Source organism: Pasteurella oralis (assembly GCF_042681465.1).
GTDB classification, from domain to species: Bacteria; Pseudomonadota; Gammaproteobacteria; order Enterobacterales; family Pasteurellaceae; genus Pasteurella; species Pasteurella oralis.
This window is the reverse complement of sequence record NZ_JBHUFP010000004.1, coordinates 263,230-378,572: the sequence shown is the minus strand read 5'-3', so window position 1 is coordinate 378,572 and position 115,343 is coordinate 263,230. Positions and strand designations below refer to the sequence as shown.

Sequence of the window (115,343 nt, the reverse complement as noted above, 5' to 3'; positions counted from 1 at the left end):
TTGGTGTAAAAGTGCGGTCAATTTTTTGCAAATTTTGCACATTAGATAGATAAAAATAGAGTTTTAAACAAAATTTAGATCGAGAGTAATGGCTATAAAATAAACCATTTTTAACTTTTTTGAGGTAGATCACGAAACTGAGTTTTTATTGTAAAAAAAGATTATTAATCTTTGAAAATAATGGCAAAATGAAGAAACCCTAAATTAACCAATTTTGGTTTATTTTTATTTTTTACTTTCTTGATTGGAGGAATATCGTGCAAACTGTTAATGTCGATATTGCAATTGTCGGTGCTGGTGGTGGCGGTTTACGCGCAGCTATTGCAGCAGCAGAAGCAAACCCTAACTTAAAAATCGCTTTAGTTTCAAAAGTATATCCTATGCGTAGCCACACGGTTGCTGCTGAAGGTGGCGCCGCAGCGGTTATCAAAGAAGAAGATTCTTATGATAAACATTTCCACGATACTGTGGCAGGTGGCGATTGGCTATGTGAACAAGACGTTGTAGAATATTTTGTACAACACTCACCTGTTGAAATGACTCAGCTTGAACGCTGGGGTTGTCCTTGGAGCCGTAAAACAGATGGTGATGTTAACGTACGCCGTTTTGGTGGTATGAAAATCGAGCGTACTTGGTTTGCTGCTGACAAAACAGGTTTCCACCTACTCCATACCTTATTCCAAACTTCCATCCAATATCCACAAATCGTTCGTTTTGATGAACACTTCGTATTAGATATCCTTGTTGATGACGGTCACGCGCGCGGTATGGTAGCGATGAATATGATGGAAGGTAGTTTAGTCCAAATCAATGCCAATGCCGTTGTCATAGCTACAGGTGGTGGTTGCCGAGCATTCCGTTTTAATACTAACGGCGGTATCGTAACAGGTGATGGTCTTTCAATGGCGTATCGTCATGGCGTACCGTTACGTGATATGGAATTTGTACAATATCACCCTACAGGCTTACCAAATACAGGTATTTTAATGACTGAAGGTTGCCGTGGCGAAGGCGGTATCTTAGTTAATAAAGATGGTTATCGCTATTTACAAGATTACGGTCTAGGACCAGAAACCCCAATTGGCAAACCTGAAAATAAATACATGGAATTGGGTCCGCGTGATAAAGTTTCACAAGCATTCTGGCAAGAATTACAAAGAGGCAACACCTTAAAAACCGCAAAAGGTGTTGATATTGTTCACTTAGATTTACGCCATTTAGGTGAAAAATACTTACATGAGCGTCTACCGTTCATCTGTGAATTAGCAAAAGCGTATGAAGGAGTTGACCCAGCTAAAGCACCAATTCCAGTGCGTCCTGTTGTTCACTATACAATGGGTGGTATTGAAGTGGACTTTAACAGCGAAACTCGCATCAAAGGCTTATTTGCAGTTGGTGAATGTGCTTCTTCTGGTTTACATGGTGCAAACCGTTTAGGTTCAAATTCACTTGCAGAACTAGTGGTATTAGGTCGTGTTGCAGGTGAATATGCGGCTCAACGTGCAGTTGAAGCACCAGCAGTAAACCAAATCGCAGTAGATGCACAAGCAAAAGATATTGTTCAACGCTTAGATGAACTCTATAACCAAGAAGGTACTGAATCTTGGTCAGAAATCCGAGATGAAATGGGCGATGTAATGGAAGAAGGCTGTGGTATCTATCGTACACAAGAAAGTATGCAAAAAGCGGTAGATAAGATTGCTGAATTAAAAGAACGTTATAAACGTATCCGTATTGCAGACCGCTCCAGTGTATTCAACACCAATGTATTATATACCGTTGAATTAGGCTATATCTTAGATGTTGCCCAATCAATTGCAAACTCAGCGATTGAACGTAAAGAATCTCGTGGTGCACATCAACGTTTAGATTACACAGAACGTGATGATGTAAATTACTTGAAACATACCCTTGCATTCTATAATGGTGATGATGCGCCGCGTATCGAATACAGCGACGTGAAAATTACTAAATCACAACCTGCAAAACGTGTTTATGGTGCAGAAGCTGAAGCTCAAGAAGCAGCAAAAGCACAAGCCACTGAAGCAAATAAGGAGAACGCAAATGGTTAATCAAGCTATCATGAATATTGAAGTATTGCGTTACAATCCAGAACAGGACAAAGAACCATACTTACGTACTTATCAAGTACCTTATGATAACCAAACCTCATTACTTGATGCATTGGGTTATATCAAAGATAAACTTGAACCAGAATTATCTTATCGCTGGTCTTGTCGTATGGCGATCTGTGGCTCTTGCGGTATGATGGTAAATAACAAGCCAAAACTGGCTTGTAAAACCTTCTTGCGCGATTACAGTGGTCATATGCGCATTGAACCATTAGCTAACTTCCCTATCGAGCGTGACTTAGTTGTTGATTTAAGCCACTTTATCGAAAGTTTAGAAGCAATAAAGCCTTACATTATTGGTAATCAAGCGCCTGCATTAGATGGAAAACCACATCCATCTGCAGAATTAGCCAAAAGCCGTACTAAGCAAACACCAGCACAGTTGGAAAAATATCGTACATTCTCAATGTGTATTAACTGTGGCTTATGTTATGCAGCTTGCCCACAATTTGGGTTAAACCCAGAATTCGTTGGTCCTGCAGCATTAACTCTTGCACATCGTTACAATCTTGATAATCGTGATCATGGTAAAGAAGAACGTATGAAAATTATCAATGGTAAAAACGGTGTTTGGAGCTGTACCTTCGTTGGATATTGTTCAGAAGTCTGTCCAAAACATGTTGATCCAGCTTCAGCGGTAAACCAAGGTAAAGTCGAAAGTGCAAAAGACTTTGTAATTGCAATGCTTAAACCGCAAAAGTAAGGAGTGTAAAATGACAGCAACAACCAGTAAACGCCAAAAATATGTGCGTGAGATGAAGCCAACTTGGTGGAAAAAGTTAGACTTTTACAAACTTTATATTGCACGTGAAGCAACAGCAATTCCAACACTTTGGTTCTGTTTAGTATTACTTTATGGCGTAATCAGCTTAGGAAATTTAGAAAGTTTTGCTAATTTTATTTCTTTCTTAAAAAATCCAATCGTGATTATTCTCAACATCATTACACTTGGTGCAATGCTATTAAATACGGTCACTTACTACGTAATGACACCTAAAGTATTAAATATCATTGTAAAAAGTGAACGTATTAATCCAAAAATTATTACAACGGCATTATGGGCTGTCACTGGATTTATCAGCCTCGTCATTTTAGTGTTCATGTATGTATAGCGAGGAGAGAAAGATGAAAGATACACCAAAACGTTCTAATGAACCTGTTGTATGGTTATTATTCGGTGCAGGAACAACTGTCAGTGCAATGTTCTACCCTGTACTCGTACTAGTCTTCGGTTTCTTATTGCCATTTGGTTTGATTGATCCGAAAAATACTATTGAACTTGTTGCTTTTTTACATACAAGTCTTGGAAAACTGTTGCTACTTGTATTATTAATTTTCCCAATGTGGGGGGCTATGCACCGTATTCATCATGGTATGCATGATTTCAAAATCCACATTCCAGCAAGTGGCGTCATTTTTTACGGATTATCAACACTTTATACAGTATTAGTTTGCTTTGCTGTATTTAGTTTATAATTCTCATAACCTAATAATAAGGTGGATTCTTATCCACCTTATTTTTTCTTTAATTGTCTTACTGATAAAATCAAGAAAAATCTAACCGCACTTTAATTCTTATTGCATGTTTAGCCTATCAAGATCACTTGATTGTTTATAAAGCAAGCGATAAAAATAAGCGGTTCAATATTCATTGCGCCTACACAAAATTAATAACTACATAGACATTTAAAGCTCTCGTTCAAATTTATCTTCTTACTGAACATAAAATATTTTGTAACAACACCAAATAATATATCGAATAAATAGCATAAAAAAGGCAGCTCATCTAGCTACCCTTCCATCGCTATCCTATCCGCTAAATGCGGTCTGTTTTTAGCCAATTTTAAGTACGCTTTCGACTTAACAACCACCACGTAATTAATAAAAATAAAATGCTTGGCATTAATGCACCAGCTAAAGGAGTTACATTATAGACCAAACTTAACGGACCAAAAATTTCATTGACGACATAAAATAAGAAACCAAAACAAATACCTGTGACAATTCTCGCACCTGCAGTGACACTGCGTAATGGTCCAAAAATAAAGGACAATGCGAGCATCATCATCACTCCTACAGAAAGTGGTTGAAACAATTTACGCCAATAAGTCAGCTCAAATTTCTTAGATTCTTGCCCAGTTTCTTTTAAAAATGCGATGTAGTTGGATAATCCAGAAATAGACAACGAAGTTGGTCGTAAAGAAGCAATACCCAATTTATCTGGTGTTAAGCTAGTTTGCCATTCTGCATTCAATTGATTCACTGTCTTAATTTCGTCATCTAAAATTTCCGATTCGTTAAGCTGTGCTAAGCTCCATTTACCATCTCGATAAGAAGCGGAATTGGCATGTTTTACACGTTTTAATTGGCGATTATCGGCAAAACTATAAATATAAATATCACTTAGCTCAATATCATCCGTAATCCGTTTAATATAAATAAAATCATTGCCATCTTTTGCCCAAATCCCATTTTTCACAGACAATAATGAGCCACCAGAAATCGCTTTTGAGCGCATATCACGTGCAAATTGTTCAGTTTGAGGAATACCCCATTCACCAATCAACATAGTCAAAAGAACCAATGGCAACGCGGTTTTCATCACAGCAAAACCAATTTGTAAACGAGAAAACCCTGATGCCTGCATCACGACAAGCTCACTTCGACTGGCTAAATTGCCTAAAGCAATCAGTGCACCTAACAAAGCTGCCATTGGGAAAAAAGTTTCAATATCTTTTGGAATAGTCAGCACTGTATAAAGAATGGCTTGCCAAATATCATAAGTACCTTTTCCTACACTACGAAACTGCTCAACGAACTTAATAATGCCAGACAAACCAACTAACATCACTAATGTAGCAAAAATTGCACCTAAAATGCTTTTACCAAGATAACGGTCTAAGGTATTCATCATTTTTTGACTATCCTTTTATTGCAACGCTTCTATTGAACCAATGACGTGCTTTGTACATTGATGCGCTACCCCAGCTATTCAATACAATACCCAAAATAAAGAACATCACATTCACTAATGGCATTAAGAAACTAGCATCTAATTTCCCTGCACTCCAAGCCGATTTTAAGGAACTCTGTAATAAGAAATAAATTAAATATAATAATAGTGCAGGAATAATTTTAGCAAAGCGTCCCTGTCGCGGATTAACACGGCTTAATGGTACTGCCACCAATGCCATTAAAGGCACAGCTAAAATCAAGCTTAAACGCCAATTTAATTCTGCTTTCGCGGCAGGAGTGTTAGTATGAATTAAAGCAGAAAAACCTAACTCCTCTGCGTCACGCTCATCACTATTCGTATTTTGGTAACTTAAATAAGCTTGGTATTCATCAAAATGTGTAATTCGAAAATCAGGAAAAGCACTGCTACCTTCAACACGTTGGCTATTTTCTAATTTTAAAATTTGATCACCATTAGGCAAAGCGGTTAACTCACCCTGTTCAGCCACAAGCACTGAAGGTTTTAAGTTACCTTTTTCGCGTGTTTGAAATACATAAACATCATGAATAGTATTGTTTTCAATCTTATCAATAAACAACACGAACTCATTATTATTGGTATTAATAAATTGTCCAGCGGCTAGCGCTCCCATCGTTGGATTCGCTTTAGCATCTTCTAGGATCTCACCTTGCTTTTGAATTGCCCAAGGCGTTAACCAAAATACATTGTATGCTGCTAAAGCCGCAGTAAATAAGGAAAGAATTAATACTACACGGACTAAAATACGTTGCCCAACACTACAGGCACGCATCACAGTAATTTCGCTCTCTGCGTATAAACGGCCAAAAGTTAATAAAATTGCAATGAATAAGCATAATGGCAACATCAGTTGTGCCATAGTTGGCATACCTAATCCAAGCAAAGACATGACTAAATCTGCTGGCACTTTACCACTTGCAGCAGAGCCTAATACACGAACGAGTTGTTGACAAAAGAAAATCAGAAGTAAGATAAATAAGATCGCAATTTGGCTCTTAAACACTTCTTTAGTTAAATATCGGGTTAAAATCACATTATTGCCTATATTTTTCTTGCAATTTATATAGAATGGTTTAATTGGCTACTTTGTTGGCGTATGATAACTTATTTTTCAACCGAAAACAGTAAAAATCTTTGTGAGGATAAAATGAAATATTGTGCAAAATCGACCGCACTTTTAGATATAAAAAGTAATATTATTGTTAGTATTTTTGAAGAAGGTGAACTTTCCTCTGCGGCAAGAAAAATTGATGAAATTTCGCAAGGCTACCTAACTGGTTTACTTGAATCTGGCGAGCTCACTGGCAAAATTGGGCAAATAGTCGTGTTACGTCATCTACCCAATTATAACGCTCAACGTATTTTTGTAGTGGGCGCAGGTAAAAAAGGTGAAATAAACGAAAAACAATTTAAACAAATTATCGAAAGTACTATCCAAGCAGTAAAAGCCACTAAAGCCCAACAAATCATCAGCTACTTATCTGACATTGAAATTAAACATCGTGACCTGTACTGGAACATTCGTTTTAGCGTAGAAACCATTGAAGCCAGCTTCTATCAATTTGAACAATTCAAAAGTAAGAAAAATGAACAACATATTACATTAACAGAGTTTATTTTTAGCGCTGAAGGCGAAGTTGCTCAACAAGCCATTGAAGATGCAAAGGCAGTCGCTTTGGGCGTGAAATTCGCTAAAGATGTGGCGAACTGTCCACCAAATATTTGTCATCCTGTTTATTTAGCAGAACAAGCAAAAAACTTAGCTGCAAGTTCCGCATTAATGAAAACCACAGTACTTGGCGAAAAAGACATGGCGGAATTAAACATGAATGCTTATTTGGCAGTATCACAAGGCTCTGTGAATGAAGCTCAACTTTCAATTATTGAATATCGCAATCATCCAAATCCTAATGCCAAACCTATCGTACTCGTAGGGAAAGGTTTGACTTTTGATGCGGGTGGTATTTCACTTAAACCAGCTGAAGCAATGGATGAAATGAAATACGATATGGGCGGTGCTGCTGCAGTTTATGGTGTGATGCATGCACTCGCTGAACTGCAACTGCCATTAAACGTCATTGGTGTATTAGCGGGTTGTGAAAACTTGCCTGATGGTCATGCTTACCGCCCTGGCGATATTTTAACAACAATGAAAGGTCTCACTGTTGAAGTATTAAATACAGATGCAGAAGGGCGTTTAGTGTTGTGTGATACCTTAACTTACGTGGAGCGTTTCGAGCCAGAATTAGTGATTGATGTAGCAACACTCACAGGCGCTTGCGTAGTCGCATTAGGCGCACACAATAGTGGTTTAATCTCAACTGATGATGAACTCGCAGAAGAATTAACACAAGCAGCAACAGAAACGACAGATAAAGCATGGCGTTTACCATTAGGTGAAGAATACCAAGAACAATTGAAATCGAACTTTGCTGATCTGGCGAATATTGGCGGGCGCTGGGGCGGTGCAATTACAGCGGGCGCATTTTTATCAAACTTTACAGATAAATATCGTTGGGCACATTTAGATATTGCGGGTACTGCATGGTTACAAGGTGCCAATAAGGGTGCAACTGGTCGCCCTGTCCCATTATTAGTGCAATTTTTAATTAATCAAGCTAAAAACAAATAACCATATAAAGCTGCTCTGATTGAAAGCAGCTTTCCTCAGCATAAAAAGTGCGGTGAAAATTTTCAAAATTTTGACCGCACTTTTTCTTATTCTTTGATAAAAAGCTTATAGTTTGTCTAACATCCCCAACACCATTTGAGAAGATTGTTTTGCGGCAAGGGACAAAAACTCCTCAAAAGACATACTAGCTTCGCCATCTCCTGCATCAGAAATGGCTCTCACGACCACAAAAGGTATATTAAAAGCATGGCATACTTGAGCAATGGCAGTCGCCTCCATTTCGACTGCCATCACATGTGGAAAATCAGCTTTAATTTTGGCTAATGCTGCGCCACCATGAATAAAACTATCACCAGAGCATATCAAACCTCGTTTTACATTATGCCCTTGTGCTAATGCCACTTTCTCTGCTAAATCAGATAATTTTTTATCAGAAATAAAGGCAGGAGGGCAAGCGGGTAACTGCCCTTTGGCATAACCAAATGCCGTCACATCTGCATCGTGATAAATAGTTTCACTTGAAATTACAATATCCCCGACTTTCAAGCCAGTTGACACACCACCAGCAGACCCCGTATTAATGACGATATCTGGTTGACTCAATTGTAATAATGCTGTTGTTCCCATTGCTGCCGCGACTTTACCAATACCTGATTGCAATAAAGCGACAGATTTACCCTGAATATCCCCTTCATAAATAGTGCAGCTCGCAACTTGAGTAACCACTTTGCTTTCCATCAAATTGGCTAAAATTTCAACTTCTTGTGCCATTGCACCCACAATACCAATTTTCATTATTTTTCCTTTATTAATTTATTCACTAAAAAATCTAACACTGCAAAGCTATAATCGTCATTATATAATGTACTTGCAGTTAACACATATCGTCCATCGATCACGACATAAGGATAAGTAAATACCCCATATTCTTCAGTACGTTTTTCTGCAAGTTCAACTTCGCGTGCAACTTTAGCGGAATAAAATGCTTTCGTAAAATCGTCCGTATTTATCCCTTGTGTCTCTAGCCATGCTCGTAACTCATTAAAACGAGCAAGCTGTGAAAAACGTTGTTTTTCTGCCGTTTCAAATAATAACAACGCGGATAAATCATCTGCTTTAATTGCTTGTAAAGCATAAAAAACTAAAGCGGAATATTGTGCTTTATCGGTCGCAACAGGTTGTTCTATTAGCTTCACTTTATCGAAATTAATTTGAGAATATAACTCTAGGATATCTAATGCTGAAGAGCATACACGGCAATCATAATCAAAAAAGAATTGGATCAACAAGGGATCATTCGGATTCGAAATATAAATAGGCGCTTGGTATGAAAAATAATCTCGCCCTTCTAAAAAATGTTGCGGTTTATCTTCGTTTAAATGCAGCGAAGGCGTTCCATTAGCAACTAATGTAAAACAAGAAAAACAGAATAAAACAAATAAAAAACCAATTCGCCACATGTAAAATGATCAACTCGCCACAGGTGCAATATAGTCGACTAACAATTGCACACTACGATTGCCTCTAAATTCGTTAATATCTAATTTATATGCTAATTTTGCTGACTTGATAGACAAATCAGGATAATAACGAGTATCGACATTAAAGGCAATGGCATCAAGTAATGGTCCGCCTTGTTTTGGCTCTACCATCATTTTCAAATGTTTATCCCCGACTAAACGCTGCTGTAAGATTTTAAACTCGCCATCGAACACAGGTTCGGGAAAAGCTTGCCCCCAAGGTCCTGCTTGTTTTAGCATTTCCGCTATATCAAGGCTAAATTGTTGTGAACTCAGCTCTCCATCAGTCCAAATAATGCCTTGTAATTCATCCTCTCCTAGCCACTCATTCATCAATTGATTAAATTCAGTTTGAAACTCGACCAAACATTCTTCACGAATTGTTAAACCAGCAGCCATTGCATGCCCCCCAAATTTTAAAATCATGTCAGGGCATTTACTATAAATACGCTCCAATGCATCACGTAAATGTATGCCTTCTACTGAACGCGCTGAGCCTTTTAAAATGCCTTCTTGTTCACGAGCAAACGCCACTACTGGACGATGAAATTGATCTTTAATTCTCGAAGCTAAAATCCCTAATACCCCCTGATGCCAATCAGCTTGATATAGTACAATCCCCATAGGAAGTGTCTGTTCAAGTGCGGTCAGTTTTCGGCAAATTTCAAGTGCTTCAAGCTTCATTCCCTGCTCAATTTCTCTGCGTGTTTGATTTAGCCCATCCAGCTCTAATGCTAGTGCACGTGCTGTTGTCATGTCTTCTGCTAACAATAATTCAACACCAACAGACATATTATCTAGTCGTCCAGCAGCATTTAAACGCGGCGCGATTGAAAAGCCAAGATCAGCAGCAGAAAACTGGCTAATATCACGATTTGCAACCTCAGCTAAAGCACGAATACCACAACAGCAATGCGAAGCACGAATACGATTTAAACCTTGATAAGCTAAAATGCGGTTGTTTTGATCTAATGGCACAACATCAGCAATTGTCCCAAGTGCTACAAGATCTAATAAATCACTAAAATTAGGTTGCGTTTTTTGATCAAAAAGCCCCATTTCACGTAACTTAGCACGTAATGCCAACATTAAATAAAAAGCAACCCCAACACCGGCTAAAGATTTTGATGGAAAGCTACAATTGCTTAAATTAGGATTTACAATAGCATCGGCATTAGGCAAGACCTCTGGTGGCAAATGATGATCAGTAATTAATACTTTAACGCCATATTGTTGTAAAAAAGCCACGCCATCTACAGAAGAAACTCCATTATCAACCGTTATTAATAATTGTACCTGTTGTGCCAAAGCTTGTTCTGCCACCGCAATACTTAAACCATAACCTTGCTCAAAACGATTTGGTACTAAAAATGTGACATTAGTAAAGCCTAATTGACGTAAGGCAAGAACTGTCAGTGCGGTACTTGTTGCGCCATCTGCATCAAAGTCACCCACTATGACAATTTTTTGTTGTTGAAAATACGCTTCAACTAACAACGCAACAGCTTGCTCTATACCTTGTAATAATTTGGGATTTAATAAGGCAGCTAAAGTGCGGTCTAATTGTTGCGAGTTTTGAATATGACGGGCACGATATAAACGATCTAATAAGGGATCTGCACAAATTGATTCGCCATGTGGCACAATGCGACGTTGAATTAATTTATTCACCAAACCAACCTACAACAAAAATGAATAGATTAAGGAATTAAGGACGCTAAAAGGCGTCCTTATTTAATTGAAATGCGTTACCTATTGACGATTTAATTCCGCAAGTAGCGCTTTCGGTTCTAAGTATCCACCAATTAATTCACCTGTTGGAGTGATAATAGCTGGCGTACCATTTACACCAAATTGAAGACCTAACTGATAATGTTTTTTCACGATATCTGGTGTTTTTAACTCTTTTGGAAAATGACCTTTTTCCGCTTCATTCAATGCAAATTGTGGATCTTTAGCAGTAAAAATCGTTTCCATCTGGCGCGCTACTTTTGAGTTTATACCTGCACGAGGAAAAGCGAGATAACGTACCGTAATTCCCAAATCATTATAGCCCTTAATCTTCTCATGTAGCACCTTACAATAATGACAGCTAATATCCATAAAGACTGTGACAACATGTTTTTCATTTTTAGCTGGATAAACGATCATTTCCTTATCAAATTTATTTAATTGCTCTAACAAAATTCCCGCTGAAACATCCGTAACGCCCTTATCACTGAGTTCATATAATTTGCCATCTACAACATATTTTGCATCTTCTGTAATATAAAAAATACCTTGCTCAGTAATCGCTGTTTTTAATCCATTAACTGGTGAATCTTTCAATTCAACATTTTTAATGCCCATATGATTAAGGCGCTCAGAAATCGCCTTTGTCGAAGCAAAAAGTGGTGCTGATAAAGTTAATCCGACAAGCACAGCCAAAAATTTTTTCATTTTTTTATTCCTATAAATTAATCACACTGATAATCGATATCTCAAAAGACAAACATAAAGATTATAAAGAGATTCCGTATTTGTGCAAGCAAAGAAGCATAAAATTGCCTACCATATAACCCCAAAATAGCATATAATTAGCGTTTAATTTTTCACTATAAAAAACTTGCAGTATGTTTGAAATTAACCCAATAAAAAATAAAATCTCAGACCTTACCGAACGCACACAAGTGCTGAGGGGGTATCTTTGACTTTGATGCCAAAGTTGAACGTTTAGAAGAAGTGAATGCCGAGCTTGAACAACCTGATGTCTGGAATGAGCCAGAAAAAGCACAAGCATTAGGTAAAGAACGAGTAGCGCTTGAAGCTATTGTTGATACGATCAAAACACTGGATCAAGGCTTAGAAGATGTAGAAGGTCTACTTGAACTTGCTATTGAGGCAGAAGATGAAGAAACCTTCAATGAAGCAAATACAGAACTTGAAGAGCTAGAACAAAAATTAGCCCAATTAGAATTTCGTCGTATGTTTAGCGGCCAACACGACTCAGCAGATTGCTATGTAGATTTACAAGCAGGCTCTGGTGGTACGGAAGCACAAGACTGGACTGAAATGCTACTACGCATGTATTTGCGTTGGGCAGAAAGCAAAGGTTTTAAAACAGAATTAATGGAAGTATCTGATGGCGATGTAGCAGGTATTAAATCAGCGACTATCAAGATTTCTGGTGAATATGCTTTTGGGTGGTTACGTACCGAAACAGGCATTCATCGTTTAGTACGCAAAAGTCCATTTGATTCAAACAACCGCCGTCATACTTCATTTAGTGCGGCCTTTGTTTATCCTGAAATTGATGATGATATTGATATAGAGATCAATCCTGCTGACTTGCGCATTGATGTATATCGTGCTTCTGGTGCAGGTGGTCAGCATGTGAATAAAACTGAAAGTGCGGTACGAATTACCCATATCCCAAGTGGCATCGTTGTACAATGTCAAAATGATCGCTCTCAACATAAAAACAAAGATCAATGTATGAAACAGTTGAAAGCGAAACTATATGAGATGGAATTACAGAAAAAAAATGCCGATAAGCAAGCCATGGAAGATAACAAATCGGACATTGGCTGGGGCAGCCAAATTCGTTCTTATGTACTCGATGATTCACGTATCAAAGATTTGCGTACCGGCGTCGAAAATCGTAATACACAAGCAGTATTAGATGGCGATTTAGATCGTTTTATTGAAGCCAGTTTAAAAGCAGGATTATGATTTAAAAAGTAGGGTCAAAATTTGCTAAAAATCGACCGCACTTGATCAAAAATTAATTTAAATTGAAAGGAAAAATATGTCAGAACAAATCCAAGAACTTGACCTTAATGGCGAAATGTTAGTTCGTCGTGAAAAATTAGCCGCATTGCGTGCCAAAGGCAACCCATTTCCAAATACTTTCCGTCGCGATGCGCTTGCGCAAGAGTTACATATCAAATATGACGACATAGAAGGCGAAGCGTTAAAAGCACAAGAAGTAGAAGTCAAAGTAGCTGGTCGTATCATGACACGTCGTGCAATGGGTAAAGCAACTTTCATTACACTACAAGATATGTCGGGTCGCATCCAACTCTATATTGCGCGTGACAATTTACCTGAAGGTGTTTATGCAGAAGATGTAGGCAGTTGGGATTTAGGCGATATTATTGGTGTTAAAGGAACGCTATTTAAAACCAAAACTAACGAATTAACTGTACGTTGTACTGAAGTCGAATTATTAACTAAAGCACTTCGTCCATTACCAGATAAATTCCATGGTTTAAGCGATCAGGAAACCCGTTATCGTCAACGTTATTTAGATCTGATCTCAAATGAAGACTCACGCCGCACGTTTATTATTCGTTCAAAAGTCATCGCGGGGATTCGTGACTATTTTATCTCGAAAGGCTTTATGGAAGTAGAAACACCGATGTTACAAATCATTCCGGGTGGTGCTTCTGCGCGTCCATTTGTCACACACCACAATGCATTAGACGTAGATATGTATTTACGTATTGCACCTGAACTTTACTTAAAACGTTTAGTGGTTGGTGGGTTTGAGCGCGTATTTGAATTAAACCGCAACTTCCGCAATGAAGGCGTATCTATTCGTCATAATCCTGAATTTACTATGCTTGAATACTACCAAGCTTATGCAGATTATCACGATTTAATGGATAATACAGAAGAATTGTTGCGCAAATTAGCGCTTGATATTTTGGGAACAACTCTAGTTCCTTATGGTGACGACGAATTTGACTTCGGTAAACCGTTTGAACGCATTACTATGCATGACGCGATCTTAAAATATGGTGCAGACAAAGGCATTGTAAAAGAAGATTTATATGATTTTGATCGTGCTGTTGCTATCGCGCAGAAGTTAGGTATTGAAGTACAAAAATCATGGGGATTAGGTAGCCTTGTCAATGTTATTTTTGAAGAAGTCGCAGAACATCATTTAATTCAACCTACTTTCTTAATGGCACATCCTGCTGAAATTTCACCACTAGCACGCCGTAATGATGCAAATCCAGAGGTGACAGATCGTTTTGAGCTATTTATTGGTGGACGCGAAATTGGTAATGGCTTCTCAGAATTAAATGACGCCGAAGATCAAAACGAACGTTTCGATGCTCAGGTTGCAGCAAAAGAAGCAGGCGATGATGAAGCAATGTTCAAAGATGAAGATTTTGTCACCGCACTTGAACACGGTTTACCGCCAACAGCAGGAGAAGGTCTAGGGATCGACCGTTTAGCGATGTTATTTGCTAACGCTGCCTCAATTAGAGATGTTATTCTCTTCCCTGCAATGAAACAAAAATAAACAAACATTTATTCCCCAGCGCAATGTTGGGGATAAGTTTATAGGAGCTCAATATGAAAAATTATTTATTCAAATTCAAAATTGCCATCTTTTGTATTTTATCGATAATAAGTGCATCAAATTGGGCTAAATCAGTGACTATTTATTTAGATCCTGCATCCCTTCCTGCCTTAAACCAATTGATGGATTTTACGCAAAAAAGTGATGATAAAGAAACTGCACGCATTTTTGGCCATACTCGTTTTAAAATGCCAGAAGAGATTCAAAAGCAATACCAACATATCGATATGGTAGGTATTAAAGATGAAAAACCAACTGAGGAACTCTTCTCAATTTTAGATCAATATCCTGAATCGTTAGAATTAGATTTACATATGAGTATTGCACATGCAACAAAACTCATTCAACCTATTTTGGCGTACCGCTTTAAACATCCATCACGAGTTTCTATCCGTAGTCTTAATTTATATGATGACGGCTCATTAGAATATGTAGGTTTAGAAAATCTGCAAGATGTTGATATTCCAAAAGCTATTGCTCAAGCAGAGCAACAATTAGCTTCTTTTTTAATGACTGGAAAAGCCAAATTCGATAACCCAATCGTTGCTCGTTATGTATGGCAATCACAGTTTCCTGTAAAATATCATTTTTTAAGTCCTGAATATTTTGAAAAAGCAGCATTTATTAAACCACTTAAAGAATATTTACAAGACAACTACCAAAAAATGGCGTTATTTGCTTATCAAGATTTATCTTCAGAAAAACAAGCCCTATATTTAAAGTTAGTTGGTTTTAATGATCAAATTAAACAATTATTAGAAACGACTGAGAAAAAATTTATATTCACCGGTACCACGACTTGGGAAGCGAAGACAGATGTCAGAGAGTACTATGCTCAACAGCAGCTTAATCTCTTAAAACACTTTACGCAACCTAATGGAGAATTATTCATTGGAGATGACTATAAAGTCTATTTCAAAGGTCATCCTAAAGGGGATGAAATTAATGAATATATTCTAAATAATGCCAAAGATATTACTAATATCCCTGCCAATATCTCTTTTGAAATCTTAATGATGACAGGTTTATTACCTGACAAAGTTGGCGGAATTGCAAGTTCGCTTTATTTTTCATTACCGAAAGAAAAAATTAGCCACATTATATTTACTACTAATAAACAAGTAAAAAGTAAAGAAGATGCACTTAATAATCCATATGTAAAAGTGATGCAACGTTTAGGTATCATTGATGAATCTCAAGTTATTTTTTGGGATACATTAAAACAGTTGTAATTGGTAATAAATAGGGGGCCTATTATGGTAAGTATCGCAATTATCCCAGCACGCGCAGGTTCAAAAGGAATTCCTGATAAAAACCTTCAGCTTGTTGGCGGACACTCTCTTATCGGTCGTGCTATTTTAGCAGCGAAAAATGCTAACGTATTTGATCAAATCATAGTAACTTCAGATGGGGATAACATTTTAGCTGAAGCCAAAAAATATGGTGCAATAACAATTAAAAGACCAGTTGAATTAGCCCAAGATAACTCACGAACAATTGATGCAGTTTTACATGCATTACAAACATTAGGTCTTAAACAAGGTACTTGTACCTTATTGCAACCGACAAGCCCATTACGTGATCACCTTGATATAAAAAACGCAATGGATATGTATATTAATGGCGGTGTCAAATCCGTCGTTTCAGCTTGCGAATGTGAACATCACCCTTATAAGGCTTTCTCTTTAGATGAAAATCATGAAGTCTTGCCTGTTCGTGAAATCCAAGATTTTGAAGCTGCACGTCAAACATTGCCTAAAATGTATCGCGCTAATGGTGCTATTTACATTAATGATATCGATAGCTTACTCAAAGAAAAATACTTCTTTATTCCACCATTAAAATTTTATTTAATGCCAACTTATCGTTCTGTAGATATTGATGTTAAACAGGATCTCGAATTAGCGGAAATTTTATCAAACAAATAACCGAAATTCGTTATATGGCGATAGGGAATTCTCCTATCCAATGACATTCAAAAGTGGTTCGTAACCATCCCACTTGGGCAAATAAATAGTTTATTTGCCCGAAACAAAACTAGGAAAAATAATGCAGTTAACTAATCCAAATAACGATCGTAAAGCGATTGTCATCTTTTCTGGTGGACAAGATTCTACCACTTGTCTAATTCAAGCGATTCAAGACTACGGTGTCAAAAATGTGGAAACTATCACTTTCCAGTACGGGCAACGTCATGCTATTGAGCTAGCAAAAGCACAATGGATAGCACAAGATCTTGGCGTAAAACAAACATTGATTGATACCTCTGTCATTCAAGCAATTACGACAAATGCCTTAATGGATAATGAAGCTAAAATTGTGCAACAAGGAAATATTCCCAATACTTTCGTTGATGGGCGCAATGCCTTATTTCTGCTCTACAGCGCAATTTATGCTAAAGGGCAAGGAATTCAAGATATTATTACTGGTGTATGCGAAACAGATTTTAGTGGTTATCCTGATTGCCGTGATATCTTTATTAAATCCATGAATGTCACATTAAATCTCGCAATGGATTACCAATTTAATCTCAAAACACCTTTAATGTATCTCACCAAAGCACAAACATGGCAGTTGGCAGATGAACTCGGCGCCTTAGACTATATTCGCCAGCATACCCATACTTGTTACATGGGTGTTGAACAAGGTTGCGCTGAATGCCCAAGTTGTATATTACGTGAAAAGGGGTTACAAGAATATCTTTCAATGAAAAGTGCGGTGGTCTAATTTATGTTTAAAATTACGAAAGAATTTAGCTTTGATATGGCACATATGCTCGATGGACATGATGGTAAGTGTAAAAATTTACATGGGCATACGTATAAGCTACAAGTAGAACTTTGTGGCGATCTGCATCAAACAGGCCCTAAAAGAGGTATGGTCATTGATTTTTCAGATTTAAAAAAAATTGTTAAACAACGTATTTTAGATCCTATGGATCATGCTTTTATTTATGATAGCCATAGTGAAAAAGAAACGAAAGTTGCCACATTATTACAGTCGTTAGATTCTAAAACCTTTGCCTTGCCAACGCGTACTACTGCAGAAGAAATGGCTCGTTTTATTTTCAATTGTTTGAAATATGAGGAAAATTTACCTATTTCTGCTATTCGTCTTTGGGAAACTCCTACTTCATTTTGTGAATATGAGGAATAAGTGCGGTGCTAATTCAAGATGTTTTACAATTGAAATATCACATTGTCGAAATTTTTGAGAGTTTGCAGGGTGAGGGGTTGAATACTGGCATGTCAAGTATTTTTGTACGTTTTGGCAAATGTAATCTGGCTTGCCCATGGTGTGATACCAATTACAACCAACATAGCCTTTGGACACTTTCACAAATTCTAGATAAAGTGCGGTCATTTTCTAGCAAAAATATCATTATCACTGGCGGCGAGCCCACCATTGTACCTAAAATTGATCAACTACTTGATCACTTAAAAGCAGAAGGTTATTTTCTCGCGATTGAAACCAATGGGTTAAAAACAGTTCCAGCACAAATCGACTATATTGCTACTAGCCCAAAGCGATTATATCAGCATAAATATCAGCAACAGTGCATTCCCTTTGCTCATGAAGTCCGCATTGTTGCAGATGAAGATGTATTAGATTTTTGCGAGCAAATCGAACAACGAATCAAAGCAAATCATTACTATTTATCACCTTGTGAAGTCAATGGTGAAATGAATTTACTTAAAACAATTACACAATTAGGTGTTTTAAATCAACGAGTTAATAAACCAAAATGGCAGTTAAGTATACAAACTCACAAATTAATAGGAATTGAATAAAAGGTGATTTATCACCTTTTTTCATTTTTATTCATATTTCACTTGATCATTATATAATAAAATATATAATGAATCTGTTTTCTTATTCAAGTAGTAAAACAATTCGGCTAATGTGAACACTCCCCCATAATCTTGAAAAAGATTTTCACATTAGCCATTTTTTTCTTCTTATTCCACCTCAAATCCTTTACCATTGCCTCATTCTTTTATCACTATAGGATTACTAACCAGCATGAATCACATTGAACTTGAGCAAATTCTAAACCAGAAATTAAATAGCCAAAGTATTTCAGACTACGCACCCAATGGTCTACAGGTTGAAGGAAAAACTGAAGTTAATAAAATCATCACTGGAGTTACTGCTAGCCAAGCTCTGATTGATTACGCAATATCTCAACAAGCTGATGCCATCTTAGTTCACCACGGCTATTTTTGGAAAAGTGAAAGTCTTTGTATTCGCGGCATGAAAGGTAAACGCATTAAAAGTTTATTAGTCAATGATATTAATTTATATGCTTACCACTTACCGTTAGACGTACATGCTGAATTAGGAAATAATGCCCGTTTAGCAGCTTTATTAGAAATCGAAAACCTACAACCTTTAGAACAAGGTACTATCAGTATTCCCGTTTATGGTACACTAAAAACCCCCTTAACTAGTGAGACTTTTGCACAACGTATTGAGCAAGTATTAAAACGAAAACCGCTAGTATGCAGTGATCACGCACCACACTTAATCCGTACTGTTGCAATCTGTACTGGTGGTGGTCAAGGTTATATCGATTTAGCCGCTAATCAAGACATTGATGCTTTTATTACAGGCGAAGTATCAGAACAAACTATCCATTCAGCCCGTGAACAAGGCATTCATTTCTTCGCTGCTGGTCATCATGCTACTGAGCGTTATGGTATCCAAGCATTAGGCGAATGGCTAACACAAACTTATGGTTTAGCTGTTGAGTTTAAAGACATTGATAATCCAGCTTAAATAAGGTCAGCTTTGTATTTATCCATATTTTCCCTTATACTAGCCACAATTTTTAACATACGAAAAGGTATTGATTATGGGGTTTTTAACAAATAAACGTATTTTAATTGCTGGGGTTGCAAGCAATCGTTCTATCGCTTACGGTATTGCGCAAGCGATGAAACGTGAAGGTGCCGAATTAGCCTTCACCTATCAAAATGACAAATTAAAAAGCCGTGTAGAAGAATTTGCAAAAGAATTAGGTTCAGATATTGTCATCCCTTGTGACGTAGGGACAGATGAAAGCATTGAACAATGTTTTACTGAGCTGGCAAAACATTGGGATAAATTTGATGGTTTTGTCCATTCAATTGCATTCGCACCAGCGGATCAATTAGATGGCGATTATGTTGATGGAGTCAATCGTGAAGGTTTCCGTATTGCTCATGATGTCAGTTCTTATAGTTTTGTTGCCATGGCCAAAGCTGCTCGCCAAATGTTAAATCCAAACTCTGCCTTATTAACCCTTTCATACTTAGGTGCAGAGCGTGCAATTCCAAACTATAACGTAATGGGCTTAGCCAAAGCGTCACTAGAAGCAAATACTCGTTTTATGGCAGCGTCTTTAGGAAAAGAAGGCATTCGAGTCAATGCTATTTCTGCAGGACCAATCCGCACACTGGCTGCATCAGGCATTAAAAACTTCAAAAAAATGCTTGCCAATTTTGAACAGACTGCACCTTTACGCCGCACTGTAACTATTGAAGATGTTGGTAACTCTGCTGCATTCTTGTGTTCAGATCTTGCAGCTGGCGTCACTGGTGAAGTATTGCATGTTGATGCAGGTTTCAGCATTGTCGCTATGGGCGAACTTGAATAGGTTTTTATTATTTATTCTAAGCGGACGATCTTGTCCGCTTTTTTTGACTTTTTAATGGATATTTCTCAATGTTCCAAAACAATCCCCTTCTTTCCCAATTAAAACAACAAATCCGAGAAAGTAAACTGCAAGTTGAAGGCACGGTTAAAGCCTCTGATAAAGCCTTTGGCTTCCTTGAATGTGACAAAAAAAGTTATTTCATTCCTCCTGCAGCAATGAAAAAAGTGATGCATGGCGATAAGATCAAAGCCTTGATTGAAGTTATTGGTGACAAAGAACAAGCTGAACCAGATCAACTCCTCGAACCAATGCTGACTCGCTTCATTGCACGTGTACGCTTTAATAAAGAGAAAAAACTCCAAATCTTAGTTGATCATCCGCAAATTAACCACGCAATTGGCGCAAATAAAGCAAAAGCGATCAAAGAAGAGTTGCAAGAAGGCGATTGGGTCGTAGCAAACCTTAAAACCCATCCTTTACGTGATGATCGCTTTTTCTTTGCACAAATTAATGAATTTATTTGCCATGCCGATGATGAATTCGCACCATGGTGGGTTACTTTGGCACGCCATGAACAATCTCGCTATCCAGTAAATGGATTAACGAGCTATCAAATGCACGATCAGCAAACTCGCGAAGATCTGACCGCACTTCACTTTGTTACCATAGATGCCGAAACCACGCTTGATATGGATGATGCACTATATATTGAACCTATTAAGCAAGGTGAGCAGCAAACAGGCTGGAAATTAGTTGTTGCTATCGCGGACCCAACAGCATACATACCGTCTAATTCAACGATTGAACAAGATGCCAAACAACGTTGTTTTACTAATTACTTACCTGGCTTTAATATTCCAATGTTACCAAGAGAGCTAGCGGATGAAATCTGTTCATTAACCAAAGATCAAATTCGCCCAGCATTAGTTTGTTATATTGAAACAGATTTAGCCGGAAATCTTAGTGCAAAACCGCATTTTGTTTCTGCTTACATTCAATCAAAAGCGAAATTAGTTTATGAACACGTTTCTGACTATTTAGAACAAGCAGTTAATGCTTGGCAGCCTGAAACCGTAGAAATAGCACAACAAATTGACTGGCTACATCAATTCACACAAGCACGTATCCAGTGGCGTAAGCAACATTCTTTACTTTTTAAAGAAAAACCTGATTATCACTTCATTTTGGCTGAAAATGGCAAAGTGGCTGAAATCAAAGCGGAATATCGACGTATCGCGAATCAAATCGTAGAAGAAGCCATGATTATTGCAAATATTTGTGCAGCAGAATATTTAGATGAACATGCAAAATGTGGCATTTTCAATACACATGCAGGCTTCGATAAAAAGAACCTTGACACAGCACATCATTTCCTACTCACTAATTTGGCAAATGACACGAATCATGCACTGTTAACAGAACGCTATTCGGTAGATAATCTCACCACGCTCACAGGCTATTGCCAAATGCGTCGTGATATTGAACAAGTAGACAATGATTATTTGGAATTTCGTTTACGCCGTCTGTTAACTTTTGCAGAATTTAAAACTGAATTCGCGCCACATTTTGGCTTAGGATTGACAGGTTATGCTACTTGGACTTCACCTATCCGTAAATATTCAGATATGGTAAACCACCGCTTAATTAAAGCCATTTTAACTAATCAACCCTATGAAAAACCACAAGATGAAATCTTGCTTCGCTTACAAGAGGCACGTCGTCAAAATCGTTTAGTTGAGCGTGATATTGCAGATTGGTTATATTGTCGTTATCTAGCCGAGAAAGTTGCACAAAAACCCGAATTTGAAGCTAAAGTACAAGATGTAATGCGTAGTGGTTTACGTGTCCAATTGCTTGAAAATGGCGCTTATGCCTTTATTCCAGCACCTACTTTACATGACAATAAAGAGGAAATGAGCGTTAATTCTGATGAGCTTTCACTTTATATTCAAGGTAAGCTTGCTTACAAAATTGGCGATGTGATCCAAGTACAACTTTGCGAAGTAAAAGAAGAAACAAGGAGTATTATTGTCATCCCAGTTCAGCAGAAATAAGAAAATAAAGTGTTAATTAAAAAATTAATCCTATAAAAAACCACTTCCTATCTTGAAGTGGTTTTTTAATAAAGAATAAAAACAGAATATTAGCACATCAAACTATTAACACTCTTCTGTTTCGCTTGAAAAACGCTCAATTCGCGCACCTAAACCGCGTAATTTTTCTTCGATACGTTCATAACCACGATCAATATGATATATACGATCAACAATCGTTTCCCCTGTTGCTATGCAGCCCGCTAGCACAAGACTAATTGATGCACGCAGATCTGTTGCCATGACTTCAGCACCAGAAAGATGATCGACACCATGACAAATCGCCGTATTTCCTTCAATTTCAGCTTTTCCGCCCATACGAATTAATTCTGGAATATGCATGAAACGGTTTTCAAAAATAGTTTCAGTAATGATACTTGTACCTGAAGCTACCATATTTAATAAAGTAAATTGTGCTTGCATATCAGTTGGGAAACCCGGGTATGGTGCAGTACGAATATTTACTGCACGAGGACGATTACCTAACATATCCAAAACGATGCTGTTTTCTGTTACATCAATTTGCGCACCTGCTTCACGTAATTTATCGATCACAGCATCAAGCGTATCAGCTTTAGTATTATGGCATTCAATACGACCACCAGAAATTGCAGCAGCGACCAGGAATGTCCCCGTTTCAATACGATCTGGCACAATACGATGTTTACAACCAGTTAAACGATCAACACCTTCTACAATGATCGTATCTGTACCAGCACCTGAAATTTTAGCGCCCATTTTATTTAAGAAAATCGCAGTATCTGTAATTTCAGGTTCACGCGCGGCATTCTCGATCGTTGTTTTACCTTTAGCTAAGGTTGCTGCCATCATAATAGATAAAGTGGCACCTACACTCACTTTCTCTACAACAATACGCGTTCCAACTAAACGATGATCAACAAATGCTTTAACATAACCATCTTCTAATGCAATTTGTGCCCCTAAACGCTCTAACCCGCTAATATGCAAATCTACCGGACGCGCACCAATAGAGCAACCGCCTGGCAATGAAACTTGTCCTTGGTTAAAACGTGCAACGAGTGGCGCCAAAGCCCAAATAGAAGCACGCATCGTTTTAACCAATTCATATGGTGCAACAAAATGATCGATACTTGACGCATCTAAATGCACCGCGCCATTTTCACCACGTTCTACAACAACCCCTAATTTACGTAAAATTTTTAATGTTGTTTCAATATCCTTTAACTCAGGTACATTCGTTAACGTCACTGGTTCTTCCGCCAGAATAGCAGCGAACAGAATAGGTAATGCCGCATTTTTTGCACCAGAAATATTAACCGAACCTTTTAAACGAGATTGCCCATAAACACGAAATTTTTGCATAAGAATATCCTACTGCTTACTTTAAGAAGGTTGATTAAACAAGCGCTCACGCTTCCACTTGTCAACGGTATAAGTTTTAATTGTCAATGCATGAATCGCGTTACTTGAAATATGTTCCATTAATGGAGCATAAATAAGTTGTTGTTGCTTGACTCTTGATAAACCTGCAAACTCATCACTAACCGCAATCACACCATAATGCGCATTCTCACCTTGAACATAAACCTCATCTAAGTTTAATGCTTCTTTTAAAATTCGTTCTATTTCTTGCGTTTCCATTAATTATTTCCGTCGGATTGAACAAATGTTGCTATCCAAGCGGATAGCCCAAATAAATCTGCCAATGTGAATAATTGGCTTGGTGCATTTTTTAACACAATGTGATATTCCTGCTTTACTACAGTTTGGCAATATTGCAAAAAATCACACAATAATGCAAAACCAGCAGAATCAATTCTACTCACTTGGGATAGGTCCCAAAAGATATATGACGTATTGCGTTTTTCTGCTGATAAAAAAGAAGCACGTTGCTCCCATAAAGGCAGCAACGTGTCACGAGATAACTCCCCAATGAATTGGAGAGTTATATTATCATCATTTTGTTTTATTGCCCAAGTTAAACTTTTTACTGTTTTCATTTGCTTATTTACTTAAAGTCACTGGTACTTTTGCTGCTTTTTCAACTTGTTCAGTGAGTGTATCTAAGCCGCTTTTTACAATTATCGGTGCCCACTCTTTCTCTTTCGTTTCTACCATACTTACGCCTTCGGCGCTCATATCAAATACTTGCCATTTCCCAGATTTACTGTTTTTATACCAATAAAAAGTTAAATTAACTGGCGCTTGATTACCACTTTGAATAACTTTGACACGAATACTTGCCGTTTTATCTGCCGATTCTGTTTTTGGCTTATCAATTTGTAATTTTTGATCCGAATACAAAGTTAGTACTTGTGCATAAGTTTGTTCAATATATTGCTCAAAAGCAGTAAAGAATTTTTCTCTTTGCTCTGGCGTAGTTGCTTTAAAATTTTTACCTAATACTTTTGAACCTGCATATTTAACATGAACATAAGGCATAAGTTCAGAACGTACAATTGTTCTCAAATAATTAGGATCTTGTTTGATTTTAGCTTGATTAGCTGTAATGTTTTTAAATAATTTTTCAGACACTTCTACGGTTAAATCATAAGGTGTCTCTGCTGCAAATACTTGAACTGAAAAAAGTGCGGTCAAAACTACCACAATTTTTGCCATCATGCTTTTCAATGTTGCCAACATAGTATTCTCCTACTTAACTTCCTAAAAAAATTGAACATTCAGCGCTATTGTTCACTTGCCTCTGACGCTGTGCCCGCCTCGTTCTTATTACGATCACCATATAAGAATTGTCCAACTAAATCTTCCAACACTAACGCAGATTTAGTATCTACAACGCGAGTACCTTCTTTCCACATTGCGACTTCACCATCATCAAAACCAACACTTAATGCAATATATTGTTCGCCTAATAAGCCAGATGTTTTAATTGACAAAGCACTTGTTTCTGGAATTTCATTATAGCGTTCATCAATCGCCACCGTCACAATGGGTAAATAACTTTTTTCATCTAATGTAATCTCAGTCACTCGACCAATAACAACACCACCCACTTTCAGTGGTGCACGGACTTTTAGCCCACCAATATTGTCAAAAGTTGCATGAATTTTATAAGATTTGGTTTCACTAAATCCTTGTATATTGGCAACCTTTAAGCCTAAAAAGACTAATGCACCAATACCAAGTAACAAAAACAAACCAACCCAAAATTCATATATCCGCGTTTGTCGCATAATATTTCCTTTAATATCCAAATAATTAAATCAAGTAGTAATTAACTTGCACCAAACATTAATGCTGTTAATACAAAATCTAAGCCCAACACAACTAATGAAGCATGTACAACTGTTCTTGTCGTCGCTTTACTAATCCCTTCTGAGGTTGGAATACAATCATAGCCATTAAATAATGCGATCCAAACAACTGCAATAGCAAAACAAACACTTTTAATAAAGCCATTCAATAAATCATTTTCCCAAGTCACTGAATTCTGCATTACAGACCAAAAACTACCTGCATCAACCCCTTTCCAATCTACACCGACTAAAGAACCGCCCCAAATACCAATTGCGGTAAAAATCACAGCAAGAATTGGCATTGCCATGACTCCCGCCCAAAAACGTGGTGCAATCACACGACGTAAGGGATCTACCGCCATCATCTCTAAACTAGATAATTGTTCTGTTGCTTTCATTAAACCGATTTCAGCAGTTAAAGCAGAACCCGCACGACCAGCAAATAAAAGTGCGGTCACAACAGGTCCTAATTCACGTAATAGCGAAAGTGCAACAAGCTGCCCTAAACTCGTTTCAGCGGAAAAATCCACTAAAACAACATAGCCTTGTAAACCTAACACCATACCAATAAATAGACCTGACAGCATAATAATAAGTAAAGATTGCACACCAAGCACATGTAATTGTTTTACCAATAAAGGAAAATGTTTTCTTACTCGAGGCTGACCCACTAGTGCACCAAATAACATAAATCCAGCACGCCCAACTGCACGGCAAGCACTAATTGCATTGTGTCCAAAATTAGCAATAAATTTGATCATTTAAACAGTTCCTCCACATAATCTTGCGCAGGAAAATGAAAACGGACAGGCCCATCCGCTTCACCATCTAAGAATTGGCGAACTTGTGGATCTTCACTTTGCAGCAACTGTGCTGCGCTCCCTTCTGCAATAACACGCTTATCTGCAATAATATAAGCATAATCCGCAATACTTAACACTTCTTGCACATCGTGAGAAACGACAATAGAAGTCAATTGCAATGCTTCATTTAAACGCTTAATTAAACTCAAGATCACTCCCATGCTAATTGGATCTTGTCCAGCAAAAGGTTCATCAAACATAATTAATTCAGGATCAAGCGCGATCGCTCTTGCTAAAGCTGCGCGTCTTGCCATCCCTCCAGATAACTCCGAAGGCATCAGCTCTGCTGCGCCGCGTAAACCAACAGCTTCAAGCTTCATTAACACAATCTTACGGATTAATTCTTCTGGCAGGCGAGTATGCTCACGAATTGGAAATGCAACATTATCAAATGTTGAAATATCAGTGAATAGTGCGCCTGACTGGAATAGCATTCCCATTTTTTGGCGTACTTGATACAGTTCTGAATTAGACAATTGGCAAATATCTTGTCCTTCGAACCAAATTTCACCTTTTTCAGGATGTAATTGCCCACCAATTAACTTTAATAAAGTGGTTTTACCAATACCGGATGGTCCCATAATTGCAGTAATTTTACCTTTTTCAAACTGCAAATTCAGGTTGTCATAGATGGTTCGCTCGCCTCGTTTAAAAGTGAGATTTTTCACTTCAATTAAGGGATTACTCATAACGTCTCTTTTTAAATTAAGCTATCTCAAAACAAAGTGGGATATTCTATTAATTCCACTTGAATGTCAAATTTTCGTCAATATAAAACATACGCTCTTTTGACTATTGTTGTTTGAAAATGTTCCTTAACATAAAAATTTTCTGAAAACCTACCGCACTTTGATTTGTTTTATTAAAATTATGCTATGATTACAGCTCAATGATTAACCCTAGCAAATTGAAAATAAGTTCTATGAATATTCGTTGGAATATTGTTTTATCAGTTATTGCACTTGCGCTATTAGGCTGGTTTTATTCACTCAATCAAAGTGAACAAGATTTAAATACGCTTATCAAAAAATCAGATAGCCCTGAATATACTGGACAAAAAATGAGAACAACCGTGTTCTCTCCAACTGGAAAAAAACAATATTTAGCAAGCTCTGAATCCGTTGAACATTTCACTACTTCTGGACAAACTCATTTTCAATTGCCAGAGGTTTATTTATTTGAAATTGAAACACAAGAAAATTCAGAAAAAGAGAAAGAAAGCTGGAAATTAAGTGCAAGCAAAGCCATTTTAACAAAAGACAACATGCTTTATTTAGAAGGAAATGTTATTGCAGAAAGTCTTTTTACCAGTTCTCGTTTACAACGTGTTGAAACAGAAAGTGCTGTCGTTAATTTATCAACACAAGATATCACATCCGATAAAACAGTGAAGATTTATGGACAAAACTTCCACTCAACAGGTTTAAAATTAACAGGTAACTTGCAACAGCAAGTAGCGACTTTAAAAGAGCAGGTAAATACGTACTATGAAATTAACAAGCAATAATATTTTCCTTTTAGCCGCATTATTTACAGTAACATTGCCTGCTTTTGCGCTTAAAAGTGATTCACAGCAACCAATTAATATTGTCTCTGATAACCAATCTTTAGATATGGATAATAGTATCGTGACTTTTACAGATAATGTTGTGATTACACAAGGCTCTATTTTAATCAAAGCAAGTAAAGTCATTATTAAACGTCCACCTGAAAATTCAGGCAAAAAAGAAACGATCGAAGCCTTTGGCAATCCAGTAACTTTCTATCAAAAACTAGACGATGGAAAACCTGTTGAAGGTCAAGCGAATAAAGTTCATTACGATCTGACTCATGAGTTTTTAACGTTAACAGGTAACGCCGAATTAAAACAGTTAGATAGTAAAATTAATAGTGACGTAATTACTTATGATGTGAATAAACAGCAATTAAAGGCGAATAGTTCAGGTCATTCACGGGTCCGAACCGTGCTTATTCCAACTCAATTAAATGATAAAAATAAAAAATAAGGTTTTGTATGTCTATTCTTTATGCTGAAAATTTAGCAAAAAGCTACAAAAATCGCCAAGTTGTTTCAGATGTAAGTTTAACCGTGCATTCAAATGAAATTGTGGGTCTGCTTGGTCCAAATGGTGCTGGCAAAACAACCACTTTCTATATGGTAGTCGGTTTGGTAAATCACGACCAAGGTAAAATTCGTATTGATGACCAAGACATTAGTTTACTACCCATGCATAACCGTGCACAACGTGGTATTGGTTACTTACCGCAAGAAGCGTCTATTTTTCGCCGTTTAAGTGTCTATGATAACTTGATGGCAGTGCTTGAAATCCGCAAAGATCTCAGTCTAGATCAACGCCGTGCTAGAGCAGATGAACTGATCGATGAATTTAATATAGGTCATATTCGCAACAATTTAGGTCAATCCTTATCTGGTGGTGAGCGCCGTCGTGTTGAAATCGCACGCGCTTTAGCAGCAAACCCTAAATTTATTTTATTAGATGAACCTTTTGCAGGCGTTGATCCAATTTCAGTGATTGATATCAAAAAGATTATCATGGATTTACGTGATCGTGGTTTAGGTGTATTAATTACCGATCATAACGTGAGAGAAACACTTGATGTATGTGAACGAGCTTACATTGTCAGCGCGGGAAAAATGATTGCAACTGGTACACCTGAAGAGATACTCAATAACGAACAAGTAAAACGTGTTTACTTAGGTGAAGAATTTAAACTTTAACTTTACTATGCTTAAATTTACTGAATTACTTAAACCTGAGAATATTCGTCAGGGACTCATTTGTTCTAGCAAAAAACGTTTATTTGAAATCATCACACAAGTGATTGCAGATCAAATTCAATTAGAAAATGCAGAACAGTTTTGCTTTGAATGCTTATTAAGTCGTGAAAAAATTGGTAACTCTGGTTTAGGGAATGGCGTCGCTATGCCCAAAGCGCGTATTCCAGAAGGCAATGACCCTCTAGCAGTTTTTATTCATTTAGATTCACCGATTGACTACGAGTCCGCTGATCATCGTAACGTGGATTTAGTATTTGCCTTATTGGTGCCAGAGAAAATGTGCGAAAAATATATTTCAGTCTTGCCTCAAATTGCCGAAACGCTTTCCGATAAAACGCTTTGCAAGCAATTACGTACAGCACAAAATGCAGATGAGATTTGGCATATTTTTGAAAATGTAGATCAGCTAAATATGCAACAAAATATGCCAAATGAACATCAAGATAATGATGAAATTGTTGATGACAATAACAAATCTGTTTAATTAGTAACGAGTAGGCTTATGGATATTATTATTGTAAGTGGACGTTCTGGGGCTGGTAAATCCGTCGCTTTACGAGCCTTAGAAGATATTGGTTATTATTGTGTTGATAATTTACCACTGGATTTACTGCCTAAATTAGCCGACATTTTGTCAGTAAATCATAAATCTGTGGCAATCAGTCTAGATATTCGTAACTTACCACATTCTTCACAAACGCTCGAACAGCTCCTCAATAAAGTACAAGCACAACATCAAATTAAGATTATTTTTCTAGAGACTGATCGCGGTACTTTAATTCGCCGCTATAGCGATTCACGTCGCTTACACCCATTATCCATTCAAGATTTATCACTAGAAGCCGCAATCGATGAAGAGCAAAAACATTTAGAGCCATTGATTCAGCATGCTAATTTAATTATTGATACTACACGTCTTTCAACTCATGAGTTAGCAGAACGTTTACGTGATTTCTTATGCGGAACATCAGATAAAGACTTAAAAATTATTTTCCAATCTTTCGGCTTTAAGTATGGTGTACCATTAGATGCAGATTATGTATTTGATGTGCGCTTTTTACCAAATCCACATTGGCATTCAGAATTACGTCCCCTCACTGGTCTAGATGAACCCGTCGCTGAATTTTTAAATAAACATAACGAAGTTAATAATTTTATCTATTTAACACGCAATTATATTGAAACTTGGCTACCGATGTTAGAACAGAATAACCGTAGTTACTTAACTATCGCGATTGGCTGTACAGGTGGAAAACATCGTTCCGTGTATATTACTCAACAGCTTGGACAATATTTCCAAGCCAAGGGCAAAAATGTGCAAATTCAGCACAAATCTTTAGCTAAACATATCAAAAGCTAACAATAAAAAAGGAACAAGTATTGTTCCTTTTTAGTTTGCTTTTAATTCAACGATTTGGCTAATAATTTCGCCGCTGCTTAATTTGGTAGTTAATCGTTCCCCAATACTCACTTGCTCAATCTGAGTCACTGTATGCCCTCTTACATTTTCTGCAATAGAATAGCCCCTCGCTAATACTTTTAATGGGCTTAATCCATCTAATTTGTCACAAATTCTCGCGAGTTGATGTTGTTTATATGTTAATGAACGATTTAATCCAGCATGTAACCTTGCCTCAAGCTGATAAATATATTGCTGCTGTTTTTGCACTTGAAAAGGCAATGGATTTTTCTCAATTCGCTCTGAAAGTGCGGTCAATCTATAACGACTTTTATTCACCATGCCTTGCATAGCGAACTGCAAACGATGAGATAATTGCTGCATTCTCTGCTGCTGAGAACGTAATTGATTGTGTGGATGTTGATGTTGTAAACGCAAGCGAAGGCGTTGTAGTTCCTGGTTTTTCTCGCTAAATAAACGATCGAATGCCATTTCCAAACGCTGCTTTTTATAATATAGCTGTTGCAATAATTCTTGTTGATTACGACTGACAAGTTCTGCCGCAGCAGAAGGCGTTGGTGCACGTAAATCAGCGACGAAATCTGCAATTGTCACATCAGTTTCATGACCTACTGCACTGATAATAGGAATAACAGAATTAAAAATTGCACGAGCAACGCCTTCTTCATTAAAACAGCAGAGATCTTCTAAAGAGCCACCACCTCGTCCCACAATTAACACATCCACTTCTTGACGACGATTAGCAAGCTCAATCATTTGTACAATTTCCGTACTAGCTTCTTTGCCTTGTACTGCAGTAGGATAAATCACTACGTTTAAAGTAGGATCACGTCGCTGCAAAATATGCAAAATATCTTGTAATGCTGCGCCTGTTTTGGAAGTCACAATCCCTACAGCTTTACTAAAGTGCGGTATGTTTTTCTTGAGATTTTGTGCAAACAAACCTTCCGCCGCTAGCTTCATTTTTAAAGCCTCAAACTGTTGTTGCAGTAAACCTTCTCCAGCAGGATGCATACTTTCAATAATAATTTGATAATCACCACGCGGCTCATACAAACTGACACTGGCACGCACTAATACTTGCATGCCATTTTGAGGACGGAAGCCAACACGCAAATTTTTCATTCGAAACATAGCGGCACGCACTTGCGCATTCTCATCTTTTAACGTTAAGTACCAATGCCCTGATACAGGCTGACTAAAATTTGAAATCTCACCAGTCAACCAAACTTGCCCAAGCTGATTTTCAAGCATTAAACGAACGGATTGATTAAGTTGAGAAACAGAATAAATTTGATCGGACATGCCTCTGCCTTTTAATTCAAATAACGGGTGACTAAAAAGATAAAAATAAGACTCATAAATGAGAATAATATATAAGATACCTCATTAAAAATTAAATCTAGCCGCAAAATAACTTACTACAAGATATATTTTTTTACTTACTTTTTTATATCGCTCACTGAATCAATACCCAGCCATCATCGATCCAATTGCATAAGGTATCTAACAGTAGAGCCATTGCATTAGCTGGATCAGTCGACTGTGCACAAAGTGTAGTTAAATTTTGCCAAGTTAATTGTTCACCATCAGCTAAACGCTTCAATAATTCAGCTTCAATTTCATTTAACTCATCAAGCCATTCACCATTAGCATAAAGCAGTAATGGATTTTCTGTATAAAGTAATTTGCAATTATTGTCTTGGCTCAACACAGCCCCTTGCTGCAAAAACAAATGTATCTCATCTAAATCGCAATATTCTTCTGTTTCCAGTAGATCGTAACGTCTTGTACTGACAGCTGTCGCTACAGCTTGCTGGAATAAACGATCAAATTGTGTTGAACTTGCTAGTTTAGCTAATAACTGCTGTTTCATAGTTTGTACCATCGCTGGATCAAGCTTCCCTGTTTTTTGTACACTCGGACTTAATCGCAATGGAATATTAAACTCATTTAAATCAATTTCAGGATATGGCTGATCAAAAGCTTGGTTAACATGATCTAATAAATCTGCTAAGTTGGGACAACGTAGTCCAAATGAGAAAGTCAAACAATCATCTTCGGCAACACCATAATGCGATAGACGAGAAGGGACATATAAGATATCGCCAGGTGCCATCACTTCATCTAAAATCAAATCACCCATATCATCAAAAATACGAATTGGCTGATTTGGTTTAAATTCAGTACTTGGATCGCACCATTTACCAAGTTGCCAACGGCGATGACCATAGCCTTGAACCAAAAAGACATCATATTCATCATAGTGTTTCCCAACTGAACCACCCCTAGGCGCATAAGACGCCATAATATCATCACGCTGCCATTGTGGAATAAAACCAAATGCGCTCCAAAGTTTCCCCAGTTCAGTTGACCACTGTTCTAAATTTTGGACTAACACAGACCATTGGGCAGGCAATTTTTCAAAATCTTTTGCATTTAATGGGCTTCGCTTTAATTGCCAATTATCTTCAGAAAATTGTTTGATAAGACGTGCAGTAACTTCTTCTTGCTGCGCCAATTCAATAATATCAGCAGGCTCAAATAGACCAATAATTTGCGGTAACCCCTGACGAATTAGCAATGGCTTTTTTTGCCAATAATCACGTAAGAAAATCTCTGGCGTAATTTTTTCTGGTAAGCAAAATGTCATCTCGTTATCCTATTTCTGTTTTTCTTTGACTTGCGCAGCTTGCTGTTCAGCACGTTTGCGACGAATTTCTTTTGGGTCGGCTAATAACGGGCGGTAAATTTCAATCCGATCACCCTCTTTTAACTGATCTGTTAATTTTGCAGGACGACTGAAAATCCCAACTTTATTTTCACGTAAATCAATTTCGGTAAACTGCTGCAAAATACCAGATTGTAAAATAGCAGTTTGAATCATCGTGCCCTCTTCCACCATTAATTTTTTTAAGTAATGGCGATTAGGATAGGCATAAACAATTTCAATATTAATTTGTGCCACCATACACCTCTTTTGCACGCTGTTTAAATGCGTTGATCATTCTTGTGGTTAAATGTGTAAAAATTTGTCCAAAAGCCATAGCAATAATGGGATTAGAAAATTCAAACTCCAGTCTTAATGCAATTTTACAACAACGTTCATCTAACTCATCAAAAATCCATTCCCCCTGTAAAAATTTAAATGGTCCTTCAACTAATTGCATTTTGATTGAACGATTTGTTAGCATCGTGTTTTGAGTGGTAAAACGTTGACTAATCCCTGCTTTTGCAATCACTAACTCTGCTGTCACTTGATTTGCTTGGTGGGTTAATGTTCGCCCTGCGACGCAACCAGGTACAAATTCAGGATATTGTTCATAATTATTCACTAATTGATACATTTGTTCAGCACTATAGGCGACCAAAGCACTTTGATTAATTATTGGCATATTATTACTACTTATTTTTCAAAAAAATTTTGTGTATTATAGCGGAAAAGCGCGCTCTAAATAAGCAAAGAATTGGGACAATAACAATGAACTTTAAACAACTATTTATTTTATTATTAGAAAATCGCCAAAAACACCCATCCCCAATTCAATTTGATCAAATTCAATCTATCCTACTTCGTCCTTTAGGCTTTGCAATTGGCGATGCTGCTGTGCATACCGCTCACCTCAAACAACTTAAAACTCTCTTTCCTAAAGCCAAACTAGGGGTTGTTGTACGTGGTGCCAATAAAGCGATTTACCAAGCTTCGGGACTGGTTGATGAATTTGTAGAACGTAATCTGCCAAGCTATATCAAGCATTGCAAAAAGTGGGATCTCTTACTCGATTTTGAAAACAACTTTAATTCCGCATCCCTCTTTATGGATCGCATTTTGATGCCAAAATGGATTGTCATTTTCCGTAAATATAATAAGAAATATTACAATTTTGAGACAATTAAAAGTTACGATATTCATTGCCCACAAAAGGATAATGAGCGTTTAAGTCACTATTTAATGCAATCGGTGTTTGCAGAACATTTTTCACTGCCTGAACCTGAAAGTGTGCTGCATACGACACAACAAAATCAGCAAAAAATTGCTGCTTATTGGCAAGCGAATAAATTTCGTTTACTGCTTTGCCCCCAGGGGAGTAAACGTCAAATTCCCGCAGCCGAATTGGCTGAATTACTGAACCGTAGTTTAACAAGCAACTTAGCTACACAAGTCGAATGTATTATAGGTTACACCCCAACAGCCCCTAATTATTACCAACAACTTCATGCGTTGTGCCCAACATTAGACATTAAACTTTCACCACAAACCCGCCTAGATGAATATTTAGCGCTTGTTGAAAGTGCTGATTTCGTGATTGCTGTCGATGGTGGTTCTTTGCATTTAGCTTGTGCTTTCCAAAAGCCATTACTCAGTTTTTTTGCGAATAGTCAACCTAATTTAGGCACTTGGGAACCCTTAATTCCTGCTCATGTACCTCACCTTAAAATCATTAGTGCTCACCAAGAAAATACTTATTCTGGCAATACACAAAACTTTCCATTAGAAAACGCAATTCCTTGGTTAACGCAACAAATCACAACATTGAGTAAAAAGTAGTTTTCCGCTACAATACGCCACTATTTTTGAGTCGTGGAAGAGAAGAATGTCTGAAATAAAATTAATTGTGGGATTAGCAAATCCGGGCGATAAATATGCGGATACTCGCCACAATGCTGGAGAATGGTTAATTGAGCGTTTAACACGTCGTTTTAATCTTAATTTAGTGCCAGAAAATAAATATTTTGGCAAAACAGCACGCGCATTGATTCATGGACATGAAGTGCGTTTTTTAGTGCCTACTACATTTATGAATCTAAGTGGTAAAGCCGTCAGCACACTAGCCAACTTCTATCGTATTAAACCTGAAGAAATTTTAGTCATTCATGATGAATTAGATCTACCACCTGGCGTTGCTAAAATTAAACAAGGTGGTGGGCATGGTGGTCATAATGGGCTACGCGATACAATCACACAACTAGCGAATAACAAAAATTTCTATCGTTTACGCATTGGTATTGGTCACCCAGGAGATAAAAATTTAGTTTCTGCTTATGTGCTTGGTAAACCTTCCCCAGCAGATTGGCAATTAATGGATAAAGTTCTTGATGAAGCAACGGATTGTATAGAGATCTTAATCAAAGAAGGAATTACAAAAGCAACAAATCGTTTAAATAGTTTTAAAGCTTAACTGTGAGGAGCTAAACATGAAAAAATTATTGCCTACATTATTAATTGCTGTTGTATTAAGTGGTTGTTCTGCCCGTGCAATACTTGTACAGAAAAAAACAGCCTATGACCCAACAACAGATGCAAGAATTCGAATCTATCAATCAAATGGTAATAAAACAACCAAGATACTCAGTGCAACAAGTTGTAAACAAGTTCAAGAAGGTCAAAAACAGATCCGTAGTCGCAATCCGTTTAAAAGTGAAAACACGCATAATGGATTGCCGAGACGTACATTAAAGAGTGTCTCGATTGGCATGCCCCAAACACAATATAGCGTTGATACGCTTAAACGAGATAGCTACTTTGATACTGTCTCATTTATTGAGCAGCGTATTATTGCGAATGAACCTGCAATCGTCAGTGGTACAACTTGGTTTGGCACTACTGGCTATGTTGGCAATGCAAAAACGCACTCAAATACTTACTGTGAAATCAATGCAGAGTTTATGCCTAAAGCTGGTGTTGACTATGAGCTGCATTATCAATTTACGGGAAAAGAGTGCTCTGTTCGAATAAATACGCTTACCCCACTTGAGACACCAACAGGCAAAGTCACTGCGAAAGTGGGTGAAAATGTACCACTTAAACGATGTAAGTAAAGTTCAATAAAAATCAAATTTATTAAGTAAGGAAAAATTATGGGATTTAAATGTGGCATTGTAGGTTTACCTAACGTGGGAAAATCTACACTATTTAATGCATTAACTAAAGCAGGTATTGAAGCAGCAAACTACCCTTTCTGCACGATTGAACCCAATACAGGCGTAGTACCGATGCCAGATCCACGTTTAGATGCACTCGCAGCTATCGTCAATCCAGAACGCATTCTGCCAACGACAATGGAATTTGTCGATATTGCAGGTTTAGTCGCTGGTGCCAGTAAAGGCGAAGGTTTAGGAAATAAGTTCTTAGCCAACATTCGTGAAACCGATGCAATCGGTCATGTTGTACGTTGTTTTGAAAATGACGATATCGTGCACGTCGCGGGTAAAATTGATCCCGCCGAAGATATTGACACCATTAATACCGAACTTGCCTTAGCTGATTTAGATAGCTGTGAACGCGCAATCCAACGTTTACAAAAACGCGCTAAAGGTGGTGATAAAGACGCTAAATTCGAGCTTTCTATTATGGAAAAAATCTTACCAGTACTTGAAAATGCCGGTATGATTCGTTCGATAGGTTTAGATAAAGAGGAATTACAAGCTATCAAAGGTTACAATTTCTTAACCTTAAAACCCACAATGTACATTGCTAACGTTAATGAAGATGGCTTTGAAAATAACCCTTATTTAGATCTTGTACGTGACATTGCAGAGAAAGAAGGTGCTGTTGTTGTGCCTGTTTGTGCAGCAATTGAATCTGAAATTGCTGAATTAGATGATGAAGAAAAAGTTGATTTTCTGCAAGATTTAGGCATTGAAGAACCGGGCTTGAATCGGGTTATTCGTGCTGGTTATAAATTACTTAATTTACAAACCTACTTCACCGCTGGTGTCAAAGAAGTGCGTGCTTGGACAATTCCAATTGGTGCAACTGCACCAAAATCAGCAGGGGTAATTCATACTGATTTTGAAAAAGGCTTTATTCGTGCTGAAGTGATCTCTTATGCAGATTTCATTCAATATAAAGGTGAAGCTGGTGCAAAAGAAGCGGGTAAATGGCGCCTTGAAGGAAAAGATTATGTTGTACAAGATGGCGATGTCATGCATTTCCGCTTTAACGTATAAAACTCACTAAAAAAGCACCGCACTTTACCTCCCAAAGTGCGGTGCTTTTTCATTCACATTCATAATAAAAATAAGAGAAGACAAGATGTCGAATAAAAAAATCGGATTATTATCCCTCACCGCATTAGTGCTAAGTTCAATGATTGGTTCGGGAATTTTCAGTTTGCCGCAGAATATGGCTGAAGTCGCAGGCGCACAAGCATTAATCATCGGCTGGGTTATCACAGGTATCGGCATTATCTTTCTTGGCTTATCTTTTTTCTATATCTCGCGTTTAAAACCCGAGCTTGATGGCGGTATTTATACTTATGCGCGCGAAGGCTTTGGTGATTTAGTTGGTTTCCTCTCCGCATGGGGATATTGGTTGTGTGCGACTATTGGTAGTGTGGGATATTTGGTCGTTGCCTTTGAAGGATTAGGTTTATTCACTGATAATGAAGATCGTGTATTATTTGGGCAAGGCAATACATTTTTTGCATTTTTGGGTGCTTCAATTGTGGTATGGTTGGTGCATTGGCTCATCACAAGAGGCGTGAAAGAGGCTGCTTTTCTTAACCTACTCGCAACTTTTGTCAAAGCATTTCCGCTCGTATTATTCATTGTCTTAGCGGCTTGGTATTTTTCACCACAAACTTTTAATTATGATATTAACGCTGTTGAATTAAAGAATAATATTTCAGATCAAGTTAAAAATACGATGTTAATTACATTATGGGTGTTTGTTGGTGTTGAAGGTGCGGCAGTGCTTTCGGCACATGCTAAAAAACGCAGTGATGTAGGATTAGCAACAGTATTCGGTATTGTCATTGCATTAATTTTATATGTTGCAATTACAGTTTTATCACTCGGTATCTTACCACGCGAAACTATTGCGAATATGTCGAATCCGTCTATGGCGGGGTTATTGGAAAATATGATTGGTCATAGTGGAAAAATCATTATTACTGCTTGCTTAATTGTTTCCGTACTCGCCTCATACATTAGTTGGACAATGTATTCTGCTGAAGTCCCTTATCGTGGTGCAAAAAATGGCGCATTTCCACAAATCTTGAACAAAATAAATGAAAACGAGACACCAATCAATTCTCTTTGGTTCACTAACTTCATTGTACAATTCTGTTTAATTTTAGTCTTAATGACAGGCAAAAGTTATAATGCCCTTTTACTCATCTCAACTTCCATGATCCTCGTACCCTATTTGTTAATTGGCGCCTATTTACTCAAATTGTCCATTCAACAAAATAGCGCTTGGTACATTAAATTAACGGGTTTAATGGCATCGATCTATGGCTTATGGATTATTTACGCCGCAGGCTTAAACTATCTGTTACTGTCGGTGTTACTTTACGTACCTGGAATCGCTATTTATTTATATTCAAGATACCAATATCAAGGTAAATGCTTGCAACTCAAAACAAATGAGAAAATCTTGTTATCTGTGATTGCTGGTGCCTTTGTTTTTGCGCTGTACAATAACATCAGTAATCTCACCTAATTGCAATCAGGCAAAAGTGCGGTCAGTTTTGGTGCATTTTTGCCATTTCTGATATTGATTCTAGATTCAGCTTAGATACCAAGCTACTGTTGCCAAAATTGATCTTCCACATCTTGAAATTGGGCAAAGGTCCATACCTCTTGAATTTTGCCGTCGGTAATTTTAAATAAATCAATACCTGGCATATTCAGTCTATCTTGAGCACTACGTTGTGCAGAAGAAATAACACTTGCCGCAACAAAATCATCATTATATGCTGCCCAATGTGTGACAACTCGAAAAGTACCATTGCTACACTTAACAAACTCGGCTAAACGTGCTTGTAATGCAGATTTACCAACAACTAAGCCAGATAAAGGACCTTCTCCTCCCATATGCCATTTAATGTCATCAGCCATACAAGCAAATGCAGCGGCAAAATCACCAGAAGCTAACGCTTGGGTATAAGTATTAAATACCTTCATCATCTCATTTTTCATGCTCATCCTCCTGAGTAAAATAGAAGACATCTTCAACTTGAACCATGTTATACTCCCTAGTCTTCATTTAACAAGTACGCACATTTACAATACATAGTATCAAATAGATGACTATCATTGATTTTAAAAGGTATTTTTATGTCAATTAATTATGAGCAATGCCCTTACATTACTACGCAAAAAGTATTACAAGGAAAATGGGCAATTGTGGTTTTATATCATCTCAATACTGGCACTAAGCGATTTAATCAACTTGAAAAGCTGATACCACAAGCAACACGAACAGTATTAACTCGACAATTGCGCCAACTTGAAAAAGATAAATTAGTAGAGAGAAAAGTCTTTGCTGAAGTTCCACCACGAGTTGAGTACAGTTTGACTGAACTTGGTATGCAATTTCAGCAAGTATTAACACAAATTGAGGTTTTTGGACTGACCTATATCACCGCATTAAAATCGTTAAAAAAATGATCAGCACGATTTAATAAATAGTAAAAAAACGTTTAACTTATTGCTAATTTAAGTACATCAGCTAATTTTATTGCGTTAAATCCTAATTTATCTGTTGAAATACATAGTCGATATCCTGCTCAGTTTGTTATAGTATTCACCCTTAACCTACACTGAAATTAAGCAGTTCATCTCTTTGTAAGGAATAATTATGATGACTTTATCCGATCTTCTCCAGCGACGCCGAGCCGTACGCTATTTTGATCCAGAGCAACCTCTTGATAGCCAAAAAGTAAAACATTGCTTACAGCTCGCCACATTGGCGCCAACCAGTTCTAACATGCAACTGTATGAGTTTTATCATATTACGGACAACGCATTACTGAGCAAATTAGCCGAAGCTTGTTTAAATCAACAAGCAGCCACAACAGCACAACAAATGGTTGTGTTTGTCGCGCGTCAAGATTTATATCAACAGCGGGCACAGGCAATTTTAGATTTTGAAATTGACAACATAAAACGTAACAGCCCTGTCGAGCGTCATGCTAATCGTATTAAAGGCAAAACGGATTATTACGCCAAATTAATGCCCTTTGCTTACCGCCGTTGTTTTGGTCTACTCGGTTTATTTAGAAAAGTATTAGCTAAAACAATCAGCCTATGGCGCCCTATCTATACCGAAATGTCGGAAGCGGATATGCGTGTAGTAACCCACAAAAGTTGTGGATTAGTCGCACAAACGTTCATGCTTGCAATGACAGAACAAGGCTATGATACTTGTCCAATCGAAGGGCTAGACAGCAATCGTGTTAAGAAAACTTTGGCGCTTCCAGCTGGTGCTGAAATCAATATGATCGTTGCTTGTGGTGTACGTAAAGCAGGCAGGGGCATCTGGGGAGAGCGTTATCGCATTCCTTTTGAGCAGGTCTATTACAAAAAATAGCAAGTATCAAATTAAAAAATGGGCATCTTTCGACGACCTGTCATTTAAGATGCCCATTTTTTACTTACTGTTCAAGATGTATTTATCTACAACAATATAAGCTTCTCATCTACTGAATTATCACACTCAAATGCATATATTCACTCTAACAGTTCAATATAAGTGTGACATCAAAGATTGCTCACTTGATTAACAACATCATAATAAAATTTGCTAAAAACTGACCGCACTTTTACTCTAACAGCCCCATTCAAGACTTAATCAATTCTGCTTGTGTTAACACGACCTGTTGTAATACACAAATTCCAGCCTCAATATCTTCCCATGTAGTAAACTCCAACGGATTATGGCTAATCCCCTCACGAGATGGCACAAAAATCATTCCTGTTGGACATAATTTTGCCATATGCATAGCATCATGCCCTGCACCACTTGGCATAATTTCATAATCATAGCCCAACTGTTCGGCTGTCGTACGAATAAGCTCAATAATGCTATCAGATAATATAACTGGACTATCTTTAGAAATCAGTTGTAATTCTATCGCTAAACCACGTCTTGCTGAAACCTGCTCAAGTTGTTGCTGCAAGGCAATAAAAACCGCTTCTCTGGCAGCAACATCAATACCTCGAATATCCACTAACAATTCACAATCACCGGGAACTACATTCATCACGCCGGGTTTAGCCACTAAATTTCCAACGGTTGCAACGGTTGAGTGTCCTGCTACAATAGCCGCTTGTTCAATAGCTAAAGCAAGCTCTGCACCACCTAATAACGCATCATGGCGATAATGCATTGCTGTCGCACCAGAATGATCTGCTTGCCCTTTAATCTTCACTCGACAGCGAATTGGTGCCGCAATCCCGGTCACGATACCAATCGTTTCATTTTCATTTTCTAAACGAGGTCCTTGCTCAATATGTAGCTCAAAGAAACATTTAAATTCGTTAGCTTGGCGTCGTGCATTGTCGACTAACTCAAAATTTAATCCCACCTCTGCGAGCGCATCCGCTAAACTTTTCCCTTGTTTATCCTTTAACAGGCTCAGTCCCACTTTATCCACAACACCACACATAACTTTACTGCCTAGCGTCGCATAATTAAAGCGGCTGGATTCTTCACAAGTAAAAATAATCAATTCCAAAGGGTAGCGTGTTTTTATGTCTTGTTCACAAGCGTTTAATAAGATTTCCAAACCAGCAACAGAACCTAAAGGCCCATCAAGAGTACCCGCATTAACAACAGTATCAATATGTGAACCAAAAGCAACTGCGGGTAAATGATCTTCAACTCCTGCTTTGCGAATAAACAAATTACCAATTTCATCACGTCGAATTGACAGATCATATCCTTGACATAGTTCAATCAAATAATTGTGTGCAAGTTCATCTTCAGGACTAAATGCTAAACGTGTTAACTCACCTTCAACAGAAGATATTGAAGCGAGTTTTTTAATAATGCCCTGTACTCTAGTGAGATTAATTGACATAAGCGCTCCTTTTGTGCTGGATAATAAAAAATTATTTTGGATAAGTCTGGTTAGATATCGCTGAAAACTGCAAAACTAGCATCCAATATAACATCAGATGCAATTTTCTCTTGTATCTTGTGAGGTAACGCTAAGTTGGTAAACAACCTATTACAATTGATAGCATTAAATAGAAACATAAAATCTATTCCTTGGGGTACATTATGTCATTGACATAATTTAAGGAACAGATTTTTATCAATATTTGTTTATTATTTGGTTAATTCTGTCACTAAACTAATCACATCTTGCACTTGTTGTGCCGACAATGCGCCTTCATTGACAAATTTCACTTTACCATTTTTATCTAGCACTACAATTAGGCTTTCTTTCTCTTTCAAATTCCATGCATTTTTGACCGCACTTTGCTGATCTAAAACTACTTGACTACGCGCATTGCTTTTTTTCCCTTTCTCCGCACTACTTTTAACAAAGCCACCTGTTCCAAACACTGTATCATCAGCATTAATAATTGTCGTCGTTTGGTATTTCTCTGCACTCAATTGTGCCGCCTTAATTGCAGCCATTAAAGGCTCATTTTTTTCCTTTACGCTACTGCGTCCAGCAAAATGATGCACAATACGAACTTTCCCAGCTAAATTTGCTGAATTCCAAGCTTGATAATTGACTTGTTCCCCTTGTAGCATTAATTCACCATCAGTGGCAACATTCACTACGGGTAAATGCATATTCAATTGAATGTTATGGGCAAATAAAGATGGAACAAATAACATGGTAGCAAGCCCTAAACTGAAGGTAGTTTTTTTCATTTTATTTTCCTTATTTTGTAGTAAATGCAGCGATTCTACTGGAAAAGCGAATCTCAACAAATCAGAGTTGTTAACGCGGAATTTTGGTAAAATCTTGCTTCTTTGCTATACTTTCGCGTCATTTTATTGAAGAAGGAAATTAAAGAATGGAACAAATGCCAAATTGCCCAAAATGCCATAGCGAATATGTTTATCATGACTCAATCAATTTTGTTTGTCCCGATTGTAGTCACGAATGGTCTGGCAACGACGTGGTAGAAAATGATGAAAAAGTCGTTAAAGATAGTAACGGTAATATTTTACAAGATGGTGATGCTGTCATTCTAATTAAAGATTTAAAAGTAAAAGGTTCCTCAATTGTCCTGAAGAAAGGTACTAAAGCAAAAAACATTCGTTTAGTGGATGCAGATCACGATGTCGATTGTAAAATTGATGGACAAAGCTTTTCATTAAAATCTGAATTTTTGAAAAAGGCCTAATATGCAAAATGTGCTATTAAAACATCCGTTAATAGCACATTTTTTATTATTTGCGACACTTCGAAGAACCATAGCTACTCCCACCCGGTAAACATTCACAAGCCTCACCATCACCATCGCCATCTAAATGATATGCTGCATACCTTTCCATATAAGCTTGTGCTTGTGCCTGTGTTTTAAAACTCTTGCAGCTCACTCGTTTTGCGACGGCATTATAAGAAATGATTAAAATAAGTAATCCAAACAAAATGCGTTTCATTTTATCTTCCCTTCATTATGTTTTAACTATCAATTGAAGTTATTTTAAATACAAATAATCTAGGTATAAAGCGAAATAGTTTGATCTACTTCACAGATCGAATAAAACCCTTTTGCACTTTTTTTATTTACTCTTACACTAAACTTCAAAGCTTATCGAAACGTTTCGATAAAAAAGAAACAAAACAAAGTTGAGGTATGTAATGAAAAAAACAACTGTACTCAATGCGCAATTATCCCAAGTGATTGCCAAATTAGGTCATACAGATAGCTTAACCATTTGTGATGCAGGCTTACCCATTCCAACACCCGTTGAACGTGTTGATTTAGCCTTAAGTGCAGGTGTGCCAAGCTTCTTGCAAACCTTCAACGCAGTAGCAACAGAAATGTTTGTCGAGCGCGCAGTGATCGCACAAGAAATTAAAGAGAAAAATCCCAAAATTTTAACCGCACTTTTAAACAGCCTTACTCAGCTAGAACAGCAACAAGGAAATCACATTAAAGTGGAATATGTTCATCATGAGGCATTCAAAGCTTATACCTATCACTGCAAAGCGATTGTGCGCAGTGGCGAATGTTCACCTTATGCCAATGTCATTTTATATTCAGGCGTACCATTTTAAGGGGTACTCAACATGCAACATCAACCTTTACTCAAAATTAGCGGTATTGATAAATCTTTCCCCGGTGTAAAAGCACTCAGTAACGCATGTTTATCTGTTTATGCCGGACGGGCAATGGCATTAATGGGTGAAAATGGGGCGGGAAAATCAACCCTAATGAAAGTATTAACTGGTATTTACAGCAAAGATGCAGGGACCATTGAATATTTGGGTCAACAAGTCGCGTTTAAAGGTCCTAAAGATTCTCAAGAAGCAGGAATCAGTATTATCCATCAAGAACTGAATTTAGTCAGTAACTTAACTATCGCTGAAAATATTTTCTTAGGTCGCGAATTTACCACACCTTGGGGCGGGATTGATTGGAAAAAAATGCACCAAGAAGCCGATAAATTGCTCAAACATCTTGGTGTACCACATAGTAGCCACCAGCTTTGTGCTGAACTGTCTATTGGCGAACAACAAATGGTGGAAATTGCCAAAGCGCTCAGTTTTGAATCTAAAGTCATCATTATGGATGAACCAACTGATGCGTTAACCGATACTGAAACTGAAGCCTTATTTAAAGTCATTCGTGAACTAAAAGCTGAAAAACGTGGCATTGTCTATATTTCACACCGCATTAAAGAAATTTTCGAAATTTGCGATGATGTCACCGTACTACGTGATGGTCAGTTCATTGGTGAAGCTGCTGTTGTCGATCTTGATGAAGATCGCTTGATTGAAATGATGGTCGGACGTCGCCTAGATGAACAATATCCTCATTTAGCTCAAACAGCAGGCGAGGTATTACTTGAAGTAGAAGGCTTAACTGGTAGTGGTGTACATGATGTGACCTTTAATTTACATCGAGGCGAAATTCTCGGTATTTCAGGTTTAATGGGCGCTGGTCGAACTGAACTCATGAAAGTCCTCTATGGAGCATTACCACGTAGTAGTGGAAAAGTACGTCTAAATGGGAAAGAAATTCACAATACTTGTCCACAAGATGGTTTAAATAATGGCATTGTCTATATTTCTGAAGACCGTAAAGGCGATGGTTTAATTCTTGGCATGTCGGTCAAAGAAAATATGTCATTGACAGCCCTTGATTATTTTTCTAAAGCCATTCAAATCGATCATAGCGCAGAAAAACTGGCTGTCGGCGATTTTATCACCATGTTCAACATTAAAACGCCAAGCCAAGATCAACAAATCGGCTTACTTTCTGGTGGTAATCAACAAAAAGTCGCGATTGCAAAAGGGTTAATGACACGCCCTAAAGTCTTGATCTTAGATGAGCCAACACGAGGTGTTGATGTGGGCGCCAAAAAAGAAATTTACCAACTGATCAATGAATTCAAAAAAGATGGCTTAAGTATCATTATTGTTTCTTCTGAAATGCCAGAAGTACTTGGTATGAGCGATCGTATTTTAGTGATGCATGAAGGACGTATCAGTGCGGAATTCCAACGTGGCGAAGCCACTCAAGAGAAATTATTAGCAGCTGCCATTGGCAAAAGTGCGGTCTAAATTTTAAGGATTTATTATGACAACTCAAACCAAACCCTTTCAATTAGGTAAATTTTTAATCGAACAACGCTCAGTCATTGCACTATTGGTATTGATCGCGATTGTTTCTATCATCAATCCTGATTTTTTCAGTGTTGATAACATTCTCAACATTCTACGTCAAACTTCTGTCAATGCAATTATTGCAGTTGGCATGACTTTTGTCATTTTAATTGCTGGTATCGATCTTTCAGTAGGATCGGTGTTAGCGCTAACAGGCGCCATTGCGGCTTCTATGGTCGGCGCAGAGCTGCCTATTTTGCTCGTCATTCCAGCGACACTTCTCATCGGTACATTACTCGGTGGTGTCAGCGGTGTGATCGTGGCTAAAGGTAAAGTACAGGCGTTTATTGCGACCTTAGTGACAATGACATTATTACGTGGTGTGACGATGGTCTATACCGATGGACGCCCAATTAGTACGGGCTTTTCAGAAGGTGCTGACGCCTTTGCTTTCTTAGGTACTGGCTATGTATTGGGTATTCCTGTACCAATTTGGATTATGGCATTTGTTTTTGCTGCTTCTTGGTATGTGTTAAAACATACTCGTATTGGTCGCTATATCTATGCCCTAGGTGGTAATGAATCAGCCACCCAACTATCAGGCATAAACGTCAATAAAATCAAAATTTTTGTCTTTGCAGTCAGCGGTTTCTTATCTGCACTAGCAGGCTTAATCGTCACTTCACGTCTCTCATCAGCCCAACCTACTGCAGGGGTTTCTTATGAATTAGATGCTATCGCAGCGGTTGTTGTTGGTGGTACCAGCTTAATGGGCGGTAAAGGACGTGTCATGGGGACATTAATTGGCGCATTAATTATTGGCTTCCTAAACAATGCACTCAACCTATTAGATATCTCATCTTATTATCAGATGATTGCCAAAGCCTTAGTTATTTTGATTGCGGTTTTAGCCGATAATTACTTAGGAACGAAAAAAGTTTAACCCACTCACTTTGTAGGAGAACTCACTATGAAAAAACTTCAAAAATTAACCACATTAGCTTCAGCATTAATGCTAAGCTTCGCGGTTAGCGGTACTGCACTGGCTAAAGAAACGATTGCATTAGCAGTGTCAACCCTAGATAACCCATTTTTCGTGACATTAAAAGATGGTGCGCAGAAAAAAGCGGATGAGCTGGGTTATAAACTCGTCGTGCTTGATTCACAAAACGATCCAGCTAAAGAATTGGCTAATGTTGAAGATCTCACTGTTCGTGGTGTAAAAGTATTACTAATCAACCCAACAGATTCTGAAGCAGTAGTCAATGCAGTGAAAATGGCAAATCGCAATAAGATCCCTGTTATCACGTTAGACCGTGGTGCAGTTGCTGGTGATGTTGTAAGCCATATTGCCTCAGATAACGTTGCAGGTGGTAAAATGGCAGGTGATTTTATCGCACAAAAATTAGGCGCTGGTGCTAAAGTTATTCAATTAGAAGGTATCGCGGGTACATCAGCAGCACGTGAACGTGGTGAAGGCTTCAAACAAGCCATTGAAGCACACAAATTTGATGTATTAGCAAGCCAACCTGCTGATTTTGATCGCACTAAAGGACTCAATGTCATGGAAAACTTACTTGCGAGTAAAGGGGATGTCAAAGCAGTATTTGCACAAAATGACGAAATGGCATTAGGTGCATTACGTGCGATCAAAGCGGCAAATAAAGAAGTTTTAGTCGTCGGATTTGATGGTACCGATGATGGTGTAAAAGCAGTTGAAACAGGTAAAATGGCAGCAACAATTGCGCAACAGCCTGATTTAATTGGTGCACTTGGTGTTGCTACCGCAGATAAACTGTTAAAAGGTGAAAAAGTCGACGCTAAAATCCCTGTAGATTTAAAAGTCATTAGTCAATAATATATCGTATTCATGGCGATTTATCGGGCAGATCATCAGATCTGCCCAAATTTAAATGTAGTAACAGACAAAGATAAGCGAAAAGAAGATGAAAAAATTAACCGTTCTTGGCAGTGTCAATGCCGATCATGTGATTTCCGTGCCTCATTTTGCTAAACCAGGCGAAACCCTCACAGGTAGCCACTATCATATTGCTTATGGAGGTAAAGGTGCGAACCAAGCAGTTGCTGCAGCACGCTTAGGCGCCAATATTGATTTTATTGCTTGTATTGGTGATGATGATATTGGTCAAGCAATGAAGAAAACATTTATACAAGATGGTATGAATACTGATGCTGTTGTTGAAATCAAAAATGAAATGACAGGTATTGCAATGATTCAAGTTGCAGCGAGTGGAGAAAACAGTATTGTCATTTCTGCTGGTGCAAATGCCTATTTAAATGAAGACATCGTTGATACATTTGCCGATAAAATCATGCAAGCAGACGCCTTATTAATGCAACTTGAAACCCCATTAAGTGCGGTCATTTCTGCGGCAAAATTAGCCAAATCATCTCATACTCAAGTTGTCTTAAACCCAGCACCAGCGCAAGCGCTACCAGATGAACTACTTACTCTGTTAGATATGATCACTCCCAATGAAACAGAAACCGAAATTTTAACGGGTGTCAAAGTAGTAGATGAACAAAGTGCACAACAAGCAGCACAAGTTTTCCATCAAAAAGGCATTGAAACCGTTTTGATCACGCTCGGCTCAAAAGGTGTTTATGTTAGCCAAGGAAAAACTAACCAAATCATTACGGGTTTCCGTGTTGAAGCCAAAGATACAACTGCCGCAGGTGATACGTTCAATGGTGCCTTAATGACAGCATTATTAGAAGATAAGCCACTTGCTGAAGCAATCCGCTTTGCCCATGCCGCCGCCGCGATTAGCGTCACCAGACAAGGTGCCCAACCTTCAATCCCAACGAGAGAAGAAACACTGAATTTTCTAAAAAGTAATACATAGTTATCAATTTACCCGTATAAACCGCTCGGACTTGAAGGCATTTTTTGAAAGAAACAACTGTGAAATTGTTGGTTAAAAAGATTTTCTTTACGAGAAGAATAGCAGTTTAATCGGAGTGCATTTCTTTGCTTACTTTCTTTGCTTGAGCAAAGAAAGTAAGATACTTAAAAAACAAGGAAAAATGACGTTATGGCAACAATGAAAGACATCGCTAGGATAGCACAAGTATCAACTTCCACCGTATCTCATGTCATTAATAATTCACGTTTTGTCAGCGATGAAATCCGAGCTAAAGTGCTCAATGTTGTTCAAGAGCTCAACTATACGCCCTCTGCCCTCGCCCGCAGCCTCAAAGTAAAAGAAACCAAAACCATCGGTTTACTGGTGACTGCAACAAATAACCCTTTTTTTACAGAAGTAGTAAGTGGCGTTGAACAATATTGTAATCAACATAATTACAATCTGATCTTATCTAATACTGAAGGTAATACCGATCGCTTGCGTAACAATCTACAGACGCTAATCCAAAAGCAAGTTGATGGCTTATTATTAATGTGTTCTGACTCCCGTATTCAAATTGGGAAAGACCTCAATTTAAATTTGCCTTTTGTCATTATGGACTGGTGGCCAACTGAAGAAGACGCAGATAAAATCTTTGAAAATTCAGAATATGGCGGTTATCTTGCAACAAAAGCGTTAATCGAAAAAGGGCATCAACAAATTGCAATTATCACCGGTAATCTCAAAAAATCACTCGCGCATAACCGACTTAATGGCTATAAAAAAGCCCTTGCCGAAGCTAACATTCCATTAAAATCTGAATTTATTATTGAAAGCCATTTTGACTTCGAAGGGGGGATGATTGGCATGGAAAAAGTCCTCGCCCTAACCCCTCGCCCAACAGCAGTTTTTGCTTGTAGTGATAGTATTGCTTTTGGTGCTTATCAAACCATCTGGCGGCAAGGTTTAATTATCCCTCAAGATATTTCCATTATTGGTTACGATAATATCACTCTTGCCCAATATATGTCTCCGCCACTTAGCACGATCAACCAACCTAAAGCAGAGCTAGGAAAACTTGCGGTAGAAACATTATTACAGCGCATTAAAAATCCATCAGAAACACACCGCACTTTACTCCTCCAACCCGAACTTATCCTACGCGAATCAATTCGAGCCTTATAAACAGAAAATGTGAGTAATCCCACGTTCTATTCTTTATTTTTAAGTAAAAGTTTAATAAAAAACATGAACTTAATTAATTATGAAAAATAGTCTAAATTAATATTAAAAATACAATAAATTGAACAAAACAGTAATTATTTTATTAAAAAATTCGCTATAATATCAAAATAGATATAATTTTATTTCTAAAATATTTTTTACATAAAATAACAAATAAAAAAGCATACTTTAAATTTACAATAATGTATTTTTAACTAGTTATATCCACATTTATATTATTCGTCATAATAAAATAGTTAACAATACGTTAACACAGCATCACAACCAGTCAATGTCAGTCTAAATTTTAAGCAAGTAATTTTATTAATTTGCTAAAAAATTGATGATAAATTCTAATTAAATTAGAATTATATAATTATTTTAAACAATCTCAGAAAATAACCAATTATGAAACAAAAATATCAAAAAATTATCATACCGACGTTATCGCTCTTTTTTGCCTCTTGTGGAGGGGGTAGTGGCGGTGAAAGCACACCACCGCCAATTAATCATCATGATTCATCAACAAATGATCATTCTTCACTTCCTAATGTTGATCAATCAGAAAATACAGATTTAGGTCATATGCCTGATTCCGAGACGACACCTAATTTAGATTTAGATACTGAATCCAATTCAAACGTCGCGCCTACACCTAATTTAGATTTGCCACTACCTCCCATGGATAAAAATAATGAGAATCCTCATCTTCATAATCCACCACCATCCTCTACTCCAGATCTCCCTATAAACCCAGATCCACCTAAATTGTCTGAAAATGATCCACAGACATCGCTACCTACACCAAATAATAAAGATGAACAATCTAATAGTGCGACTCACAATATCCATTCATCTGGCACATTATCCTTAATCAAGGACATGCAATATATTGATGATGAAAACTTAGTTAGAGATATTGCCGTAATAGATACTTCCTATTATCTCAGTGATAGTTTTAAAGATGAAAATGGCAAGTTAAGATTACAAACGAATAACCAAAATCCTGCAATAAATTTAACGCCATATTCTCACGGCACAATGGTAGCTGCCGTAATTAACAGATATAACAAAACAGCAATAATAGATGCTTATAGTGCATATCAGGATACTAATGAAATTTTCTGGGTAAGAAGTTATCACTATGATACAGCGCACAATAAGGGGGTGAGAATTTTTAATAACTCTTATGGTGCAGATGCGCTTGCCCATGAATATCCAATAAAGCCTATCGGCAATATAGTAAAATATGCTAAAGAAGATAGCATCTTTGTATGGGCCGCTGGCAACGAAAATCAAAATCATGGTACCCCGCAGTCTGTCTATCCTATGATAGATGATGATGCAAGAAATGGCTGGATAAGTGTAGCCGAAGCTGACTATAGTCAAGGAGCTAAAAGCACTATTGAGCGAAAGAGATATGGAAGAACAGGTGCTTCTAACTATATCGGTGAAAATGCAAAAAATTGGGGTATTGCAGCACAAGGAACCTATAGATTTTTATTAAAAGTAAAAGAAAGCGACTCATACAAAAATGTCCCTACAACAGGAACATCATTTGCCGCACCGAGAGTCACTGCCGCCGCCGCTAATATATGGACAAAATTCCCTTGGATGGATCATCACTTAGTCGTCGTCAGCATACTATCTACTGCGGATAAACCGGGCACATTCTTAAAAGGTCAAGACGGTGAATGCCAAAATGAGAATATGAGAGAATGCGGTGAACCAACAACAAATCCCGAAGCTAAATTTGGTTGGGGTCTTTTAAATGAAAGACGGGCTTTAAAAGGACCTGCACTGTTTGATAAACGATTGCTGACTAATAAAGATGCAAAATTATTAAATGATGATAAATTCGAGAAAAATATAAATATTTCAGGTAAAAATAGCAGTAAAGATCTATTAGTGGTCAATTTCGATTTTAGACATTACCAAGATAAAGAAAAACTTACTTGGAGTAATGACATTAAAGGTGATGCAGGTATATTAAAACAAGGTAGCGGTACCCTATACCTAAATGGTAAAAATCAATATCAAGGTAAAACCATTGTTGATGGTGGTGTATTAGGTATAGGCCACTCATTAACATCTGAAGTCATCATCAATCAAGGTGGCACGCTTTTAGCTGAATTTGATACTAAAAAATATAACAACCAAAACCAAAAAGTCGTTCTTGGAAAAAATGAAAATACACAACACTACACCGTAAAAAATAATGGCTCGCTCAGTGTGTATGGGGAAGGATTAACTATAAATGGCAACTATATAGGCAATGCCAATTCTAGAATCATAATTGATATAGATAAATCGAAACTAGAAGTGACTGGTACTATGGATCTAGGTGGTTCAAGTAAAATCGTTGCTGATGTAAAAGAAATAGCGTCATTAACTTCAAATCCTAATGGGATACCAAGCCAAAATGAAAAAGAGAGAACAATCATTTCTGCGCAGTCGATCTCAAACCATCAAAATATCACTTATGCAAAAACGAATAGAATAAACAATTACATCGATATTTCTCAATTTTACGTCAAAGAAAATAAAGAGATAAACGTAAAATATAAGAGAAACTCAACCGCTTATGTCCTTGAAACAATAAACTACACGCCTAAAAGCGCAATACAAACAGCGAGCAATATAGATAAAGTACTGGATACGCTTGCAAGTAGTGATAAATATCATCCTTTTAGTCCAGCTGCAGCAAGCCTATTGCAAGTAGATAAAGCTCAGTTACCAGCAATTATCGACTCGCTTTCAGGAGAAATTTATGCGTCTAGCCAACAGGCTATCATCAATCAAAACCTAGTCACCAATCAAGCCTTAAGCCAGCGTGTTATGTCTGTCAATGACAGCACAAAAAATGGATTTTGGTTAGATGGCATTTATGCACATAGCAAGATTCACCAAAAAGGGTATGCAAGCGCTAATGCTAAAACAACTGGCTCACAAATCGGTTTTGACAACAAAATATCAGAGACATTGACATTGGGACTTGCCCTAAATCAAAGCACCACTAATACTGAGTTTAATCACGAGGCGGGTAAAAGCAAAACTAAAAGCACAACGGCTTCCCTCTACGGTGCTTATCATATTAACAACTTTTATTTAGCAACAATTGCTGGCTTTAACTATGCCACCAATAATGTAAATAGGGTTGTTATTGATAAACAAGTAGAGAGCAAATTTAACAGTAAAATTTATAACTTCTATACTGAATTAGGCACTAATGTCTATTTTGCTAAAACCAAAATCAATCCTTTTATTGCAAATGCTTTCCATACTATAAATCGAGGCAGTTTTAAAGAAAATGTCGCCTTTGGCATTGATGCCAAAGCAAAAACTTACCACATGAATTCCGTTATTCTTGGTATGAGAACGAAGATGACATTCGACAAACTGACTCTCAATACCAGTTTTAGTCATGCATATACACCAAAACATAATGATTTTGGATTTGACGCCAAATTCACAGGCTTTACAGACACAATACATATTCATGGTGTGGCGCAAAGTAAACATATCTCTTGGTTTGGATTGGGCGCCTCTTATGCATTACGTGATGGTTTGAGTTTACAAGTAGGTTATAACTTATCTACTCAAGGCAGTAAAAAAGACAATGAACTTATAAACTTAGGTGCCACCTATCAATTCTAACTCTCATCCAATAAAGTGCGGTCAAGTTTTCACAACTTTTAATACTTTTCTAAAATTGACCGCACTTTGATCTGCTCCTCAAAGATTTATCCAAGATAGTTCTTATCTGAAAATTTAATTTCAATAAAAGGAAAAAACTTTTTAAAATTATTTGCTACAGAAAAATTATCCTTTAGGATTAATATTGCTTCTTCTCTATTTATTGGTGATTCATATATATTATTTCCCCTTAAATAAGCAATACCATAAATACTATATATATCATTACTAGAAAGTTGGTTAATAACATCAAAGCCAATAATTTTAGGTATATGAAATAATGGCTCATCAAAATCTAAAAGATCATAGATATAATATGGAATATCATCAATATCCATAGACAAAATAACCAATTCAATCCATTCCTTAAATTCTTGTAAAGATATTGCATCGCAATATAAACATTCTAATGCAAAATTAAGATCAGAATGATCATCTTTATAAATATGCCACATTTTATTTTCCTTAGAGTTATATACCATATCGATACCAATGCCTAAAGTTTGACTGTAGTGGCTATCATGACTACGATATGCCTCATCAACGACATTGATATTAACTGTCCTTTCTAAATAAATATCCTGCTCGGCTCGCAATTGCGCTGCATTTAAAGTCAATGCCTCATTCGCTTTCAGACGAATATCCCCTTCTGTCGCAAATTGGCTGACCTGCACGTTCTCATCAAATGTTTTACTATTATGCTCGCCTTTTAGACGCTAATGCCTCACAGCCACGCCACCTTTGGCACTACCAACTAAGCCTCATTTACTTCGTTGTGACCAATGGGTTTCCGCACGATCATCTGTGACTGTGCCTAATTCAATCGCCTTCGCGTCAGCTTGAATCTGTTTGGCGCTTGTTTTCAATCCAGTACTATTCAACTGATTACCTGCCTGTAACACAATATTTTGCGCTGCAAACTGGCTGCCTTGATGAATAGCTGTATTAATAACATCATAACTTGTTTGTTTCGTTTTGCTTATTAAAGAACCACTCTTAGTCTGATGGTATTCATCATAATCCAATCAATCGTTCCATTACGACATTTAATACCTAAATAAAAAAGGAAATTGCTCTTTATCAAGATTCAATCTCCTTCAATACTTAAACTTTTTGACTTTTAAAGAAATAAATACATCACAAAAAAGATATGTTATACCTCAAGTTCAACGGGTTTGATAATTTCACTTGGATAGCAACCTAATACTTTTAAATAGTTACTGTATTGTTTAAGCTCTTCAAGCGCTTGTTGTGTTTCAGGATTATGAATATTCGCTTCGATTTCTAAATAAAACATCTCCTCCCAAGGTTTACCATAAATAGGACGCGATTCTAATTTAGTCATATTAATTTGATGCCTTTTAAAGACTAACAAAGCATCAACCAATGCCCCTGCTTTTTGTGCAGTACTCATCAAAAGTAACGTTTTAGTATGAATTTGAGGCGATACTTTTAATGCTGTCTTGGCAACAACAATAAAGCGCGTAATATTATTTGATTGATTCGCAATATCGGTTTTTAGTACTTTCAATCCATATAAAAGCCCACCATCTTCATTACCCAATGCAGCAATATTGGGTTTATTTAAACTCGCTACGAGTTGCATTGCATGAGAGCTGCTTTCACAATATTCAATATGAACACGATCTAAGCTTTTAATAAATTGGCTACATTGCTGGATTACTTGGGGATGGCTATATAGCGTATCAATTTGGCTTAAATCCTCTTGCTCATTCACTAATACACAATGACGAATAGGATATGCTAGCTCGCCAACTAAGGATAAATCAGTATGTTGTAACAAATCATAGACTTCATTAATCGCGCCTGAAGTCGTATTTTCTAAAGGTAGTATACCATAATCAGCCTCCCCTTGACTCACTTTGGCAAAAATCTCATCAAAGGTACTACAACTTAATTCGACTAACTGTTCCTGATATCGCGTGGCATAATTACGAGCTGCCAAATGCGAATAAGAACCTCGTTTACCTAAGAACGCAATATGAATATTTTGCTCGCGCTGCTCATTTAATTTTTTCTGTAAATAGACTTGCTGTGTAGCGACAGAATCTTCAATGATCCGTTGAAAAATTTGAGTAATATATTGCGCTTCAAGCTGATAATTTTGTGCTTCTGCGAATTGAATTAATTCCTGTAATAACTGTTGTTCGCGCTCCAAATCACGTAATGGCTTTTGGCTGACTTCTTTACTGCGTGCAACATCAAAAGCCAAACGATGGCGCTCAGATAATAATTTCAACAAATTACGATCAATTTGTGTAATTTGCTGACGAATTTCACTTAAATCAAAAGACATATGACTTTCCTGTATCAAATCAAAACTCGGGAAAAACTAACCGCACTTTCGCTAAGTATTATAATGCGGCATATAAGATTTCCTTGATCGCCTGACGATCTAAGTTCTTATGTTCACCTAAGTTACTACCTTGATGTTTAATTAATTTATCTAAAATAACAGAAAATTGGCTGTCATCAATAGCATAATCACGAAAACGTGTTTTAACCCCCATTTGCTCAAAGAAGTAGCGGGTTTTATCAATAGCAACTTGTACAGCTTCATCTTGATCCTGACCTTGATAGCCCCACACACGTTGTGCGAATTGAATTAATTTTTCACGTTTATGTGCTTTTTGATATGTCATTAAAGCAGGGACAATGACAGCTAATGTTTGAGCATGATCTAAGCCATATTGTGCAGTCAGTTCGTGTCCAATGGCATGGGATGCCCAATCTTGCGGTACGCCAACACCTAGAATATCATTTAGAGCCATTGTAGCTGCCCACATAATATTGGCTCTAACGTCATAGTCGGTTGGATTAACCAGTGCCTTTGGTCCTTCTTCAACTAAAGTTTGGAATACCCCTTCTGCAAAACGATCTTGAATTTTGGCATTCACTGGATATGTCATATACTGTTCAAAAGTGTGTACAAAAGCATCTACCACGCCATTTGCAGTTTGTCGAGCAGGTAAAGAATAAGTCGTGGTGGGATCGAGCACAGCAAATTGTGGGCGAATCAAACGCGAAGCAAAAGATAATTTTTCAGCGGTTTGTTTACGGCTAATTACCGCATAGCTATTCATTTCTGAGCCAGTCGCAGGCAATGTCATGATAACACCAATCGGTAAAGCACGTTCAATTCGTGCATGTTTTGCCAAAATATCCCAAGCTTCCCCATTAAAGTGAACCGCACTAGCAATAAACTTGCTACCATCTAATACAGAACCACCTCCCACAGCCAGAATAAAATCTAAGTTTTCTTGCTTAACCAGTGCAACGGCATTCATCAAAGTTTCATAAGTTGGATTTGGCTCAATACCAGAAAACTCAACCCAATGAAAACCATCTAATGCTTGTTCAACCTGTGCAAATACACCATTTTTCCTCACACTACCACCACCTGTAGTAACTAGAATACGAGCATTTCGCGGAATGTGCTTATTGATAGCCTGAATTTGACCTTTACCAAACATCGCTAATGTAGGTAATTGGAATGTAAAATTAAGCATACTCATTCTCCTTTTGATGAAATAGTACTCACACGATATTTAAAGTGCGGTCAATTTTTCGCAAATTTTAACACGTTAGCACTAGCAATAGTGTTTTAGTTCTAATTAAGCTTCAAATTCCTTATCAGCAATATACTTAATACTGAGCTGATCTTAACAGCTAAATATACGAGAAAATAAAAAAGCTATACTCGGTTAAAAGTATAGCTTTTTCATCAAAATAAGCGAATTAAATCAACACTTGCGTTGGCGCGGCATAACCTTGCGGCACAGTTTGCTTGTCTTCAAAAGTAACAAACTCCCAAGCATCTTGATTCTCTAACACCGCTCTTAACAATTTGTTATTTAAGCCATGACCTGATTTATAAGCTTTAAAATCACCAATAATATTATAACCAGCCATATATAAATCACCGATAGCATCCAACATTTTATGGCGAACTAATTCATCTTTAAAACGTAAGCCATCTTCATTCAAAATACGGTAATCATCTAATACAATCGCATTATCTAAACTACCGCCTAATGCAAGACCTTGCGACTGAAGATATTCAATATCTTTCATAAAACCAAACGTTCTTGCACGGCTAATTTGTTGAACAAAAGCTTGTGCTGAAAAATCCATAACATAGTTACGAACATCTTTACCAATTGCAGGATGTTCAAAATCAATCGTGAAATCTAAGCGAAAACCATTATATGGCGTAAATTCAGCCCATTTATCACCGTCTTCTACACGTACTTTTTGTTTTACACGAATAAATTTCTTCGCTGCATTTTGCTCTTCAATACCAGCATCAAGTAAAAGGTAGATAAACGGACTTGCACTACCATCCATAATTGGAATTTCTGGTGCATCAACTTCAATAATGACGTTATCAATCCCTAAACCAGCAAGTGCTGCATTTAAGTGTTCAACTGTCGAAATACGCACACCTTCTTCATTAACTAAACAAGTACAAAGCATGGTATCACGCACTGCATTAGCATTTGCAGGAAAAGTGACTGGTGGGTTTAAGTCTGTACGACAATAAATCACCCCTGTGTTTGGCATCGCAGGGCGTAGAGTCAATGTGACTTTATTACCACTATGCAACCCCACACCAGTTACTTTAATGCTTTGTTTTAATGTTCTCTGTTTAATCATATTCTTCTCTTAACTTATTGTGTGTACAACAAGATTAATTGCAAATTATTTATCTGTATTACGGATGAAATTTTGTACATTAAACAAATTTTCATCTTTTTGCAAGTTATTCGTTGGACGCGCAGTAATTGGTGTGTCCAAAATACTTGTTTTAGTCAAATCTGTTGGGCGTGGTGGAACATGGTTTGGTTGTGCCCCATAGCCCTGTGTCGCTGCTGGATGACTACTTAAATTAGCAGGTTGTAATGGTCTTGATTCGCCAGCAGTAGTATGTTGAATAGGTTGTTGACGATGCATTTGCGGCATTTCTGGTCCTTCAATATCACCAATACCTGTTGCTACAATAGTTACACGAATTTCATCTACCATTTCTGGTACTAATGTTGTTCCAATTACAACCGTTGCTTCTTCAGAAGCAAACTCAGCTACAGTTTGACCAACTACATTAAACTCGTCTAAACCAAGATCCATACCAGAGGTGATATTGACTAACACACCTTTCGCACCAGAAAGATCGACACGTTCTAATAAATCACTTTTTACTGCAATGCGTGTCGCATCTTCTGCACGACCTTCACCAGCAGGACCTTTACAAGAACCAAAGCCAATCATAGCTTGTCCCATTTCAGACATAACGGTACGAACGTCTGCAAAGTCTACGTTGATTAAACCTGGTGAAGTAATCATATCTGAAATACCTGTTACTGAATTACGTAACACATCATTAGCAGCAGAGAAGGCTTGGAGTAATGTTGCATTTTTAGGTAATGCTTTAGCTAATTGTTCATTAGGAATAATAATTAGAGAATCGACGTGTTTAGAAAGTTCTTTAATCCCCATTTCAGCAAACAACATACGCTTTTTGCCTTCAAATGAGAATGGTTTAGTAACAACAGCAACGGTTAAAATACCAAGCTCTTTTGCAATCTGCGCAACAATTGGAGCAGCACCAGTCCCTGTACCACCACCCATACCAGCAGCAATAAAGACCATATCAGCACCTTCAAGCATTGCACGAATAGCTTCTTGATCGTCTTCTGCAGCTTTACGTCCAACATTTGGATTTGCACCTGCACCTAAGCCTTTCGTTGTTGAACCACCAATCTGTACAGTTTGTTGAACTTGGCTTTTGCGTAACGCTTGAGCATCAGTATTCACAGCATAAAAAATAATTTTGCCATGTTCATCTGAATTCATTATAGCTTCGTCTAATAGCGTACCACCAATATCATTTTTAATCATACTGGCTACCATATGGTTTACAGCGTTACCACCGCCGCCACCGACGCCCACAACTTTGATGAGAGCTCCGTCCATTTCACCAAGATCGTAATCTACTGGTTCAAACATATTCATTCTCCGTCAATGCTAATTCTCTGCTAGCACATTATTAAAACCTAAATATTTCTTATTGTAGATGAAAAACTGGAATTCTCAAAATTCTGAACCCACTTTCTTTGCAAATTTTTTCATTCCCGACCATAAAGAACCAAAAAATCCACTTTCATTACTATAAGCATCATTCATCGGACTTTCATCATTACTGCTATATTCATATTGTAACAAACCCAGTACAGTAGAATATTGCGGTTTTTTCTCAACAAGGTGAGTTACTCCTGTAATATTTAATGGATTACCAATACGTACATGCAACCCAAATACTTCCGTTGCACACTCTTTTAAATCTTTAATTTGTGCCCCACCACCAGTAATCACAATACCAGCAATGAGCTCAAATTTCATTTGTTTACTTTCTAAATCATATTTAAGCTGAATAAGCTCTTCTTTGACTAGTTCTAGAATTTCTCGATAGCGTCCCGCAGTCACCATAGATAAACGTGCTTTCGAACAACGCTCAATTACACTGCCATCAATACTCATTACATCAAATTGCTCATCTGGATTTTGTCTTGGTGGGCTAACTGCACTGCCATATTTTACTTTGATGTTTTCTGCTTCTACTCGTGAAGTAGTTAAATCATATGCTATATCATCAGTCACACGATTACCTGCATAAGGAATGACTTTACTAAAACGCAAAGAGCCATTGGTATAAACCATGACTTCCATCGTACCTGCACCAAAATCAATCAAGCAAACACCTAAATCTTTTTCATCTTCTGTTAATACAGAATGGCTCGTTGCAATCCCTGAAAAAATCACTTTATCAATTTTTAACTTACAACGTTCAACCGCTTGACGTAAATTATTTAACCAATCTTGGTGACAAGCAATTAAGTGCACATTTGAAGTTAAACGACCACCCTGGAATCCTAGTGGATTTTTAATATTTTTTTGCTGATCAACTGCATATTCTTGTGGCAAACGGTGTAAAACCGCCAATCCTTCTGGCATTTTAATGGAGCTTGCCGTATGCAAAGCAGCATCAATATCCTCTTGAGTCACTTCACCATCTGCAATTGGTGCTGCACCGCTATCATTCCAACTTTGAATATGTTGACCAGTAATAGCTAAAGTCACGCTAATAATTTCACAATCTGCGACAGATTCGGCAAGTTCAATAGCACGCTGAACTGAAGTGACAACAGCATTCAAATCCGTAATATTTCCTTTATCAATCCCCTTTGCTGGACAACTTCCTACGCCTAAAATATTCACTACGCCATCAGGTAAAAGTTCTCCAACTAACGCAACCACTTTAGAGGTGCCCACTTCCAATCCAACAATAATTTTTGATTCCACAATTTTTGCCATTTTTTATCACTTCATATTATCTAAACTAATTTGTGTTAGTATCTGAAAATCCAATTGCTGCACCAACACGATATCTCAAATCAACATAAGATAATTTCTTATTCTCTGGGACTTCAATTTGTGGATAAATTGTGACAAAACGGTCAAGTTTTGCCTTCCACTCACCTCTGCCTAATTTTAATACAAGATCATTATCAAGTACAATTTGCCATGCACCACGATCATCAATTGCAACTGCTTTTAAAACCAAACCTTTTTCTTTTAGATTTGCATAAACTTGATTCCAAGCTTCTAATACTTTGGCACTTTGATAGTCAGGTCCAGATAAGTGCGGTAAGTTTTTATCATTTAACTTTTCAAATGGTAACTGAAAGATAGAACCATCGCTGGATAAAAATTCACTCTCATTCCAAATGGCAATTGGTGTATATTCAGCCAACGTAATACTTAACTTATCAGGCCATATTTTGCGTACGACAGCGCCTTTTACCCAAGGCATCGTTTCAATTTGTTCACGAACTGCATCAATATCTTGCCCAAAAAAACCTTTCAGTTCACCCATTTTCAACACAGCATCTCGTATATCATCATAGGTAGTAAAACTTGGCGTACCAGCAAGAATAAACGCGCTAATTGGCTTATTATCTAACCGTTCCATCAATTTTTGCCAATTGGAATAAGCATAAAAAAACACCGCAGCAAAAAATAACAAGCAAACTAATTTCACATTTTTAATCAGAAGTGCTTTTGAATCACTTGGTTTTTTAATACCTTGGGTCGTTTTACGTTTTAAGCCTTTCATTCAGCGCTCAACTCCAAAATTCTGACCACTAATTGTTCGAAAGAATAGCCAACTGTTGCTGCAGATTTAGGAAACAAACTATGGCTTGTCATGCCTGGGTTAGTATTGACTTCCACTAAACGGAACTCGCCTTTGCTATCTAACATAACATCAACACGGCTCCAACCACGACAACCTACAACATCATAAGCACGCTTAACTAATTGTTTTAATTTTAATTCTCGCTCTTCACTCAAACCAGACGGGCAAAAATATTGTGTATTATCTGAAACATATTTTGCCTCATAATCATAAAATTCACCTTCAGGTACAATACGAATTGATGGCAACACTTCATTATCTAATACAGGCACGGTCAATTCATCACCCGCTAGCCACTCTTCAATTAACACTGTTTCATCATATTTAAGTGCGAAATCTACCGCACTTTTCAATTCTCCAACAGTGTTGACCTTCGTTAACCCAACACTGGATCCCTCTAACGAAGGTTTTACCATAAGTGGCAAGCCTAATTTTTCGACAACAGCGCTTGGATTAAGTTCTGATACATTGTTTTTCGTCACAATTTCCATCTCGGCCACAGGCAAACCAAAGGCTTTCCATAACATTTTTGTACGCATTTTATCCATCGTTAACGCTGATGTCATGACACCACAACCAGTATAAGGAATACCAATTTGTTCTAATAGACCTTGCATCGTGCCATCTTCACCACCCCGCCCATGTAAGATATTAAATACGCGATCAAAACCTTGTTCTTTTAATGTCGCAACAGGGAACTCTTTTGGATCGATTGGATGAGCATTAAAGCCCTGATTCAATAGCGCATTTAATACCGCTTGGCCTGAATTTAACGATACTTCTCGTTCCGCCGAGGTTCCGCCTAGTAACACTGCTATTTTTTGTTGTTTTAATGCTTTTTTCATCTTGCTATCCATTTATTCCTTAGTCCAATTTTCAGCTAATTGACGCGCAATTTTACTTACATTACCTGCACCCTGCGCCAAAATTAAGTCACCATCTTGTAAGACTTGATCAAGAATCTCACCTAATTGGCTATGATCAGCAACAAAAATCGGATCGACTTTACCCAAATTGCGAATTGAACGGCATAACGAACGACTATCTGCACCTGCAATTGGTGCCTCACCAGCAGCATACACATCAAGCATAATCAATGTGTCAACTTGCGAAAGCACTTGGACAAAATCATCAAACAAATCTCTGGTTCTTGAATAACGATGAGGTTGGAAAATCATCGCAACACGTTTATTTCCCCAGCCTTGACGTGCCGCTTGAATAGTGACTCCAACTTCTGTTGGATGATGACCATAATCGTCTACCAACATCACTTTGCCATTTGGACGAATGAATTGCCCTAATTGATCAAAACGACGACCAGCCCCTTGGAAATCTGCTAATGCAGCTAAGATCGCTTCATTAGCAATACCTTCTTCTTTTGCTACAGCTAAAGCAGCTGTTGCATTTAATGCATTGTGACGACCCGGTACATTTAACAAAACATCAATACGCTCACCTGTTGGTGTAATCACCGTATAATGTCCTTGGAAGCCCGTTTGTTGATAATCTTCAATGCGATAATCTGCTTTTTCAGCAAAACCATAAGTAATCACTTGACGTCCAACTTTAGGTGTCAGCTCAGTAAGAACATCATCATCAGCACAAAGAACGGCTAAACCGTAGAAAGGTAAGTTATGGAGAAAATTCACATAAGTCTGTTTCATTTCCTCAAAAGAGCCATGATAAGTTTCCATATGATCTGGTTCAATATTCGTTACAACAGACACCATAGGTTGCAAATGTAAAAAAGACGCATCACTTTCATCCGCCTCTGCAATTAAATAGCGACTACAACCTAAATGGGCATTAGTTCCTGCTGATTTAACCAATCCCCCATTAACAAAAGTAGGGTCTAATCCTGCCTGAGCATAAATCATTGAAATCATTGCGGTAGTTGTAGTTTTACCATGTGTCCCAGCAATAGCAATGCCATGACGAAAACGCATAATTTCTGCTAACATCTGTGCACGTTGGATCACAGGAATACGTTTTTCTTGAGCAGCAACAACTTCAAGATTATCTGGCTTAATTGCACTTGATACAACAACTACGCTTGCGCCATCAATGTTTTCTGCGGCATGGGAAAAATAAATTTTGGCTCCTAATGAAATTAAACGATTTGTGACCGCACTTTCCATAATGTCAGAGCCTGTCACAAAATATCCTTCATTCAGTAAGACTTCAGCAATTCCTCCCATACCAGCACCACCAATTCCTACAAAATGAATCTGGCGTACACGGCGCATTTCAGGAATAACATCGCGTACTCGTTGTTGAAATTCTTTTCCACATTTTGATCTCATCATGCTTCTGTCCTACTTTTTAATTTGCTTCTTCAATGATCACGTCAGCGACGCGTTGTGCAGCAAGTGGTGTTGCCATCGCTTTGGCTTTGGTTGCCATTACTCGCAGTTTTTCGCGATCCAATTGATTTAATAAATCAACTAATGCTTGTGCACTCAAATCTTTTTGCTGAATAATTTCTGCTGCACCGACATCAGCCAAATATTTTGCATTTAAATATTGTTGTTGGTCTTTATGTTGGAATGGTACAAAAATAGCCGCTGTGCCGACGGCAGCTAATTCACAAACAGTTAACGCCCCAGAACGGCAAATAACAATATCTGCCCAAGCATAAGCTTCTGCTATGTCATCAATAAATTCTGTCACACTCACAGCAGCATAAGTTGCATATAGTGCTTCTACTTCTTCTACTGCACCTTTTCCTACTTGATGGCGCACTTCAAGCTTATCGCTCAATTGGGCAATCACTTGGGGTAAAGTATGATTTAATACTCTTGCCCCTTGACTACCACCAACCACTAAGATACGTAATTTACCTTCACGATCAGCAAAGCGTTGCTCTGGAGTTGGTTGTAAAAACAGATCTTGGCGGACAGGGTTGCCCACGACTTCAGCGTTTGGAAAGGCAGTTGGAAAAGCCTGCAATACACGCCTTGCAATTTTAGCTAGCCAACTATTTGTTAATCCAGCTACGGCATTTTGTTCATGTAAAATTACAGGCACGCCACAAAGTTTTGCAGCAAGTCCACCCGGTCCTGAAACATAGCCACCCATGCCTAATACTGCATGAGGTTGATATTCTTTAATAATTTGTCGAGCCTGCAATACTGCGCGAAAAATAGCAAAAGGCGCCGCAAGTAACGCTTTAATGCCTTTACCTCGTAAACCAGAAATTTGAATAAATCGAATTGGGATTCCGTGTTTTGGGACCAACTGGGCTTCCATACGATCTTTCGTTCCCAACCAACAGATCTCCCAGCCGCGTTCTTGTAAACATTGTGCAACAGCAATCGCAGGAAACACATGCCCGCCCGTTCCGCCTGCCATAACTAATAATCTTTTATTTTGCCCCGTCACATTCTTTCCTTTTTTATCTTATTTGCGATTTGCCAGTTAATGTTACTTTTAACAAAAGTGCGGTCGATTTTTTACCAATTTTAATCGTCTCGCAAACGAGCTTGACCAATCTGCATTAAACGATTTTCATGATCGATACGTAATAACAACCCCACAGTCATAGACATAATAATTAAACTTGAACCACCATAACTGATCAAAGGGAAAGTAAGCCCTTTGGTTGGTAATAAACCTAATGACATGCCTAAATTGACAAAGCCCTGAAAGAAAATCCAAAAACTAATCCCAAATGCTAAAAAGCCTCTGAAACGTTGTTCTAATAATAACGACTCACGTCCAATTTTCATGGTGCGTAGAATTAATAAACCAAGTAGAATAACAATCACCACAATGCCAAAGAAACCAAATTCTTCACCTACGACTGCCATCACAAAGTCAGTATGCGCTTCTGGCAAATACTCTAATTTTTGAATCGAGTTACCTAATCCTTCACCACCCCATTCACCGCGACCAAACGCCATCAGTGAATTAGATAATTGGAAACCCGTACCATAAGGGTCTTTGAATGGATCTAAAAAGCCAGTGAAACGTTTTAAACGATAAGCAGAAGAAAGGACTAACCAGACAAATAAAAGTCCACCAAATGCGATTAACCCCACAAACTGCCAGAAATTCGCGCCAACAATAAATAACAACCCAAAAGTAATCACAAAAAGTACGACGGTACTCCCTAAGTCGGGCTGTAAAAGTAAAAATGCCCCCATGATCCCCATTAAAGCAAAAGGCTTAAAAGCACTTAATTTACGGCTACGAACCTCATCATATTTACGGGTAAAATAACTGGCTAAAAAACAAGTGAGTGCGAGCTTAGCAAATTCTGCTGGCTGAAAATTAAACAACACCATTGGAATCCAACGCCGAGCACCATTAACAGATAAACCGATCCCAGGAATCAAAACAATAACCAATAAAAATAAAGCTAAGGCAAAAATACGTACATGCCATTTTTCCCATTTTTCAATTGGAATCTGTACACACAAATAACAAGTTACACAAGAAAGAAAAACATAAATCGCATCACGTTTCGCAAAATGGAATGGATCTTTAAACAAGCGTGTGCCGACAGGAATAGAGGCTGAAGAAACTGCCAGCAATCCAATTAAAAGTAATACAATAAATAACCAAAGTAAGGCACGATCGTACAACAAGTTGGTCGGTGTAATACGCGTCCAACGATCATATTGCTGTTTTACTTCTTCTAAAAATTGCATTGATGTATTACCTAACTTAATTGGGCTAAACGGGTAAACGCTTCACCGCGTTTCTCAAAACTTGGAAATTGATCTAAACTAGCACAAGCAGGAGAAAGGAGTACCATATCACCCGCTTTTAAACGAGAGCGTAGCTGCATAATCGCTTGTTCCATATTATCAAAAAGTTGACTTTGCGTTGATAAATTGGCTAATTTTGCCCCATCTTGGCCAAAACAATAACAATAAATATGTGGCTGGTTAATTAAATGTGCTAATTCTGAAAAATCAGCACCTTTGCCATCACCACCTAAGAGCAAGTGCAAATTACCTTCGACATGTAATCCTGTTAATGCTGCAACAGTACTTCCCACATTCGTTGCTTTTGAATCATTGACCCAACGCACACCATGAGCAACATGTGCCAATTGGAAACGATGCGCTAAACCTGCAAAGTGGCGTAATGCAGTACGAATGCCTTCCAGATTAATACCAGCAGCCTGTGCCAAAGCTATAGCGGCTAACGCATTCATATAATTATGACGACCAACTAATTTCATTTCATCACAAGGCAAAATCATTTGCTCTTTTGCCATTAAATACTGCTGACCATTTTCTGTTTTTAACCAATAATCCGCATTTTTTTCGCCAAAACTGACCGCACTTTTCACACTTTCTGTTGACGTTAATGGATCCTCGATATTGACCACTACCGTTTTTGCATTATGATAAATTTTTAATTTAGCTTGGCGATAGTCTTCTAAATCAACATAACGATTCATGTGATCTTCTGTCACATTTAATACTGTGGCAGATATTGCTTGTAAACTATAAGTGGTTTCAAGCTGGAAACTAGACAGTTCAAGCACATAAATATCATGAACCTGATTTAATAAAGAAAGCGCGGGAATACCAATATTCCCCCCCATACCAACTTTCAAGCCAGCGGCTTTTGCCATTTCTGCGACTAATGTTGTGACAGTACTTTTGCCATTCGAGCCTGTAATAGCAATAATCGGTTTGTCTGCTTCACGGCAAAATAACTCAATATCACCAACTACCTCTACCCCAGCAGCAAGTGCGGTCTGAATTTCAGGCGTTTTGATAGCCAAGCCTGGGCTAATCACGATTAAATCACTTTCCAACAACCATTGTTTGTTTAAGCTTCCAGTATGCAGTGGGATATGCTGTGATAATTGTTCTGCCCCTGTTGGTTGTTGACGCGTATCAATAACACGCACATCGGCTTGTTTTGCTAACAAAAAATCAACACAGGATAAACCCGTTTTGCCTAATCCAATAACACAGACTTTTTTATTTTGATAGGAAGTTTGCATTGTTTTTCTCTTATAATTTTATCGTTAACGCAATTTCAAGGTGACTAAACCAATTAACACAAGCATTAAAGAAATAATCCAAAAACGTACAATCACACGTGGTTCTGGCCAGCCTTTTAATTCAAAATGGTGATGAATTGGTGCCATCCGGAAAATACGTTGCTTACGTAACTTATAGGAGCCTACTTGCAAAATCACAGATAAGGTTTCAACCACAAACACCCCGCCCATAATTACTAATAAAAACTCTTGGCGTACTAACACTGCCACTACACCTAATGCGCCGCCAAGCGCAAGGGAACCCACATCGCCCATAAAAACTTGAGCAGGATAAGTATTAAACCATAGGAATCCTAGTCCTGCACCGACAATAGCAGTACAAAAGACAACTAATTCAGCACTAAATTTAATATAAGGAATATGTAAATATTCAGCAAAATTAATGTTACCAGTCGCCCATGCGATCAAAGCAAATGCACCTGCGACAAAAACGGTTGGCATAATGGCTAAGCCATCTAAACCATCAGTTAAATTAACTGCATTACTTGTGCCAACAATCACAAAATAAGCTAATACAACATAAAATAAGCCTAATTGAGGCATAACTTCTTTAAAGAATGGTACGACTAAACGCGTAGCATCAGTATCTTTACCTAACGTATACATACCAAATACAGCAACAAGTGCAATGGCGGATAACCAAAAATATTTCCAACGCGCAATCAGACCATCGGTATTTTTACGTGTAATCTTGCGGTAGTCATCAATAAAACCCACTGCACCATAACCAAATAACACAAACAAGCTAAACCAAATATAAGGATTAGCTAAATTTGCCCATAAAATAGTACTCACCCCAATAGAAAATAAAATCATTACGCCACCCATTGTCGGTGTACCACGCTTACTAAAATGGCTTTCTGGACCATCATCACGCACTTCTTGCCCAAATTTTAGTAGTTGTAAGCGGCGAATCACTTTAGGTCCAATCCATAACGACAATAAAAGTGCGGTCAATAATGCAAGAATTGCACGCACTGTAATATAAGAAATCACATTAAATCCACTGTGATATTGCTGTAAAAACTCACCAAGCCAGACTAACATATAAAATTATCCTTTAAGGTATTAATCACATCTTCCATTTTCATCCGACGCGATCCTTTTGCTAATAATACAATCTTTTGATTTTGTTGTAATTTTTCTTTAATCAAAGTCGTTAAATAAGCACAAAGTGGTGCTTTTTCAGTAAAATGTTGTCCTAAACAAGCTTGAGAAATTGACGCACTTTCTGAGCCAAAAGATAACACTAACTCTAATTGCGCGGCTTTAGCATAATCCGCAACTTGTTGATGACAAAATTGTGTATTTTCACCCAATTCTGCCATATCGCCAACGACTAAAATGCGAAAAGCGGTATATTTTTTTAGCACATTAATCGCAGATTGTAATGAATCCACATTCGCATTATAAGTATCATCTAATAACAATAAATTAGCGCAGGGTTGTACCGGAAATAAACGCCCTTTCACCTCTGAACGCACTTCCAAGCCGTGTTTAACTTGTGCTAAGGTTGCCCCAACATTCATTGCCAACGCGGTGGCGGCTAGAGCATTTTTAATATTATGCTCACCTAAATAAGGCAATTGGATTTGAACATGGTCTGCTGGGGTATGTAAGTCAAAAATGGAACCTGATTCTGTAAACTGTACCTTATCTGCATAAAAATCCGCCTCAGTATCTTGATACGCAAAATATTGTATTTGACGCTCACCAATTTCCGAAGCCCACATTGATGGGCAGTAATCATGCTCTTTATTAACAATAGCAATGCCATGATCTGGCAAACCGCGAAAAATTTCCCCCTTCGCTTTTGCCACGCCCTCAAGGCTACCAAAGCCTTCTAAATGTGCCGCAGCAACATTATTTACTAACGCCACATCTGGTTGAGCTAAACTGGTAGTATAAGCAATTTCACCTTGATGATTAGCGCCTAATTCAATCACTGCAAATTGATGTTGCTCAGTCAGACGTAATAAAGTCAACGGCACGCCAATATCATTATTAAAGTTACCTTGAGTAAACAAAACTTTGTCAAAACCGACCGCACTTTGTAAGATACTTGCCGTCATCTCTTTCACGGTTGTCTTACCAGAAGATCCCGTCATAGCAACAGTTAAAGGTGCAACTTTAGCTTTTATCCACTTGGCTAATACTCCTAACGCGACTCGACTATCCTGCACGACCAATTGCGGTACGAAAACGTTTGGATCCCATTGTTGTACAACTAAAGCAACTGCGCCTTGTTCAACAGCCTGCGCTAAATAATTATGTGCATCAAAATGTTCACCCTTTAACGCAAAAAAAAGGCTTTTGCCAACCATTTGACGTGTGTCAGTATTGATATTTTCCACCACGACATCGCTGCTGCCTACAAGCTGTGCATTTAAAATTTCAGCTAATTGTTTTGTTGTCAGTTTAAGCATGCTAATAACTCATATTAAAATATTTTCGAACCGTTTCTTGATCAGAAAAATGCTGCTTTTGTTGACCAATAATTTGGTAATCCTCATGTCCCTTCCCTGCGATCAAAATCACATCATCTTTTGCTGCTTGTTGAATAGCAAAAGCAATAGCATTTTCACGCTCATGAATCACTTTTACTTCAGCTTGTGAACTAAACCCAACCAAAATATCGGAAACAATTTGAATAGGCGACTCAGTACGAGGGTTATCATCAGTCACAATGACTTTATCCGCCAATTGTTCAGCGATTGCCGCCATTAACGGACGTTTACCACGATCACGATCACCACCACAGCCAAACACACACCACAACTGACCATGACAATGTAAACGTGCAGCTTGTAATGCTTTTTCTAGTGCATCTGGCGTATGTGCATAATCCACAATTGCCGTCGCATATTTTGTGGCAGTTAACATTTCCATACGCCCACAAACTCCTGTTAATTGTGCTACAGTTTGGATTAATTGCTGCAAGTCATAACCAAGAGAAAGCAAAGTCGCCAAGACTAAAAGTAAATTACTGACATTAAATTCGCCGATGAGATGGCTTTGTAGTTCACCATTACCCCAGCTTGATTCAAAATGCACATGAGCACCTTTATTGTTAAAAACAATACGTGTCGCTTTTAGCCATTGTTGCTGTGTTGTTTGGAAATTTGGATTACAGCTCACCGCGACTGCCGAAGGAAGTTGTGTTAACCAAGCACGACCGATCTCATCGTCCACATTAATAATCTGATGTTTTGACCTTAATTCAGTAAACAAGCGCTTTTTCGCTGCTGCATAGTTTTCCATCGTGTGATGATAATCAAGATGATCGCGACTTAAATTTGTAAAAATAGTGACCGCAAAATCGAGTGCTTCGACACGATGTTGCACCAAACCATGTGATGATACTTCTATCGCAACAAACTCAGCCCCCTGTTTAACAAAACTAGCTAATCCAGATTGGATTTCAATAGCAGACCCTGTCGTATTCGCAGCTTCTTCTACTTGTCCAAATAAGCCATTTCCAATCGTCCCCATGACTGCACTTTTATGTCCTAGTAATGTTGTCCACTGTGCTAAAAGCTGTGAAATTGTGGTTTTACCATTCGTTCCGGTCACACCAACTAAGGTTAGTTTTTGCGATGGATGATTGTAGAAAAGATCAGCTAGCTGCGATAAATGTTGACTGAGTTGATAGAAAGAAATGATAGGTACATGCTGTTCAAAGCGGATTTGTAGATGCTGTGTTGCCAAATCGGCTTCAGATAATACAGCAGCCGCTCCATTTTCAATAGCTTGTGAAATGTAGTGACGACCATCTACTTGATGTCCTTTTAAAGCAACGAAAAGACAGCCTTGCTGTACTGCTCGACTGTCTAAAATCATTTCCGTAAGTTCAATGTTTGGGGCAAGTTCAACTTGCCCCAAAAGTGCGGTCAATTTTCGCATAATTTTTTCTTAATTGGTTTTCGTTCCATTATCACTATTCAAACGCACAACGCGTCTTGCCGTTTTATCTTGTGGCATTGCATCTGGTGGAATATTATTAGTTCTCAGTGCATAGCCCATAATATTTGAGAACACTGGTGCTGAAATTGCCCCACCATAATATTGCCCTGCTTTTGGATCATTAATTAATACAATCAAAGCATAACGAGGATCTGAAATTGGGGCGACACCCGCAGTATAAGCAATATATTTATCCACATAGCGACCATTCTCAAGTTTTTTGGCAGTCCCCGTTTTAATACCAACACGGTAGCCTTCTACCATCGCTTTTTTATTCTTAATCGCTACTTTTTCCATCATATTCACCACTTCACGTGTAATCTTTTCAGAATACACACGTTGTCCGATAACAGGCGGATCAACTTTAGTGATAGAAAGTGGACGATAAATACCGAAACTTCCTAAGGTGACATAAGCTCGCGCAATTTGTAATGGTGTTGCATTGATGCCATAACCATAAGCGACGTTAGCGCGTTCAATATCAGACCAACGTTTACGATTTGCATTTAGCAAGCCCGATTGCTCACCAATTAAACCAAGATCAGTTGGCTTACCTAACCCTGCATTCATATAGGTTTCCATTAAGGCATGTGGTGGCATACGCAATGCTAAACGGCTCACACCACGGTTACTTGAATGCTCTAAAATACCATCTAGTGTTAATTGATCACGAGGCGCGACATCTCGTACTTCATGCCCATTCAACACCAAAGGACCAGTATTAATCACTTCATTACGTTTCGCAGCTCCGCGCTGTAATGCCGCAAGCACCACAAATGGTTTGACTGTTGAGCCTGGTTCAAAAGTGTCCGTAATTGCTCGGTTACGCATTAAATCCGCTTTGACGCCAACACGATTATTTGGGTTATAAGAAGGGGCATTTGCCATTGCTAATACTTCACCAGTACGCACATCCACTAATACTGCAGTACCAGACTCAGCTTTGTTCTCTGCTACTGCTTTTTTAATTTCACGATACACCATGGATTGTAATTTTTCATCAATACTTAAGGTGACATCTTGTGCATCATATTTTTTAACATCTGCAATGTTCTCAACAATATTGCCGAATTTATCTTTACGATAAGTACGAGAACCTGATTTACCAATTAATAATGAATCAAAACTCTTTTCAATTCCTTCAATTCCTTCACCATCAATATTGGTATAGCCAACCAAATGAGCGACTTCTTCAACACGCGGATAAAAACGGCGTGCTTCATTTTTCAGTACAACCCCTTTTAATTTTAATTCACGCACATAATCGGCGACTGTTGGCGATACTTGACGCGAAAGATAAACAAAGCGTGATTTTGGATTTTTTTCGATACGCTTGAGAATATCATTATAAGAAACCCCTAAGGCTTCCGCTAAAGCTTTCCAACGCTCTTTATCCACCAAAGAATTTTTCTCAAAAATATCTTTAGGATCTGCCACGATAGAATACATCGGTACACTAACAGAAAGTAATTGTCCATGCCGATCTAAAATCGAACCACGCACAGATTGAATTTCTTGTGTACGCAAAGAACGTTTATCTGCTTCATCAGCTAAAGAATCCGCATTAATGATTTGCACATTCGCAGCTTTACCAATTAACACGACTAAGCAACTCATAATAACAGCCAATGCGGCAAAATAACGCCATTTTAAAAAACTATTTTCATAAACCACTTTTGGCTTATTTAGTTTAATCGCGTCATTTTTTGCTATTTTTACACTTTTCGCTCGTTTAATTTTCTTTGTCGTATTAAATTTAACCATACTGTTATCCTCAAATATTACTCTAGGATCAACACTTCTTGTTCTGGTTGAACTCGCTTCATACCTAATTGACTCGCAATCGCTTCAATACGTGTATTATCACTTTGCGTTGCTTCTTCTAATTTTAAATTCAAATATTCATTTTCAAGAGCTTGGTGTTCTAGTACTAACTGTCCCTTTTCAGCGACTAAAATACGCGTTTGATGTGTCATCCAAATAGTCGCTAATGCAGTAACCACAATCAGTAACAACAATGCCATGATAGTTTTATTTGAATTAAATAAATCTTCTAAAATAATATTTTGTAGCGGATAGCGATCATTATTTTCTAACATCAAATCTTCTCCGCAATACGTAATACCGCACTTCTTGAACGTGGATTCTGTGCCTGCTCTTGTTCACTTGGCATAATTGCTTTACCAATGGTTTTTAAAGTTTGTGTACGTTTAATTTGGTCATCACGTAATGGTAAACCTTTTGGTAGCGCCTCCCCTTTAGTTTGCTTACGCATAAAGTGCTTCACCATACGATCTTCTAACGAGTGAAAACTGATAATTGCTAAACGTCCTTTTTCTGCTAACATCGCAAGTGCCGACTGCAATACGCTTTCCAATTCATCTAATTCAGCATTAATAAAGATACGAATGGCTTGAAAAGTTCGTGTAGCAGGATGTTTATGTTTGTCTTTAAAAGGCACTGCATTAGCTACTAATTCAGCAAGCTGTAATGTTCGTGTTAAAGGTTCTGTATTATTTTGTAATGCACTTTTGTTGTAATTGACGATGGCATTCGCAATACGTTTAGCAAAACGCTCTTCACCAAAAGTTTTTAGCACCCAAGCCAAGTCTTGTTCAGAAACTTGTTGTAACCACTGAGCGGCAGACAGACCTTGTGTGGTATCCATTCGCATATCTAATGGACCATCTTTCATAAAGCTAAAACCACGTTCTGCTTCATCAAGTTGTGGAGAAGACACACCAAGATCTAATAAAATGCCATCTATCTTGCCTGTTAATCCAAGTTTTTCACAAATTGCTGGAATTGCAGAAAAACTATTATGTTCAATATGAAAACGTGGATCTTGAATTTTATTTGCTTCTGCAATAGCTCGTGGATCACGATCAATTGCAATCAAACGACCATTATAGGCAAGTTGGGAAAGGATCAAACGAGAATGACCACCTCGTCCGAATGTACCATCAATATAAATACCTTTTTCTTTCAATGCTAACCCATTAACCGCTTCATGTAATAAAACGGTGATATGTTCAGGCGATGAAAAAGTATTTTGCATATTCATAACAGTTACCAATGGTACAAAAAATAAAAGGGATAAAATGTTAAGGTAAGATAACGCGGTGCTTAGCACCGCTTATCTTTTGCTAGTGCTGCTGTTCTGTTGTGAGAAAGTCACCTTTCTTTATAATGACAGCATTTTTAATTCTTCTGATAGTGCAAATTGACCACTCGCACCTAACGCCATATCTTTTTCAATTTGAGCTTGCCATTCTGCATCGCTCCAAATTTCAAATTTATTTAATTGCCCAACAAGCATTAGGCTCTTTTCTAATTTCGCATGATGGCGTAATGGACCGCTAATTAAGATACGTCCTGCACTATCTAACTCACATTCGGTGGCATAACCTAACATGACGCGTTGTAAACTACGTTGATTCGGATCGAAATTTGATAGCGCTAAAAGTTTTTGTTCGACTAATTCCCATTCTTTTAATGGATAAAGTAACAAACAAGGTTGGCGAATATCCACAGTGCATACCATTTGACCGGCATTCTGCTCAAGAATTTCAGCACGATAACGAGTCGGGATCGCAATGCGACCTTTCGAATCTAAATTAACTGCTGAAGCACCACGAAACATCATTGTTTCCCTTTTGTGATTGTTACAAGATAAAATTTAGGAATTTTTGCTAACTTTTACCACAAAACTCCACTTATTACCACTTTTCTTAAGTTTATTATTAGTTTGCTTAACTTGCAAGCAATTTAACTGTTTCAGAAGTAAAGTTTTGTATATTTTTCATTAGATGAAAAAGTAAGCTATGCAATAATGTTGTTACTTAAACATAAGTAAGAAAGCAGAATAAAAAACACCCTACCAATATGAATTGATAGGGTGTAGTAAATACTTAAATTTGATATGATTACTGTTTGACTAAGTCATCGACTAACGCGTCAGGATCACCTTTTGCAATTGGTTTTAATAAGGTGAAAAATAAGATACTACAGAATACAGTTAACCCTAAACCAATATAAACGGAAAGTTGGTAATCTAAGTTGAAACCGATCTTGTTGTAAGCTAAGTATGTAAAGCATACGGTGCTGATAAACATCGCTGGTAAAGTACATACCCAGTGGAATTTACCGTAGCGGAATAAATAAGCAGCAGCAGTCCATAACATCACCATCGCGGTGGTTTGATTTGCCCAACTGAAGTAACGCCATAATACGCTAAAGTCAATTTTCGATACGATAAAACCTAACACAAATAATGGAATCGCAATCACTAAACGCTTAACCAGTGTTTTTTGTTCAAATTTAAAGAACTCAGCAATAATTAAACGAGCAGCACGGAAAGCAGTATCTCCAGAAGTAATTGGCAATACAACAACACCTAAAATTGCAAATACACCACCTACAGCACCTAAGAAATAGATTGATGAATCATAAACCACTTTTGATGGTGAGCCAGCATCAATAACAGCTTGTAATGCTGCTGGATCTTGATAGAAACTTAAACCTACCGCACACCATACTAATGCAATCACCCCCTCTGCAATCATTGCACCATAGAAAATAAAGCGTCCTTCTTTTTCATTTTGTGCACAACGTGCCATCAATGGTGTTTGTGTAGCATGGAAACCTGATAATGCGCCACAAGAAATCGTTAAGAATAATAATGGCCAAATTGGTAAATCACCTTTAGGTTGCAGGTTCTGGAAGAATTTATCGAAATCTAAACCACCAACTGTACGGAAAAACTCAATTGGTTCAGATGAATTTAAGTGGCTGCTGACTAAACCATACATCATACCAAATGTCATGAAGAGCAATAATGCTCCAAATAATGGATAGATACGACCAATAATTTTATCAATTGGTAATAATGTCGCGATGATGTAATACACAAAGATGATAGTTGTCCAAATCACTAATACTGTTGCAGCATCGTAACCAAATACTGTTGCAGCTGCCCCTGCACTTTCAACAACACCTAAATTATCGACTGTAATTGTACTTAATAATTTCGCAGGACTTGCAACGAATACTACACCAACTAAAAGTAATAACACAACGGCAAGTAAATTAATGAACGCTTTGACCGGCGCACCTAAATAGCGACCAGCTAATGTTGGCATTGATGCTCCACCATTACGTACACTTAACATACCACAAAAATAATCATGTACCGCGCCAGCAAAGATACAACCAATCACAATCCATAACATTGCAACTGGTCCATATAATGCCCCTAAAATTGGACCAAAAATTGGACCTGTACCAGCAATATTTAATAACTGAATTAACCAAATTTTCTTGGTTGACATTGGCATATAGTCAACACCGTCATTCATGCTATAAGCTGGTGTTGTTTTTCTTGGATTGATCACAAAGACCTTTTCAATGAATTTTCCGTATACAAAATAACCAAGCAATAAAATTGCAACGCAAAAGAAGAACCATAACATAATAAAGTACCTATTTTAATAGATGAAATATTGAAACAACTTTTCTTATAAAAAGCATTGCGTATTTTATTTCACTTGTTACAAGCAAGTAAACTGTATAATAAATTGACACTACAAAATATTTACAACTTTGTGATACCTATCACGATTTAGCAGTTAATCTATTACTTTAAAATGAAATTTATTGCTTCTTGTGATGTAATTTTGTTTAAAATTTGTAAAAAAATGACCGCACTTTTCGATATGACTATGATAGGATCCGAGCAAAAATTGCAATCAGAGAGGAAAAATGGCTTTACATCGTTGTCCAGAATGTCGGCATAAAGTAAGTGACAGTGCACTCAGTTGCCCTCATTGTGGCTTTTCATTTAAAGAAGAAGATTTGGCGCTTTATCGACAGAAGCTAGAAGAACGACGTTTACATAATCAAGAAATTAATAAACAAAGTGCTAAATTACATTTAGTGTGGTTTATTATTTTTGCTTTAGTCATTAGTATTGCTAGTTGGATTGTTAATTAACCAAAAAAGCGAATTTTGTTTAAAATTCGCTTTTTTTCCACCGCACTTAACTCTAGCTACTAGCTAATTATGTTTTCTCAACCTCTAAACGCTCAAAGGCAAGCACTTTCGTTTCAAGTCTACGCAATAATACTGTCGCCAGTGCAGTGATGACTAAATAAATTGCGCCAGCAATACCATAAATAGTTAATGCATCATACTCCGTACCATAAAGCTGTCGAGCATAGCCCATGATATCCATAATAGTGATTGTTGAAGCAAGCGCTGTGCCTTTAAACACTAAGATAATTTCATTACTATAAGAAGGTAATGCTCGTTTCAAAGCATATGGCATCAAAATTTTTAAGGTTTCTAAACGGGTAAACCCAAGCGCAGCACAGCTTTCCCATTGCCCTTTACTAATTGCTTTCACCGCGCCATGAAAAAGTTGCGTTGAATAAGCCGCACTGTTTAACGCTAATGTCAACATTGCACAAAACCATGCATTTGAAAACAACGGCCATAACGCGCTGTCGACCACCCATTGGAACTGTCCCGGTCCTGCATAAATCAAGAAAAACTGGACTAACAATGGCGTACCAGTAAATAAAGTCAAATAAACATTAATCGCACATTTAACTAACTTATTCCCAATAGATAAAGCAAAAGTGAATAGTAAAGCGAGCACAAAGGCAACTACTAAGGAAACTACAGTCAATAATAGGCTAGTCGGGATACCTTGAATAATCACCATGAAATATTCTTGAAACATTATTTCACCTCTCTTTCAAAACGAGTAAAACGCAGTTCCAATTTACGAATAATAAATTGGCTTACCAAAGTAATCACTAAATATAATAACGCAGCGATACCATACCAAGTGAAAGGCTGATGAGTGACAGTATTGACCAATTCTGCTTGACGCATTAAATCTTCTACACCAATTAGTGAAACAAGTGCAGTATCTTTTAACAACACTAACCATTGATTACTTAGTCCCGGTAGTGCATGGCGCCATACTTGTGGCATCACAATATGTACAAAAGTATAACCTCGACTTAAACCTAACGCTGCGCCTGATTCCCACTGTCCCAACGGAATAGCTTGAATCGCACCACGCAATGATTGAGAAGCATAAGCAGCAAAAATAATTGAAAGTGCAAACACACCACAACTAAAAGCACTAAATTGAATGAATTCTCCAGTTATCATTTCAACGACTTCAGTTGAACCAAAATAAATTAATAACACGACGAGAATTTCAGGTAAGCCACGTAGTAAAGTGACGACAACAGAAGTTGGCTTACGAATCAATGCCCATTTGCTTGTTTCTAACACGACAAATAGCACAGACAAAATTAAACCAGCAATTAACGAACAAAGCGCTAACCCTAAGGTCATTAGGGTTGCGCTATACATCAAAGAAAGATAATCAAAAAACATAATCGATTATTGTGTCATCCATTTATCGTAAATTTTTTGGTATTCGCCACTTGCTTTAATTGCGGCTAATCCTTTATTAAGCTCTGCCAATAATTCTTTACTGCCTTTATTTACAGCAATACCAAAACCATTACCAAAGTATTTTTGGTTGGTGACTTTATCGCCAATGAAACCTAGGCTGTCTTCTTTTTGTAACATATCAACTAATACTGCAGTATCACCGAAAATCACATCAATACGACCATTTTTTAAATCTAACACAGCATTTTGTAAACTCGCATAAGGTACTGGTTGATATTGTTTTGCTTCAGCAACAATATATTGTTGATAAGTTGTTCCATTTTGTACCCCCACTTTTTTTGCTTGTGCTAAATCGTTAAGCTTACCTTTCACCACAATAAAACTTGTCGAGCTATCATAATAAGGATCGCTAAAACTCACTTGCTTTGCACGTGCTTCCGTAATATCAATTGCAGAAATTGCCGCGTCAAAATGTTTAGAGCGTAACCCTGTAATTAAACTATCAAATGCCTGTCCCTTAAAATGACAAGTTGCTTGGATTTCTTTACAAATTGCATTCGCAATGTCCACATCAAAACCAATAATTTCGCCTTTCTCATTTGTTAACTCAAATGGTGGATAACTTGGTTCCATGGCAAATGTAATATCCTTCGCCGTCACAGCAAACGCAGTACTTACTAAAAGTGCAGTTAAAAGTAATTTTTTCATGTTGTGTCCTTATTTTAGTGTGATAAATATTGTTTGAATTGTTCTGTTTTGGGTTGTACAAAACAACTTGCATCGCCCATTTCTACAATGTGACCTTGTTCCATATATACTACTTTAGTAGCAACTTTTTTCGCTACAGCCACTTCATGAGTGACGATCACTTGGGTAATACCCGTTTGTTGCAGTTCTTTAATAATATCAACAACCTGTGCTGTAATTTCAGGATCTAACGCGGCAGTTGGCTCATCAAATAACAAAACTTGTGGTTTCATCATTAATGCACGAGCAATCGCCACACGCTGTTGTTGACCACCCGATAAATGTAATGGAAAACGGTCTGCAAATTGTGCTAAACGTAAACGTGTTAATAACTCCAATGCTTCTTTTCGTGCCGTATGATCATCAAGCTGTAGCACTTTTTTAGGTGCTTCAATCAAATTTTCAATCACTGTTAAATGTGGCCATAGGTTGTATTGTTGGAAAACCATCCCAACATCTTGACGCAAACGACAAATTTGTTTTGGGTTAGTCGTTGTTGCTGATAAGTCAAATTTGTTATTTGCAATAACTAACTCACCAGATGCCGGCACTTCTAATAAATTTAAAGTACGAATTAATGTACTTTTTCCCGCCCCACTTGGTCCTAACAATACGACAGTATCGCCTTCTTCTGCGTTTAGGCTGATATCAAACAGAGCCTGTGAAGAACCATAAAAAAAGTTTAAATTTTTAACACTAATTGCCATTGTTTAAAAAATCTCTATATTTGCAAAACTGCAATAATATTAATATTTATTGCATAATTATGCAATAAATATTGTAGAAAAAATATCACCAATAAAAAAATCCCCAATCATGCAATGATTGAGGATTGTACTATATAAAAAAGTAACAAAATTGACCGCACTTTTTTACGGTCAAAACAAAGACTATTGCGCTTTTGCCATCTCAAATTCAATTAACATCATTAAAATATGAATGACTTTAATATGGATCTCTTGAATTCGATCTGCATAACCAAAATGTGGAACACGAATTTCAACATCCGCAAGACCAGCCATCTGACCACCATCTTTACCTGTCAATGCAATCACTTTCATGCCTTTTTCTTTTGCTGCCTGAATAGCATTCAGAATATTTTTTGAATTACCTGATGTGGATAAACCAAACAATACATCTCCTTTTTGACCAACTGCTTCAACATAACGTGAAAAGACATATTCATAACCAAAGTCGTTACTCACACAGCTTATGTGGCTAACATCAGAAATTGCAATTGCAGGATAACCCGGACGATTTTCACGATAACGTCCTGTCAACTCTTCTGCAAAATGCATTGCATCGCAATGTGATCCACCATTACCACAAGATAATACTTTGCCACCTTGCTGGAAGCTATTCGAAATTAATAACGCGGCCTGCTGAATTAATTTCATGTTATTTTCATCACTAATAAATTTATTTAAAACTTCAGCCGCTTCATTTAATTCCGCTTTAATTTGATCAAAATACATAAATTCTCCTTTTACTTAATCTCCAACAATAATTTTATTCTTCTTCTAAAACAACATGACCAATATAGCCTAAGTTACGATAACGCTGTGCATAATCAATACCATAGCCTACAACAAATTCATCTGGAATAGTGAAACCTACCCATTCAACAGGCACTTCAACTTCACGACGAGAGGGTTTATCAAGTAGTGTACAGATAGTAAGAGACGTTGGATCGCGTAATTTCAAGATCTCACGCACTTTTTGTAAGGTATAACCAGTATCAATAATATCTTCAATAATCAAGACATGTTCATCTTTAATATCGCCATCAAGATCTTTACTAATTTTCACATCATGATTCGTTGTCATGCCACTGCCATAGCTTGACGTTGTCATAAATTCAATTTCAACTGGCAAACTAATTTCACGGACCAAATCCGCCATAAACATAAATGAACCACGTAAAAGTCCAACAACAATCAATTTATCTACTGCTTTTTGTTGGTAATACTGCGTAATTTCACGACCAAGTTCTTGAATACGAGCACGAACTTTCTCTTCTGAGATTAAAATACCAACATGGTGTTTTTTCATTTTGTTTTACCTTATATAGGGATTGTAAAAGTGCATTCTACAAAAAAAAGGCTGAAGTTTAAACCTTCAGCCCACAAATACCCTAACGAATTTACTTTCTACTCTACCTGTTTGGAGTATGACCCTAACTGAAAACGACCTACTCTATCATTCTCAACCGAATCTCTAACAGATGTACGTATCTTAGCAAATAATTTATACATGTCAATAGGAATTATTCTCATTTTCAAAAATTAATTACCCGATACTTTTAAGTTATCTAATAAAATTGATCCAGTTTGAATATTAGAACGATACTCAATATCATCAGCTACTGCAACGATATTCGCCAACATATCTTTCAATTGCCCTGCAATAGTAATTTCAGCGACAGGATATTGAATTTCACCATTTTCAACCCAGAAACCCGCTGCACCGCGTGAATAGTCACCAGTCACTAAGTTTATCCCTTGTCCCATTAGCTCAGTGACGAGTAAACCTGTCCCCATTTGACGTAACAGTGCTTGCAAGCCACCCGTTAAATTTGGTTTGACTAACCAATTATGAATACCACCAGCATGCCCCGTGCTTTGCATCCCTAACTTTTTACCACTATAACTGGTCAATAAATATGTTTGTAAAATCCCTTGTTCGATGATCTCACGGTTCTGAGTACGTACTCCTTCACTATCAAAAGGTGACGATGCTAATTGCCCAATTAAATGTGGACGCTCACTAATCTGAAACCAATCTGGCAACACTTGCTTACCTAAACGATCCAATAAAAAGCTGGCTTTACGGTATAAACTTCCACCACTAATCGCAGCAGTTAAATGACTCATTAATCCTGTTGCAACATCATTTGCAAAGATAACGGGCACTTGCTGCGTCGCTAACTTCTGAGGTTGCAAGCGTGCTAAGGCTTTCTTAGCACAGTTCTCCCCCACCCAATTCGCACTTTCTAACTGATTCACATTACGTGAAATCGTATATTCATAATCACGTTCTAATTGAGAATCGATTCCCCCGATAACAGAACAAGACAGTGAATAACGACTTGATAAATAGCTTTGCAACATGCCATGACTATTTCCATACACACGTACACCAGTATGTGAATTAAATGCCGCCCCTTCACTATTTACGATACGTTTATCATATTCCAAAGCGGCTTGTTCTGTGCTTAACGCTAATTCGACAGCACGATCAACATCAATCTCGGCGGCATGATATAGCGCTAAATTTGGCGCATCAAATGCCATTAGTTCACGCTCAGCTAAACCTGCACATTCATCAGGTGAGGTATACTTAGCAATTGCTAATGCCGCTTCAACCGCACTTTTAATCGCATCATGACTTAAATCCGAAGTCGACGCATTGCCTTTTTGCTTGCCTAAATATACTGAAATACCTAGGGCACCATCATTATTAAATTCAACATTTTCAACTTCTTGTAAACGCGTTGAAACAGATAAACCACTTACTTTAGTCACAGCCACTTCAGCAGTTGCCCCTGCCTTTTGTGCGATAGCCACAGCATAACTTACTGCTTCACGCAATTCTTGCTCTTGTTGCAATAAAAGTGCGGTCGATTTTTCAGTATTTTCCATATTGATTCCTTCAAACAAATTTGTGGCATTTTATCCTATTTTCAATTTTCATGCTAAAATGTTAGCTTATTTTTGTAAGATAAAGGAAAGAAAATGGCAAAGCGTGGCAAAAAGAACATTGATTGGGATAACACCGATTGGGACGCTGAAGAACAAGAAGAAATTATTTGGGTGAGTAAAAGTGAAATTAAACGTGATGCCGAAGCATTAAAAAAACTCGGTGAAAAGTTGGTTAACCTCAACAAAGCAAAATTAGATAAAATTCCATTAGAAGATAAGTTACTCGAAGCAATTGAGTTAGCACAACGTTTACAAAAAGAAGCAAAGCGCCGCCAGCTACAATATATCGGTAAATTGTTACGCAATATTGAAGTTGAGCCGATTCAAGAAGCATTAGACAAGCTAGAAAATAAGCATAATCAACAGCAAGCACTGTTACATAAACTGGAAATGTTACGTGATACATTAATTGACAATGATGATGCTTTTACACAATTTTTAGACCAACATCCTGAAGCAGATCGTCAGCATTTACGTCATTTAATCCGTTCTGCCCAAAAAGAAAAAGCGCAAAATAAACCACCAAAAGCATATCGCGAAATTTTTCAGTATTTGAAAGAATTAATGTTAGAAGAATAACAAATGTCCCTCAAAAGACAAAAGGCGTTAGTTTTGAAACTAACACCTTTTTTACAATTCACAAAGCGTTACTTGGTTGGTGCCTGCATAAAGCGGAAAAATTCACTGTCAGGCTTTAAAATCATCATATTCTCTGAATTTGCAAAGCTACTTTCATAAGCCTTTAAACTTCTCAAGAAGCTATAGAATTGTGGCTCTTGTGAAAACGCATCAGAAAATACTTTTGCTGCAGTTGCATCACCAGAACCGCGTAATTCCTGTGCTGTTCTATTTGCATTAGCCAAAATTAAAGTCACTTTACGATCAACGTCTGCTTGAATAAATGCCGCTTTTTCACGACCTTGTGAACGATGTTCACGTGCAACTGCATCACGTTCTGCACGCATACGCTGATAAATTGACGATGATACTTCATCAGGTAAATTGATTTGTTTTACACGTACATCAACGACTTCAATCCCTAATTCAGCAGTACTGTCTGCACCAGTATTAAGTGCTTTACGCGCCCCTTCCATCAATTCACCACGCGTACCAGACACAATATCTTTAATCGTACGCGAACCAATTTCAGAACGTAAACGGTCATTGACTTTACGACGTAATAAATTAGATGCTTGCGCATAATCGCCACCACCAGTAGCAGTATAGAAGCGCCCGAAATCGCTAATACGCCATTTGACATAAGAGTCAACTAACAAGTCTTTTTTCTCCACAGTGACAAAACGGTCTGCTTGACCATCAAGTGTACGAATACGTGCATCTAAAATTTTAATAGAATCAATAAATGGAATTTTAAAATGTAAACCCGGGTTGTATACAACAACTTTATTATCTGCATCACGATGTACTTTGCTAAAACGAAGCATAATGCCACGTGTCCCTTCTGATACAATCACAATGCTAGAATACAAAATTGCTGCAATAATCACGATAACAGGGGTTAAAAATTTACGCATTAGTTAAATCTCCCTTGGCGAGTATTCTCTTGTCTTGCTGATGGTACTGTATGTGATGGTATAACAGGTTGTGTTTCAACACGAATCACTGGACGACCTTGTTCCATGTTTTCTTGCTCTGTTTTTGCTTTAGTTACTTGTCCTTTTAAAATTTGCTCAAGAGGCAGCATCGTCAAGTTATTACCACCGTTTGCATCTAACATCACTTTAGGTGTATTCGCCATCACTTTTTCCATCGTTTGAATATACAAACGCTCACGTAATAATTCTGGTGCAGCTTTAAATTCAGGCAATAAGCGTTCAAAACGCTCCACTTCCCCTTTTGCATCTAATACAACGCGATCTTTATAAGCAGTTGCTTCCTCTAAAATACGTTGTGCATCACCACGTGCAATCGGCTCGCGTTCACGCGCATAGGCTTCTGCTTCACGAATATAACGCTGCTCATCTTCTTGTGCTTTGATTGCATCATCAAAGGCATCTTTCACTTCCTCTGGTGGACGTGCCGATTGAAAGTTAACATCCACTACCTCAAGTCCCATATCATAAGACTCAATAATCGTGTTCAAGGTCTTCCAAGTATTCTCACGTACAACAGAACGACCAGTGGTTAAAATATCATCCATCGACATATGACCGATCACATAACGTAATGCACTGTCTGTCGCTTGGTTCAAACTATCATCCGCATTAGTCACACTAAATAAATATTTAGCAGGATCGTGCACACGGTATTGTACAGTCATTTCAACTTTCACCATGTTTTCATCTTGCGTTAACATCGATCCTTGTGTTCTTAACTCTTTCACTTGTTCGACGTTAACAGGGATGACGCGATCAATAAAAGTTGGCTTCCAATTCAAACCAGGCTGTACAATTGAAGATAGCTCACCAAAACGCATTACAACACCACGTTCTGCTTCTTTCACTGTATAAAAACCGCTTACGCCCCAAACTAATGCACCAATTACAGCTGCAACAGGCAATAATTTAGCTAAATTGAGTGAAGGAGGCTGGCTTGAGTTACTGCGTTTACCACCATTACCAGAACCGCCTAGCTTTTTCAGGAGATTATTAAATATCTCCTCGATATCTGGTGGTGATTGATCTCGATTGTTTTGTTTTCCACGTGAATTATCGTTCCAATTCGATTGCCCATCTTCATTATCAGGACGATGATTTTCAGGCTTTTTTTGTCCTGGTTTACCCCAAGGATCTTGATCTGAACCGTTCAATGACATTACGTTCTCCATTTGTCAAAAAATTGTTACTTGCTTAAACAAATTTTAACAGTCTAAACAAAATATTGTGCTAAGTCTAACGAAACCCATTACTAAATGGGGATATTTTTTACGATTTAAAGTGCGAGTAAAAAAATGAATCGCAAGACAGCAGGTTTGTCTGCTAATTCCAGTGTATTTAAACACTAAAATGCCAGTAAAATTCATGATGAAAAGCAATGATAATCAGGATGATTAACGAGATAGCGGATAGATGTCGGCAAAAATGTCGCTGCGAGTTGTTGTCCATCCCAAGCAAAATAACGAACATCGATTTGCTCAATTTTATTAACAAAAAAAGCTAAATAAAAAGGCAATGCTTGACTGAAAATAAGCTGACCTGATGGACAATAAGCAGACTTGATCTGACGTAAAATTGGGTCATGACTCACCTCCGCTAATTTCACAATCCCAATACCTTGTGATTTCAATACTGCTTCACGCAAACACCAAGTTAAGTAAAAAGCAGCTTCATTGTCTTGCTGTTGATGAAACCAATCTTGTTCTGGCTGTGGTGCAAAATGGGCTAACAGTGCGGTAAAATCTCGTTTTTTATTTGGAGATTCAATATCAATCCCTACCGCGCTTTTTCCTTGAAGGTCAGTATGTAAAATAACCGCTACCCAATCACCAGAATGACTAATATTGAAATCAATGTCATCAACAAGCAATTGTGGACGACCACTTTCGCTATAATCAATATGCTTTAAAAGTGCGGTCGATTTTTGTGAAATTTTGAGTAACTCCCATAATAAGAAATGGGCAATCCAACGACAACGATAGCGTATTTTTACTCGCTGATTTTCACTTTGTAATGGTTGGCAGAGCTTCTCATTTAACAGATCAGAAGGGATAGCATCTAGAGGATAGGACTGGTTAATGTTAGCGTAAGCAATAAACGTGCTGCTCATTTAAAAATCTCTTTTCTTTCCTTAACTAACTGCATTTGTATTGGCTTAAGATGTAATAAGCGTTCATTTACGTTTCAAATATTTCGCGATTATAAGCAATGGATAATGTGCAATTTAAAATGATACTAAAAATACAATACGTACTTTGACAAGTAAAAATCACGCCCAAACTATGATTTAGCATTGCTGGGCGTAAACATTATGTTCCTACATTTAAGCGTTATGCAATGATAGTATCATGCCTAAAAACATTCTCCCTTTTAAAACTCAAAGGGAAAAATGCGTTATTTTAATAAATATGCTCTCAATGTTGCAAAATCATTTTCCATCACATCGGATAATAATGGCAATGCAGCATGTTTTGCTAACGCTTCAGGTAAATCTAATTCAAGCTGTAAAATACGCTCAACACTTTCTTTAAATTTTGCTGGGTGTGCAGTACATAGGAATAACCCTGTTTCACCTGCTTGTAAATCCTGCTTCAATACACGATATGCTACTGCACCATGTGGTTCACATAAATAACCTTTATCATGCATTTGTTGTAAAGTCTGTTCTGTTTCATTGTCATTTACCGCATCAGAATGTAAATCAGACAATGACCAGCCATTACGTTTAAACAATTCTTCCACTCGCGGCCAGTTATTTGGACGGCTTACATCCATCGCATTAGACAAGGTTGCCACAGTATCATTTGGCTGCCAATTACCACTACGTAAATAACGAGGTACGGTATCATTCACGTTAGTTGAAGCGATAAAACGTTTGATCGGTAAGCCTAATGATTTCGCAATTAAACCCGCAGTTAAATTACCAAAGTTACCACTTGGTACAGAAATCACCACATTATTGCGCGCCTCTTTTGGTAATTGTGCTAGCGCTTCAAAGTAATAACAAACTTGGGCTAGCAAGCGACTAATATTAATTGAGTTAGCCGAATTTAATCCAATCTCTTGACGCAATTCAACATCATCAAAGGCTTGTTTTACTAAAGCTTGGCAATCATCAAAATCCCCTTTAATTGCCACTGTGCGAATATTGCCACCTAAAGTGCAAAATAGTTTTTCTTGTAACGGACTGATTTTGCCTTGTGGATATAAAATGACGACATCAATATTTTCTAAACCATAAAAGGCATGGGCAACCGCAGCACCGGTATCACCAGAAGTAGCCGTTAAAATCGTAATTTTACCATCACCCCGTACTGTGGCTAAGGCTTGTGCCATAAAACGACCACCAAAATCTTTAAAAGCTAATGTCGGACCATGAAATAATTCTAAGGCATACACATCATCTTCGACCTTCACTACAGGCGCAGGAAAAGTAAACGCATTTTTTACCATTTGTGCTAACTGGCTTTCTGCAATTTCTGTACCAATTAATGCACTAAGAATTTTTTGGCTACGTTCAACCAGTGGTAATGCGAGTAATCCATCGATATCATCAAAGTGCGGTATGTTTTCAGGGAAAAATAGACCTTGATTTTTACCAAGCCCTTGACGCACTGCTTGAGCAAAATTCACTTGCTCTTCTGGGTGTTTGATGTTGTATAAATTCATATTATTTTCCGTTTTCTTAATTAACCTAATGCTTAATCTAGTGCTCTTGCACCCTCATTATCGACCTTGCAAATATGTACAAAACCTTCGTTGTTTTGCAAGTAATGATGTTCTAAATATGTTGATAATTTCATTGCTGTTGTTAAATCAGGTGCAATGGCAAAAATCGTTGGACCTGAACCTGAAATACCTGTCACTAATGCCCCTAAATCACGTGTCGCTTGTTTTACATCAGCAAAGTTCGGTAATAAAACTTCACGATAAGGCTCTGCGATAACATCTTTCATCATTAACGCTGCAAGTTGTGCTTGTTTAGTATGACAAGCATGCACAAAACTACCTAAATGACGCGCCTGTGCAATCACATCTTGGCGCGTATAACTCTTTGGTAAAATCGCACGTGCTTCTGCAGTTGACACTTCAATTCCCGGATAAGCTAGCACCCAATACCAATCATCAAAAAATGGCAATCGCTGACAAATATTCCCTAAAGACTGCACCATTAATTGCACACCACCTAAATAACAAGGCGCTACGTTATCATAGTGAATCGAGCCTGAAATACGCCCCTCTAACTCCCCCATCATCTCTAATAATTCCATCTTAGAAAAAGGTTCGTCATGGAATTGATTTAAGGCAACTAATGCTGCCACGATTGAACAAGCACTCGAACCAAGGCCAGAGCCAATTGGCATATTTTTTTCAAGTGTTAAACGTAATGAACGAACTGATATACCACGTAACTTTAAACGCTCACTGAATAACACATAAGCTTGATATACAATGTTCTTTTGCGGCTCTTTTGGTAATTTACGTACAAAATAACCCGCATTTTCTAGCTCAAATCCAGCTGCAATTGCGTCAATTTGCACCACATCACCCAATAATGAACCATCAATAGGGGACACTGCTGCCCCCAAAGTATCAAATCCCACACTTAAATTCGCACTTGATGCAGGTGCATAAATTCTAAGCATATTCTTTTCCATCTATTTACCTAATTAAGCTTGTAGCGTTCTTAAAATATCAGCAAAAATACCCGCCGCCGTCACAGCATTACCTGCGCCATAACCACGTAAAAGTAACGGTGCTGGTTGATAATAACGTGTATAAAAGGCTAAAGCATTTTCACCATTTTTTACTTTATACAATGGGTCTTCTGCATCCACTTCTACAATAGACACCTTACATTTGCCGTTTTCAATTTGCCCAACATAGCGTAGTACTTTACCCATTGATTTAGCTTTCTCAACACGGGCTGCAAATTCACTATCTAACTCAGGTAACATTGCCATAAATTCAGCAGTCGTTTTTCCTTCTGCAAATCCTACAGGTAATACACTTTCTACTTCCACATCAGTTAGCTCAAGTTGTAATCCTGTTTCACGAGCCAAAATAAGCAACTTACGTGCGACATCTTGCCCAGACAAATCTTCTCTCGGGTCAGGTTCAGTAAACCCTTTTTCACGTGCAAGTGCAGTTGCTGCCGATAATGAAAGCCCATTTTCTAATTCACCAAAAATAAATGACAATGAACCCGATAAAATGCCATTAAATTTCATAACCTCATCACCTGCGGCTAACAAATTCTGCAAATTTTCAATTACAGGTAAACCCGCACCCACGTTTGTATCATATAAGAACTTACGTTGGTTACTACGCGCATTTTCACGCAATGCATTATAATAGGCTAACTCACGTGTATTGGCCTTTTTATTTGGCGTAACCACATGGAATCCTTCACTTAGTGCTCTTGCATACAAGCCCGATACTGATTCAGCCGAAGTACAGTCAACGAATACAGGATTCACGACATGATGTAACTTAATGAATGAAAGCAATACATCAAAATCAGAGGGTTGCGTCGCATTTTCTAATTCAGATTGCCAATTCTCTAAACATAATCCATCCGCTTTAAGTAACATCTTATTAGAATTAGCAATTGCACAAACACGAATTTCAATGTCCTTTTTTGCTAAATACGCTTTTTGGTTTTTAATTTGTTCGATTAACTCACCACCAACACCACCAACACCAACTAAAAAGACATCCACCACTTTTTTATTATTAAATAACGCTTGATGTGTGGCTTTTACTGCTTCAATCGCTTTATTTAATGACACGACCGCAGAAATTGAACGTTCCGATGAACCTTGTGCAATCGCAACAATACTGATATTAGCTTGAGCAAGTGCTGAGAAGAAACGCGCCGCAATCCCCTTCGCTTGCTTCATTCCATCACCAACAACTGAAATAATCGACAAATCTTTAATCACGTCTATTGGCTCAAGATCATTTGTTTTCAACTCTTGCTCAAATTCTTTTTCCAACGCCTGTTTTGCCACATCGACTAATTTTGCCGGTACACAGAAACTAATACTATATTCCGACGAAGACTGCGTGATTAAAATAACTGATACCCCCGCATTCGACATCGCAGAGAAAACACGTGTAGCCATCCCCACCATACCTTGCATACCAGGGCCAGAAACATTAAACATAGCCACATTATCTAAATTTGTAATCCCCTTGACTTGTAGCTGTTCAGATTTCACATTGCCATCAATAATTGAACCTGGTGCGGTTGGATTCCCTGTATTTTTAATTAAACAAGGAATATTACCTTGTACTAAAGGACCGATGGTACGAGGGTGAATCACTTTCGCACCGAAATAAGAAAGTTCCATCGCTTCACGGTAAGATAAACTTGGTAACAGGCGAGCATCTGGCACTAAACGCGGATCACAAGTGAAAACCCCATCAACATCAGTCCAAATCTCACAAGCACTGGCACCTAAACACGCAGCTAAACACGCAGCCGAATAATCAGAGCCATTACGTCCTAATAAAACTAACTCGCCTTTTTCATTGCCTGCGGTAAAACCTGCCATCAGAACCACGTTTTTTGTTGGAATAGATTTTGCATCAACGCGTCTAGTAGATTCTTCAATGTCCACTGAAGATTCTAAATAACTGCCATGCGCTAATAATTTCTCAACAGGATTAATTAATGTGACCTCATAACCACGCGCTTCAAACCAAGCTTTCATCATCGCAATTGATAATTTTTCCCCTCGACAATCAATGCTTGCTTTTAACGCATCAGAAACAAAACCTTGCTGACGAATTTCTTCTAAAGCTGCTTTGATCTGTGCAAATTCAGCATCAATCAATGCTTTAGTACCAGCAAGATCGAATTGATTATTTTCTGCGTGTAATCCATTAATAATGTGATAAAAAATCTCTAAAGCTTCATCAAAATGCGTATCGGTAGGTTGATTTAAACTGGCTTTTTCAGAAAGGGCAACAAGATGGTTAGTAATTTTAGCAGGTGCAGATAAAACGCCCGCGGCTTGCTCTTCAAAGTGTGCTTTTTCAATCAGTTGTGCCGCCTGCGAGAAACGCTCTGGATTAGCTAACGAAGTCCCCCCGAATTTTAATACACGCATAATAAAATCTCCTAGATGTTGTGAATTTCAAAATATTATAAAAATTTCATAAAAAAACCCGCACTTTTTACTGAGCACGGGTTTTGTCGAATTCGATCTTTTTGCTACGCACTAACCCGCACCATTCATCATAATAATGGTGGTGGTCATAATCATCATGGTTACAGAAGTGCGTTTATTCATCATATTGGTTAAAAATAAAAAAAGGATGTGTAAGAAATACCTAAATTTACTGGGGTTGTCAAACAGAAAATGCAAAAATATTATAAATTTTTCAAATCCGGCAAGTTCTTGTAATATAGCTGATATTTTTTAACTCAACCATAATTGCAAACGATTTCCTAGCAGGATACCTTCTGTATGACAATCCAACAAAATATTACCCAAATTCAAACTCAAATAAATTACTATTTAGACCAAGCCAACCGCCCTCAAAGTGCAGTCAAGTTATTAGCAGTTTCTAAAACCAAGCCCGTTGATGCCATTTTAGCGGCATATCAAGCGGGGCAAATAGCATTCGGTGAAAATTATGTACAAGAAGGCATCGACAAAATTAGTTATTTTCAACAACAACATATCGAATTAGAATGGCATTTCATTGGTCCCTTACAGTCGAATAAAACACGTTTAGTCGCAGAACACTTTGACTGGATGCAAACGCTTGATCGTATAAAAATTGCCGACCGCCTCAATGAACAACGTCCTTATTACAAAGCACCATTAAATATTTTAATTCAAATTAATATCAGCGACGAAAACAGTAAATCAGGTATTGTACCAAGCGAAATGTTGACTTTAGCAAAACACATTCAAAACTTACCGCACTTACGCTTACGTGGTTTAATGGCAATCCCTGCTCCAACAGATGACATTCAACAGCAAGAACAAGCATTTAATGCAATGAATGCATTATTTATAGAATTGCAACAATCATTCCCTGACGCTCAAATTGATACGCTTTCTATGGGCATGACCGATGATATGGCAAGTGCGATTCAGTGCGGTTCAACAATGGTAAGAATTGGTACTGCAATTTTTGGTGCAAGAAACTATCATAAATAGTCCCATTTTCCTTCTCATATCATATTGATACAAAATATAAAGATAAAATTTGACAGTGTTATAGTGGCTTTTTATTATTCATTTAGTTTATAAAACACTCGAAAATGGACACAATTACTTTGAAAAACACAACTGTATTACTTAAAAACGCCCTTGCACAACGCATTCTAATCTTAGATGGTGCGATGGGTACAATGATCCAAAAATATAAGCTCACAGAACAAGATTTTCGCGGCGAACGTTTTGCCAATAGCGCAATTGATTTACGCGGCAACAATGATCTATTGAGCTTAACCAAACCAGAAATCATCCGAGAAATTCACGCACAATACTTACAAGCTGGCGCAGATATCATTGAAACCAATACCTTTAGCTCAACGACCATTGCTCAAGCCGATTATGCCTTAGAATCAATTGCCTATGAGCTTAATTTTGAAAGCGCGAAACTGGCTCGTGAAATTGCAGATCAATACTCTACACCAGAAAAACCGCGTTTCGTTGCTGGAATTTTAGGTCCGACCAACCGTACAGCCTCGATCTCGCCAGATGTTAATGACCCAGGTTTTCGCAATGTCACGTTTATGCAATTAGTTGATGCTTACGCCGAAGCAACGAGAGGGCTCATTACTGGTGGTGCAGATCTGATTATGATCGAAACTATTTTTGATACTCTCAATGCTAAAGCAGCTGCCTTTGCGATTGATCAAGTATTTGAAGAATTAAATATCGAACTACCAGTTATGATTTCTGGCACAATTACTGATGCATCTGGTCGCACATTGTCAGGGCAAACTACCGAGGCATTCTACAATTCTCTTCGTCATGCTAAACCAATCAGCTTTGGCTTAAACTGTGCCTTGGGACCCAAAGAACTGCGACAATATATGGAACAATTATCCAAAATCTGTGAGTGCTACGTTTCCGCCCACCCTAATGCCGGTTTGCCAAATGCCTTTGGCGGCTACGATCTTGGCGCAACGGAGATGGCTGCATACATAAAAGAATGGGCGGAAAATGGTTTCTTGAACATCGTCGGTGGCTGTTGCGGTACGACGCCTGAACATATTAAAGCTTTTAGTGAAGCGATAGAGGGGATAGCACCACGCCAATTACCCGAACTCAAAACTGCCATGCGCTTATCAGGTCTGGAACCACTTACTATTGATGATGACAGCCTATTCGTCAATGTGGGTGAACGTAACAATGTGACAGGATCAGCGAAATTCAAACGGCTAATCAAAGAAGAAAAATTTTGCGAAGCGATTGAAATCGCCATCGATCAGGTGGAAAACGGCGCGCAAGTGATTGACGTGAATATGGACGAAGCCCTGCTCGACTCCAAAAAATGTATGACGCGCTTCCTCAACATTATGGCGACCGAACCCGATGCGGCGAAAGTGCCCGTGATGATTGACTCCTCCAAATGGGAAGTGATTGAGGCAGGTTTGCAATCCATTCAAGGCAAAGGGATTGTGAACTCGATCTCACTCAAAGAGGGCGAGGAAAACTTTATCCGTCAAGCCAAGCTCGTGCGCCGCTACGGCGCGGCGGTGGTCGTGATGGCGTTCGATGAAGTGGGGCAAGCGGACACCGAAGATCGAAAAGTGGAAATTTGTACCCGCGCTTACAACATCTTAGTGGGGCAAGTGGGCTTCCCACCGGAAGACATTATTTTCGACCCGAACATTTTCGCGATTGGTACGGGGATCGAAGAACACAACAACTACGGCGTGGACTTCATCAACGCCACAGGACGGATTAAACACAGCCTGCCGCACGCCAAAATTTCGGGCGGTGTGTCGAATGTGTCGTTCTCCTTCCGCGGCAACAACCCAATGCGCGAGGCGATTCACGCCGTGTTTCTCTACCACGCGATCAAGCAGGGAATGGATATGGGGATTGTGAACGCAGGGCAGTTGGCGATCTATGACGATCTCGATCCTGAACTGCGCGAAGTGGTGGAAGACGCGGTTCTGAATCGCAATGCGGACGCTACCGACCGTTTGCTTGAATTTGCAGAAAAATTGCGGGATCAGACCGCTTGTAGCGACAACGAAAGTGCGGTAGCAGAATGGCGACTTTTGCCAGTGGAAGAACGTCTCAAACACGCGCTAGTCAAGGGCATTACTGCCCACATCATCGAAGACACAGAGGAAGCGCGCCAACAATTCAGCTCACCGTTGGAAGTGATCGAAGGGCCGTTAATGGCAGGAATGGACGTGGTCGGCGACCTGTTCGGCGACGGCAAAATGTTCCTGCCGCAAGTGGTGAAATCGGCGCGCGTGATGAAGCAGTCGGTCGCTTACCTTGAGCCGTTTATCAATGCGACAAAACAGAAAGGCTCATCGAGCGGTAAAGTGGTGATCGCCACCGTGAAAGGCGACGTACACGACATCGGCAAAAACATCGTGAGCGTGGTGCTGCAATGTAACAACTTTGAAGTGATCGACCTTGGCGTCATGGTACCAGCGGACAAAATCATCGAAACCGCCATCAACGAAAAAGCAGACATCATCGGCTTGAGCGGCTTAATCACACCATCGCTGGATGAAATGGAATATTTCCTCGGCGAAATGAACCGCTTGGGCTTGAACATTCCTGTGCTAATCGGCGGTGCGACCACCTCCAAAGAACACACCGCGATCAAGCTCTACCCGAAATATAAATATGAAGTGATCTACACCACCAACGCCTCGCGCGCGGTAACGGTCTGCGCGGCGTTGATGAACCCTGAAACCAAAGCGGAGCTGTGGGAACGCACCAAAAAAGAGTACGAGCAAATTCAGCAATCGTTCTCCAACCGCAAGCCGCTGCGCAAACAGTTGCCAATCGAACAGGCGCGCGAAAACCGCTTCAACGCTTTTGCTGGCGAATGGGCGGATTACCAAGTGCCACAGCCGCAGCAAACGGGGATTGTCGAATTTAAGCACGTTCCAATTGAAACATTGTGCGAGTATATCGACTGGTCGCCATTCTTCCGCGTGTGGGGCTTAATGGGCGGCTACCCTGACGCCTTCGACTTCCCTGAAGGCGGCGAAGAAGCGCGCAAAGTATGGAACGATGCGCAAGTCGTGCTGGACGAATTGACACAAAACCGCAAGCTCAGTCCAACGGGCATTTTGGGCATCTTCCCTGCCGAACGCGTGGGCGATGACATTGTGGTTTACCGCGATGAGGCGCGCAGCGAAGTGGCAGGCACTTGCTACCACTTGCGCCAACAGAGCGAACGCAGCAAAAACAGCAAAAGCCCGTACAACCTCTGCCTGAGCGACTTTATCGCCGACAAACAAAGCGGACAAAAAGACTGGCTCGGAATGTTCGCCGTGTGCGCTGGCACGGAAGAGCACGATTTGGTCGAGGGCTACAAAGCCGCTGGCGACGACTATAACGCAATCCTGCTGCAAGCGGTCGGCGACCGTCTCGCCGAAGCAATGGCGGAATACCTCCACCACCAAGTGCGGTTAAAAATTTGGGGATATTCACCGAATGAGGGCTTCAACAATCAAGATCTGATTGACGAAAAATACATCGGCATCCGCCCCGCCCCCGGTTACCCAAGCTGCCCAGAACATACCGAAAAAGAAATCATCTGGGACTTGCTCGAAGTGGAACAACGCATCGGTATGAAACTCACCGAAAGCTACGCAATGTGGCCTGCTGCGTCTGTCTGTGGTTGGTACTTCTCCCACCCTGCGAGTAGCTACTTCACACTAGGACGGATTGATGAAGATCAAGCGGTGGATTATGCGAAAAGGAAAGGGTGGAATGAGAGAGAGCTGGTTAAGTGGTTGGGAGTGGCTATGAAGTAAGATTTCTACATAACGAGTAATCTCTAAAACGGTTGCTATGCAAATTTAAGTTATAGCAACCGCCTAATTGAGGTTTACTAAAATATATCCTCTATATCTGTTAGATCATCTATTTCACTTTCAGGAATATAGTAAGCTCTATCTTTATGTAATTCACAGTGACTTCCAGCAACTAAGCAAGAAAGAGATATATGAACTACATCATCTTCATCTTTAGTTATATCAATTACACGACCAAAGACAGTAAGAGATGTATTTCCAGCCATTGAATCGTATTTTGATGAGCAGCTTGCACAATAGTAGGGATCATAAATAAATTTTATTCTAACCCCTTTCTTTTTATAGTATCCTTCTCTTTTCCCAGCATCGCTATCTTTAAAATAGAATCTCCCCTGAAAAGCTATATTTTGCCCTATGCGAATTACATTTTTTAGAATATTACTTCTTCTGACTAGAAATGGTGTCACATCAAAAAAACGCATATCATTTATTATATTATAAACTATAGAGTTTAGATATTGAACAACTAAGGAGCCATCTCCAAAATCAGTAAAGTGAGATGGTTTTGCTAATTCTTGCATTTTCCCCATATTTAAAAAATTATCATCATCAATCATTTCCTTTTTAGAAAGTTGCTGAAAAATTTTAGATTCCGTATTAATATACTTAGGATTATTAGTAACAAGCTCGCGGATTCTAGTAGTATTAAACCAATCCCATCTTGAACAGCTTTTCTGAGTAAGAGAAAAAAGATAGGTTGTATCTTCTATTAAACATTGTTCTTCCCACGATTCTTTAAATTTAATCAATTCAGAAGGTGTTATATTTCTTGCAATTTCATTTCTAGAATGAACTTTTGAGTGACAATTCAAACATAATACAACTAAATTCTTTTCAGAATGGTCTCTTGAAACAGCCCATGATTGAATATGATGAATTATAATCGGGTTATTCATATTTCTACATATGACACAACAATGTTTCGACTTTATAAGAACCTGATTTAATGTTCTTAAAGGAATAGGAGGCCGAGATGTTTTAGTTATACGATCTACTTGTGAATCAGATAATCCAAAACTCTTTAGTTCAGATATATCTTTAGTTTGAAGTTCGGATAATGTAAAGTTTGAAGATAATGAATGTGCTACGTCATTTGGGAGCCCTCTAGATAAGAGAGCATAAAAAGTTCTTTTACTCATACATAAGGCTATATTTATAAGATATAAGTTAGTAATTATCCTTTCTTTCTACATTAATTACAATCAAGAATTTGATGAGCGATTCATGATACTTTTTAACGACTTGCCTTTTAGTAAATTTTCATTAGACTTAGCAAGTTTATAACTTACAACAACATAGAATGCAAACACCCCAAATCCTCCTCGGCACAGGCGGTTACAGCGACACTGATTTAATCGGTACGCTGTACCCTTTCGGCACGGACAAAACCGAATTTCTGTCCATTTACAGTCAGCACTATGATACGGTTGAGATTAACAGCACTTTTCACGCGCTGATTGGGGCGAAGGCATTGCAGGGAATGGTGGAAAAGGCGCAGGGGCGGCTCAAGTTTTCGGTGAAATTACATCGGGATTTTAGCCATAAACGCACCGCCACGCGCGCGCAAGCGGTCGCTTTTTTGCAGGCGTTGCAAGTGTTGGTGGAGGCAAATTGCTTGGCGAATTTGTTTGTGCAGTTTCCGTCCAGTTTTGAACGCACTCACGCCAACCGCTACTATCTTGCCGAATTGGTGTCGTGGTTTGCCGACTGCCCGCTTGCGATTGAATTTCGCCACCCAAGTTGGCATACGCAGTCGGTGTTGGACTATTTTCGTGGCAAAGAAAATCTGATTTGGTGCAACGTGGATTATCCGCAAAATATCGGGCTGCCCGCCTTTCAATTTTACCCCAACCAACGCACCGCTTACCTGCGCCTACATGGTCGCAATCCGCACTGGCACAAAGCCCAATCGGCAGCAGAACGCCACGATTACTGCTACTCCGAAACTGAATTGCAAGGCTTAGCTCGCCTGCTCCACCAACGCCGAGCGGAATTCGACAGGCTCTATCTCTATTTCCAAAACACCACCAACAGCCATTCGTTCTACAATATCGACACGCTCAAAGGCTATTTGGCGGAGTATGGCTTTGAGGTAAAAGCTAAGCCAGAGTTTTTGGAGGGGCAGCAGAGTTTGTTTTAGATTTGTGGTAGCTTTTCAATACCACAAATCTCTTTTCTTGCCCAATCCACTTCCGCACGAATGCCAAACGCCTCGGCAAGATTTTCCTCGGTCAGCACCGCTTGAGTTTCCCCAGCTGCGATCACATTGCCGTCTTTCAATAAAATCACCTCATCACAGAAACGATAGGCGAGAGAGAGATGATGAATCACCACCACACAAGTTTTTTCAGGTGTTAGAGACTTGAGTTGCTCCATAATGTCGATTTGGTAATAAGGATCGAGTGCCGCAATGGGTTCATCGGCAAGCAAAATCGGGGCATTTTTAATCGCACAGCGCGCGAGTTGGACGCGAGTTTTTTCGCCGCCAGAAAGCTGTTGGAAAGGTTTATCGAGCAAGTGGGCAATCGAAAACTGGGCGGAAATTGACCGCACTTTTTGCTGCTCTTTGTCCGCTGGCAACAGCTGCGGCAAGCCGAGGGCGATGACATCATAGACGCTTAAATCCCAATGAATGGCAGTGCTTTGGGCGAGGTAAGCGATCTGCTGGTTACGTTCTGTAGGAGAGAGCTCACTCAATTTGCAATTTTTTAAGCAGATCTGACCGCTTGTAGCGGGGAGAATTCCCGCTATAGCTTTAAGCAAAGTCGATTTACCTGCGCCGTTTGCGCCCATAATTCCAACTAATTTGCCTTGCGGAATGTGGCAGCTAATGTTTTTTAAAGCGTAGGATAAGGTTAAATTTTCTACTTTTATCATCATATTTCCATAGGGGTTGCGACCTGTATCAGTCCGAAAATCTGAGAGATAATAGACAGGTACAGGACTAGCTTCTATTTTAATTCGTAATTCTTCGCTGTTGTGTAAGCAAAATCCAAATCAACACAGGGGCACCAATAAGTGCGGTGAGGGTGCCTATATAAATATGTGAGAAGAATGGAATATACAAAATGCTGAGATCTGCTACTAGTAATAGCAAAGCACCGATTAGACTACTGGTAAGATAAAGCTGTGACGGGCTTTTTTTAAGCAGCATACGAGCAAAGTGCGGTGCGATTAAACCAATAAAGCCAATAGTCCCTGTTTGTGGAATCGTTGCACCTATCAGTAACGCGACGCCAAAGGTTGTAATAAAAAAGCTCTGTTTGGGATCGATGCCCATTGTGCTAGCGGTTTCTTCGCCGAAGGTCAGTAAATCAACATAGCGCCGTTGGTTATAAATACAGAAAATGCCAATAAAAACAATCGGCAGCGAAAGCAATAACATATCAAATTTTGCCCACATCAGCGAGCCTTGTAGCCAACGATAAAGTTCCGCTAATGCCCAAGGGCTTTGCGCGTTGGAAAGTAACAAGGCGATGGCGGAGCCGAGTAACATATTCACCGCCACGCCACTTAAAATCATCATTGTAGTACCATAATTTCTGGCGATGAAATAAACGATTAAAAAGCTCAATAATGCCCCTACAATGCCACCGAATAGTAATACAGTAAAAGGCGCAGAGAAATAGTACAGAATAAACACGCTAGCAGTAGTTGCCCCATTGGCACTGCCTAATAATCCCGGGCTGGCTAATGGATTTTGAAAAATTCCCTGCATCACATTGCCCGCTAAAGCAAGGCTTGCACCAGTAAGAACCGCCAACAAAATGCGTGGCAAGCGAATATCAGATAGTACAAGGGATCGCATATCTGTCAACATACCTTCAGCGTTAGCAAGTGCGCTAAATTGACTGAGTTGATAGCTACAGGCAAAGACAATCAAGGCAATCAGCGACAGAAATAAAATAAGATTTAAGGTTCTAGGTTGCATCATTTTTAGTAGTTTATTTCATTAAATTAATTTCAAATGTTGATAAGTCGTCGCTGGCTCAATTTCTCATTCCCTCAACGGGTTTTATTTGCTGATAAATCTTCTCTGCCCCTTGCCACAGTCCATGATCAAAACAATAGCTGTATTTTAATGGAATGGTTGCAAACGGTCGATCTTGGAAGATTTTTTGTAAAATTGGATGATTAAGCAGTTCCGCTTGTTCATTGTAACCCCGTTTATCCGTTAGGCGAATAAGTACCTTTGGTTGACTAAGTAACAGCTTCTCTAGGGAAAAATTTTGTTGAGTTAAAACTGTTTTTAGCGACGATAAGCCCAGCAAATCCAGCAATGTACGGTAAGGTTGTAACTGACTTTCGACAATCCCTGTATCTGATAGGATCAAAGTGTTTGCAAACGGTAAGTCTAAGCGGAAATTTTGCAATTTAAGCGTTTCCACCCATTGTTCAGCTTTGGGTTGATTATCGGTTAGTTTGCCGAGATGTAAAATTAACTCAAATAATTGCTCGAGTGATTGTGGATTGCTGATATTTTCTACTTTTACCCCTAAAACGAGTAATTTTTCTACTAATTGTGGATAAAACTGTTCATTAATAAGTAAGGTTTTATCTAAGTAAGGCAATAGGTTAATTAAAGTTGGCTCAATTTGTGGTTTATCATTGTTGAGTTTATCCAACATCATCAACGGATTAGCAGAATAGTTTGACATCGCCACAATTTGTCCAGGGCGAGCTAGTTCGATCAACAAGCGATCGGCACAGAGATTAAGCGATACAAATTGTTCCGCTTGAGCGGTGCTGATTGTCAATAAAAGTGCGGTGGATATTTTCAGAATTTTGAGCATAATAAAAGGACGTGTCGCCACGCCCAATCACATTAGAATGAACCTTTTAAGCCAATATAGACATTACGACCATCTTGCCCATAACCAAGAATATTTTCATATTTTTTATCAAAAGCGTTATTTAAGTTTGCATAGATCGTCAAGTTTTCAGTCAACTGATAGTTAACACCTAAATTGACTAACGTATAAGAAGGTAATTTAGTTACTTGAGGATAAGTATCTAAACGTTTACCTACATAAGAAACGCTCAAATCGCTGCTTAATGCTTGTGTCATTTGATAAGTGAAACCTGCATTCGCTAAGTGCTTTGGACGACGAGGCAATTCGATATTTTTACTCCCTTTCGTTTGAGTAAATGTATAATTCGCATAAGTCGTTAACACATCCGTTAACTTGCCGTTATACACGACTTCAACTCCCTTGACTTTAGTTGTACCAGCGAGATTAATTGATGCTGTATAGCTTTGGTTACTTGCAATAAAATCTTTCACGTTACGCGCAAAATAAGTGATATCTAAACTATGGCGTTTATCGTGATTTTCCATTAATAAACCAACATCGCCACCTAAGCTTTTAGCGGGTTTTAGCTCAGGATTACCACGATAAGTGCCAAAATAACCATAATAATCAATTAAGGTCGGGTTTTGAATCGCACTGCCTAAACTTGCATGTGCACGGAAATTTGGTGATAAGCGATATGCCCCTGCAATTCGCCCAGTAAATGCATTTTGATAGGGTGCATTATCGGTAAAACGACCACTCAATGAGATACTATGATCAGTTTCAGTAAATAAACGATATTCAGCTGCAATACTTTTCTCTATTAATTTTTTCTCACCATTCGCATAATGACTTGAGTTATAGCTTGCGTGTTGATATTCGGTTAAAAAACTGACCGCTTGTGTAGTCTTCCCTTCACGATCAAAATTCACATCTAATTGATAACTGGCTGCAAGTTTTTTGGCATCATAAGCGCTTGTACTTGGAACAGTCGCTATTTTGGCATAAGTATTCGGATCATAAAGATTCGTCGTTGTAAAAGTATCACTATCCGTTTTTAACTGACTCACTGCCACTTTATGCGTTAATAATTCCTGATCATTGCCCAAATAACCACTCAACTTAAATAGCGTTTCACGGGTACGAGTCTGATCATCGTAGAAGGTTTCTGGACGATCGTAAGTTTCATCAAAGTGAGCTGTTTGCGAGGAATGGGATGCTAATACTTCAATACCTTTATTACTGTCATCATAGCCTATACGCACAGACCCATTATCGCGTTGGAACTTATCTTTTTCCACAGCTCCACCAGTTGAAAAGTCAGTGCCTGTTGTGGAAGTATAATAGAATTTATTAGCACTTAATGCTGAAATACCTTTGGTGTAATGATTATCACCATGTAACGCGTAATAAAACCCTTGTTTGTAGCCAGAAAGTGTGGCTGAAACATCAAATGTCCCATGAGAACCGACACCTAAATCAAAATCGAAATTAAAAGGTTTCTCTTGATAAAGCCCACTCTTTGTCGTGATATAAATGACACCGCCCATCGCATCACTACCCCAAAGCGCAGATTGTTCCCCTCGTAGTACTTCAATTCGTTCAATATTGCTCAAACTTAAACCACCAAAATCAAAACCTAAGTTGGAAGCAGGCTTCATTTTTACACCGTCAATAATCACCGCTGTTTGGTTTGAATTTGCACCACGTAAAAAAAGACTGGTTAGTGTGCCACGCCCACCACTTATACCTAAAGCAACGCTTGGTACTGTTTTCAAGACATCACTCACATAAGTGGCATTACGTGCTGAAAAGTCTTTTTCAGTTAACACTGTCACTGAGGAAGCCGTTTTATCTTGAATGACTGGCACAGCATAAGCAGAATAAACATTGATTGGTTGAAGCTCAGTATGAGTTTGCTCAGTTTGAGCAGACACTAAAGTTGGTAAGGCAAGTAAAACAGATGTTGTGATAAGATTTTTTTTCATTTTTTTCCTTAGTTTTAAAATCATTTAAAAGTATGCATTTTATACGATAAAAGATTTATGTATATCAATTCCACAAATATCGAATTATTTTTAAAAATGATAATAGCCAACAGTAGAGCAGATAAGAATAGAATTATTTGCAGAGAAAAAAAATAGTGTGATAAATATAAATTGGCTAGAAACTTAAATGGCTTTAACTCATGTTAGCAGCCTTTCGTTCCTCACTCCCATTTATACTTACAGCTAACGAGGTCACTTATAACTTAACAAACGATCTGACTTAAACCACAAAAGTGCGGTCAGTTTTTATCAAGTTTTAGTCAGGTTGATAACCTACATCTTCTAAAGTCGGATTTTCTGCTCCAGCTTTTGCCAACTGATCGCAAATTTCATTTTCAACATGTCCTGAATGCCCTTTCACCCATTGCCAGTTTATAGTATGAGGCTGAATAGCTTGATCTAGTTGTATCCACAAATCTTGGTTTTTCACTGGTTTACCCGTACTCGCCTTCCAATTATTTTTCTTCCAGTTAAAAATCCATTTTGTGATCCCATTCTTCATATATTGACTATCACTGTGTAAAGTCACGATACAAGGCTCTTTTAAGCTGTTTAAGGCTTCAATCACAGCCAATAATTCCATTCGATTATTCGTTGTTAACAAATACCCTTTTGAGATCTGTTTTTCATGTTGTTTATAACGCAACAATATCCCAACCCCACCAACACCGGGATTGCCTAAACAAGAACCATCAGTAAAAATTTCAATTTGTTTTTGCATAATCTTTGTTACAATTCAGAATTAAACCAAGATCATAACCGAAATTAATTTAAATATATAGAAAAGAAAATGAGTGTATCAATCAATCCAACTCGCCAAATTGTACTAGATACCGAAACCACTGGTATGAACCAATTTGGTGCTCATTATGAAGGGCATTGCATCATTGAAATAGGTGCTGTCGAAATGATCAACCGCCGCCTTACTGGTAACAACTTCCATATTTACATCAAACCTGATCGCCCAGTCGACCCAGAAGCAATCAAAGTTCATGGTATTACAGATGAAATGTTGGCAGATAAACCTAGCTTCAATGAAATTGCGCAACAATTCATTGACTATATTCAGGGTGCAGAATTGCTGATTCACAATGCTCCCTTCGACGTTGGTTTTATGGATTATGAATTTAAAAAGCTCAATTTAAACATCAACACAGACAATATTTGTTTAGTGACAGACACTTTACAAATGGCACGCCAGATGTATCCAGGGAAACGTAATAGTTTAGATGCACTTTGCGATCGACTCGGTATTGATAACAGCAAACGAACCTTACACGGCGCATTACTGGATGCGGAAATTTTAGCGGATGTTTATCTGACTATGACAGGCGGGCAAACCAGCTTATTTGATGATACAGAACCTGAGCCTATTGTTGCTACAGTTCAAAAACAAGTACAAATCCAAAGTGCGGTCAGTTTTGCACAAGATTTAAAATGCTTACAACCCAATGAAGATGAGTTGCAAGCACACCTTGATTACATTCAGCTATTGCATAAAAAAAGTAAAGGAAATTGCTTATGGCAAAAACGACTTGAAGAACAAAATATACACTAAAAAGATCGTTCATTGATTAATCAAGTAGCTGCAAATATGAAAAAAAAAGTTGACGAAAACCCTGTTCGTCATTAATATACGCCTCACCTATGCGGAGTGGTAGTTCAGCTGGTTAGAATACCTGCCTGTCACGCAGGGGGTCGCGGGTTCGAGTCCCGTCCATTCCGCCAATTTTATTCTACTACGGAGCGGTAGTTCAGCTGGTTAGAATACCTGCCTGTCACGCAGGGGGTCGCGGGTTCGAGTCCCGTCCGTTCCGCCAACGAATTTCAAAAAAAGCCACTTTTAAAAAGTGGCTTTTTTATTTGTAATAACAATACGTCTATCAAATATTGCAAGAAGTATACCCAACATATTCTGCTTTTTAAGCTAGTACTCCATCTTGTCAATAAGAACTCCTCAGTAACTCACTGTTACAGAATACCCATCTATTCTTTTACTTTTTTGGTTAAATGAATATAAATTAGGCACTTAAGTTAACTAATTATTATATAGAATAGAGTAATTTTTATCTTTTCAACATACTAGATCAAACAAAAAATGAATACTTATTTAAACTACATAAGTAATTTAACAGCTATTATGCTATTTAAAGAAATATTTATCTTACTCTAGTCGGTCTAATACTTAGAAAATGCTTCCTATCTTTAGCTATTGAAATAGGAACTAAGTTAATGAACTTAATTTTATACGTTGAAAAAGGCGAAAAATGATAACAAGCTTTAACCCCTGGTTCAGATATACTCTTAACTAAACTTACAAAATAATCTTCATTATTTACGTCGATATGCCCTATCCCATGTTTATAAAAAAAATAAAGAGGATATTCTCGCATTAAAATATCATCTTGATAAATCTGAATTAACATCTTCGGTTTATCTTGCATTGCTGTTCTGAAATCCTCCATCGTCATATCAAAAAATTCAGAATATCTGATTCTAGGATAGCTATAGTATGCATCATAATAGTCTATATCCTTACGCTCCCTTATTTCTATTGCCATCTCGATACATTTCTCACGCCAAGTAGGATAGGTCGTTTTGTATACAATCGTTTTCTCCGTTGACGCTGAAAAATCAAATGGATACCATCGAACATCATTTACGTCTTTAAGCCACAGAAGATAACAAGTAAGAGGCAAAATAATAAAGGAAAAAATCAAAATATAACAAAGATATTTCTTAGAAAAATAATGCATACTCTCTCCTTTAATATTTAAGAATAACCATATTCTATCCTTTGAATATCATATAGATAAAAAAACACAACGCTTTACTAGTTATTATTTCTATTCTGTGATCTCACTCAAAACTTTTCTAAAACCTACCGCACTTTTATTACCGCTCTCGCAAACTCTCATCTAGTGTGGTCTTTAATGGGCTAAATAAGTAATCTAATACACTACGTTTACCTGTTTTAATCTCAGCAGAAACTACCATACCTGCCATTAATTCCACCATTTTACCTTCAATCAGTAGAGTACTTTGATCAATTAAAATCGTTGTCGCAAAAACAGGACCGAGTTGTTCATGATCAATCGCATCAAAACTGATTGTTTTAACTTTGCCTGTTAGATAGCCATAACGTGTGTAAGGAAACGCCTCTATTTTAATCACCACATCTTGTCCCACATTGACAAAACCAATGTCTTTATTACCAATCATCGCTTCCACTTCTAAATAATCTTGTTTTGGTACGATCACCATTAAAGATTGTGCGGTGGTCACAACACCACCAATCGTATAGGTTTGCAATTGTTGTATTGTGCCTTCAACCGGCGAACGAATTTCAGTAAATTGTTGACGCTCTTTCGCTTTCGCTACTTCAAAAGTAAACTGAGTCACATTATCATTTGCCATACGAAGCTGCTCAAGCACATCACGGCGAAAAGATTCAATATAGTAGCGATAATCTTCATTTGCTTGAGTTAAACTGGCGGTCAGTTCATTTAGCCGGCTACGCTGTGCATTTAAATTATTGACTAATTCAATAAACTGGTATTCTTGCGCATAGTACTCTTGTTTTGAACTATGCCCTTTTTTGTAAAGATTTTTCAATCCATCCCTGAGTTCTTTACCATATTTTTGCATTTCTTGTAGCTTTGCCACTTCAATTTCTGTGGTTTTTATTTCTGCTTGACGTTGTTCGATACTCGCTTCCAATTTTTGTTTCTGAGCTTTCCAAGCAATATATTGGCTATGCGCAAGTAATTGTTCTTGCTTAAATAACGGATGTTCACTCGAAAACAGCAATTGGCTTTGTTCATCTTCTTCCATTATTGGTTGATTGCCTGTATCCATTGCATATAACAAAGCACGTTGCCTCAATTGAGATAATTTAGCCGCTTTTAATGCCTCTTCTGATTTTGAATAATCCGCTTCTGCCCCTAATGCCACAAGCTCCATGAGCAGCTGATCTTTTTTCACTTCCTCACCATTACGGACATACACTTTTTTTACTACGGCTGTTTCAATTGGCTGAATAATTTTACTGCGCCCACTTGGCGTAATTTCACCTTGTGCAACAACGACAATATCGACTTTCCCCAGCCATGCCCACATGATAGCAAGCAATAAAAAGAGCATGATTAGACGCGCAATCCATTTTGGTAATGCAGAAACAGGGGTATCAATCAGTTCTAAATGTGCGGGACGAAACGCATTTTCATCAGCTTCACGTACTGGTGTATCTAATTGTTTACGTACTTTCCAAACTTCTTTAAAAATACCTAAATAGCGCTTGGCCAAATCACATAATCCTTGCCAGCATAAATTCATCTGCAATGCTCCCTAATTTGCCTGTAACTGATGTAAATAATGGTACAAGCCATGTTTCTCTAATAATTGTTGATGGCTACCTTGTTCGACTAAATGTCCTTTATCTAATACTAAAATACGATCACTTTGTTGTACTGTAGAAAGACGATGCGCAATAATAATCACCGTTCTTCCCCGACAAATATGCTTCATATTTTGCATAATAATATGTTCTGATTCATAATCTAAGGCACTTGTTGCTTCATCAAAAATCAGGATTTTGGGATTGGTAACAAGTGCTCGAGCAATGGCAATACGTTGACGTTGTCCGCCTGATAAACTGGCACCATGTTCACCAACAATAGTGTTATATCCTTCTGGTAATTCAGCAATACAACCATCTGCCCCAGCTAATTTTGCCGCTTGTATAACACGTTCCATCGGCATAGCAGGCTCACTTAACGCAATGTTATCTCGAATTGAACGGTTAAGTAGAATATTGTCTTGCAACACAACGCCAATCTGGCGGCGTAACCATGCAGGATCAAGCAATGTGACATCATGACCATCAATTAATACTTTACCATCTGAAGGAACATATAAACGTTGGATCAACTTAGTTAAGGTACTTTTACCCGATCCAGAACGACCAACAATCCCAATCACTTCACCAGCTTTAATATATAGTGATAAATGACTAAGGATCTCGTTACCATTTGGACGATAACGGAAAGACACATCTTGGAACTTAATATCACCTTTGATTTCAGGTGGTGTTAATCGGTTCGTCGGGTTTTCTGTTGGCGTATTTAAAATATCGCCCAAACGACTGACTGAAATACCGACTTGTTGAAAATCTTGCCAGAGTTGTGCTAAACGGATCACCGGTGCCGCAACTTGACCTGCTAACATGTTAAAAGCAATTAATTGACCTATAGTTAAATCTCCACTGATAACTAAATGTGCGCCTAACCATAAATTGATGACCATCACTAATTTTTGAATCAGTTGCACTCCCTGTTGCCCAATTGTCGCTAATTTTGTGACCTTAAACCCTGCGTGCACATAACCCGCTAACTGTTTATCCCAATGTTCTGTCATCTGTGGACTAACTGCCATTGATTTAATGGTGTTCATCGCACTGACAGATTCAACTAGGAAAGATTGATTATCCGCATTACGCGCGAACTTTTCATTTAAGCGATGACGTAACATTGGGCTAATTGTAGCGGACCAAATGGCATAACAAGGTAAAGAAATCAATACAACCAGCGTTAACCAAAAGCTGTAATACCACATCACCGCAATAAAGATGAAAGAGAACAATAAATCTAAGATTGAAGTTAATGCTTGACCCGTTAAAAAATTCCTAATTTGCTCTAATTCACGCACGCGAGCAACCGTATCTCCCACTCTACGATTTTCAAAATAAGAAATCGGTAAGGTTAATAAATGGCGAAATAACTTAGCGCCTAACTCCACATCAATACGGCTAGTTGTGTGAGCAAATACATAAGTACGAATGCCGCCAAGTACAACTTCAAAAATCACCACTACAGCTAATGCAATCGCAATGACATTCAATGTGCTAAATCCTCGATGTACTAAGACTTTATCCATCACAACTTGAAAAAAGAGCGGTGTAATGAGCGCAAAAAGTTGTAACACAATAGACACCACTAATACTTCAACAATGATTTTGCGGTATTTCACAATGGCTGGAATAAACCAAGTGAAATCAAATTTCGCTAAATTCCCTAATACAGAAGCACGAGAAGCAACCACAATGACTTCACCTTGATATCGTTCCCTAAATTCTTGTTCATTTAATACTACTGGACTTTCTGTTTCCAAATCATGAATCAAATAGCGCCCATGCTCTTGATCGATACGCGCTAAAATAAAATGCTTGCCATCATCACGCCAAACCATGATAGGCAATGATAAAAAAGGTAAACGATGAGGTTCTTTTTTGATACTTTTTACTTTCAGACCTAAACTTTTTGCTGCAAGTAACCAATTCTCTTTGCTTAAACCTGTACCATAAATATCAAATTGATGTTTCAGTTGATGAGGATTGGCAGAAATACGATGAAAACTGGCTAATACTACTAGTGCAGAAAGCGCTAAATCAGGAGGAATTTGTATAGACATGTTAAGACCTAAATTGAAATTAATTTATTATTTTTTGTTCAAGAAATTAATTAACATAAGTCTCGAAAAACCACAATTTACATCGGGTTAAAAATTTCAATTCTGTGATTAAGGTCAAAATTCTTAAAAAACCAACCGCACTTTCACCTTTTTGCTAAATTATATGCAATAAAAAAGAGTTGGTAATAACCAACTCTCTTACTTACTCTTTTCTTATGCAGCAGCATTCACGGCTAATAAAGTATGAAGCGATGGATTAATACTTCCTGTCGGAGAAATACCCTCCCCATGTTGTCCTTCAAAACTTGCTATAGTCTGTATAAGATTATCAACAAGTTGCTGTGCTTGTACATTCACTTGACTTTCAATTTGTGGCAATACCGTTAACTTGTTAGCAATAGTTGCAGTATTGAAATAACCGTCTGCGCAACCAATTGCACTTAACGCACTTTGACTATCAACAAAATGATTTAACACTCTTACTTGCTGATTAATATTTTTATCAACTAATGCAATTAAATCATTTCCATTACGGTGAAAACTTAAACGAGAACGCTTAATATTTTGAAAAAATAAAACATCTCCTCCCCCATTAGTTTTAACAACATCTATTCCATGACCGGCATAATACAAATAGCTATCTTTACCAGCACCACCTAATAAAATATCATTACCAATCCCGCCGACTAAGGTATCATCACCCGAACCACCAACTAAAAGGTCATTCCCACCTTTACCATCAATGTAATCATTCCCACCTTTACCATTGATCGTTTCTGCGCTATTTGTGCCGAATAACTTATCTCCATTCTCAGAGCCATAACGTATTACTTTTGCCTCAATTTGTTCTCTATCTAATGTAGTACCATCAGCAAATGTCACTTCATTGATTTTATAATGCGGTGTCCAATCAATAAAATAATTATGCACTGTAATTCGATCAACATTGTTTCGATGAGCTAAAACAAGATGATTATTGTCACGAATAAACTGGATATCTGACACAGCAATTCCCTCACCAAAACGAATAACATCATAGGAATCTAATACATTACTGTAAGCTTTTCCTTGACGGCATTCATAGATATGATCCTGTCCAAAGTTCACATCAAAATGATATATTTCATTATTATATGAGCCATACAAAATGTCATTACCCGTGCCACCATCTAATGTATTCGTTGAAAATATCGTTTTTCGGTCAAACGAATCCAAATCATCTGAGGTATCAATATAAAAATATCCCCCATCCCCAGCATCTAATACATCATCTCCAGCACCTCCAGATAATAAGCTACCTGTAATTTTCTCATCAGAATATGGTGAATACTGATTTACAATAAATATTTTATCATTGCCGCCTTCGCCATATAATTGACCAGCACCTCTAATAATGTCATCACCCTCACCAGCGCGAATAATATCGTTATTACTTATACCATCTATTTCGTCTGCGCCGGCACTGCCTTTCAATGCTTCGGCTTTCATTTGGTCAACATCCCAAACAGTACCATTACTAAACAAAATTTTCTCGATAGTTGTGCTATAACCAGCCTTAAATTGCTGTTCAATAGTAAGCCGATCCTTTCCATTCACATGGCTAATAATCATATCAGTATCAACAATTTTAACAATCAAATCATCTGGCGAAACATTATTAAAATAAACAGAATCAATATCGCTACCAATACCTTTCCAATATAATCTAACAATATCTTGTCCCCAATCTTGATTTAGAATAATCGTATCATTGCCTGTTCCCGCATAGAATTCATCATTAATAGACGAGCCAACTAACGTATCATTACCTTTCGTTCCGATTATCCCCTCATTACCCTCCTCAGATGTGACTCGATCAATGTAGTTATAGTTTAAATCGGTTGAATAAGTGCCTAAATTCGTTGCAATTTTATTTAAGGTTTCAAATTCTGTATGTTTGCCTTCTTCTTTCAATTTAGTCATGTAAAGGCTAAATTGAGTCCAATCATATACTGCCTTTTGATATGTTGAGTCATAACGTAATTTAACCGAATCAAAAATAGATTTATAAGTAGTTTGTGCTTCAATATGAGCTGCAACATATTGCCGAAACTTCTGATATTCTTTTTCTAACACTTTTGCTGCTTCTGGTCCTGCAGCATAAGTCGCTTTAGTCAAGCTATCAAGCGCACCTAACTTTACAATAACATCTAATTTCTGACCATCCATGAAACCACGTAAACCTGGTATTGTCTGAATATCAGCCCAGCTATAAATAAGACTATCTAACAAAGATTCTTTATCTTCTGGCGAGGCCTGAATATAAGATTTGACTTTTTCTACTAAGGAAGGCTTTAAAGCCATTGCCATATGTAAACTATACATATTACCAAAGCTAGCAATATTAGGTAATAATGCAATCTCTTCAGAAATAGCAGAATTAATTGGTAATGCACGTGCATCACTTGGATCATTATGAAACCAAATATCAATAATGTCAGTTTGTGTTTTATCTTTCCAAGTTACTTTCGATATTTGACCATGATAATTATTGCCAGAATCATAATATCTATTATTTTTATACGCCAAATCAATTGACTCTAATTCAGACTCAGATAAATTTATTAGTTCATTAGCCTCAGAAACACCATTACTATTTAAGTCTTTCCATAATTTTAATTGTGTCCAAATAGCATCATTTTTATCTAAAATACCATCTTGATTTTCATCAAATTCTGCTAATGCATGGAAGCCATTTGTGGCGTTTTCTCCATTTTTTAATGGCGTATAATTCCCAAAGAGTTCAGAGCCATTATCAATCATATTATTTTGATTACGATCGAGCACTAAAAGTGCATCATCTTGACTAGCCCAACCAGTACTCTGCGCAAAGCCATTATTATCTAAATCGAAATACACATTATGTTTATCTTTCGCTAGCGTTTTTACACCATCTCCATTCATATCAATAATCAACGGCGAAGCGGTCACAAAATCTCCCTTACGGAAAGCTTCAACAACATCAGGTTTTTTATCATTCTTGATTTTCAACTGAATCCCCAAGTCGCCGTCCTTAAAATTGCGAATCGTCACACCTTCTACTGTCAAATCACCACCAGTCCAATTATAAACTGTACCATCATCGCTTCGATAAACCCCCTCTGGATCTTTTTTACTATTTCTTTCCCCTCCTCTTAACACTTTATTATTTAACAAGACTTTCCCTTGTCCATCAGAATCAATAATCGTATCGCCTTTACCTGCATAATAGACATCAAAACCATCACCTCCGTCTAATATATCGTTTCCTTTACCACCATCTAAAATATCATCGCCACTTTTGCCTATGAGATGATCTTTTCCTTCCCCCCCTCTAATTTCATCAGAGCTACTATCATAACCAGTAATTTCATAATCTTGTGTTGGGAATATGTTAATACTTTGTGTGTCATGTGTAACATTAGGTAGAGGATAAAGAGGTGATAATATATTTCCATTAACTTCTACAGCACGCCCCTGTGCCAATAAAAGGCTTAATTTACCAAATGCAACTGCTGGAAGTTGGAAACTCATAGATATATTATTTGGGTTATATCCAATTAGATATAACGCACGAAAAACATAAGTAACGCAATTGTGATTTTTACCATCATAAATAGCAGGATCAAAGCCAGCTGCTATTGCCCCATTGCCTTCACCAAAATTTATTAACTTCTCATATTGCTGCTGATTAATTTGAATAGTAATGGGAGGAAGATACTCTTGATATTTAGTCTCATCATCTGTCTTAATTTCTCCAGGTCCACGGAACCAACGTAAATCATCAGTCTTATCATCTGGATCATCTTTAGGTTGAAAGCCAAAACTTAAAGACTCTTGATTATTTTTCTTCAATTCATACCACATATGTCCTAAAGCCGAACTTTCTAATTTTCCTTTATGATTGATATACTTGTGACCTCTTATAGCAGTTTTAAAAGTTATAGTATATTTATTTTCTGACATACTTTGTCTCCTTAGTTTTCAAGATTATTTATTGTATATATGTCTAATACTAAAGAATGTTTCAACACCTTGATATTGTGGCAATGGTGTATCATTAATTAACTCTATTGTATAATGTGAATTTTCCATAAAATCATAACAAGCAGATGTCCTTGGTTTAAAATGTCCATAAGCTTGCCCCAAGCTTATTCTCTTGCCATCCACAATTTCGCTAAAAGATGATAATGATGCCGTA

At 38.0% G+C, this 115,343-nt stretch carries 105 protein-coding genes, 2 tRNA genes and 2 pseudogenes; 43 read left to right on the top strand and 66 right to left on the bottom strand.

Annotated features, from left to right (window positions below):
* The first annotated feature begins 257 nt into the window (after positions 1–257).
* From frdA to frdD, 4 genes are read left to right on the top strand one after another with little or no spacing between them, the layout of a single operon-like run.
* Entirely contained in the window at positions 258–2,072 is a 1,815-nt protein-coding gene (gene frdA, locus ACFSAV_RS03560; RefSeq protein WP_379096246.1) for a fumarate reductase (quinol) flavoprotein subunit, read from the top strand.
* Entirely contained in the window at positions 2,065–2,835 is a 771-nt protein-coding gene (locus ACFSAV_RS03555; protein ID WP_049216061.1) for a succinate dehydrogenase/fumarate reductase iron-sulfur subunit, read from the top strand. Before frdA ends, ACFSAV_RS03555 begins: the two co-directional genes overlap by 8 nt.
* Positions 2,836–2,845: 10 nt before the next feature.
* Positions 2,846–3,244, top strand: a complete 399-nt coding sequence (frdC, locus tag ACFSAV_RS03550) for a fumarate reductase subunit FrdC (RefSeq protein ID WP_379096243.1) — start codon at positions 2,846–2,848, stop codon at positions 3,242–3,244.
* Between the two features lie 13 nt (positions 3,245–3,257).
* The gene (gene frdD, locus ACFSAV_RS03545; protein ID WP_379096241.1) at positions 3,258–3,608 is read left to right on the top strand and encodes a fumarate reductase subunit FrdD; all 351 of its coding nucleotides are present in this window, start codon (positions 3,258–3,260) and stop codon (positions 3,606–3,608) included.
* A gap of 367 nt (positions 3,609–3,975) precedes the next feature.
* On the opposite strand, the gene lptG is transcribed toward frdD, so the two are convergent.
* Positions 3,976–5,046 carry an LPS export ABC transporter permease LptG gene (lptG, locus tag ACFSAV_RS03540; protein ID WP_101774710.1) on the bottom strand — a complete coding sequence of 357 codons (1,071 nt, stop codon included), beginning with the start codon at positions 5,044–5,046 and terminating at the stop codon, positions 3,976–3,978.
* A 7-nt stretch (positions 5,047–5,053) separates the two neighbouring features.
* Positions 5,054–6,160, bottom strand: coding sequence for an LPS export ABC transporter permease LptF (gene lptF / locus ACFSAV_RS03535; protein ID WP_379096237.1), 1,107 nt, complete (start codon positions 6,158–6,160; stop codon positions 5,054–5,056).
* Between the two features lie 114 nt (positions 6,161–6,274).
* On the opposite strand from lptF, the gene ACFSAV_RS03530 reads away from it, so the two are divergent.
* Positions 6,275–7,759, top strand: a complete 1,485-nt coding sequence (locus tag ACFSAV_RS03530) for a leucyl aminopeptidase (RefSeq protein WP_379096234.1) — start codon at positions 6,275–6,277, stop codon at positions 7,757–7,759.
* 105 nt (positions 7,760–7,864) lie between these two features.
* Here ACFSAV_RS03530 and ACFSAV_RS03525 read toward each other — a convergent pair whose 3' ends face one another.
* The 4 genes from ACFSAV_RS03525 to dsbC form a co-directional block, all read right to left on the bottom strand.
* Positions 7,865–8,554, bottom strand: coding sequence for a 5'-methylthioadenosine/adenosylhomocysteine nucleosidase (locus ACFSAV_RS03525; protein WP_379096231.1), 690 nt, complete (start codon positions 8,552–8,554; stop codon positions 7,865–7,867).
* Positions 8,554–9,219 (bottom strand): thiol:disulfide interchange protein DsbA/DsbL, encoded by a 666-nt coding sequence (locus tag ACFSAV_RS03520; RefSeq protein WP_379096228.1) that lies wholly within the window; start codon positions 9,217–9,219, stop codon positions 8,554–8,556. The genes ACFSAV_RS03525 and ACFSAV_RS03520 overlap by 1 nt, the downstream gene beginning before the upstream one ends.
* A 9-nt stretch (positions 9,220–9,228) precedes the next feature.
* On the bottom strand, positions 9,229–10,950 hold the full coding sequence (gene recJ, locus ACFSAV_RS03515) for a single-stranded-DNA-specific exonuclease RecJ (protein WP_101774705.1): 1,722 nt from the start codon (positions 10,948–10,950) through the stop codon (positions 9,229–9,231).
* 81 nt (positions 10,951–11,031) lie between these two features.
* Positions 11,032–11,718 (bottom strand): bifunctional protein-disulfide isomerase/oxidoreductase DsbC, encoded by a 687-nt coding sequence (gene dsbC / locus ACFSAV_RS03510; protein WP_101774704.1) that lies wholly within the window; start codon positions 11,716–11,718, stop codon positions 11,032–11,034.
* Positions 11,719–11,891: 173 nt separating this feature from the next.
* Here dsbC and prfB point away from each other — a divergent pair.
* From prfB to rnb, 10 genes are all read left to right on the top strand, one after another.
* A protein-coding gene (gene prfB / locus ACFSAV_RS03505; RefSeq protein WP_379096224.1) for a peptide chain release factor 2 occupies positions 11,892–12,990 on the top strand; the annotation gives its coding sequence in 2 pieces (ribosomal slippage) (positions 11,892–11,966 and positions 11,968–12,990; 1,098 coding nt in all).
* Between the two features lie 76 nt (positions 12,991–13,066).
* Entirely contained in the window at positions 13,067–14,572 is a 1,506-nt protein-coding gene (lysS, locus tag ACFSAV_RS03500; protein WP_379096221.1) for a lysine--tRNA ligase, read from the top strand.
* 53 nt (positions 14,573–14,625) lie between these two features.
* Complete coding sequence (locus ACFSAV_RS03495) at positions 14,626–15,864, top strand: multifunctional sialyltransferase (protein WP_379096218.1); 1,239 nt, start codon at positions 14,626–14,628, stop codon at positions 15,862–15,864.
* A gap of 24 nt (positions 15,865–15,888) precedes the next feature.
* Complete coding sequence (locus ACFSAV_RS03490; RefSeq protein WP_379096215.1) at positions 15,889–16,560, top strand: acylneuraminate cytidylyltransferase family protein; 672 nt, start codon at positions 15,889–15,891, stop codon at positions 16,558–16,560.
* Between the two features lie 121 nt (positions 16,561–16,681).
* Positions 16,682–17,359, top strand: a complete 678-nt coding sequence (gene queC, locus ACFSAV_RS03485) for a 7-cyano-7-deazaguanine synthase QueC (protein ID WP_379096212.1) — start codon at positions 16,682–16,684, stop codon at positions 17,357–17,359.
* A gap of 3 nt (positions 17,360–17,362) precedes the next feature.
* Positions 17,363–17,788 carry a 6-carboxytetrahydropterin synthase QueD gene (gene queD / locus ACFSAV_RS03480; protein WP_379096209.1) on the top strand — a complete coding sequence of 142 codons (426 nt, stop codon included), beginning with the start codon at positions 17,363–17,365 and terminating at the stop codon, positions 17,786–17,788.
* Positions 17,789–17,877: 89 nt separating this feature from the next.
* The gene (locus ACFSAV_RS03475) at positions 17,878–18,423 is read left to right on the top strand and encodes a 7-carboxy-7-deazaguanine synthase QueE (protein ID WP_379096467.1); all 546 of its coding nucleotides are present in this window, start codon (positions 17,878–17,880) and stop codon (positions 18,421–18,423) included.
* Positions 18,424–18,655: 232 nt separating this feature from the next.
* Entirely contained in the window at positions 18,656–19,411 is a 756-nt protein-coding gene (locus tag ACFSAV_RS03470; protein ID WP_379096206.1) for a Nif3-like dinuclear metal center hexameric protein, read from the top strand.
* A gap of 76 nt (positions 19,412–19,487) precedes the next feature.
* Positions 19,488–20,270: an enoyl-ACP reductase FabI gene (fabI, locus tag ACFSAV_RS03465; protein ID WP_379096203.1), complete on the top strand. Its 783-nt coding sequence runs from the start codon at positions 19,488–19,490 to the stop codon at positions 20,268–20,270.
* A 68-nt stretch (positions 20,271–20,338) separates the two neighbouring features.
* The gene (rnb, locus tag ACFSAV_RS03460) at positions 20,339–22,324 is read left to right on the top strand and encodes an exoribonuclease II (protein ID WP_379096200.1); all 1,986 of its coding nucleotides are present in this window, start codon (positions 20,339–20,341) and stop codon (positions 22,322–22,324) included.
* 105 nt (positions 22,325–22,429) lie between these two features.
* Here the strand turns inward: rnb and murA are convergent, their stop codons facing one another.
* The 7 genes from murA to mlaF are packed head-to-tail and all read right to left on the bottom strand — an operon-like array spanning position 22,430 to position 27,154.
* A complete protein-coding gene (gene murA / locus ACFSAV_RS03455; RefSeq protein WP_379096197.1) occupies positions 22,430–23,707 on the bottom strand; it encodes a UDP-N-acetylglucosamine 1-carboxyvinyltransferase in 1,278 nt (425 codons plus the stop codon).
* Between the two features lie 21 nt (positions 23,708–23,728).
* Positions 23,729–23,986 (bottom strand): BolA family protein, encoded by a 258-nt coding sequence (locus ACFSAV_RS03450; RefSeq protein ID WP_101774692.1) that lies wholly within the window; start codon positions 23,984–23,986, stop codon positions 23,729–23,731.
* Positions 23,986–24,345, bottom strand: a complete 360-nt coding sequence (locus ACFSAV_RS03445; RefSeq protein ID WP_101774691.1) for an STAS domain-containing protein — start codon at positions 24,343–24,345, stop codon at positions 23,986–23,988. Before ACFSAV_RS03445 ends, ACFSAV_RS03450 begins: the two co-directional genes overlap by 1 nt.
* Positions 24,346–24,349: 4 nt before the next feature.
* Complete coding sequence (mlaC, locus tag ACFSAV_RS03440) at positions 24,350–24,988, bottom strand: phospholipid-binding protein MlaC (RefSeq protein ID WP_101774690.1); 639 nt, start codon at positions 24,986–24,988, stop codon at positions 24,350–24,352.
* A 44-nt stretch (positions 24,989–25,032) separates the two neighbouring features.
* On the bottom strand, positions 25,033–25,539 hold the full coding sequence (gene mlaD / locus ACFSAV_RS03435) for an outer membrane lipid asymmetry maintenance protein MlaD (RefSeq protein ID WP_379096193.1): 507 nt from the start codon (positions 25,537–25,539) through the stop codon (positions 25,033–25,035).
* A gap of 41 nt (positions 25,540–25,580) precedes the next feature.
* Positions 25,581–26,363: a lipid asymmetry maintenance ABC transporter permease subunit MlaE gene (gene mlaE / locus ACFSAV_RS03430; RefSeq protein ID WP_101774688.1), complete on the bottom strand. Its 783-nt coding sequence runs from the start codon at positions 26,361–26,363 to the stop codon at positions 25,581–25,583.
* The gene (gene mlaF, locus ACFSAV_RS03425) at positions 26,360–27,154 is read right to left on the bottom strand and encodes a phospholipid ABC transporter ATP-binding protein MlaF (protein ID WP_101774687.1); all 795 of its coding nucleotides are present in this window, start codon (positions 27,152–27,154) and stop codon (positions 26,360–26,362) included. The genes mlaE and mlaF overlap by 4 nt, the downstream gene beginning before the upstream one ends.
* A gap of 233 nt (positions 27,155–27,387) precedes the next feature.
* Here mlaF and lptC point away from each other — a divergent pair, with 233 nt between their 5' ends.
* From lptC to rapZ, 5 genes are read left to right on the top strand one after another with little or no spacing between them, the layout of a single operon-like run.
* On the top strand, positions 27,388–27,972 hold the full coding sequence (gene lptC, locus ACFSAV_RS03420; protein ID WP_101774686.1) for an LPS export ABC transporter periplasmic protein LptC: 585 nt from the start codon (positions 27,388–27,390) through the stop codon (positions 27,970–27,972).
* Entirely contained in the window at positions 27,953–28,471 is a 519-nt protein-coding gene (gene lptA / locus ACFSAV_RS03415; RefSeq protein ID WP_379096189.1) for a lipopolysaccharide transport periplasmic protein LptA, read from the top strand. Before lptC ends, lptA begins: the two co-directional genes overlap by 20 nt.
* An 8-nt stretch (positions 28,472–28,479) precedes the next feature.
* Positions 28,480–29,205 carry an LPS export ABC transporter ATP-binding protein gene (gene lptB / locus ACFSAV_RS03410; protein WP_101774684.1) on the top strand — a complete coding sequence of 242 codons (726 nt, stop codon included), beginning with the start codon at positions 28,480–28,482 and terminating at the stop codon, positions 29,203–29,205.
* A 7-nt stretch (positions 29,206–29,212) separates the two neighbouring features.
* On the top strand, positions 29,213–29,749 hold the full coding sequence (gene ptsN / locus ACFSAV_RS03405) for a PTS IIA-like nitrogen regulatory protein PtsN (protein WP_101774683.1): 537 nt from the start codon (positions 29,213–29,215) through the stop codon (positions 29,747–29,749).
* A gap of 18 nt (positions 29,750–29,767) precedes the next feature.
* Positions 29,768–30,625: an RNase adapter RapZ gene (rapZ, locus tag ACFSAV_RS03400; protein WP_379096185.1), complete on the top strand. Its 858-nt coding sequence runs from the start codon at positions 29,768–29,770 to the stop codon at positions 30,623–30,625.
* A 30-nt stretch (positions 30,626–30,655) separates the two neighbouring features.
* Here the strand turns inward: rapZ and xseA are convergent, their stop codons facing one another.
* From xseA to ACFSAV_RS03380, 4 genes are all read right to left on the bottom strand, one after another.
* Positions 30,656–31,990, bottom strand: coding sequence for an exodeoxyribonuclease VII large subunit (gene xseA, locus ACFSAV_RS03395; protein ID WP_379096182.1), 1,335 nt, complete (start codon positions 31,988–31,990; stop codon positions 30,656–30,658).
* Positions 31,991–32,144: 154 nt separating this feature from the next.
* Entirely contained in the window at positions 32,145–33,338 is a 1,194-nt protein-coding gene (locus tag ACFSAV_RS03390; RefSeq protein WP_379096179.1) for a ribosomal protein uL16 3-hydroxylase, read from the bottom strand.
* Positions 33,339–33,347: 9 nt separating this feature from the next.
* Positions 33,348–33,656 (bottom strand): RnfH family protein, encoded by a 309-nt coding sequence (locus tag ACFSAV_RS03385; protein ID WP_101774679.1) that lies wholly within the window; start codon positions 33,654–33,656, stop codon positions 33,348–33,350.
* Entirely contained in the window at positions 33,640–34,080 is a 441-nt protein-coding gene (locus tag ACFSAV_RS03380; RefSeq protein WP_101774678.1) for a type II toxin-antitoxin system RatA family toxin, read from the bottom strand. The genes ACFSAV_RS03385 and ACFSAV_RS03380 overlap by 17 nt, the downstream gene beginning before the upstream one ends.
* Positions 34,081–34,166: 86 nt before the next feature.
* Between ACFSAV_RS03380 and ACFSAV_RS03375 the strand changes: the two genes are divergently transcribed.
* The 5 genes from ACFSAV_RS03375 to ACFSAV_RS03355 all read left to right on the top strand — a co-directional run bounded on the left by ACFSAV_RS03375 (position 34,167) and on the right by ACFSAV_RS03355 (position 39,131).
* Complete coding sequence (locus ACFSAV_RS03375) at positions 34,167–35,234, top strand: glycosyltransferase family 9 protein (RefSeq protein ID WP_379096175.1); 1,068 nt, start codon at positions 34,167–34,169, stop codon at positions 35,232–35,234.
* Between the two features lie 46 nt (positions 35,235–35,280).
* Positions 35,281–35,865, top strand: coding sequence for an aminoacyl-tRNA hydrolase (gene pth / locus ACFSAV_RS03370; RefSeq protein WP_379096172.1), 585 nt, complete (start codon positions 35,281–35,283; stop codon positions 35,863–35,865).
* A gap of 16 nt (positions 35,866–35,881) precedes the next feature.
* Complete coding sequence (locus tag ACFSAV_RS03365; protein ID WP_379096169.1) at positions 35,882–36,505, top strand: lipoprotein; 624 nt, start codon at positions 35,882–35,884, stop codon at positions 36,503–36,505.
* Positions 36,506–36,544: 39 nt separating this feature from the next.
* The gene (gene ychF / locus ACFSAV_RS03360; RefSeq protein WP_101774674.1) at positions 36,545–37,636 is read left to right on the top strand and encodes a redox-regulated ATPase YchF; all 1,092 of its coding nucleotides are present in this window, start codon (positions 36,545–36,547) and stop codon (positions 37,634–37,636) included.
* Positions 37,637–37,721: 85 nt separating this feature from the next.
* Complete coding sequence (locus ACFSAV_RS03355; protein ID WP_379096166.1) at positions 37,722–39,131, top strand: basic amino acid/polyamine antiporter; 1,410 nt, start codon at positions 37,722–37,724, stop codon at positions 39,129–39,131.
* An 83-nt stretch (positions 39,132–39,214) separates the two neighbouring features.
* On the opposite strand, the gene ACFSAV_RS03350 is transcribed toward ACFSAV_RS03355, so the two are convergent.
* A complete protein-coding gene (locus ACFSAV_RS03350; RefSeq protein ID WP_379096163.1) occupies positions 39,215–39,610 on the bottom strand; it encodes a nuclear transport factor 2 family protein in 396 nt (131 codons plus the stop codon).
* Positions 39,611–39,748: 138 nt separating this feature from the next.
* Between ACFSAV_RS03350 and ACFSAV_RS03345 the strand changes: the two genes are divergently transcribed.
* A complete protein-coding gene (locus tag ACFSAV_RS03345) occupies positions 39,749–40,081 on the top strand; it encodes a winged helix-turn-helix transcriptional regulator (RefSeq protein WP_379096160.1) in 333 nt (110 codons plus the stop codon).
* A 193-nt stretch (positions 40,082–40,274) separates the two neighbouring features.
* Entirely contained in the window at positions 40,275–41,003 is a 729-nt protein-coding gene (locus ACFSAV_RS03340) for a nitroreductase family protein (RefSeq protein WP_379096465.1), read from the top strand.
* A gap of 250 nt (positions 41,004–41,253) precedes the next feature.
* On the opposite strand, the gene ACFSAV_RS03335 is transcribed toward ACFSAV_RS03340, so the two are convergent.
* Together ACFSAV_RS03335 and ACFSAV_RS03330 are read right to left on the bottom strand one after the other, a co-directional pair.
* A complete protein-coding gene (locus tag ACFSAV_RS03335) occupies positions 41,254–42,495 on the bottom strand; it encodes a Zn-dependent hydrolase (RefSeq protein WP_379096157.1) in 1,242 nt (413 codons plus the stop codon).
* 251 nt (positions 42,496–42,746) lie between these two features.
* Positions 42,747–43,304, bottom strand: coding sequence for a YtfJ family protein (locus ACFSAV_RS03330; protein ID WP_379096154.1), 558 nt, complete (start codon positions 43,302–43,304; stop codon positions 42,747–42,749).
* Between the two features lie 146 nt (positions 43,305–43,450).
* On the opposite strand from ACFSAV_RS03330, the gene ACFSAV_RS03325 reads away from it, so the two are divergent.
* Positions 43,451–43,783 carry a zinc ribbon domain-containing protein YjdM gene (locus ACFSAV_RS03325; protein ID WP_101774668.1) on the top strand — a complete coding sequence of 111 codons (333 nt, stop codon included), beginning with the start codon at positions 43,451–43,453 and terminating at the stop codon, positions 43,781–43,783.
* Between the two features lie 46 nt (positions 43,784–43,829).
* On the opposite strand, the gene ACFSAV_RS03320 is transcribed toward ACFSAV_RS03325, so the two are convergent.
* Positions 43,830–44,042: an excalibur calcium-binding domain-containing protein gene (locus ACFSAV_RS03320; RefSeq protein WP_101774667.1), complete on the bottom strand. Its 213-nt coding sequence runs from the start codon at positions 44,040–44,042 to the stop codon at positions 43,830–43,832.
* Positions 44,043–44,244: 202 nt separating this feature from the next.
* Here ACFSAV_RS03320 and rbsD point away from each other — a divergent pair, with 202 nt between their 5' ends.
* The 7 genes from rbsD (at position 44,245) to ACFSAV_RS03285 (ending at position 53,963) form a co-directional block, all read left to right on the top strand.
* Positions 44,245–44,664 (top strand): D-ribose pyranase, encoded by a 420-nt coding sequence (gene rbsD / locus ACFSAV_RS03315; protein WP_101774666.1) that lies wholly within the window; start codon positions 44,245–44,247, stop codon positions 44,662–44,664.
* Positions 44,665–44,676: 12 nt separating this feature from the next.
* Entirely contained in the window at positions 44,677–46,173 is a 1,497-nt protein-coding gene (rbsA, locus tag ACFSAV_RS03310; protein ID WP_101774665.1) for a ribose ABC transporter ATP-binding protein RbsA, read from the top strand.
* A 16-nt stretch (positions 46,174–46,189) separates the two neighbouring features.
* Positions 46,190–47,158: a ribose ABC transporter permease gene (rbsC, locus tag ACFSAV_RS03305; protein WP_379096149.1), complete on the top strand. Its 969-nt coding sequence runs from the start codon at positions 46,190–46,192 to the stop codon at positions 47,156–47,158.
* 27 nt (positions 47,159–47,185) lie between these two features.
* On the top strand, positions 47,186–48,073 hold the full coding sequence (gene rbsB / locus ACFSAV_RS03300; RefSeq protein ID WP_379096146.1) for a ribose ABC transporter substrate-binding protein RbsB: 888 nt from the start codon (positions 47,186–47,188) through the stop codon (positions 48,071–48,073).
* Between the two features lie 88 nt (positions 48,074–48,161).
* On the top strand, positions 48,162–49,082 hold the full coding sequence (gene rbsK / locus ACFSAV_RS03295) for a ribokinase (protein ID WP_101774662.1): 921 nt from the start codon (positions 48,162–48,164) through the stop codon (positions 49,080–49,082).
* Positions 49,083–49,271: 189 nt separating this feature from the next.
* Positions 49,272–50,267, top strand: a complete 996-nt coding sequence (locus ACFSAV_RS03290) for a substrate-binding domain-containing protein (protein WP_379096144.1) — start codon at positions 49,272–49,274, stop codon at positions 50,265–50,267.
* A gap of 447 nt (positions 50,268–50,714) precedes the next feature.
* Positions 50,715–53,963 (top strand): autotransporter domain-containing protein, encoded by a 3,249-nt coding sequence (locus tag ACFSAV_RS03285; protein ID WP_379096141.1) that lies wholly within the window; start codon positions 50,715–50,717, stop codon positions 53,961–53,963.
* Positions 53,964–54,049: 86 nt separating this feature from the next.
* Here ACFSAV_RS03285 and ACFSAV_RS03280 read toward each other — a convergent pair.
* The 21 genes and pseudogenes from ACFSAV_RS03280 to ACFSAV_RS03180 all read right to left on the bottom strand — a co-directional run.
* Positions 54,050–54,697, bottom strand: a pseudogene (locus ACFSAV_RS03280) (hemagglutinin repeat-containing protein); the annotation flags it as partial.
* 66 nt (positions 54,698–54,763) lie between these two features.
* Complete coding sequence (locus ACFSAV_RS03275) at positions 54,764–55,027, bottom strand: hypothetical protein (protein WP_245853273.1); 264 nt, start codon at positions 55,025–55,027, stop codon at positions 54,764–54,766.
* 128 nt (positions 55,028–55,155) lie between these two features.
* Positions 55,156–56,319, bottom strand: a complete 1,164-nt coding sequence (locus tag ACFSAV_RS03270; protein WP_379096138.1) for a chorismate mutase — start codon at positions 56,317–56,319, stop codon at positions 55,156–55,158.
* A 58-nt stretch (positions 56,320–56,377) separates the two neighbouring features.
* On the bottom strand, positions 56,378–57,532 hold the full coding sequence (locus ACFSAV_RS03265; protein ID WP_379096135.1) for an iron-containing alcohol dehydrogenase: 1,155 nt from the start codon (positions 57,530–57,532) through the stop codon (positions 56,378–56,380).
* Positions 57,533–57,761: 229 nt separating this feature from the next.
* Positions 57,762–58,679, bottom strand: coding sequence for a UDP-3-O-acyl-N-acetylglucosamine deacetylase (gene lpxC / locus ACFSAV_RS03260; protein WP_379096132.1), 918 nt, complete (start codon positions 58,677–58,679; stop codon positions 57,762–57,764).
* 45 nt (positions 58,680–58,724) lie between these two features.
* A complete protein-coding gene (gene ftsZ, locus ACFSAV_RS03255; RefSeq protein ID WP_101774656.1) occupies positions 58,725–60,029 on the bottom strand; it encodes a cell division protein FtsZ in 1,305 nt (434 codons plus the stop codon).
* Between the two features lie 84 nt (positions 60,030–60,113).
* Positions 60,114–61,394 (bottom strand): cell division protein FtsA, encoded by a 1,281-nt coding sequence (ftsA, locus tag ACFSAV_RS03250; RefSeq protein WP_101774655.1) that lies wholly within the window; start codon positions 61,392–61,394, stop codon positions 60,114–60,116.
* Positions 61,395–61,419: 25 nt separating this feature from the next.
* Positions 61,420–62,196, bottom strand: coding sequence for a cell division protein FtsQ/DivIB (locus tag ACFSAV_RS03245; protein ID WP_379096128.1), 777 nt, complete (start codon positions 62,194–62,196; stop codon positions 61,420–61,422).
* Positions 62,193–63,122, bottom strand: coding sequence for a D-alanine--D-alanine ligase (locus ACFSAV_RS03240; protein ID WP_379096462.1), 930 nt, complete (start codon positions 63,120–63,122; stop codon positions 62,193–62,195). Before ACFSAV_RS03240 ends, ACFSAV_RS03245 begins: the two co-directional genes overlap by 4 nt.
* A 12-nt stretch (positions 63,123–63,134) precedes the next feature.
* Entirely contained in the window at positions 63,135–64,583 is a 1,449-nt protein-coding gene (murC, locus tag ACFSAV_RS03235; RefSeq protein ID WP_379096125.1) for a UDP-N-acetylmuramate--L-alanine ligase, read from the bottom strand.
* Positions 64,584–64,599: 16 nt separating this feature from the next.
* Positions 64,600–65,658, bottom strand: coding sequence for an undecaprenyldiphospho-muramoylpentapeptide beta-N-acetylglucosaminyltransferase (murG, locus tag ACFSAV_RS03230; protein ID WP_379096123.1), 1,059 nt, complete (start codon positions 65,656–65,658; stop codon positions 64,600–64,602).
* A gap of 80 nt (positions 65,659–65,738) precedes the next feature.
* A complete protein-coding gene (ftsW, locus tag ACFSAV_RS03225) occupies positions 65,739–66,929 on the bottom strand; it encodes a putative lipid II flippase FtsW (protein ID WP_379096120.1) in 1,191 nt (396 codons plus the stop codon).
* A gap of 11 nt (positions 66,930–66,940) precedes the next feature.
* Positions 66,941–68,245, bottom strand: a complete 1,305-nt coding sequence (murD, locus tag ACFSAV_RS03220) for a UDP-N-acetylmuramoyl-L-alanine--D-glutamate ligase (protein WP_379096117.1) — start codon at positions 68,243–68,245, stop codon at positions 66,941–66,943.
* Between the two features lie 24 nt (positions 68,246–68,269).
* Positions 68,270–69,352, bottom strand: a complete 1,083-nt coding sequence (gene mraY / locus ACFSAV_RS03215; RefSeq protein WP_379096114.1) for a phospho-N-acetylmuramoyl-pentapeptide-transferase — start codon at positions 69,350–69,352, stop codon at positions 68,270–68,272.
* Positions 69,346–70,731 carry a UDP-N-acetylmuramoyl-tripeptide--D-alanyl-D-alanine ligase gene (gene murF, locus ACFSAV_RS03210; protein ID WP_379096112.1) on the bottom strand — a complete coding sequence of 462 codons (1,386 nt, stop codon included), beginning with the start codon at positions 70,729–70,731 and terminating at the stop codon, positions 69,346–69,348. Before murF ends, mraY begins: the two co-directional genes overlap by 7 nt.
* A 1-nt stretch (position 70,732) precedes the next feature.
* Positions 70,733–72,208: a UDP-N-acetylmuramoyl-L-alanyl-D-glutamate--2,6-diaminopimelate ligase gene (gene murE / locus ACFSAV_RS03205; protein WP_379096109.1), complete on the bottom strand. Its 1,476-nt coding sequence runs from the start codon at positions 72,206–72,208 to the stop codon at positions 70,733–70,735.
* 9 nt (positions 72,209–72,217) lie between these two features.
* Positions 72,218–74,032, bottom strand: a complete 1,815-nt coding sequence (gene ftsI / locus ACFSAV_RS03200) for a peptidoglycan glycosyltransferase FtsI (protein WP_379096107.1) — start codon at positions 74,030–74,032, stop codon at positions 72,218–72,220.
* A gap of 17 nt (positions 74,033–74,049) precedes the next feature.
* Positions 74,050–74,367, bottom strand: a complete 318-nt coding sequence (gene ftsL, locus ACFSAV_RS03195; RefSeq protein WP_101774644.1) for a cell division protein FtsL — start codon at positions 74,365–74,367, stop codon at positions 74,050–74,052.
* Positions 74,367–75,332, bottom strand: coding sequence for a 16S rRNA (cytosine(1402)-N(4))-methyltransferase RsmH (gene rsmH / locus ACFSAV_RS03190; RefSeq protein ID WP_379096104.1), 966 nt, complete (start codon positions 75,330–75,332; stop codon positions 74,367–74,369). Before rsmH ends, ftsL begins: the two co-directional genes overlap by 1 nt.
* Before the next feature lie 120 nt (positions 75,333–75,452).
* On the bottom strand, positions 75,453–75,911 hold the full coding sequence (gene mraZ / locus ACFSAV_RS03185; protein WP_049216192.1) for a division/cell wall cluster transcriptional repressor MraZ: 459 nt from the start codon (positions 75,909–75,911) through the stop codon (positions 75,453–75,455).
* 283 nt (positions 75,912–76,194) lie between these two features.
* Positions 76,195–77,739, bottom strand: a complete 1,545-nt coding sequence (locus tag ACFSAV_RS03180; protein WP_379096102.1) for a carbon starvation CstA family protein — start codon at positions 77,737–77,739, stop codon at positions 76,195–76,197.
* Positions 77,740–78,028: 289 nt separating this feature from the next.
* On the opposite strand from ACFSAV_RS03180, the gene ACFSAV_RS03175 reads away from it, so the two are divergent.
* On the top strand, positions 78,029–78,259 hold the full coding sequence (locus ACFSAV_RS03175; RefSeq protein ID WP_101774641.1) for a zinc ribbon domain-containing protein: 231 nt from the start codon (positions 78,029–78,031) through the stop codon (positions 78,257–78,259).
* Positions 78,260–78,326: 67 nt separating this feature from the next.
* Here the strand turns inward: ACFSAV_RS03175 and artM are convergent, their stop codons facing one another.
* The 7 genes from artM to pmbA all read right to left on the bottom strand — a co-directional run bounded on the left by artM (position 78,327) and on the right by pmbA (position 84,090).
* Positions 78,327–79,010, bottom strand: a complete 684-nt coding sequence (gene artM / locus ACFSAV_RS03170; RefSeq protein WP_379096098.1) for an arginine ABC transporter permease ArtM — start codon at positions 79,008–79,010, stop codon at positions 78,327–78,329.
* On the bottom strand, positions 79,010–79,681 hold the full coding sequence (gene artQ, locus ACFSAV_RS03165) for an arginine ABC transporter permease ArtQ (protein WP_379096095.1): 672 nt from the start codon (positions 79,679–79,681) through the stop codon (positions 79,010–79,012). The genes artM and artQ overlap by 1 nt, the downstream gene beginning before the upstream one ends.
* Before the next feature lie 6 nt (positions 79,682–79,687).
* Positions 79,688–80,410 (bottom strand): lysine/arginine/ornithine ABC transporter substrate-binding protein, encoded by a 723-nt coding sequence (locus ACFSAV_RS03160; RefSeq protein ID WP_379096092.1) that lies wholly within the window; start codon positions 80,408–80,410, stop codon positions 79,688–79,690.
* 14 nt (positions 80,411–80,424) lie between these two features.
* Entirely contained in the window at positions 80,425–81,156 is a 732-nt protein-coding gene (artP, locus tag ACFSAV_RS03155) for an arginine ABC transporter ATP-binding protein ArtP (protein ID WP_101774637.1), read from the bottom strand.
* A 183-nt stretch (positions 81,157–81,339) separates the two neighbouring features.
* On the bottom strand, positions 81,340–81,924 hold the full coding sequence (gene lpcA, locus ACFSAV_RS03150) for a D-sedoheptulose 7-phosphate isomerase (RefSeq protein ID WP_101774636.1): 585 nt from the start codon (positions 81,922–81,924) through the stop codon (positions 81,340–81,342).
* 34 nt (positions 81,925–81,958) lie between these two features.
* Positions 81,959–82,501 carry a hypoxanthine phosphoribosyltransferase gene (gene hpt / locus ACFSAV_RS03145; protein ID WP_101774635.1) on the bottom strand — a complete coding sequence of 181 codons (543 nt, stop codon included), beginning with the start codon at positions 82,499–82,501 and terminating at the stop codon, positions 81,959–81,961.
* 233 nt (positions 82,502–82,734) lie between these two features.
* A complete protein-coding gene (gene pmbA, locus ACFSAV_RS03140; protein ID WP_379096087.1) occupies positions 82,735–84,090 on the bottom strand; it encodes a metalloprotease PmbA in 1,356 nt (451 codons plus the stop codon).
* A 93-nt stretch (positions 84,091–84,183) separates the two neighbouring features.
* Here pmbA and yjgA point away from each other — a divergent pair, with 93 nt between their 5' ends.
* The gene (yjgA, locus tag ACFSAV_RS03135) at positions 84,184–84,729 is read left to right on the top strand and encodes a ribosome biogenesis factor YjgA (RefSeq protein WP_379096085.1); all 546 of its coding nucleotides are present in this window, start codon (positions 84,184–84,186) and stop codon (positions 84,727–84,729) included.
* Between the two features lie 68 nt (positions 84,730–84,797).
* Here the strand turns inward: yjgA and hflC are convergent, their stop codons facing one another.
* The 6 genes and pseudogenes from hflC to thrA all read right to left on the bottom strand — a co-directional run bounded on the left by hflC (position 84,798) and on the right by thrA (position 92,884).
* Positions 84,798–85,685 carry a protease modulator HflC gene (gene hflC, locus ACFSAV_RS03130; protein ID WP_379096082.1) on the bottom strand — a complete coding sequence of 296 codons (888 nt, stop codon included), beginning with the start codon at positions 85,683–85,685 and terminating at the stop codon, positions 84,798–84,800.
* Between the two features lie 124 nt (positions 85,686–85,809).
* Positions 85,810–86,938 (bottom strand): annotated as a pseudogene (gene hflK / locus ACFSAV_RS03125) (FtsH protease activity modulator HflK); the annotation flags it as partial.
* A gap of 191 nt (positions 86,939–87,129) precedes the next feature.
* The gene (locus ACFSAV_RS03120; RefSeq protein WP_379096079.1) at positions 87,130–87,876 is read right to left on the bottom strand and encodes a 4'-phosphopantetheinyl transferase family protein; all 747 of its coding nucleotides are present in this window, start codon (positions 87,874–87,876) and stop codon (positions 87,130–87,132) included.
* 284 nt (positions 87,877–88,160) lie between these two features.
* Entirely contained in the window at positions 88,161–89,435 is a 1,275-nt protein-coding gene (gene thrC, locus ACFSAV_RS03115; RefSeq protein ID WP_379096076.1) for a threonine synthase, read from the bottom strand.
* 32 nt (positions 89,436–89,467) lie between these two features.
* Entirely contained in the window at positions 89,468–90,412 is a 945-nt protein-coding gene (gene thrB, locus ACFSAV_RS03110; RefSeq protein ID WP_379096073.1) for a homoserine kinase, read from the bottom strand.
* Between the two features lie 24 nt (positions 90,413–90,436).
* Positions 90,437–92,884, bottom strand: a complete 2,448-nt coding sequence (gene thrA / locus ACFSAV_RS03105; RefSeq protein ID WP_379096070.1) for a bifunctional aspartate kinase/homoserine dehydrogenase I — start codon at positions 92,882–92,884, stop codon at positions 90,437–90,439.
* Positions 92,885–93,244: 360 nt separating this feature from the next.
* On the opposite strand from thrA, the gene ACFSAV_RS03100 reads away from it, so the two are divergent.
* Entirely contained in the window at positions 93,245–93,946 is a 702-nt protein-coding gene (locus ACFSAV_RS03100) for a YggS family pyridoxal phosphate-dependent enzyme (RefSeq protein WP_379096067.1), read from the top strand.
* A gap of 104 nt (positions 93,947–94,050) precedes the next feature.
* A complete protein-coding gene (gene metH, locus ACFSAV_RS03095) occupies positions 94,051–97,755 on the top strand; it encodes a methionine synthase (RefSeq protein WP_379096064.1) in 3,705 nt (1,234 codons plus the stop codon).
* Between the two features lie 77 nt (positions 97,756–97,832).
* Here metH and ACFSAV_RS03090 read toward each other — a convergent pair whose 3' ends face one another.
* Complete coding sequence (locus ACFSAV_RS03090; RefSeq protein ID WP_379096061.1) at positions 97,833–98,954, bottom strand: HNH endonuclease; 1,122 nt, start codon at positions 98,952–98,954, stop codon at positions 97,833–97,835.
* 161 nt (positions 98,955–99,115) lie between these two features.
* Here ACFSAV_RS03090 and ACFSAV_RS03085 point away from each other — a divergent pair, with 161 nt between their 5' ends.
* Positions 99,116–99,955 carry a DUF72 domain-containing protein gene (locus ACFSAV_RS03085; RefSeq protein ID WP_379096058.1) on the top strand — a complete coding sequence of 280 codons (840 nt, stop codon included), beginning with the start codon at positions 99,116–99,118 and terminating at the stop codon, positions 99,953–99,955.
* On the opposite strand, the gene ACFSAV_RS03080 is transcribed toward ACFSAV_RS03085, so the two are convergent.
* From ACFSAV_RS03080 to rnhA, 5 genes are all read right to left on the bottom strand, one after another.
* Entirely contained in the window at positions 99,952–100,692 is a 741-nt protein-coding gene (locus ACFSAV_RS03080; RefSeq protein ID WP_379096055.1) for an ABC transporter ATP-binding protein, read from the bottom strand. The two genes, ACFSAV_RS03085 and ACFSAV_RS03080, sit on opposite strands and share 4 nt — an antisense overlap.
* Positions 100,693–100,771: 79 nt before the next feature.
* Positions 100,772–101,749: a FecCD family ABC transporter permease gene (locus ACFSAV_RS03075; RefSeq protein WP_379096052.1), complete on the bottom strand. Its 978-nt coding sequence runs from the start codon at positions 101,747–101,749 to the stop codon at positions 100,772–100,774.
* A gap of 55 nt (positions 101,750–101,804) precedes the next feature.
* Positions 101,805–102,608, bottom strand: coding sequence for a substrate-binding domain-containing protein (locus ACFSAV_RS03070; protein WP_379096458.1), 804 nt, complete (start codon positions 102,606–102,608; stop codon positions 101,805–101,807).
* 32 nt (positions 102,609–102,640) lie between these two features.
* Positions 102,641–104,596, bottom strand: coding sequence for a TonB-dependent receptor plug domain-containing protein (locus ACFSAV_RS03065; protein ID WP_379096049.1), 1,956 nt, complete (start codon positions 104,594–104,596; stop codon positions 102,641–102,643).
* 316 nt (positions 104,597–104,912) lie between these two features.
* A complete protein-coding gene (rnhA, locus tag ACFSAV_RS03060) occupies positions 104,913–105,377 on the bottom strand; it encodes a ribonuclease HI (protein WP_379096046.1) in 465 nt (154 codons plus the stop codon).
* A gap of 69 nt (positions 105,378–105,446) precedes the next feature.
* On the opposite strand from rnhA, the gene dnaQ reads away from it, so the two are divergent.
* The 3 genes from dnaQ to ACFSAV_RS03045 all read left to right on the top strand — a co-directional run bounded on the left by dnaQ (position 105,447) and on the right by ACFSAV_RS03045 (position 106,476).
* Positions 105,447–106,214, top strand: a complete 768-nt coding sequence (gene dnaQ / locus ACFSAV_RS03055) for a DNA polymerase III subunit epsilon (RefSeq protein WP_379096043.1) — start codon at positions 105,447–105,449, stop codon at positions 106,212–106,214.
* A 93-nt stretch (positions 106,215–106,307) separates the two neighbouring features.
* A tRNA-Asp gene (locus ACFSAV_RS03050) sits at positions 106,308–106,384 on the top strand.
* A gap of 15 nt (positions 106,385–106,399) precedes the next feature.
* Positions 106,400–106,476 (top strand) — tRNA-Asp (locus ACFSAV_RS03045).
* 339 nt (positions 106,477–106,815) lie between these two features.
* Here ACFSAV_RS03045 and ACFSAV_RS03040 read toward each other — a convergent pair.
* The 5 genes from ACFSAV_RS03040 to ACFSAV_RS03020 form a co-directional block, all read right to left on the bottom strand.
* On the bottom strand, positions 106,816–107,412 hold the full coding sequence (locus ACFSAV_RS03040; RefSeq protein WP_379096040.1) for a hypothetical protein: 597 nt from the start codon (positions 107,410–107,412) through the stop codon (positions 106,816–106,818).
* A gap of 139 nt (positions 107,413–107,551) precedes the next feature.
* The gene (locus ACFSAV_RS03035; protein WP_379096037.1) at positions 107,552–108,991 is read right to left on the bottom strand and encodes an HlyD family type I secretion periplasmic adaptor subunit; all 1,440 of its coding nucleotides are present in this window, start codon (positions 108,989–108,991) and stop codon (positions 107,552–107,554) included.
* Positions 108,992–109,003: 12 nt separating this feature from the next.
* Positions 109,004–111,124 carry a type I secretion system permease/ATPase gene (locus tag ACFSAV_RS03030; protein ID WP_379096034.1) on the bottom strand — a complete coding sequence of 707 codons (2,121 nt, stop codon included), beginning with the start codon at positions 111,122–111,124 and terminating at the stop codon, positions 109,004–109,006.
* A 213-nt stretch (positions 111,125–111,337) separates the two neighbouring features.
* Positions 111,338–115,108 (bottom strand): calcium-binding protein, encoded by a 3,771-nt coding sequence (locus ACFSAV_RS03025; protein ID WP_379096031.1) that lies wholly within the window; start codon positions 115,106–115,108, stop codon positions 111,338–111,340.
* A 24-nt stretch (positions 115,109–115,132) separates the two neighbouring features.
* The coding region (locus ACFSAV_RS03020; RefSeq protein ID WP_379096028.1) for a hypothetical protein at positions 115,133–115,343 on the bottom strand (211 nt) is incomplete at its 5' end.

What these genes read in the sequence shown, in the direction of transcription:
- ACFSAV_RS03290 (WP_379096144.1), top strand. Translation starts at nt 49,272, where the DNA reads ATGGCAACAATGAAAGACATCGCTAGGATAGCACAAGTATCAACTTCC.
- ftsW (WP_379096120.1), bottom strand. Translation starts at nt 66,929, where the DNA reads ATGCAATTTTTAGAAGAAGTAAAACAGCAATATGATCGTTGGACGCGT.
- ACFSAV_RS03450 (WP_101774692.1), bottom strand. Translation starts at nt 23,986, where the DNA reads ATGGAAACGCAAGAAATAGAACGAATTTTAAAAGAAGCATTAAACTTA.
- frdC (WP_379096243.1), top strand. Translation starts at nt 2,846, where the DNA reads ATGACAGCAACAACCAGTAAACGCCAAAAATATGTGCGTGAGATGAAG.
- frdD (WP_379096241.1), top strand. Translation starts at nt 3,258, where the DNA reads ATGAAAGATACACCAAAACGTTCTAATGAACCTGTTGTATGGTTATTA.
- ACFSAV_RS03075 (WP_379096052.1), bottom strand. Translation starts at nt 101,749, where the DNA reads ATGATGCAACCTAGAACCTTAAATCTTATTTTATTTCTGTCGCTGATT.
- lpcA (WP_101774636.1), bottom strand. Translation starts at nt 81,924, where the DNA reads ATGTATTTTGATCAAATTAAAGCGGAATTAAATGAAGCGGCTGAAGTT.
- xseA (WP_379096182.1), bottom strand. Translation starts at nt 31,990, where the DNA reads ATGTCCGATCAAATTTATTCTGTTTCTCAACTTAATCAATCCGTTCGT.
- ACFSAV_RS03330 (WP_379096154.1), bottom strand. Translation starts at nt 43,304, where the DNA reads ATGAAAAAAACTACCTTCAGTTTAGGGCTTGCTACCATGTTATTTGTT.
- ACFSAV_RS03160 (WP_379096092.1), bottom strand. Translation starts at nt 80,410, where the DNA reads ATGAAAAAATTACTTTTAACTGCACTTTTAGTAAGTACTGCGTTTGCT.
- rbsC (WP_379096149.1), top strand. Translation starts at nt 46,190, where the DNA reads ATGACAACTCAAACCAAACCCTTTCAATTAGGTAAATTTTTAATCGAA.
- lpxC (WP_379096132.1), bottom strand. Translation starts at nt 58,679, where the DNA reads ATGATTAAACAGAGAACATTAAAACAAAGCATTAAAGTAACTGGTGTG.
- lptA (WP_379096189.1), top strand. Translation starts at nt 27,953, where the DNA reads ATGAAATTAACAAGCAATAATATTTTCCTTTTAGCCGCATTATTTACA.
- yjgA (WP_379096085.1), top strand. Translation starts at nt 84,184, where the DNA reads ATGGCAAAGCGTGGCAAAAAGAACATTGATTGGGATAACACCGATTGG.
- ACFSAV_RS03030 (WP_379096034.1), bottom strand. Translation starts at nt 111,124, where the DNA reads ATGTCTATACAAATTCCTCCTGATTTAGCGCTTTCTGCACTAGTAGTA.
- ACFSAV_RS03245 (WP_379096128.1), bottom strand. Translation starts at nt 62,196, where the DNA reads ATGAAAGGCTTAAAACGTAAAACGACCCAAGGTATTAAAAAACCAAGT.
- ACFSAV_RS03530 (WP_379096234.1), top strand. Translation starts at nt 6,275, where the DNA reads ATGAAATATTGTGCAAAATCGACCGCACTTTTAGATATAAAAAGTAAT.
- metH (WP_379096064.1), top strand. Translation starts at nt 94,051, where the DNA reads ATGGACACAATTACTTTGAAAAACACAACTGTATTACTTAAAAACGCC.
- ACFSAV_RS03085 (WP_379096058.1), top strand. Translation starts at nt 99,116, where the DNA reads ATGCAAACACCCCAAATCCTCCTCGGCACAGGCGGTTACAGCGACACT.
- thrB (WP_379096073.1), bottom strand. Translation starts at nt 90,412, where the DNA reads ATGCTTAGAATTTATGCACCTGCATCAAGTGCGAATTTAAGTGTGGGA.
- queC (WP_379096212.1), top strand. Translation starts at nt 16,682, where the DNA reads ATGCAGTTAACTAATCCAAATAACGATCGTAAAGCGATTGTCATCTTT.
- rbsK (WP_101774662.1), top strand. Translation starts at nt 48,162, where the DNA reads ATGAAAAAATTAACCGTTCTTGGCAGTGTCAATGCCGATCATGTGATT.
- fabI (WP_379096203.1), top strand. Translation starts at nt 19,488, where the DNA reads ATGGGGTTTTTAACAAATAAACGTATTTTAATTGCTGGGGTTGCAAGC.
- murD (WP_379096117.1), bottom strand. Translation starts at nt 68,245, where the DNA reads ATGCAAACTTCCTATCAAAATAAAAAAGTCTGTGTTATTGGATTAGGC.
- ACFSAV_RS03035 (WP_379096037.1), bottom strand. Translation starts at nt 108,991, where the DNA reads ATGAATTTATGCTGGCAAGGATTATGTGATTTGGCCAAGCGCTATTTA.
- ACFSAV_RS03025 (WP_379096031.1), bottom strand. Translation starts at nt 115,108, where the DNA reads ATGTCAGAAAATAAATATACTATAACTTTTAAAACTGCTATAAGAGGT.
- murF (WP_379096112.1), bottom strand. Translation starts at nt 70,731, where the DNA reads ATGCTTAAACTGACAACAAAACAATTAGCTGAAATTTTAAATGCACAG.
- thrA (WP_379096070.1), bottom strand. Translation starts at nt 92,884, where the DNA reads ATGCGTGTATTAAAATTCGGGGGGACTTCGTTAGCTAATCCAGAGCGT.
- ACFSAV_RS03285 (WP_379096141.1), top strand. Translation starts at nt 50,715, where the DNA reads ATGAAACAAAAATATCAAAAAATTATCATACCGACGTTATCGCTCTTT.
- ACFSAV_RS03335 (WP_379096157.1), bottom strand. Translation starts at nt 42,495, where the DNA reads ATGTCAATTAATCTCACTAGAGTACAGGGCATTATTAAAAAACTCGCT.
- mlaC (WP_101774690.1), bottom strand. Translation starts at nt 24,988, where the DNA reads ATGTTGGCAACATTGAAAAGCATGATGGCAAAAATTGTGGTAGTTTTG.
- artM (WP_379096098.1), bottom strand. Translation starts at nt 79,010, where the DNA reads ATGTTTCAAGAATATTTCATGGTGATTATTCAAGGTATCCCGACTAGC.
- rnhA (WP_379096046.1), bottom strand. Translation starts at nt 105,377, where the DNA reads ATGCAAAAACAAATTGAAATTTTTACTGATGGTTCTTGTTTAGGCAAT.
- ftsA (WP_101774655.1), bottom strand. Translation starts at nt 61,394, where the DNA reads ATGGCAAAAATTGTGGAATCAAAAATTATTGTTGGATTGGAAGTGGGC.
- ACFSAV_RS03355 (WP_379096166.1), top strand. Translation starts at nt 37,722, where the DNA reads ATGTCGAATAAAAAAATCGGATTATTATCCCTCACCGCATTAGTGCTA.
- ACFSAV_RS03100 (WP_379096067.1), top strand. Translation starts at nt 93,245, where the DNA reads ATGACAATCCAACAAAATATTACCCAAATTCAAACTCAAATAAATTAC.
- murE (WP_379096109.1), bottom strand. Translation starts at nt 72,208, where the DNA reads ATGCGAAAATTGACCGCACTTTTGGGGCAAGTTGAACTTGCCCCAAAC.
- murA (WP_379096197.1), bottom strand. Translation starts at nt 23,707, where the DNA reads ATGCAAAAATTTCGTGTTTATGGGCAATCTCGTTTAAAAGGTTCGGTT.
- ACFSAV_RS03180 (WP_379096102.1), bottom strand. Translation starts at nt 77,739, where the DNA reads ATGTTATGGTTCTTCTTTTGCGTTGCAATTTTATTGCTTGGTTATTTT.
- ACFSAV_RS03470 (WP_379096206.1), top strand. Translation starts at nt 18,656, where the DNA reads ATGAATCACATTGAACTTGAGCAAATTCTAAACCAGAAATTAAATAGC.
- rnb (WP_379096200.1), top strand. Translation starts at nt 20,339, where the DNA reads ATGTTCCAAAACAATCCCCTTCTTTCCCAATTAAAACAACAAATCCGA.
- ftsL (WP_101774644.1), bottom strand. Translation starts at nt 74,367, where the DNA reads ATGTTAGAAAATAATGATCGCTATCCGCTACAAAATATTATTTTAGAA.
- ACFSAV_RS03350 (WP_379096163.1), bottom strand. Translation starts at nt 39,610, where the DNA reads ATGAAAAATGAGATGATGAAGGTATTTAATACTTATACCCAAGCGTTA.
- ACFSAV_RS03240 (WP_379096462.1), bottom strand. Translation starts at nt 63,122, where the DNA reads ATGAAAAAAGCATTAAAACAACAAAAAATAGCAGTGTTACTAGGCGGA.
- lysS (WP_379096221.1), top strand. Translation starts at nt 13,067, where the DNA reads ATGTCAGAACAAATCCAAGAACTTGACCTTAATGGCGAAATGTTAGTT.
- ACFSAV_RS03490 (WP_379096215.1), top strand. Translation starts at nt 15,889, where the DNA reads ATGGTAAGTATCGCAATTATCCCAGCACGCGCAGGTTCAAAAGGAATT.
- rapZ (WP_379096185.1), top strand. Translation starts at nt 29,768, where the DNA reads ATGGATATTATTATTGTAAGTGGACGTTCTGGGGCTGGTAAATCCGTC.
- ACFSAV_RS03375 (WP_379096175.1), top strand. Translation starts at nt 34,167, where the DNA reads ATGAACTTTAAACAACTATTTATTTTATTATTAGAAAATCGCCAAAAA.
- mlaE (WP_101774688.1), bottom strand. Translation starts at nt 26,363, where the DNA reads ATGATCAAATTTATTGCTAATTTTGGACACAATGCAATTAGTGCTTGC.
- mlaF (WP_101774687.1), bottom strand. Translation starts at nt 27,154, where the DNA reads ATGAGTAATCCCTTAATTGAAGTGAAAAATCTCACTTTTAAACGAGGC.
- ACFSAV_RS03070 (WP_379096458.1), bottom strand. Translation starts at nt 102,608, where the DNA reads ATGCTCAAAATTCTGAAAATATCCACCGCACTTTTATTGACAATCAGC.
- thrC (WP_379096076.1), bottom strand. Translation starts at nt 89,435, where the DNA reads ATGAATTTATACAACATCAAACACCCAGAAGAGCAAGTGAATTTTGCT.
- dnaQ (WP_379096043.1), top strand. Translation starts at nt 105,447, where the DNA reads ATGAGTGTATCAATCAATCCAACTCGCCAAATTGTACTAGATACCGAA.
- ACFSAV_RS03340 (WP_379096465.1), top strand. Translation starts at nt 40,275, where the DNA reads ATGACTTTATCCGATCTTCTCCAGCGACGCCGAGCCGTACGCTATTTT.
- ACFSAV_RS03520 (WP_379096228.1), bottom strand. Translation starts at nt 9,219, where the DNA reads ATGTGGCGAATTGGTTTTTTATTTGTTTTATTCTGTTTTTCTTGTTTT.
- rbsB (WP_379096146.1), top strand. Translation starts at nt 47,186, where the DNA reads ATGAAAAAACTTCAAAAATTAACCACATTAGCTTCAGCATTAATGCTA.
- ACFSAV_RS03390 (WP_379096179.1), bottom strand. Translation starts at nt 33,338, where the DNA reads ATGACATTTTGCTTACCAGAAAAAATTACGCCAGAGATTTTCTTACGT.
- ACFSAV_RS03445 (WP_101774691.1), bottom strand. Translation starts at nt 24,345, where the DNA reads ATGAAAACAGTAAAAAGTTTAACTTGGGCAATAAAACAAAATGATGAT.
- dsbC (WP_101774704.1), bottom strand. Translation starts at nt 11,718, where the DNA reads ATGAAAAAATTTTTGGCTGTGCTTGTCGGATTAACTTTATCAGCACCA.
- ACFSAV_RS03040 (WP_379096040.1), bottom strand. Translation starts at nt 107,412, where the DNA reads ATGCATTATTTTTCTAAGAAATATCTTTGTTATATTTTGATTTTTTCC.
- ACFSAV_RS03345 (WP_379096160.1), top strand. Translation starts at nt 39,749, where the DNA reads ATGTCAATTAATTATGAGCAATGCCCTTACATTACTACGCAAAAAGTA.
- lptB (WP_101774684.1), top strand. Translation starts at nt 28,480, where the DNA reads ATGTCTATTCTTTATGCTGAAAATTTAGCAAAAAGCTACAAAAATCGC.
- hpt (WP_101774635.1), bottom strand. Translation starts at nt 82,501, where the DNA reads ATGAAAAAACACCATGTTGGTATTTTAATCTCAGAAGAGAAAGTTCGT.
- ftsI (WP_379096107.1), bottom strand. Translation starts at nt 74,032, where the DNA reads ATGGTTAAATTTAATACGACAAAGAAAATTAAACGAGCGAAAAGTGTA.
- pth (WP_379096172.1), top strand. Translation starts at nt 35,281, where the DNA reads ATGTCTGAAATAAAATTAATTGTGGGATTAGCAAATCCGGGCGATAAA.
- ftsZ (WP_101774656.1), bottom strand. Translation starts at nt 60,029, where the DNA reads ATGTTTGAACCAGTAGATTACGATCTTGGTGAAATGGACGGAGCTCTC.
- ACFSAV_RS03080 (WP_379096055.1), bottom strand. Translation starts at nt 100,692, where the DNA reads ATGATAAAAGTAGAAAATTTAACCTTATCCTACGCTTTAAAAAACATT.
- ACFSAV_RS03270 (WP_379096138.1), bottom strand. Translation starts at nt 56,319, where the DNA reads ATGTCTTTTGATTTAAGTGAAATTCGTCAGCAAATTACACAAATTGAT.
- ACFSAV_RS03525 (WP_379096231.1), bottom strand. Translation starts at nt 8,554, where the DNA reads ATGAAAATTGGTATTGTGGGTGCAATGGCACAAGAAGTTGAAATTTTA.
- hflC (WP_379096082.1), bottom strand. Translation starts at nt 85,685, where the DNA reads ATGCGTAAATTTTTAACCCCTGTTATCGTGATTATTGCAGCAATTTTG.
- ACFSAV_RS03325 (WP_101774668.1), top strand. Translation starts at nt 43,451, where the DNA reads ATGGAACAAATGCCAAATTGCCCAAAATGCCATAGCGAATATGTTTAT.
- pmbA (WP_379096087.1), bottom strand. Translation starts at nt 84,090, where the DNA reads ATGGAAAATACTGAAAAATCGACCGCACTTTTATTGCAACAAGAGCAA.
- ACFSAV_RS03320 (WP_101774667.1), bottom strand. Translation starts at nt 44,042, where the DNA reads ATGAAACGCATTTTGTTTGGATTACTTATTTTAATCATTTCTTATAAT.
- ACFSAV_RS03385 (WP_101774679.1), bottom strand. Translation starts at nt 33,656, where the DNA reads ATGGTGGCACAAATTAATATTGAAATTGTTTATGCCTATCCTAATCGC.
- ACFSAV_RS03365 (WP_379096169.1), top strand. Translation starts at nt 35,882, where the DNA reads ATGAAAAAATTATTGCCTACATTATTAATTGCTGTTGTATTAAGTGGT.
- rsmH (WP_379096104.1), bottom strand. Translation starts at nt 75,332, where the DNA reads ATGAATATGCAAAATACTTTTTCATCGCCTGAACATATCACCGTTTTA.
- artQ (WP_379096095.1), bottom strand. Translation starts at nt 79,681, where the DNA reads ATGTTTTTTGATTATCTTTCTTTGATGTATAGCGCAACCCTAATGACC.
- ACFSAV_RS03555 (WP_049216061.1), top strand. Translation starts at nt 2,065, where the DNA reads ATGGTTAATCAAGCTATCATGAATATTGAAGTATTGCGTTACAATCCA.
- ACFSAV_RS03065 (WP_379096049.1), bottom strand. Translation starts at nt 104,596, where the DNA reads ATGAAAAAAAATCTTATCACAACATCTGTTTTACTTGCCTTACCAACT.
- rbsD (WP_101774666.1), top strand. Translation starts at nt 44,245, where the DNA reads ATGAAAAAAACAACTGTACTCAATGCGCAATTATCCCAAGTGATTGCC.
- ptsN (WP_101774683.1), top strand. Translation starts at nt 29,213, where the DNA reads ATGCTTAAATTTACTGAATTACTTAAACCTGAGAATATTCGTCAGGGA.
- mraY (WP_379096114.1), bottom strand. Translation starts at nt 69,352, where the DNA reads ATGTTAGTCTGGCTTGGTGAGTTTTTACAGCAATATCACAGTGGATTT.
- ACFSAV_RS03175 (WP_101774641.1), top strand. Translation starts at nt 78,029, where the DNA reads ATGGCTTTACATCGTTGTCCAGAATGTCGGCATAAAGTAAGTGACAGT.
- murC (WP_379096125.1), bottom strand. Translation starts at nt 64,583, where the DNA reads ATGATGAGATCAAAATGTGGAAAAGAATTTCAACAACGAGTACGCGAT.
- ACFSAV_RS03265 (WP_379096135.1), bottom strand. Translation starts at nt 57,532, where the DNA reads ATGCTTAATTTTACATTCCAATTACCTACATTAGCGATGTTTGGTAAA.
- ACFSAV_RS03090 (WP_379096061.1), bottom strand. Translation starts at nt 98,954, where the DNA reads ATGAGTAAAAGAACTTTTTATGCTCTCTTATCTAGAGGGCTCCCAAAT.
- mraZ (WP_049216192.1), bottom strand. Translation starts at nt 75,911, where the DNA reads ATGTTTCGTGGTGCTTCAGCAGTTAATTTAGATTCGAAAGGTCGCATT.
- ACFSAV_RS03495 (WP_379096218.1), top strand. Translation starts at nt 14,626, where the DNA reads ATGAAAAATTATTTATTCAAATTCAAAATTGCCATCTTTTGTATTTTA.
- ACFSAV_RS03475 (WP_379096467.1), top strand. Translation starts at nt 17,878, where the DNA reads ATGTCAAGTATTTTTGTACGTTTTGGCAAATGTAATCTGGCTTGCCCA.
- lptC (WP_101774686.1), top strand. Translation starts at nt 27,388, where the DNA reads ATGAATATTCGTTGGAATATTGTTTTATCAGTTATTGCACTTGCGCTA.
- lptG (WP_101774710.1), bottom strand. Translation starts at nt 5,046, where the DNA reads ATGATGAATACCTTAGACCGTTATCTTGGTAAAAGCATTTTAGGTGCA.
- ACFSAV_RS03120 (WP_379096079.1), bottom strand. Translation starts at nt 87,876, where the DNA reads ATGAGCAGCACGTTTATTGCTTACGCTAACATTAACCAGTCCTATCCT.
- rbsA (WP_101774665.1), top strand. Translation starts at nt 44,677, where the DNA reads ATGCAACATCAACCTTTACTCAAAATTAGCGGTATTGATAAATCTTTC.
- artP (WP_101774637.1), bottom strand. Translation starts at nt 81,156, where the DNA reads ATGGCAATTAGTGTTAAAAATTTAAACTTTTTTTATGGTTCTTCACAG.
- mlaD (WP_379096193.1), bottom strand. Translation starts at nt 25,539, where the DNA reads ATGCGACAAACGCGGATATATGAATTTTGGGTTGGTTTGTTTTTGTTA.
- ACFSAV_RS03380 (WP_101774678.1), bottom strand. Translation starts at nt 34,080, where the DNA reads ATGCCAATAATTAATCAAAGTGCTTTGGTCGCCTATAGTGCTGAACAA.
- queD (WP_379096209.1), top strand. Translation starts at nt 17,363, where the DNA reads ATGTTTAAAATTACGAAAGAATTTAGCTTTGATATGGCACATATGCTC.
- ychF (WP_101774674.1), top strand. Translation starts at nt 36,545, where the DNA reads ATGGGATTTAAATGTGGCATTGTAGGTTTACCTAACGTGGGAAAATCT.